Here is a 113,286-nt window from a genome sequence, read left to right as displayed (position 1 = left end):
CCCAGCAGGCGGCCCGGACCGTTGAAGTTCCGAACGTGCCCAACTCGGTGGAGGTCTGGCAGACCTTCCGGGCGGCCTACGCCAAGTCCGTGATCTTCGGCAACGAAAGCATCGACGACTCCTTCAAGGGCGCAGCGGACAAAATCAACCAACTGGTAGCCCAGAAGTAGCGGTGAGCCCCATGTCACTTCGTTCCGTCCGCGGCGGGCCGCCCGCCGCGGGCCCGGCCGGGCGGACACCGGCCCCTCGGCCGGCGGCAAGGAAACGCCCGGGTTTCCTTGGGCGCCAGCCGCTGGGCCTGCTGTTCAGCGCCCCGTACGTTATCTACATCCTCGGCGTCCTGGCCTACCCGCTGGGGTACGCAGTGTACATCTCCTTCCACGACTTCTTCTTCACCGCCCCCGGGGTACAGGTGGACCGGCCGTTCGTGGGGCTGGATAACTACGTCACGGTCCTCTCGGACCCCGCCGTCCAGCGTTCCTTCGCGAACATCGGCGTTTTCCTGATCATCAACGTACCGCTGACCGTCGGGCTGTCCCTGGTCCTGGCCAACGCGCTCAACCGCGTCAGCAGGCTCAGGACCTTCTTCCGGGTCAGCTACTACGTCCCGTACGTCACGGCGAGCGTCGCCGTCGTGGGTGTCTGGCTCTTCCTGTTCCAGCAAAACGGCCTGGTCAACGGGCTGCTGGGGCCGCTGGCCCCGAACCCGTCATGGCTGACCAACTCCTGGCTGGCGATGCCCACCGTGGCGCTGTACGTGACGTGGAAGCAGCTGGGATTCTTCATCCTGCTGTACCTGGCCGCGCTGCAGAACATCCCGGATGAACTCTACGAGTCCGCGTCCGTGGACGGCGGAAACAAGTGGGTCCAGTTCTGGAACATCACCGTTCCGGGCGTCCGTCCGGCCAGCGTGCTGGTGACCCTGCTGGCCACCATCACCGGGGCGAACCTCTTCACCGAACCGTATCTGCTCACCGGCGGCGGCGGTCCGGACGGGGCCTCGGCGTCGCCGGTGTTCCTGATGTACCAGAAGGGCATCCTGCAGGGAAACCCCGACGTCGCCGCCGCACTCGGCGTCGTGCTGGTCATCGGTGTACTGCTTATCGCTCTGATCCAAAAACGCCTCGTGGGCGGAAAGGAGGACTGACAATGTCGACTCAGGACACTTCAACCGGCCAGGCCTCCGGGGTGGAGAAGCGCAGGAACCTCGGCGTGGGCAGCTTCGTGCTGCTCGCCGTCGGCGCCTTCGTCTTCCTCTTTCCCTTCTACTACATGTTCATCGGGTCCCTGCAGACCTCCCCCGACACGTCCGTGGGCGGTGCCTTCCCCAACCCGGGGAACATCACCGGAGAGAACTACACCAACATCAACAACTCCATCGACCTGCTCAGGGGCCTGGTCAATTCGGGGATATTCACCGGCGGTGTGATCTTCTTTACCGTCGTCTTCGGCCTGCTGGTGGGCTACGCCCTGGCGCAGATGCAGTTCCGCGGCAAGGGCCTGGTGTTCGGCATGATGCTGCTGGTCCAGATGATCCCGTTCCAGCTGCTCCTGATCCCCCTGTACGTCATGATCGTGCGGGACTACGGGCTCGCGGACACCTACATCGGCATGATCCTGCCGTTCGCGATCAACTCGACGGCGGTGTTTGTGTTCCGCCAGTACTTCCTGCAGCTGCCCTCGACGCTGTTCGAGGCCGCCCGCATCGACGGTGCGTCCGAGCTGCGGATCCTCTGGCAGATCGCCGTTCCCCTGGTCCGGCCCGCCATCGTCACGGCCGTGCTGCTGACTTTCATCGGCCCGTGGAATGAGTTCCTGTGGCCGTTCCTGGTCACCAAGGACCAGTCCCTCCAGCCGCTGGCCGTCTCACTCGCCAACTACATCTCCAACATCGCCGCGACGGCATCCAACCCGTTCGGCGCCATCCTGGCCGGCGCCTGCGTCCTGGCGGCCCCCGCCGTCGCGCTTTTCATCTTCTTCCAGCGCCAGTTCATTTCCACCAATATCGGTTCCAGCGTAAAGGGCTAATCCATGACCTCCCCCCAAACTTCCGCACTGCCCACCGTCCCGTTCACCCTCACCCGCGCCGGCGTCATTATGGCCCCGGAGCCCGGCAACGAGTTCGAGGCCGAAGGCGTCCTGAACCCGGCCAGCGGCCGGGGGCCCGACGGCGCCCTGTACCTCCTGCCCCGGCTCGTCGCCGAGGGCAACGTCTCCCGCGTGGGCTTGGCGAAGGTGACCATCGGCGACGACGGCGTGCCCACCGGCGTCGACCGCGAGGGCATTGTGCTCGCCCCCGACGAGGGCTGGGAACGCGGCACCAACAACGCCGGCACCGAGGACCCGCGCACCACGTGGGTTCCGGCGCTCGGCAAACACCTCATGACCTACGTGGCCTACGGTCCCCTGGGCCCGAGGCTGGCCTTCGCCGCCTCCGAAGATCTGCGCAGCTGGGAACGGCTGGGGCCGTGCCACTTCGGCTACCAGCCGGACCTGTCCATGGACCTGAACCTCTTCGCCAACAAGGACGCGGTCTTCTTCCCCGAACCCGTCAATGACCCCGACGGCGTCCCGTCCTTCGCGATGCTGCACCGGCCCATGTGGGATCTGGGATGGATCCGGGACGGCGAAGGCGAACACCTCCCGGCCGGCGTTACCGACAACCGGCCCGGCATCTGGATCTCCTACGTTCCGGTCGCCGAGGTGGAGCAGGACCTGCGCAACCTGGTCCACATGCGCAACCACCGCCAGGTTGCCCTGAGCGAGTTCGACTTCGAGGCCCTCAAGATCGGTGCCGGCCCCGCTCCCATCCGGGTGGACGAGGGCTGGCTGCTGATCCACCACGGCGTCTCCGGGGTGATGGCCAAATCGGACTTTGCCCAGCAGCAGAACGTGAACTACGTGGCCGCCGCCATGATCCTCGACGCCGAGGACCCCTCCAAGGTCATCGCCCGCAGCGACAAGCCCCTGCTCGCGCCGGAGACCGCTGAGGAGAAGGCCGGCATCGTCCCGAACGTTGTCTTCCCGACCGCCATCGAGAAAATCGGCGAGCAGCTCTTCGTCTTCTACGGCATGGCCGATTCAAAAATCGGCGTAGCCCGGCTGGACCGCGTCTAGAAACCGCCCCTTCGGACGCCTGCCCGCCCCGCCCCACCGCCCTAGGAGCCAGACATGACCCGCTTCACTGTTCACGCACGCCTGAGATGCGCCCCGATCGCAGTCGTCGCCTCCTTGTCCATGCTCCTGGCCGGGGTGGGGCCGGTTTCGGCGGCGCCGCAGGCCCCTGCCGCGCCGCAGACACCGGCCCCCGCGCCGCACGTCCCCTCCCCCGCCCGGCGGGCCCCGCTGACGAACTTGTCCCACCTGAACTTCCTGCTGGACACCGTTCCGCTCCGGGCGGTCGCGGGACACACCACGTACCAGATCGCCGACCGGCCCGCCGCGCAGGCGCCCTGGACGTACGCGAATAAAAACGCCGACGGCACCTACACCCGGGTTGGCGGTGGTACCAGGGACGCCGCCTCGGGCCATTGGAGCCAGGGCGCGTTCAACGCGGACGACATCGCCCGGACCGCCGTCGTGTACCTCCGCCACTGGCGGCAGACCGGGGACGCCTCCAGCCGGGAGCGCGCCTTCGAGGTGCTGCGTTCGCTGACGTACCTGCAGACCACCACCGGGCCCAACGCCGGTAACGTGGTCCTGTGGCAGCAGCCCGATGGGACACTCACGCCCAGCGCCACGCCTGCCGAACTCCCGGACCCCAGCGACTCGGCCGAGTCGTACTGGCTGGCCCGGACGGTGTGGGCGCTCGGTGAAGGCTACGCCGCGTTCAAGTCGGCCGATCCCCAGTTCGCTGCCTTCCTGCAGGCCCGGCTGAAGCTCGCCGTCACCTCCCTGGCCGGTCAGTCACTGGCCAAGTACGGGCGCTACGACGTCGCCGACGGCGCCAGGGTTCCGGCCTGGCTGATCACCGGCGGCGCGGACGCCTCCGCGGAAGCCGTGCTGGGGCTCACCGCCTACACACGGGCAGCCCCCGACGACGGCGCGGCGGCCGGTGCGCTGGCCAAACTCACCGAGGGCATCGCAGCGATGTCCGCCGGATCCGCCGGGCAGTGGCCCTTCGGGGCGATACTGCCCTGGAACCAGTCCCGGACCCTGTGGCACGCCTGGGGCGGCATGACGGCGGCCGCCGTCGCCGACGCGTCAAAGCAGCTCAAGCGTCCCGACCTCCTGGCCGCGGCGGTGCGCGACTCCGCACAGTTCACCCCGCAACTGCTGGCCGCGGGCGGACCGGACAACGCCTGGAGCCCGGTCCCGGGCGAGGCGCAGATCGCCTACGGCGTGGACTCGCGGATCGAAGGACTGGTGGCAACTGCCAAAGCAGCTGACGCACCCGGCCTAATCGACGTTGCCGCCGTCGCGGCCGGCTGGTACTTCGGCGCCAACCGCAGCGGGAAGCCCGCCTATGACCCGGCGACGGGCACCGCAATCGACGGCATCGAAACCGACGGCCGCATCAACCCCAACTCCGGCGCGGAATCCACCATCCATACCCTGCTGTCCATGCTCACCCTGGACGCCCGCCCGGCGCTCAAAGCCAAGGCCCTGGGGATCAGCCGCACCACCGGCACGGACGGCCTCCGGGTAGCCGAAGCCGAATCCGGAACCGTCACGGGCGGCACGGTGGTGAAACCGGCCTCCTCATGGACCGGCGAGGCCAACTGGTCCGCCGGCGCCTACGTCGCCCTGAACCCCGGCGGCTCGGTGGTCATCCCCGTTTCCGCATCCCAGCAGGCACGCAACGTCTACGCCGTGGTCAATCAGCGCCCCGCACCGTCCGGCACCGCCTCCTGGAAGGCCCGCGGAACAGTCCTGGGCAGCACGGCCAACGGCGGGGCCGGTGCGCAGGGCATTACAGCGGCCCCCGGCATCCTCTTCCCGTTCGCCCTCGGCCGGCCCCTGCCGGCCGGGGCGACCAGCGTCACCGGAACAACCGGAGGCGACGCCGCGATCGACGCGGTCCTGCTGCAGCCCCTGGTCTCCACGGTCTCCGTAGCTGGCCCGGCGGGTGACTCCACGCTGTACATCAGCGCCGCCCCGCAAAGCACCACCCGGCGCGTGCCCGTGCCCAGGGGCTTCCACCTGCAGCAGGAGGCCTTCGACGCGACCGGCTGGCCTGTCAGCCCCGCCCCGGACCGGACCGGCGAAGACCGATCGGGCCGCATCACCGTGGCCCCCGGAGGGTTCACCTGGGTGAACCTGGTCCGGAACTGACACCTCACTCCTACAGGAAGAACCCCATGCAGAAGATCACCACCGAGGCCCTGCGCATCACCTATGAAGCCGCGCTCACGTTCAGCAACCCCCTGACCGACACGATCTCGACCGACCAGTTCTCGGCCGAGTATCCGGAGCATCCCGAATGGGCAATCGGCCCGTTCCGCAAGGACGATGCGCTGACCTTCCGCCAGGTCGAGGACTGGGAGGACCCCGTCGGCATCGGCTGGACCGCGGACTCCATCTTCAACCCCTCCCTCATGGAGCGCGACGGAAAGCTCTACCTTTTCTACCGGGCTTCTCCACGCAAGGAATCGGTCTCCAGCCGCATCGGCGTCGCCGTCTACGATCCGGCGGCCGGGTGGCTGGATAACCCCGCCAACCCTGTGGTGTACCCCACGCTGGATAACGAGATCCTCGGATGCGAAGACCCGAAGGTTTACCGGGCCAACGGCCGCTACTACATGTTCTATAACGGGATCTGGACGATCGACCGCTCCGAGGCGGACGCCGGCCAGGACCCCGAGGTGTATCCCCTGGGCGACGTCGGGTGCGACATCAACGTTGCCGTCTCGGATGACCTCATCCACTGGGAGAAGCTCGGGCTGGCAGTCCCCCACGAGGTTTCCCGGTTTTGGGCCAAGGGCGCCGTTATCCCCCGGAACGCCCGGGGTGAAGCGGTCAAGATCGACGGGCAGTACCTGATGTACCTGTCCGAGGGATGCGGCGGCACTACCCATGTGGGACGTTCCACCGACTTCGAGACCTGGACCTTTGAGCCGCAGGACTACCTGGACCTTGGCCCGCTGCAGGGCTCCCTGCACGAAGTGGCCTGCGCCATTGTCGATGAGGACAACGGCGCAGGCACCACCCTGGTCCTGGACTTCTTCTACGGCGACGCCTACGGGCAGTTCTCCGCGGCCCAGGCCCTCTACGACGTGCGGCAGCCCTTCACCCAGAAAGCCGTGCACCGGGGAGGTTCCCTGGCGTGGGGCGGCCTGCTCAAATTCGACGGGACCTGGATGTTTGCCCAGGGCTGGGATGCCCCGTCCGGTTCCCGGGAAATGTACTTCTACCGCGCCGTCCCCGGGAACAGGCCTAAGACCAGGGCTGGCGCGGCCTAGAACTCGGTCGTCCCCCGGAGCTGCCGCGGGCGTCCGTCCGGGTCGACGATGAAGCGGTTGATGGGATCGGCCCAGAGCCGTTGGAGCGCGGTTACCGGTTCCAGGACGTGGCGCCGTGCCTGTCCCGGCGGGCGGGCCGCGGTGTGGCCGGTCTGGTGCCAGCGGTCGAGGGCCGCTACTGCGCCATTCCAGAGCTCCAGTCCGCGCGCCGGATCCTGGAGCCGGGGATCGTCCTGGTCCATTCCCAGATGTTCGGCCCAAAGCTGGCACCGAAGCTTGTGCGCCAGGGAAACGGCCGGGGCGGGGCCGTCGTTTGCGTCAGGGCCGTTGGCCTGGCTGTCTTCAGGGCCTGCCTGTTCGCCGCTGGGCGTGGTGTCCACCACGGCGCAGGTGAGCTCACTGTCCGTGGTCCACGACCGGCGGTTGAAGTTATCCGAGCCGCAGGTAAACCAGGTGTCGTCGATGATGCAGATCTTGGCGTGGATGTAGATCGGTGTTCCCGCACTGTTCTCCAGGTCGAAGATGCCCACCCTGTCCGGCGCCGCCCGGCGCAGGGCACTGATGGCGCGGGCCTGCCCGATCCGCTTTGCCGGTCCTGCCACCGGGCCATCCGTATCGGGATACCGGGGCACGACGACGATGACTGTCAGGTCCGGGTTCCGGCGCAGGGCGGCGGCGATGCCTGCGGCAATCTCCGCGGACCACAAGTACTGGTCCTCGATGTAGATCAGCGAACGGGCGCGGGCGAAAGCCTTCGCGTAGGCGCGGGCAATACTGCGTTCCCCGGCCGGCGCGAAGGGCAACGGCGGGCGTTTCACGCCGTACGTGCGCAGCAGCTGCACGGCGTGCGGGCCCGCCGGCGGCGGCGGGGGTGCAGTCGCCGGCAGCGGTCCAGGGTGGCGCGGCATCCGGGCCAGGCGCTGCAGCAGCATCCGGTAGGGGGTGTGCCGGTCCAGAGGATGGGGGTCGTTCCACCGTTCGGCGAAGACCGCCAGCACGTCGGCCACCACCGGGCCCCGCAGTTCCAGGGCGGCATCGTGCCAGGGCGGCCGCTTCCCGTACCGGGCATCCATGGTCACGGCCTGCGGGTCCCCTTTATGGCCGGCGTCGTCGCGGCGGCTGTGCGAGAGGTCCAGGCCACCCACAAAAGCAACATCCTTCGACGGGTCGTGGCGGCGTCGGATGACGAACATCTTTTGATGGTGCGAACCGAACAGCCGGACGCGCTGGTCCAGCAGCACCTCGCCGCCGGCCTCGTTAATCTCTCGGCCCAGGAGCTCGTTGGAGCGGCCGCTGATCGGGGCCGAAATGCGCTCTCCGTGGGATCTCCAGACCAAGCCGCGGACTTCCACTCCCGCCCGCGCGAGGCCGGCGAGGACATCCCCGATCGTCGGCCCGTCCGGGAGCAGCCGTTCATCGGCGTCGCCCCGCCAGTCGGTGAACCAGACACGATCGCCTGCCCGCAGGGCCGTCAGCTCCGCATGCAGCCGGGCGAAGTAGGCGGCACCATGGACAAGGGGCGTCACCAGGTTACCCTCGGACCACTCCCGTCCACCGTCCACGCCGGTGTGCACGTCGGAGGCCTGGTTCCCCCGCTCAGACCGGCTAAGGAACCAATGACCCGGGTCTTTGTCCATTCGGTGCACTTTACGGGACGCCGGGGCACACGTCTGCCCCGCGGCTCCGGAAACCCACCGTTGGTTTCGCGGGTATCGGGACGTATCGTTGACTATCGTTCGCTATTCACTAAGGAGAGCAACATGCGTAACTCGTTCCCGGCCGGCGGCTTCGGCGGCCCCAACATTGACGGCATGTGGCAGGCTGTCGAAGAACTTCGTTCACGCTTTGAAAAACGCTCCGGCACCCGCGCGGGACGGGGCGAGGTGCGCTCGGCCGTGCTGGCCCTGCTGGCGGAGCGGCCGATGCACGGCTACCAGATCATCCATGAAATCGAGGAGCGCAGCGGCGGCAGCTGGAAGCCCAGCGCCGGCTCCGTTTACCCGACCCTCCAACTGCTCGCCGACGAGGGTCTGATCCTCGCGGAGGAGTCCAACGGCCGCAAGATCTATTCCCTGACCGAGGCGGGCCGGGAAGATGCTGCCCACGCCGGGGCGTCGTCTCCCTGGGAGGCGGCCGACGGCGGGTCCGGCACCGGATTCGCCGCCCTGCCCAAGGCCGGCGTCGAGCTTGCCCAGGCAGCGTCGCTGGTGGGCCGGACCGGCACGCCGGAGCAGGTGCAGCAGGCGGTGGCAGTGCTCAATGACGCACGACGCCGGCTGTATTCGATCCTCGCCCAGGACTAGGGGGTGACGTCTGGCCGCCGGGACCGAGCAAATCCGGTGAGCGGCGCCGGGAACACCCGCGCCCGCTACCGCCGCATCCTGCGCTTCGCCGCGTGGCATCTTTCCAAGACGTGGTGGTTTGAGCTGTTCCTCCCCCGCATTGGGCTGGGCGGAATCACCGAGCGCACCAGGTCAAAAAGAATGCAGGGCTTCGCGGAGCGCTTCCACGCGCTCGCCCTGGACCTGGGTGGGCTCATGATCAAGGTGGGCCAGTTCCTGTCCTCCCGGCTCGACGTGTTGCCACCCGAGATCACCAAGGAACTCGAGGGGCTCCAGGACGAGGTTCCTCCGGTGCCGTTCGCGGACATCCGTGCCCTCGCCGAAGCCGAGCTCGGCGCGCCGCTGGAACGTGTTTTCGCCTCCGTCGAGGAGACGCCCATCGCCGCAGCCTCCCTCGGACAGGCCCACCTGGCGCGGATGCTTCCGGCGAACGCCGCCGACGCCGGCCTCGAGAGCGTTGTCCTGAAGGTGCAGCGTCCCGGCATTGATGCGATCGTCGACGTCGACCTCGCAGCCCTGCGCAAGGTAGGGGGCTGGCTCAGCCGCATCCGGCTGGTGTCACGGCGGGCGGACATGCCCGCCCTGGTGGAGGAATTCGCGCAAACCAGCCTCGAGGAAATCGATTACCTGCATGAAGCCGCGAATGCCGAACGCTTTGCGGCCGAGTTTACCGACGACCACAGGGTGGACGTTCCCGCCGTGGCCTGGGAGTGGACCACACGCCGTGTGCTCACCCTGGAGAACGTCACCGCCATCAAGATCACGGACGCCCAGGCCCTTCGTGCGGCGGGCATCGATCCCGCGGAGGTCGCTCCGGTGTTCGCGTCGGTCATGTTCGAGCAGCTCTTCACCAACGGCTTTTTCCATGCCGATCCCCACCCCGGCAACATCTTCGTCACGCCGGCATCCGATCCGGCGGCAGGGCGTCCCTGGAAGCTGACGTTCATCGACTTCGGCATGATGGGCGAGGTCCCGCCCGGCACCCGCAGCGGACTGCGGAAGCTGCTGATCGCCGCCGCCTCGCGTGACGGCCAGGGACTCGTGGCGGCGATCAGCGACATCGGCGTGCTGGTCCCCTCCGCCAACAGGGCCGAACTCGAGCGGGCCATGACGCACCTCTTCGCACGCTTTGGCGGGATGGGCTTCGCCGAACTTCGCGAGGTGGACCAACGCGAGTTCCTGGAATTCGCGGTGGAGTTCGGTGACCTCATACGCTCCCTGCCATTCCAGTTGCCCGAGAATTTCCTGCTCATCATCAGGGCCATGTCCCTGACCTCGGGCGTGTGCAGTGCATTGGATGCACGGTTCAATCTGTGGGACGCGGTGGAACCGTTTGCTGGCCAGCTGCTGCGCGACGAGCGCGGCAATATCGTGCAGGATGTGGCCCAGCAGGCGCTCGACGTCGCGGGGGCAGCCCTGCGTCTGCCGAAACGCCTCGACGGGCTCATCACCCGCTTCGAAGACGGGTCAGTTTCAGTCTCCAATCCGCGGCTGGAGCGTCAGATGGCGCGGCTGGACCGGGCTGTGCAGCGGGCGGGATCGGCGGCGGTTTTCGGCGCGCTGCTGGTGGCGGGCTCGATCGTTCTCGCCGACGACGGTGTGCTCGGCCGGGTGCTGATGATCGCCTCAGTCGTTCCGCTGCTGCACGGGCTGTGGGCCGGGCGCCGCAGACTCTGACGTCACGCCGTCGACGGCGACGGCGGGCCCTGCCTACTTGGCGGGCCGTCGGGTGAAGATCAGGTGGACCACGCCCTGCGGGGACGCGGTGGCTTCGATGTCAAAGCGCTGTTCGAGTTCTTCGAGGCCGTCCCAGAGCCGTTCCCCCCGGCCGAGGACGATCGGCACAAGAACGACGTGCATGTGGTCGATCAGGTCAGCCTCAAGGAACTGCCGGATCGTGCTGACGCCGCCGCCGATCCGGATGTCGAGGTCGCCGGCCAGGGCGCGGGCCTGCTCGAGCGCGGAAACGGGGTCGGCGTCGACGAAATGGAACGTTGTCCCGCCTTCCATTTCGAGGACCGGCCGGGGGTGGTGGGTCAGCACCACCACGGGCGTGTGGAAGACCGGGTTATCGCCCCACCAGCCCTTCCATTCCTCGTCGGCCCACGGCCCGCGCTGGGGACCGAATTTGTTCCGCCCCATGATCTCCGCGCCGATCCCGGGACCCCATGCGCTGGCGAACGCCTCATCGACACCCTGGGATCCCTCGCCTTCCCCGGGGAGCCCCATCTGCCGGAAGGTGCGCGTCTCGAAGGCCCATTTCATCAGGCGCGAACCCGCGTGGCCGAAGGGTGCCTCGAGCTGCTGGCCCTCGCCGGTGCCGAAGCCGTCGAGGGAAACCGAGAAATTGTGCACGCGGACGAGGGACATGGCATCTCCTGAAGATTGGCGGGTCGCCCTCACCTTATGGTGATCCTGCACCGCGGCTCAAGACCCGACGGAGGATGAACTTCCCGAGGCCCGTTGCGCCACGGTTCCGGGCCTAGCCTGCGGTACCCGCCTTGGCGGCGTAGGCGGTCGCTTCGGCCCGCACCTGGCGAATGTAGGCGCCGGACTGGTTATACGAATAGATGGCGTCGGTCCACCCCTGGTCTGTGCTGAGGTCACGGCCGTGGTCGCAGAGATAGGTGGCTGCGCTGAGGGCGGCGTCATCGATGTTGAACGGGTCCGCTTTCCCGTCCCCGTTTCCGTCCCGGCCTACAAGCCGCCAGGTGGTGGGGATGAACTGCATGGGCCCGACGGCGTGGTCCCAGCGCGCGTCGCCATCGAGGGCGCCTCCGTCCGTATCGGCGATGGCGGCAAACCCGTCGCCGTCAAGACTCGGGCCCACAATCGGGCCGCTCGCATGCCCGGCGGCGGTAAGGCTGCCTCCGCCGTAGGTCCCGTGCGCCGATTCAACGAAGCCGACGGCGGCCACAGTGTTCCAGCCGATGCCGCAGCCCGGAGTGGAGCTGTTAGCTGCGGACGCTGCCGCAACATAGGCCCGGAGGGCCCGGGCAGGGATCCCGGTCCCGGCCGCGGCGCGGCTCAGCCACACGGCGTCGGGATTCCGGGTCACGTTAACCGCGGAACTGATCCCGCCGGTCAGCGCTTCAAGCTTGGCCTCCGCCCGGGGCGGTGCCGAGAAAGCGGTGCGGGCGTCAACACCGGGTTGCCGGATGGCCCAGAAGGAGAATGCGGTGATGACGCCGAGGGCGAAGAGGCCGAAGACCAGCAGGCGTTTGAGGTGGAGCACTGACTAATCAAACCACCTCCGGCCGGGGGCTCTTCCGCCCGGAGCGTCTCAGGGGGTGGTGGGTGGGAATTCCGGTCAGGAAACGGCATGGATTCCGCCTCCGTGTCCTTTTTGACGCGGATTCTTGGAAGTTCTTGCTAATATCACCATCGATTGGGCATCCGCTCGTCGAAAAGGGCAAACCCGGTGCGAGCCGGGGACGCAAAGCCACGGGACCCTCGCGGTCAGCCGGGCTACCGAACAGCAAAGGTCAATGGCATGCTCCCTCTGCCCACGTTTAGGCCCCTCCCAGCCCTGCGCGGCCTGGCCGTTGCACCTACTGCGGCGCCCGCCAGCAGTAAACGTCCCGTTCAGCCAGACGCGTGCGGCTATGACATATCTGCAGCCACGGGCCGAAGACGAGTTTTGGGGGAATTGATGAGTATGACCGGCAATCTGGTACCCGGATCGTCCACGGGTATCACTCGCGTTTTATTGCGGGTTGTTGAAGAGGAGGCCGGTGCGGCTGGTGTCGACCGGATTCTGCACCGGGCCGGACTGAGCGACCGGAGGGACGTGCTCGAAAGTGCTGTGGGGAGAATTTCCTACACGGAAAAGCTGCGGCTCTTCGAAGCGGCCGCCGACGAACTGGCCAACCCCAGGATCGGGCTGCGGCTCGGTGCAACCTACTTTCAGGATCCGGGAATGGAGCGGTGGCGGCACCTGGGCCGTGAATATGGCTCGCCGGCAGTCGCGTTCCGCAGCGTCTCCCCCTTCTCGACGCGGGTTGATTCCGCGACGTTGCTCACGTGCGAACGGTCCGACGACGGCTCGGCGTCAATCAGCTGGAAAGTGCTGCCGCCTTACCAGCCCAACCGGGTCGACTGCGACAGCCAGATCGGCTTCCTCGCCCAGGTACCGGTCCTGTTCGGGTTGGCTCCCGCGCGGGTGGAGCACGGAAAGGGCTGTCAGGCGGACGGCGCAACCGAGTGCCGCTACGACATCAAGTGGGCCGTGTCCCCGCTCCAGCGCCTCAGGTCCCTGCTGCAAAAACCCGCCCGGAGTGAACCACCCGCCGACCACCGCTCGAAGACCGAACACAGGCTGAGGACTCTAGAAGGGGCCGCATCGGACCTCGCGAACAGCGAGTCCCTGGAAGACATTCTTGACCGCATCCTGGACCGAACCGACAGCGCGGTGCACGCACCGGGCCACCTGCTGGCCGTCCGAACACCCGCAGGGGGCCGGCATGTCCGGACGCGTGGATTGGGAGACGTGTTGGCAGCGGCACTGGACGGGACCGGGATCTCGCTTTCCCGCGACTCACCCGCCCTCGACGGGCTGCCTGTGGTGAGTGTTCCAGTCGAGTCCGGAAAGCATTCTTACGGAATCCTGGCCGCCGTGGCGCACAGCGGGCAACAATTCTTTCCCGGTGACACCGAGGCCCTGGCGGCCTACGCACGACACGCCGCCGTCAGCCTCGACATCGCCGGTGTTGTCGCGGAGGCCCGGGAACACGGCGAAACGGCGCGCCTATTGTTGGATGTTTCGAATTCTCTGGCCGAACACTCCACGGTGCCGTCTTTGGCCAATTCCATCGCCGACGCCGTGCCGGCCCTGTCGGGTGCCGACCGGTCGGCGATCGCACTGTGGGATCCCGAGACGGGCCGCGTACGCATAGCAGGCATGAGCGGCTGGCACGGCGGGCTCGCGGACCGGCTGGCCGCATATATCGTCGCCGCCCAGGATAGCCCGGAGCTGACGGAGCTGGTCGCCACGTGCGCACCGATGCTGGTGACCAAGGCCGGGTCGGACTGGGCGCGGGGCATGCTGGAAGAGTTCAACATTTCGGCTCTGGCCGCGGCCCCCATTATGGCCGGGAACCAGCTCGCAGGGATCGTACTGGCGCACTGGGTGGGGCCGGGCCCTGCGAGCCTGGAGGGCTCCGTCAGCGAACGCCTGGGCGGGCTGGCAGCTTTGGCTGCCATCTCGCTGGAAAAGATCCGGCTTCTTGAGGATGCCCGCCGACAGGCCCTGCATGATCCGTTAACCGGTTTGCCCAACAGGGCCCTCCTGGAGGACCGGCTGGAGGCTGCCCTCGCCAGTGCCGCCCGCACGGGAAGCCAGGTGGGCCTTCTCTTCTGCGACGTCAACCGGTTCAAGAGGATCAACGACGGCCTCGGCCACAGCGCCGGCGACACTGTACTCCGGCATATCGCTGCCCAACTGGTGGGCACCGTTCGTGACGGAGCTACCGTGGCCCGGTACAGCGGGGATGAGTTCGTCGTCCTGGTACCCGAGATCGACACGTTGTCGGACCTCGACCGGATTGCCGACGAGATCCGGTCGAGCCTGGCCCACCCGGTTGAGATCGACGGCAGGAAGGTCTTCCTCGACGTCGCCATTGGATGCACGGTGGGCGGCGCCTCCCCTGGCGGTGACCCTGGCTCGCACGCTGAATCGGGCCGGCGTCTGGTCGCGAAAGCGGACTTTGAGATGTACCGGGCGAAAGCACGGGCGCGTGGCCACACTCCGCCCAAGGTTCAGCGCCAGGACTACCTGCGGCTCGAGAGCGATCTGCGGGGCGCAGCCGCCCGCGGTGAGCTGCGCGGTCATTTCCAGCCGCAAATTGACACGATCACTAAAGCCGTAGTCGCCGCGGAAGCGCTCGTCCGGTGGGAACACCCCGACCTCGGCTGGCTGGCACCGGGCGAGTTCATTCCGCTGGCCGAAGACAGCAACCTGATCGCCGAGGTCGGCGCCCATGTGCTCTCTGAGGCCTGCCGGACGGGCGCCAGCTGGCAGGCAGCCGGCCACACAATCGATATAGCCGTGAACGTGTCCTCGGCCCAACTCAGCGACGCCGGCTTCCCCGCCCTCGTCCGGGAAACCTTGGCACAAACCGGGTTCACTGCCGCCGCCCTCACCTTGGAGGTCACCGAGTCCCAAGCTATGACCGACTCCCCCGTGAACGACCGCAACCTTCGGGAACTTCGCGAACTCGGCGTGGGAATTTCCATCGACGATTTCGGGACGGGCTTTTCTTCCTTGGCCCAGCTCCACAGGTTGCCGGTCACAGAGGTCAAGATCGACCGGTCGTTCGTCACCCGGCTCGGCGAAGACGGTTCTGACGCCTTCGTCGCCGGAATCCTCGGACTCGCCAGGGGCCTTGGCCTGCTGGTCGTCGCGGAGGGGGTCGAGACGGCTGATCAGCTCTCCGCCCTGACCCGCATGGGCTGCGACCGGGCCCAGGGCTACCTTCTCGGCAAACCCATGGAGGCCCGGGACCTGGAAAAACACCTTGGACGGACGTGTCCCGCCCCGCCCGTCAAAGAACAGGCCACCCCCGCTCCCGTCGGGGTCACCTGGACGCTCACGACCGACGCCAGGGAGGCCCGGCAACTCATTCAAGCAGCCGCCGGAGCAGCCGGCTACAGGGTAGAACCGAGCGAGGGGAACGAACTCCGGCTCCACGTCCCCCGGTCTATCCGCCGCCGTCGTCGTCCTGCGCGGTTGGCCGGTACCGTAACAGCCGCCGGACAGCGCACCGATGTCCGCTGGACTTCGGACGACGCCGGTCCGGAACTCCACGCTGTACTGCTTGAAGCCGAGGAGCATCTTCCGGAGGGGCTCGTGTACTCCCACGGCCTCAAGAACGCAGCGGAACGTGCGGGGCTTAAATTCGACGACAGACACGCCATTCGCCGGATCGTCAACCTCCTGGACGCACACGACGTCGTCCGCGCGGCAGGGCGGGGGCACCTTAACGGCGCCGTCGGCTTCCTCGTCCTCACGCAGACGAGGCTCATCTTCGTCCCGGATGGACCAGACGCCGCCAGTGGGGTCACCGACCTGCCGCAGACCTCGATCGAGTCGATCCAGCTCGGCAAGCGAAGTTCCGGGGAGATCCTGAAAATTTCAGCGGCGGGACGAATCCTGGAGGTCAGCCGGCTCGGGCACGGGGAAGGCCACGGCATAGCAAGAAGCTTCCGGGAGATCGGGGCCGAACGTCAACGCACCCCGGAGTAGCCCACGGCATCATTCCGCTAAGGCTTTAGCACCACTTTGATGCAGCCGTCTTCCTTCTTCTGGAAGAGCTCGTAGGCGGCTGCGGCCCCGTCCAGGGCGACCTCGTGCGTTTTGAGGTCCATGACGCCGAGCGGATCCGCGGGATCCTCCACGAGGGGCAACAGTTCTTCCGTCCACCGGCGGACGTTGCATTGCCCCATCCGGAGTTGGAGCTGCTTGTCGAACATCGTGAGCAGCGGCATCGGACTCGCCGTTCCCCCATACACGCCGCTGAGCGAGACGGCGCCTCCCCGGCGCACCGAATCTATGGCCGCGTGGAGTACGGTCATGCGGTCCACACCCGCGGTTTCCATGGCCTTTTTGGCCAGCGCATCCGGCAGGAGCCCCACAGCATGTTGGGCGAAGGCTCCGACCGGGGAGTGATGGGCCTCCATGCCGACGGCATCGACCACCGCGTCCGGCCCCCGGCCGTCCGTCATGTCGCGGAGCTGCTCGGCGATCTCGTCCGTGAAATCGACGGTTTCCACTCCGTGCCGCTCAGCCATCTGGCGGCGTTCAAGAACAGGCTCGACGGCGATGACCCGCTGGCCCAAGTGGCGGCCCACCCGGCTGGCAAACTGCCCAACCGGGCCCAGGCCGAAGACAGCCAGAGTTCCGCCCGGACGGGGGTCCGCGTATTTCACGCCCTGCCACGCCGTAGGAAGAATGTCCGAGAGGTAGAGATAACGCTCATCGGGGAGTTCCTCCCCCACCTTGATCGGCCCGTAATCCGCGTGCGGAACGCGAAGGTATTCCGCCTGCCCGCCGGGGACCGATCCATAGAGTTCGGAGAACCCGAAGAGGCTCGCGCCGCTGTTGTGGGCATGAACCTGGGTGGTCTCGCACTGGGACTGCAGGCCCTGTTTGCACATCCAGCATTGGCCGCACGAAATGTTGAACGGGATCACAACCCTGTCGCCCGGCTTGAGGTTGGTAACTCCGGAGCCAACTTCTTCAACTACGCCCATAGGTTCGTGGCCCAGGATGTCGCCGGCCTTCATGTACGGCCCGAGGACTTCGTATAGGTGCAGGTCCGAGCCGCAGATCGCCGACGACGTGATTTTGACGACGGCGTCGGTCGGCTCCTGGATCACCGGATCCGGGACGATCTCCACGCTGACGGACCGTTTGCCCTGCCAAGTTAGTGCTCTCATGCTCGCTCCTTCAATCGAAAACGGTGATTGATAAGTATGCTGACCAATTCGATTATGCCCCGACGGAACGTCCGTGTGAAGGACATCCGGATTGTTCGGCCGGAGATGAGCGCCGCCCCTGCGTCGAAGAGTGGCTGCTACGTATTGACCCGGGCGTACCCGCGGAACAGGATGGATTCAGGCCGGAATGGCTGCCGGACAACGGTCCGGCGCAGCAACCTGCCGGGCCAAAACGAGGCATGGCGGGCTTGCCTGGGGATTCTGACGCGAAGGTCCGGCAGCCGACAACGAAAGGGCTTACCGTGAGCGAAACCCCGAACACCGAGAGGCACCACGCCCAGGAACCGGCTGAAGGCGGGACAGATGTTCCGGCCGAGTTCCTGAACGAACGGCAGCACTCCGAAGAGCCTGCGGAGGGAGCCGACGCAGACGAGGCGGCCCCGCGCCGGCCGGCTGACGGCGGCACCGCAGCGCCGGGCTCCCAGGGACCGACGTCGGGGCCGCGCGAGGATTCCTGACGCGAACCGTCCCGGGAGAGCACCGACGGTGAAGACCGGTACCCGGACGGAGCTTGCCTTTCCTCGTTGTTATCCGGCCGCTGTGTCGGTGCCATTTCGGCGTCGGAGTTCCTCGACGGCGAGTTCGAACCAGCTMAACGCACCGAAAGCCGGCCGGACGGAGTCCAGGTGGACGAACAGGGCATCGACCAGTTCTGCCAGCTCTTCATCGGCCAGCGCCCGCACCGTCGGTGCGGGGTCCAGGTTCCCGTCATAGAAGTCGCAGAGGTTACGGCCGTGGAGTCGGCCACGGTTTTCTCCGGCGCCGCCGCTGGCCACGCAGGAAGGTGAGTGCCGGGTATGCCGGCCCAAGCTGATGAGGGCAGCCTTGCCGGCCAAACCCCGGGCCACGAGGGCGCCTGGGTTCCGCTGGGAGCGTTCACCAGGCTCAGCCTGTGGTTGGTGCTCCATGAACCCTCCATCGACTCCGTCGCGTAATTTTTAGCCGGCCCTGCATCCGTGGAACTAAGCCTAGGAAGAGCAGCACGTGAGGACAAGTGCCGTGTTGGGGACATACGGACGCTCGCTGGATCCGCGGGACAAAGCAGCCTCGACGGCCCGGCATACAGGGGTCTGGACGACGGCTTGTCCTGGTGGTACCTCTAATGAGGACCAAGGAATGTGGTCTGGAACTTCACAGATGAGGAGCACTGAGATGGGCGTTGGAGACAGCATCCGCAAGGCAGCAGACGACGCAATGAAAGACCTCGGCGGCAACGCCATGCCACCGGACGACGGTCAGACGCCCGAGCCCGGTGCGGAGTCCGATGGCGTTCAAGTCCATTCATCGATCAGCGAAGGCTCCAACGCCGGCGACGACGCCGGCGACGACGACGGCGGCCGCCCGGCGGATGAGGCCGCCAGGGACTCGCTCGCGGGCGACCTTACCCGCAGCATCGATCCGGACCAGGACGACCCCGGCACGGATCCCTCCGCAGAGGCGCGCCGGACAGGAAATTAGGGCTTCAAATGGTCGCCCGTTTCACCGGGCCGCGAGGAAGGACAAACGTCGCCGTTGAGATTCCCCTTGCTGAAGCGGCTGGCATCCGGCCGGCGGACCGTGGGGCCAGCAGCCTACGCCGCTGTCCTGTCGCTCATCGTCCTGGCCCTGGCCGGCGCAGTCGGTCTGGGCCTGCACCTGCCCTGGCTGTTTCCCAGCCTCGGGCCGACGGTGATGCTCTTCTTCGAGTCCCCCGAGCAGCCTTCGGCCCGGCCGGCCAATACTTTGATAGGACACCTGACCGGCCTGGCCATGGGCATCATTTGCTTCTACGCCCTCGGTCTCCATGGCAGCCCATCGGCACCCGTCGGCGGACTCACACTCCCCTACGTGGTTGCCGGGGCGCTCTCCGTCGCGCTGACGACGCTCGTGCTGACCCTGTTGCGCAAACCGCATCCTCCGGCGGGGGCGACCACGCTGATCGTGAGCCTGGGCATTCTGAGCAGCCCGGCCCAACTGTTGTCCATGGCGGGAGCCATCCTTCTAGTCACCGCGGCCGGCTGGGGCCTCAATGTGTTCCTTGGCACCAAGCCGGCCGCCCGGCATTGAGCCGCAACCGGGGCGGCCGGCACGCGAGGGGGTGCCCGGGACTTGACCCGCCGTCTCCCCTCGCAACAACCCTCGTGTCTTCTAGGAACCAGCCTGGTCAAACGCCCGCTTCGCGGCCGCCTGGGCATCAGCCAGGGCCTTGTCGGGTGCCTTGCTGCCAAGCAAAGCAGCAGCGATGGCGTTGTTGACTTCCGTCTTTATGGTTTGGCCCGCAGGCGATGCCCCAAGGGACTTTCCGGCAGGGACCACCTCGTAGTAGGTGGCAATGGTTTCGTCGAATCCTGCGTTACCGCTGGGCTTCACGTACTTTTCCCGGATCAGCTTGTCCGCCGAGGGTGAGCCAGTGAAGAGGCCGGTGTTTATCCCCCCGGGCGTCGAAGAAATCTTTTCCGCCCTGGCAGCTCCGGCCGCGGACCAGGCATCGTCGGTTACCAACGACGTCATCCACGCGCACGCGGCGTCGGCGTTCTTCGCAGCAGCAGGGATCACGAACGAGGTACCCCCGGCCACGGTGAAAGGCTTCCCGTCTTTGTCTTTAAAGGGAACAGCCGAGATGCTCAACGATTTCGAATACGGCGCGAGGACGTTGACGTACCACTGTGCATCGACCTGTGCACCGACCTGGTTCTTGACGAACTGGTTGTCTTTGCCGAACGTGTCGAACGAGTCACTGTAGCTCTTGGCCTTCGCATAGCCGCCTTGGGCGTCGTAAATTTCCTTAAGGAACGTCAACGCCTGGACGTTAGCGGGATCGTCCAGGGCTGGCGCCCCCTTGTCATCCATGAGTTTGCCGCCCTGGCCGAGGATCCACAGTTCGGCCTGGCCGCCCGCTACCGGGTCGAAGCCAAGGGTTGCCGGATTGTCGCCGTTCGATTTGTGAGCCTTGGCGACGGCGTCCAGCAACTTCTTCTTGTCCGAGGTGTCAATGCTGTCTTTGGATACACCGGCAGCCTCCAGAACATTCTGGTTGAGGATAATAGCGGCGGGCTGGTAGAACTGCGGCACGGCCCATATCTTGTCCTGATAGGTGACCTGCTGGGTCACGGCCGGATAGAACTGCTTGGCCGGATCCATGCCATGGGCCTTAAGGCATCCAATCCAGAGGCTTAATAAGGCCCTTTGCGGCGTACGTGGCGACGAAGGCTCTGTCCATTTGGACGACGTCGGGAACGTCACCGCTGGCGGCTCGCGTCGTGAATTTCTGGGCGTCGAACGGGGTTTGATCCATGGTGATTTTGACGTCCCCGAGCTGCTCGGCCGCATATTTCATCCGGGCTTTACCCACATCGTCCGCGTTGTCGAAGGCCCATGCGTTCAAAGTCCCCGAGGACTCTTTCTTGAATTCCGTTGTCTCCCCGGGTGCGGCACTGCCGCTGCCGCACCCTGTCAGCCCCAGGGCGACCACGGCCAGAACCACCGAGCTCTTCTCCCACACACGCATTTGCATCCTCCCCAGTTTCCGCTTCATTGACTTCGCAGCTAGGAATTCTTCGGCGAAACGCCCCCGTAACTGCCACATTGTAAGTAAGCTTGCTAAATCGAAAGTTAGCCGAAGCAACCGACTGACGCAAGAGGTCGCCCACGCGCTGTTTGCGGGCGGCGGAACGCTGATTCGAGCCTAAGAATCAGGGATTGGGGGCCAGCGATGACCGCAAGCGCATCCGGCAAGGTCGTGCCACCAAAGGCAAAGCGCGGCGCTCGTCCGGGACGTCAGAAATACAACCGCCGCGAAGCGGTGGCGGGCTATTTGTTCATTGCGCCGTGGCTCGTAGGGTTTGTCGTGTTCATGCTCGGCGCCATGGCATACAGCTTGGTCATTTCCTTCAGCCGGTACAACCTCGCCACCAACGTGGCGCGGCCAGCCGGGACAGCAAACTACGCGCAACTCTTCGAGGATCCCAAGGTTGCTTCCTCACTAGCCAATACGCTGTTTTACGCTGTGTTGGCGGTGCCGTTGGAGATCTGCGTGGCCTTGGGGCTCGCGCTCCTGCTGAACCGGGTCGGGCGCGGCGCCGGTTTCTTTCGCACCGTCTACTACCTCCCCAAAATGACGCCATCAGTCGCCACCGCCGCAGTCTTCCTTCTGCTGTTGAACGGGAATACCGGAGCCATCAATCAGGCGCTTGGATTCTTCGGAATCACCGGACCCCAGTGGCTGATTGATCCGGCTTGGGTAAAGCCCTCAATCGTCCTCATGACCCTGTGGGGAGTCAGCGGCACGATGGTTATCTTCCTGGCGGCGCTCAAGAGCGTCCCGAAGGACCTTTACGAGGTGGCGTCCCTGGACGGCGCAGGTCCCGTCCGTCAATTTTTCTCCATAACGGTCCCCATGATTTCGGGAGCCATCTTCTTCAACGTGATTGTACTGACGATTGCGGCGCTGCAGATCTTCGATCAGGCTTATCTTCTTTTCTGGCGCGACCAGACCAGCACGGCCCCCGAGGCGTCGCTGTTTTACGGCATCTACCTCTTCCAGCAGGCGTTCCGGGAGTTCAACTTCGGGTTCGCCGCCGCCATGGCCTGGGTGCTGTTCGTCTTCATCCTGCTGATCAGCCTTATCCAGGTGAAAATCGGGAATCGGTTCGTCTACTACGAGGGGGAAAAACGCTGATGGCGACACTACGGACACAAGCCACGGCCGAACCGGCCGCCGCTGCAGAGACTTCGGTCGTTTCCTCCGGCGGCCGGCGACCCCCACGGAGGGCGCGGGGTGCACGTCCTGCGGCGGCCAGGTTGGCGCTTTGGACGATCTTGATCGTGATCAGCGGTGCTTTTCTCTACCCGCTGGTGTGGCTTATCGCGGCCAGCCTAAAGCCGCGCTCGGAAGTGTTCGACAATGCGCTGATCCCCCGCACGTTCTCACCGCAAAACTATCTGCAGGTTTGGGACCAGCTACCGCTGGTTCACTGGGTGGTCAACAGCTTCCTCATCGCAGTGCTGGCCGCCACCCTCGTCACGGTTTCCAGCGCTATGGTCGCGTTCGGTTTCGCCTACTTCCGCTTCCCCGGCCGCAGTTTCCTTTTCGGACTTGTGCTGGCCACCATGATGCTTCCGGGTGCCGTCACGATGGTCCCGCAGTACCTGATTTGGAAGAACCTGGGGGTTCTTGGCACCTGGATTCCTCTCTTCGGAATGAACCTATTCGGCTCGGCCTTCTACATTTTCCTGCAGCGGCAGTTCTTCCTCGGGCTCCCCCGCGAACTGTTCGAGGCGGCCCGAATCGACGGGGCCAGCTACTTCGGACTTTTCCGGCGGATAGCCCTGCCGCTGTCCATCCCGTCGCTGGTGGTGATCTTCATCTTCGAGTTCCAAGCGAGCTGGAACAATCTTCAGTCCGCGCTGATCTACCTGAACGCCGGTTCCGTCGAAGGCTTCACCGCGCCCTTGGGGATCGCCTACGCGATGACCAAGTACAGCCCCACCAACGGCGGCCAGGGCGATTACCAGTACGTGATGGTCGCAACGCTGCTCATTACATTGCCGATGCTGGTCCTGTTCGCCTTTGGCCAACGTCATTTTATCGAGGGCGTAGCCACAGAGGGCAGGAAAGGCTGACAAGGGGCCTGGGATAAGCGAGGGTGGACCTCGGAGACTACCGCGGAGTTGCCCCACCGGAGCCCGGCACCAGCTGTATACGAAAAACCATCGACACCTTTGCAACCGGCACCTACCGTGGTGCCATGGACATACGACCGACGAACGACCCACCTGATCCGGACCACGCAACCGCCGGCGATGAGGTGCCGGCCGATGCATTTTCCCCGGTGGTCGACCCCGATCTCACACCGGGCCCCTCTCCCGACGAGAAGCAGGCGCAGAGCCCGCATGACGAGGAACAGGCATAACAACTGCAACGGGCGCGGGGCGCTGCCTTTAGCCGCGCCGCCCTAGTCAAAGTGCGTGGTGACTTTTCCTCCGCCCGCGGATTCGACGACGGAAGCTGCTACATCGCGGAGCTTCAGGTTGCGGTGGTTCGAGGCAGACTTGATTAGATCAAACGCCTCCTGTTGCGTGCACCGGTTCTGCGCGATGATGACGCCAACAGCCATGTCGATCACCGTGCGCGACGTCATCGCCAGCCGCAGGCTCTCGGCTGCTTGGCTGTGCTGAGAGAGCAACACCGCCAATCTCAGGCCCTTGGAGGCTTGAGAGACGAACTCCTGGGCAAGGTTTACCGCTCCGCCGCCAAACGCGTTGGCTTTTTCCGAATAAAGGTTTAATCCCGCGCGGACCGTGTTGTCAGGGAGGTGAAACGGGACGGCGAGGATGGATCTGATGCCGTTAGCGGTGGCAATGGCGTTGTAGTTCGGGAAAGTCTCGTCACCGGCCAAGTCTGGAATGTGGACCAGCAATTGCCTGCGGCTGGCCATCAAACATGGTCCCTCATCGAGCTGGTACTGCAGCTCGTCGAGCTTGAGTGCCTTTTCACCGCTGCTGGCCACCGTTCCCGCCGAGCCGTGACGTAACAACGTAATCCGCAGAACACCTCATTGCTGCCCGAGGACAGATTGGCAGCGGCATAACAGGCAAGCTCATCGAGGAAATCCGCAACATCCTGAGTCGCCAGGAGCAAGTCCTGAATTTCCGCGACCACCGGTTCCCGCCGGTCGTCGATCGGGCCGGGCATACTCGTCGGTTCCATACCTAACTATGTACCCCTCTAAGACCGGGCGGGCTACCCCGCGGACCTCAAGACCGGCACTCCGCCTGCGCCGACCGGACCCTGGATGCTGGACCCCGCCCCCACAACGCACTGTGGGCTACGAGTGTGACCTAAGTTACTTCCGCGTACAAAAGTGGTGCCCTACGATATTTTTTGGGTCAAGGCGCGGCCCGTTCGTTTTTAGTAGAGAGCTTCAGATCTATGACTACCGGCAAACTCAGCGTCACGATCTCGGTGGACCTCGACGCTTCGACTGTCACGATCCGCCCGGTTGGCACGCTGACCACGCGCAACATCCAAGTCCTCCTCACCCTTCGCCACCGGGCTGAGCGCGTCCTCCCCCAGTGCGAGGCCGACCTTGACAGCAGTCAACTTCGGTACGACGCGGCGGGCACCCTGGACGCCCTGGCCAGCTCTGGACTCCATCCGGGCGCCATGCGGCACAGCGGCAGCAACAGGTCTCAGCCCACCCTGAGGCAGGCCGCATGAACGCCATCCGTACAAGCGCCTGCGACCGTACCGTGCACTCGTATACCGGTTGGGCCGCCCTGCCGCCGCGCGAACTGACCGCACTACGACAAGCTGCGCTCACTGCGAACGGCACAGAAAACCCGGCTCTGGTATCTGAGCTTCTCGCACTGATCGACCGGGAATTAGCCAAAAGGGGGCCGAGACTCCCCCGCTCCCCACACCGGCTCTAACCGCGCCCCAGGCACCTGAAGATATGGCCGTCCATTGGGGGACGGCCATATCCCGGGAACCGCAACGCTGCATTTACGCATTCAAAAGCAGCCGCACCGTGGCCACCCCACGAGATCGCGCGGGAGATAACGGGCAACATACCGCTCCGAGCTGCCGCCTTGGACGGCGTGGGCAGGCCGAACACCGCGAACAGGGACCTGCATCGATGCGAAGCCGGCCCTACGGTATTGGTTGCCGCGGCCGCAGCGTCCGGGTAGATTTCAAGGAGTTCGCTCCTCAGTGGAGGCCAGCCGCAGCCTGGCCGGCCCTCGGCGCCTTCCGGCGTTGTTCGATCGGACCGCATTCTCGGGTACTTGATGGAATTCTCAGCATGAATAAAAACCGCCTCGAGGCCTTCAGCGACGGCGTGCTCGCCATCATCATTACGATCATGGTCCTGGAGTTGCGGGTACCCCTCGAGCCGAGCTGGGCGGGATTGGCGGACGTGCTGCCCACGTTCTTGAGCTATCTCCTAAGCTTCATATACGTGGGGATCTACTGGAACAACCATCACCACATGATCCACCTCGCTGAAAAGGTCAACGGATCCATCCTGTGGGCCAATCTGCATCTTCTGTTTTGGCTGTCCTTGTTTCCATTCACCACGCGCTGGATGGATGAGTTCGTTTTTGCTCAGGTGCCAGTATTGGTTTATGGACTCAATTTGTTCTGTGCCGCCGTCGCCTATTTTGTTCTGCAACAGTCTCTGATCCGCCAACAGGGGCACGAAGGCGCCCTCTCACGAGCCGTGGGGCGCGATTGGAAAGGCAAAGCCTCACCCCTGATCTACCTCCTTGGCATGGCTTTAGCGACGCTGCAACCGTTGCTGGGCCTCGGGCTCTATACCGTTGCAGCCCTGCTCTGGCTGGTTCCGGACCGCCGTATGGAGCATGTCCTCAAGACCACGAGCCAGGCCTAACTGCTGAACGAAAAAAGCCATGGCGTCGACGATCAAAAATAGGTCCCCTGTCCTCCGCTCGTCCTTATCCTTGCGGCGACTTTCGCACGACGGCTGTCCCGCCATCAGAGCAGCCAACTGGAAACCGTTCACGAGCGTATTCCATTCATATAGGTCTTTACGACGTCGACCTCCCGATGGAAAGCTGGCGCCATGCGGAACCTCATTTTCGCCATGAACGTGACCCTCGACGGCTATATCGCCGCACCTGGCGATGACATCGGTTGGGGCGTGCAAAGCGACGAGCTCTTCCAGTGGTGGCTGGACGTGGAGCTGGCCAACAGCCTGTCCCTGTACGGGCGAAAGCTCTGGACCGTCATGAGTTCCCACTGGCCCACCGGCGACCAGCAGCCCAACGCCACCTCCGCGGAGATCGAATTTGCGCGGAACTGGCGGGACACACCGAAGGTGGTGTTCTCCTCGACGATCGACACGGTCAACTGGAATGCCCGCCTGGTCACCCGCGACGCGGTCGCCGAGATCACCCGGCTCAAGGCCGACGACGGCGGTCCGATGAGCATCGGGGGCGCAACCCTGGCCGCGGCGGCCATGCGGGCCGGGCTCATCGATGAGTACGCACTGGTCACCCATCCTGTCCTGGTGGGCGGCGGCACACCGTTCTTTACCGCACTGGACAGCCGGGTGAACCTGAACCTGGTCGAGCAAAAGACGTTTCCCGGCGGTGTCGCCATGAGTAGGTATGAGGCTAGGCGCTGAGCGCAATCCCGAAAAGCGCCGTCGCCCGTCTGGACAACAGCCGCCACTTCCCTGGCCTGCGCGGCGCCGCGCTATCGAAATTACCGGAGGCATACTGTGATCATGAAGTTCACCACAACCATCCTAGGTAGCGGCAACAAGGCGGGCATCGAAGTCCCCGAGGAAATCGTCAGCGCTCTGGGCGCGGGCAGGAGACCGCCGGTCGTCGTCACCATCAACGGGGCAAGCTACAACAGCAGCATCGCAGTGATGGGCGGCCGCAACATGGTCGGCGTCAGCGCCGTAAACCGGACACTCACCGGAGTATCTGCCGGCGACACCGTCGAGGTCGATCTCGCGCTGGACCTCCAGCCGCGCGTCGTCGACGTTCCAGCTGACCTTGCCGCCGCTCTGGAATCGGAGCCCGAGGCGAACGCGTTCTTTGCGACACTGAACTACAGCAGCCAGCGGCGCTACGTTGAACCGCTCGCGGCCGCTAAAACAGCAGAGACCCGCTCCCGCCGAGTCGCCAAGGTGGTGACCGACCTTCTGGCCGGCAAGAAGTAGCCCGTCTGTATCCTCGGCCGCGAACGCCGCCGAAGACCAATGGCGCCTCGCCCGACCCTAACGGGAACCGTCGAAACGACGACACGGTCTCCGCTGGAGTTCATGAAAGGCGGCCGCCGGCCGGCCCGGCCGCCGTGACCGGAGCCCGTGCCGGCCCCGCTGGGTAGTCTGCTAGGGGAACCTGACGCGTGGGTCAGCGCCAGCCGAGCTGCGGCGCCACGTACTTCAGGATCGACTCGATGACGTGGGCGTTGTAGTCGACACCGAGCTGGTTCGGGACCGTGAGCAGAAGGGTGTCTGCCGCGGCGATCGCCTCGTCCTCGGCCAGCTTCGCGGCCAGTTCGTCCGGGGCACCCGCGTACGATCGGCCAAAAACCGCGCGCGTTTTCTCGTCGATGTTGCCCACTTGGTCGGAGCTGTGGCGGTCGCGGCCGAAGTATTGCCAGTCGCGGTCGTCCGTCAGTGCAAAGATGCTGCGACTGACCGAGACGCGCGGCTCCCGTTTGTGCCCCGCATCCTTCCAGGCCTGCCGGTAGAGCTCGATCTGCTCGGCCTGCTGGACGTGGAAGGGCTTGCCGCTCTCGTCGTCCTTAAGCGTGGAGCTCTGCAGGTTCATCCCGAGCTTCGCCGCCCAGATGGCCGTGGCGTTAGAGCCGGAACCCCACCAGATGCGCTCACGCAGGCCCTCTGAGTGCGGCTCCACGCGTAGCAGGCCCGGAGGGTTCGGGAACATTGGGCGGGGGCTCGGCGCCGCGAAACCCTCGCCAGCGAGCACGTCGAGCAGACGCTCAGTGTGTCTGCGGCCCATATCGGCGTCCGACTCGCCCTCAGCGGGGACGAAGCCGAAGTGACGCCACCCGTCGATGACCTGCTCGGGTGAGCCCCTGCTGATGCCCAACTGCAGCCGGCCACCAGAGATCAGGTCGGCCGCGCCGGCGTCCTCCGCCATGTAGAGCGGGTTCTCGTATCGCATGTCGATCACGCCGGTACCGATGTCTATGCGGCTTGTCCGTGCCCCAATCGCAGCGAGCAACGGGAACGGGGAGGCGTATTGCTGCGCGAAGTGATGGACCCGGAAGTAGGCTCCGTCCGCACCCAGCTCCTCGGCCGCGACCGCGAGGTCGATCGCTTGCAACAGCGCTTCCGACGCGTTGCGCGTGCCGGACTCCGGGTGGTCGGTCCAATGGCCGAAGGACAGGAAACCGATGTTTTTCACACCCAAAAAGAACATAGCGGCGGGGGTTCTTATTCCCGCGGGCCCCAGTTCGCGCCCCTCCCGCGGCACGGACCGACTCCGCGCCTGCCGCCGTTGCGGCCCGTCCGCCGCTTCCCACGGGGTCATTGGCAGGAGAGGCCGGGGGCCTTGCGGGCCTCCGTGGTCGGGGCGTTCGACGGCCGCGGGGCGCTGGCCGGTTCCAGCGCCCTGATCAAGGCACGGGGCTCCGGGAGGCTTACCAGCGCGCAAGAGGCGATCCTGGGGCTTTAATCCTGGTCTACGTCACATATCAGTACGGGTTGGAGCGTCTAAAGAGCCCGCACGCCTGCGCCGCCACCGAGGGTGTGCTCGACTCCGTCCAAGAGGATTGCCGTTTCGCTGCCACCGGCGATCGTGGCACGACCTTTCCGTGACACCTTTTGTAACTGTCAGGGCACGTCGGCAGTCGCGGACGCAACGGCAGGACCCGCTCCTGTCTGTGGCGAAGGTTGCAGATCGGTCCGGGCCAGAAGAGCGGCAACAACTTCGGCGACGAGATCTTCCTTGTCGCGCTTCTCGGCGTCTTCCGCCTGCGCGACTTCCACCCGTGCGGCTTGCCACGCCGACCAATGGCCGGAAACGAGCGCCCACAGCGACAGCGCCGAAACATAGGTCACGGAATCAAGCCAACCCATCATCAGCGAGACGGGGATCATCAGGATCCAAAAAACAGCGAGCCAGCCGTTGACCCGTCGCATGAAGATCGGGTCGCCCTGCACCATGGCCCACAAGCTTTTTACCGGCCCCAAGATCGTCCTCCTAAGGAATTTCGCGGGACAGCCCCGCCGACCGGGACGTTAGCGCGGCTTTCTGGGAAAAACCTGAATAGCTGGGGCCCGGACCTATCCGCTTCGACCCCTTCGTTACCCTTTCGAGCTGAAGCAGGGCGGCGGCAACCTAGTCCCGCCAGTCGGTCGGGAAGTCCGGGTGATTCCTGTACGCGGCGGCGAGGATACCTAGGGCGCCCCGTCGCGCCACTGCCATGCTGTCCATTGCTTCAGCGGCCGAAGAGATCCCAGCCTCCTCCGCAGCCTGCTTCCAGTCCTCGATGATTGCGCGCTTTTGGGCGCACTCCGCTAGCAGGCGCCGCGTGAGACGCGCCGCCGAAGGAGAACCCGCTTCGGCATGCGCGAGGCGGGCTTCTTCCTCGTCGATACGGTCCTCCAGGAATTCAACGATGCGCACCGGTGAATTTTGCCACATCCGGGTGCGCTCCGACGCACCGGCCACAATGGCCCGGAGCAACCGGGGGACGATGCCAACCGTTCGATCTGGGGGTTGACCCGCAATTACGCCGGCTGTACGTTGATCCGAGTTCTTCCACCCCCCAATGGCGGGAGAACGCCCCGAAGACGTCCCCGCACGTATGGTCGCGCCGACCGGTGCGGGGGCGTTTTTCGGCAGCCGTGGCGTTTTCCTCTCACCCCACAGCAAGTGCCTGCTTAGACCAGGGCCTCCAGGGATCCGACCCAGGGCTACTGTCCGTCCCGGCTCAGGCAAGCTCAGCGCTCTCTGTCCGGCATCGGCGTTCGGTGGGACAATTAATTGCGGTCCTGGGGCGACCCATTTGCATCGGAGACGACCATGCTCAATTCACTGCTCTGTCGGTCCAATATTCGGCACGATTGGCACACCGAACACGCCGACGATGGCACGCTGTATAGGCGGTGCCGACGTTGCGGCAAGGATGACGACGGAGGAGGCACCGGTAAGCCCAACCCCGGTGCGTGGGCCTTCCCCAGCTAGAAGACCTACGGGACCGCAGCGCCTGTGCAGGATCCCTTGGTGCGTCAGCGGAAGATGTTGTAGCTTCCCCAGCCGGTTCCGACGACGGTGCGGGTTCCCCAGGTTCCCTGGCGGTAGGGATAGTACGCGAGCCGGCCGTCGGTGATCCGCGCGGTGAGTCCGTGGCCGCCGGCTCCCCGAAAGCCGTCCAGGCGCGTGATGCTGTTGATGCTGTTCCAGCCGGTGCCCACGGTGCGGCGGGGTTCGGAAATGAAGCCGCCGGTTCCGGTGGAACGGTACAGCACCAGGCTACCATCGGTGCGCTTGGCCAACAGGTCTTGCGCCCCGTCCTGGTCGAAGTCGGCCATGGTGACGTACAGGCCTCCCCAGCCGGTCCCTGTCTTGATACGAGGACTGAGGGTTTTTCCGGTGCTGTTGCCGTAGTACCACAGGGTGCCCGCGGAGTCATACGCGACGACACCTGGGTATTTGTCGGTGGTGCGCCAGCGGCCGACGGTGACGTTGTAGCTGGCCCAGCCGGTTCCGATAGCTTGGGCAGGGGCAAAACCTCCGCCGGGCTTTCCGGGGTAGAAGGTCAGCCGTCCGTCCTTCCATTGGGCGATCACGTCGAAGACACCGTCCGCGTTCCAGTCGGTCACGAATCCGTGGATCAGCCCAGACCAGCCGGTACCGATTTTTTCCCGCGGCTGGAAGCCGCCCTTGCCGGTCGCCCGGTAGTTCCACAGCACGCCGTCGGACGCCGCCGCGACGGTGTCCGCGGCGCTGCCGATGGACGGGCGGAAAACTGTACCGACCGGGAGGGGAGCAAGGCGTGCAGCGTCTGTATTCAACAGCCGGTTGGGCGTGCCGACGCCCGGGGCTGCGATCACGCCGGGGCTGGCCTCGGCGGTCAACGCCGCGGCGACGGCCGCGGGGCTCAGCGCCGGGCTGTGCGACAGGACCAGGGCAGCAGCGCCAGCCACGTGCGGGGTCGCCATGGAGGTGCCGCTCATGGTGGCCGTCGCCGTCGTCGTGCCGATGCCGTCTGAGGTGATACCCACGCCCGGGGCGTAGAGGTCAACGCAGGCGCCGAAGTTCGAAAACGAGGCTTGCCGGTCCGAGGAGTCGCTCGCTGCGACCGTCAGGGCGTCCGGCAGCCGGGCTGGGGAACTGTTGCACGCGTCGACTGAGGCGTTGCCGGCGGCCACGGCGACCGTAACCCCGTCGTTGATCACCGCCTGAACCGCGGCATCCACCATAGAGCTGGCCGCGCCACCCAGGCTCAGATTCGCCACGGCCGGCACGCCGTCCTGATGGTTGGCGGCGACCCAGTCAAGGGCGGCCACCACATCCGAGTTGAAACCGGAGCCGGAGCAGTCCAAGACCCGTACCGGAATGATCGTGGCAGCCTTGGCGACCCCGTACGTCTTGCCGGCGATGGTCCCGGCCACATGGGTTCCATGGCCGTTGCAGTCACCCGTTCCGAGCCCGTCGGTGACCGCCGTCCAGCCCGCTGCGACGCGGCCGCCGAAGTCCGTGTTGCCGGCGAAAACACCGGTGTCAATCACGTACGCGCTCACGCCCGCGCCCGCGGCCGTGTAGGTGTAGGAACCGGACAGGGGCAGGGTGCGTTGATCGATGCGGTCCAGACCCCACGGTGCAGGCTGTTCGGTGTCCGAAATCTTTACGCGTGCGTCGGGCTCGACGCCGGCAACGCCGGCCGAGCTCCTCAGCTCTGCCGCCTGGGCCGCGGTGGCTGTGACAACGGCGCCGCGAACCGCTCTCGAGAAAGTGCGTCCGACGGCGATATGCCGGGACCGGAGGCTACGCACCTTTGCGGCGACGTCGGACCCGGGAACATAGCGCACCAGGTAACGGCCGGTTTCGGTCTGGCCGGTTTGCGCCGTCGCCGGGAACCCGGGCGCCGGCGGCGCGGCGATCGCGGATGCTGCCGAAGGCACCGAAAGACAGACCAGCAACATAGAGGCCAGGCAGGAGCGGAGGGTCGAGAGGCGCATTTTGATTTCCTTGAAACGGTGGGGCGGCAGGGGCAAAACCGTCATCTTCAAGGGTAGGGGCGGAGGCCAACCCGGGCCGTGGAACCGCATTAATCCTGCGGGAATCCTTTGGCACCCATAAGCCGTTCCCCCATCTCCGGGCTCGGTTCAAACGAGGATTGATGTGTCTACGCCCCGCCGCCGGCTCCCGCAGCTACGCCGGGACTCCGCCGTGTCCGGGACCGACACGATGCAGCACCGTTCACAGACAGCGGACCGGCCACGCTGGAGCGACGGGGAGCTGCCGTCGTTTCAGGCTTGCGTCGGACGCCTTTATTGTCGAGCCCGGCGGCATTGGCCCGATGCTCCCCGTTCGCTCAGTCACTTCTCGCGCCGACATGGAGGCTATATCCCTGGTCGAGATCCGAACATTTCCGAAGACGCGCCGTTGTTCAGAGGCATAAACTAGCGTCGATTCAACGGGGTGTCGAGAGGACACAGTCCAGGCTTTCGGCCGCCGGCCATCCGTGCGGCCGGTGGCGTCTTGGCGCTGTCGGGGCGCTGCCGCAGGGAGGATCGAGGAGGGACAGTGCCAGTGGGTGTGCGGGCGAAGTACCCTTCCAGGGGGCGGATTTACTGCCTGTCATCGGCAGCAGTTCATCGCCATTAGGGGGTGCCAGGGGTTCTGGGTCTTGGGAAATATTTTGGGTCAGCGCACAACGTTGCGGTGGCCCGCATCCAGGCGCTGGGTCCAACCTCGTGAATCAAGATGTTCCAGCAGTGGGATCGCGACCCGGCGTGTTGTGTCGAGGGCCTGACGGGCCTGGCTTGTGGTGAACGGCTGATCCAGGCCGGCAAGGGTGCGCATCGCAAGGGCCGGCGCCGTTGGCAGCAGCACCACGCCGTCACGCAGCCGAAGCAGGCGCCCCGCCCGTTCGGCGGCGGCCAGCTCCCGGTTGCCCAGACCGAGTTTGGCCAGCTCGTCGGCTTCCGGCGCGTGGAAGGGATGTGCGGTGAGCCGGCGTTCCAACGCGGCGATCGCCGGCTCGACGGGGCCGAGTTTGTCCTTGCTGCCGGGGATCCGGATATGGCCGCCGTCCGCTTCGAGCTGTGCGCCGTCGATTACGTGGGGCAGCAACCTTTCGTCGGGCAGGGAGAGCAGGCCGACGGCCGCCCCCATCGACAGCCCGGGAGCCAGCGGGTCCCGCTTTTGCAGCTCCTCGACGACGGCACGCAGACGCTGCCGCCAGGCCCCGAGGACGGGCGCGTGCACCCACCATTCACCAAGCACTTCCAGGCCCGGCAGCTGGGCAGGGTCCTGGCCGGACAGCAGCCCGAGCCGGTTCAGATGGTCTGCCCGGACCGCCCCGCGGGCCGCCACTTCTCCCAGCAGGTCACCGGCGGGATCCATCCCGGCGAGCCGCTGCGCCCACTTGGCCCCGTCGCCGCGCCGCACGAGGGGTGGCGGGTCGGCGTCGAGGATGCGGGCGCCACCCAGCACGGAGTGCCGCCCCGGGTCACGCAGCACCAGGCGGTCGCCAAGGACCAGCGGCAGGCGCCTTTCGAGGACGAGCCGGGCGTGGTCGGCGCCGAATGGCCTGAGCCGGGCCGGCACCGACGCGGTTCCCACGTGCACCATGAGTTGTTCCGGCACGTCCGTATAGGCGACGCCCGAGGTGCGGTGAATGCCGACGACGCCGGTGGAGGGCCACGCGTCCGGAGTCACCAGGGCGTCTCCCCTGCGGATTTCTGCGGCGGCGACGTCGCGAAGGTTCAACGCCACCCGGCTGACCGGCATTACCGAGTCGCGGGCGGTGTCGCAGCTCTGCAGGCCGCGGATAACCACCGGGCGGGAATTGTCATGGCCGATAAGTTCCATCCGGTCACCCCGGGCAAGCGTTCCTGCCGCCAGCGTTCCGGTGACCACCGTTCCCGATCCGGTGACGGTGAAGGACCGGTCCACCCACAGTCGGACGCGCCCTGTGGGGGTAGGCGCAGGTATCCGGGCCAGGACGTCGTCGAGTGCAGCGCGCAGTTCGGGCAGACCAGTTCCGTCGACGGCCGACACCGCGACTGCGGGCGCCGCCTGCAGCCCCGTTCCGCCCAGCTCTGCCCGGGTTCTGGCGAATACGTCCGCGAGCCGGTCTCCCGAGGCCCGGTCCGCGCGGCTCAACACCACCACACCGTGCTCGATGCCGAGGGCGAGGACGGCGTCGCGGTGATCGCTGGATTGCGCCTGCCACCCCTCATCGGCGGCGACGACGAAGCAGACGACCGGCGCCGGGCCGATTCCCGCCAGCATGTTCCCGAGGAATCGTTCGTGGCCGGGGACGTCAACGAACGCTACGTCTGTCCCGGAGGGCAGGGTGGTCCACGCATAGCCGAGGTCGATGGTCAGGCCGCGGCGCCGTTCCTCCTCCCACCGGTCCGGCTCCATCCCGGTGAGGGCGCGGACCAGGGTGCTCTTGCCCGAATCGACGTGCCCGGCCGTGGCGATGACGTGCACTGTTTAGCCCGCTCCGCCCGCGTCGGCAGCCGTCAGGGATGCCCGGGCCTGCCGTACAGCATGGAGAATCCGTTCGTCGTCCGCAGCGGGAACGCAGCGCAGATCGATCAGGCAGGCGCCGTCGTGGACGCGGGGCAGTACGGCCGGGTCACCCGTGCGCAAAGAGCGCGCGAGGCGCTCCGGTAGCCGCAGCGCCCATCCCGGCAAAGGAACCCCGGGGGCGCCGCCGCCGCCTACCCGGCCGTCATGGGCCACGACGGGCACATCGAGGGCCTCGGCAAGCCTGTCCGTGCGCCGCCGCAATTCATCGGCTCCGGCGTGCAGGGCCTGAAGAACCGGAGGCGGTCCCCCGGCCAGCGTCGCCTCCAGGGCGGCGAGGGCGAGCTTGTCGGCGCGAACCGCCCGGGCCAGCGGGTGGCGGGCCAACCGCGCGATCATTTCCTTGCTGCCCAGCAGCAAGCCCGCTTGCGGGCCGCCGAGCAGCTTGTCGCCGCTGGCGATGACGACGTCGGCCCCGCCCACCAGCGCGGAGGTCACGTCCGGTTCGTCGGGGAGGAGGGGGTCCGGTGCGAGCAGCCCACTGCCGAGGTCCGCCACGAGCGGCACGCCGTTGGACTCGGTCAGCGGACCCAGTTCGTGCAGCGGCACGGCCGACGTGAAGCCATCGACCCGAAAGTTGCTCGGATGGACCTTGAGCACACACCCGGTGTGCGGTCCCAGCGCGTCCGCGTAGTCGCGCAGGTGCGTGCGGTTGGTGGTGCCAACCTCCCGAAGCGTCGCGCCGGTTGATTCCATCAGGTCGGTCAACCGGAAGCCGGCACCGATCTCGACCAGCTCGCCCCGGCTAATGACCACCTCCCGGCCGGAGGCCAGGGCGGTGGTGGCCAAAACCAGTGCGGCCGCACCGTTGTTGACCACCAGGGCGTCCTCGGCGGCGGGGCAAGCGGCGAGCAAGGCGTCCCGGGCGCCTGCTCCCCTGCGTGACCGGGTCCCTTCGGCGAGGTTCAGCTCGACGTCAACGTAGCCGCTGGCGGTGACGAGGGCGTCCACCGCGGCTTCGGAGAGCGGGGCGCGTCCCAGGTTGGTATGGACGACGACGCCGGTGGCGTTCAGGACCGCGTGCAGCGTTGTTGGCCGCCGTGCGGCGAGGGCGGCAAGCAGTTCCCGCTCGACCAGCCGGGGTGGGAGCTCACCGCGGCGCGCCCGCTCCTGGGCTTGCGTGATGAGGTCACGGATAATCCGCTCACTGAGCCGGGACCTGGCCTCGCGGACGGCTGGCAGCGCCAGGAGATCATTGGTCCGGGGAATCAAGCGCCGGGGGTCAACGTGGTCCACAGCCCTCCTTCGGCGCCGGCGGTCATGCTTGAAGTTGGCGGTGGCGGACGGGAATCGAACCCGCCAGGCCGAGATACTCAACCGCACCGGTTTTGAAGACCGGGGGGCCCACCAGGACCCGGACGCCACCGCGCATCAATATAGCAGGGTTGCCTCGGGAGGTACGCTAGGCGGGTGAATGAGGCTCAGACCACAGCCCGGCAGCTCAAGGACGGCAGCCCGGGGACATTTCGGCTCACCGACTTTGCCCACGGCGGGGGGTGCGCCTGCAAGATTCCTCCCGGCGAACTCGAAGATGCCGTCCGGGGCCTCATCGGCCAGGCCGGCCCGGAGGTGCTCGTGGGCCTGGACAGCGGCGACGACGCCGCGGCCGTTTTGGTGCGCGATGATCTGGCTGTCCTCACCACCGCCGACTTCTTCACTCCCGTCGTCAACGATGCGTACGACTGGGGCCGCATCGCGGCGGCCAATGCCCTCTCGGATATCTATGCGATGGGTGGACGGCCCGTCACGGCCATCAACCTGGTCGGCTGGCCGCGGGGTGTCCTGCCGATGGAGCTCATGACCGAGGTGCTCCGCGGCGGGCTGAGCGTGGCAGCCCAGGCCGGGTGCCCGGTGCTGGGCGGGCACTCCATTGATGATCCGGAGCCGAAGTACGGCATGGCGGTCACCGGCGTCGCCCATCCGGACCGGCTGCTGCGCAACGACGCCGCCCGCCCCGGGCTGCCCATCACGCTCACCAAGCCGATCGGCGTCGGGCTCCTCAACAACCGCCACAAACAGACCGGCGAAATCTTCGAAGAGGCAGTCGAGACGATGGCCAGCCTCAACCGTGACGCCGCCGAGGCCGCGGTGGCCGCCGGCGTCAAGGCGGCCACCGACGTGACCGGCTTTGGACTGCTGGGGCACCTTTTCAAGATGGTCCGCGCCTCGGAAGTGGGCGCCGTCATCGATGTCAGCGCGGTGCCCCTCGTCGACGGCGCCCGGGAGGCGCTGCGCGATGGCTTCGTCTCGGGCGGGACCCGGCGCAACCTTGACTGGGTCCGGCCCCACCTCGGCGCGACCGCCGGCATCAGTGAGGACGATCTTTTGCTGCTGGCCGATGCCCAGACCTCCGGCGGCCTGCTGGTTGTCGGTGAGTTGCCAGGCTACCCCGTCATTGGCCACACCACGGCCGGCCGGGGTATCCAGATCCGCTAGGTCGGGGTCGGCCGGTCAGCCGCCGGTGGTAATCGCGTCACCGGTGATGCCGGCAGCACGGCGGGCAGCGAGCCGGTTCTTCTGCGGTTCAATGGTGTACCGGGGGTCCTTGGCCGAGGCTAGGCCGGCCTCGAACACCCCGAAGCGGGTCAGGGCCGAGGCGGCCAACAAGGCCACTCCCGAAGCTGCCGCTGCCACACGGTTACGTCCACCCAGGAGTGTCCCCAGTCCCCCGGCCAGGGCAAGCCGTTCGCTCCATTTCAGCATGGCGCCGGCCTTGCCCTGGTGCAGGGGTTCTGCTGCCACCGGGTCCATCCGCCGCTCCATCATCTTCATCGCGATTACATCGCCCACGACGCCGAGGACCGCGAGTTTCCGCGCGGGGCCGGCTTCGCGCACTGGTGTGGTGATCATGGCGAGGCCGCCGGACGCGAGGCTGGCCGAGCTCACGAACACGAACGGCAGATCCTCGTGGCCGGCGTGCCACGTCGGGGTGGCGGTGTCGCCGAGCAGCACGGCCGTATAAGCCGCCAGGGGCCCGGCGAACAGCGCGGCCTCGAAACCTGCCGGGCCCTCTACCGCCCGCAGCACTGTCCGCAAGGGACCGAGAGGCAACCGCTCACCGCTCATCCGGTCGATCTCCGCCACAGCGGCGACGCCGGTCCCGGCGCTGAAAGCGCTAAGAATCCAGGACCCGACGCTCATCGGCGAGGTCACCTTGAACGTCCGCAGCATGTTCAGGAATCGTTCCGGCCTGCCGAGGTCCTTGATCAGTGCGACCGCGCCGAGGCCCACCGCGGCGAGGGCACTCAGCCGGGCGTTGCGGCGCAGCGCCGGCCGACCGGTGAGCTGGCCGCCGAGCCCGAGCAGGGCCGAGCCGCCCGCGACCCCACCCAGGAACAGGTAGATGGCAACGTCGTCGCCCCATGGAGCCGGTTTGACCACCGGACGGCCGTAGTACGAGGTGAACTCCGGCTCCGGCACCATCGGCATTTCCCGCGAGCCGTCACTGTTGTCACGGCGGCGTCCGGTGCCGCGTTTAACGCCGGTCCGGCGGCGCCTGGCGGGCTCTGCCGGCCGGAAACTGTCGAATTCTGAAAGTGTCACTCCCGCCCTCCCAGGAAAGCCACCGCTGCGGCAACGGCCATGCCGGCTACCGCCAGGCCGGCCCGCTGGTACATTCTGGGCAGGTCTGCGGTGGGGACCCGAGGATCCGGCGGGAGTCCGTATACCTCGGGCTCGTCGAGCAGGAGGAAGACCGAGCCGGTTCCGCCAACGCCGTCGTTTTCGTTGGCACCATAGAGCCTCGCCTCGGTCATGCCCTGCGCATGCAGGTCGGCGACCCGTTCCCGGGCCGCCTCCACCATGTCGTCGTGGTCGCCGAACTTGATGGACGTCGTCGGGCAGGCCTTGGCGCAGGCGGGCGTCTCGTCGGCCACTAAGCGGTCGTAGCAGAGGGTGCACTTCTGGGCGATGCCCGCGTTGGGGACGGCGGGATGCCCGGCGTGCTGGTCCTCCCGGCTGGTGGCGACCTTCACCGTGCCGTTGCTGCGGCGCTCGATCACGCCGAAGGGGCAGCCGGCCACACAGGTGCCGCAGCCGTTGCAGACATCGTCCTGGACCACCACGGTACCGAATTCGGTACGGAACAGTGCTCCGGTGGGGCAGACATCGAGGCATCCGGCGTGGGTGCAGTGCTTGCAGACGTCGGAGGACATCAGCCAGCGGAAGTCTGCTGTGTCCGGCGGGGTGGTATCCGCCGCCGCGAGGTCCGTCACGGCAGCCCCGGCCGGGGCGGGCGGTCCGATGCGCGGCATGCCAAGGCTCACCAGCGCGCGGCCGGACTCCCGCGCCTCGACGATCCGCTCCTGACCCTGTTCGATGAACGCGACATGCCGCCAAGTGCTGGCGCCCAGCGCTCCGGTGTTGTCGTATGAGGACCCGAGGAGCTCCAGGTTTCCGTCCTGCGGGTTGTGGTTCCACTCCTTGCAGGCAACCTCGCAGGCCTTGCAGCCGATGCAGATGGAAGTGTCGGTAAAGAACCCCTTGCGCGGATGGTTGTGCTCCCAGTGGGCATCGGCGGTGGGGTCGGTCGGTCCGGCCAGCTGGCCCATCTAGTCCTCCAACGTCGGGTCGGTGTCCGGAAGGCCGCCATCAGGGGTCGGCCGTCCGGGCGGGGCAAAGTGTGCGGTGGCCGCGGCAGCAGCAGTCGCGTCGATCACTGCGCCTCCCCCTCGGGGCGTTGGTCCCTGCCGGAGCCAGGGTCGATGCCTTCCGCTTCAGGATCGGTCACCGCGCGGTTCCCGGTCTCGGTGGTCACCCCGGCGCGGGCTTGGTATTCGGCGACCAAGGCAAGCAGTTCGGCACCACGCGGGCGGCGCCCCGGGCAGATGTCGCAGGAGGCTACCTTCGATTCCTGGATCTGGACGTTGGGATCCAGCGTCACACCGAGCAGGTCATTGGCCGCATCGCCGCTCACGACGGCGTTGCTGCCGACGCCCCAGTGGTAGGGCAACCCGATTTGGTGCACGGTGTGGCCGCCGACTTTCAGCGGTGTCATCCGTTCCGTGACCAGCACCTTGGCCTCGATAGCCGATCGGGCGGAAATGATCGTGGCCCACCCGTAGGGTTCCAGTCCGCGCTCGGCGGCCAATTCCGGCGAGACCTCGCAGAACATTTCCGGCTGCAGCTCCGAGAGGTACGGCAGCCACCGACTCATGCCGCCCGCCGTATGGTGCTCGGTCAGCCGGTAGGTCGTGAACACGAACGGGTAGACGTCAGCTCCGGGGGTGCCGGCGCTTGGCGCGCTGAGATTGTCTTTCCGGGGATACACCAGGCGTGCCGGGCTCTGCTGCTGCGGGTAAAGCGCGTTGGCCACGGGCGATTCCTGGGCCTCGTAGTGCGTGGGAAGGGGCCCGTCCACGAGGCCTTTCGGCGCGAACAGCCAGCCCTTGCCGTCGGACTGCATGATGAACGGGTCATCGCCGCTGAGTGCGGCCGGACCACCGAGCGCGGGGTCGGGCCTGCTGCCCGGTGCGAGGTCCACCGGGAAGTCCGGCACGTCGTCGCCGATCCATTTGCCTTGTTCCTGATCCCACCAGATGTATTTTTTCCGCTCGCTCCACGGTTTTCCGGCCGGGTCAGCGGAGGCCCGGTTGTAAAGGATCCGGCGGTTGGCCGGCCAGGCCCAGCCCCATTCCGGAGCGGCGGGCCCCTGTTCCTGGCCCGGCTTCCGGTTGGCGGCGTGGTTGATGCCGTCAGCGTACACACCGGTATAAATCCAGCAACCGCCAGACGTGGAACCGTCGGCGCGCATCTCGGTGTAAGCGGAGAGCGGCTTGCCGGCATCCGGTCCGTTCAGGTGCCGGCCGTTGATCTCGGCAAGCACCGCCGCTGGATCCGGATCGCCGTGTTCGTCCGTGGGGTAGTCCCACGTCAGATCCAGCAGCGGACGGTCGCGCTCATCCTGGGAACCGGCCAGCTTCTCCCGGATCCGCTGGCCCAGTTCGAAGAAGAACTGCAGTTCGCTTTGGCACTCCCCCGGCGGTGCCACCGCCTGGTGCCGCCACTGCAGGAGCCGCTGGGTCTGCGTGAACGATCCGGCCTTCTCGACGTGGGATGCCGCCGGCAGGAAGAACACCTCAGTCTCAATGTCCTCCGTGCGCAGTTCCCCGGACTCGATCTCCGGGCCGTCCTTCCACCAGGTTGCCGACTCGATCATGTTCAGATCCCGCACCACCAGCCACTTCAGATGCGACATGCCAAGCCGTTGCATCCGGCCGTGGGCCGAGCCGACGGCGGGGTTCTGTCCGAGCAGGAAGTATCCCTCCACCTCGTCGTCGAGCATGCTCATCACCGTCTCGTAGGTGCCGTGCGCTCCGGTCAGCCTCGGGAGGTAGTCGTAGGCCCAGTCGTTGTCCGCGGTCGCGGCGTCACCCCACCAGGCCTTCAGCAGGCTGATGGTATAGGCGTCGGCGTCCGCCCAGAAACCCTTCTGTTGCTTCGACGCGTTGGCGTCCAGATAGTCCTGCAGCGTGTCGTGGCGCCCGACGCTGGGCATGGGCAGGTAGCCCGGCAACAGGTTGAAGAGCGTCGGGATGTCCGTGGAGCCTTGGATGCTGGCATGGCCGCGCAGCGCCATGATGCCGCCGCCCGGACGTCCCACGTTGCCCAGCAGCAGCTGGAGGATGGCCGCAGCCCGAATGAACTGCGCCCCCAGGGAGTGCTGGGTCCAGCCGACAGCGTAGGCAAAGCACGTCGTCCGCTCGCGCCCGGAGTTTTCCGTGATTGCACGGGCCAGATACTCGAAGTCGGCGGCTTTGATGCCGCACATGTCCTCGACCATCTCCGGTGTGTAGCGGGCGTAGTGCCGCTTGACGATCTGGAAGACGGTCCTGGGGTCCTGCAGGGTGTCGTCCCGCTGCACCTCGGCATGCTCCAGGGACGGGCCGCCGCTGCCGAAGAGGTCGCCCGCAGCCCGAGCGCCAGCATCTGCTCCATGTTCCGGTCCCGCGGGCTCACCAATGGTGCCGCCCTCTTCTTCCGCGTACGACCACGACGACGTGTCATAGGCTCCGGTTTCAGGATCGAACCCGGAGAACAGGCCGCCCAGGTCCTCGGCGTCGCGGTAGTCCCCGTGGACCAGCGTGGCGGCGTTGGTGTACGCGCCGACGTATTCTCTGAACCAGAGGTCGTTGGTGATGACGTAGTTAATGAGCGCGCCCAAGAGAACAACGTCAGAGCCAGCCCGGATGGGAATGTGCTTATCCGCCACCGCGGAAGTACGGGTGAACCGGGGGTCGATGTGGATGACCTTAGCTCCGCGCGCCTTAGCCTCGGCCACCCACTGGTATCCCACGGGATGGCATTCGGCCATGTTCGAACCCTGAATGACGATGCAGTCGGCGTTACCCATGTCCTGCAGTGATTGCGTCGCACCACCGCGTCCAAACGAGGCTCCCAAACTGGGAACCGTGGCGGAGTGTCATATGCGGGCCTGGTTCTCGGTCTGCACCGCCCCGGCTGCGGTGAAGAGCTTCTTGATCAAGTAGTTCTCTTCGTTGTCCAAGGTTGCGCCGCCCAACGAAGCGATGCCCATGGTGCGCCGCAGCAGCCGTCCTTTATCGTCTTCCTGCTGCCAGGTCCTGCGGCGGGTTTCGATGAACCGGTCCGCCACCATGTCCACGGCGGTAGCGAGGTCCAGCCGTTGCCACTCGGTGGAACGCGGGGCACGGTATAACACCTTTGTCTGCCGGCCCGGCGAGTTAACCAGCTGCTCGCTGGCCGAGCCCTTGGGGCACAGCCGGCCGCGGGAGATGGGCGAATCGGGATCGCCCTCAATCTGGACAACCTTCTCGTCCTTGACGTAGACGCGCTGACCGCAGCCGACGGCGCAGTAGGGGCACACACTCTGCACAACACGGTCCGCGGTTGATGTACGCGGGACTATCGCCTGGGTCTTGGCGGAGGTGACCGACGGCCCGCGGCCCAGCAGATCGCCGGTGCTCAGCTGCCGGACGACCGGCCATTGAAGAAAACTTCGCGGTGCCATCTTCGGAGCTTATCCCAGATCACATTGGGAGCAACAGGAAAGCGATCCGCGATTCGTGTCGCGCGCTCTGATAGAACGTCTTTCCCGAGATTCGTCCTGCTGTCATGAGCCATGGCTGCTACAGTCTCTTGCACCACCGCGCTACCTACGCTACTGAGGAGCGGAGCTCACGAGCTCGAAGTGTTCGACCAAAGGAAACGGCTTGTAGAACTTATGCAGAAGCTCCCGCCACTGCTGATACTGCTGGGATTCCCTGAAGCCAACCGTGTGGTCCTCTAGGCTGTCCCACTGCACGAGAAGTAAGTAAGTGTTGGGTGTTTCGATCGAGCGTGAGAGCGACAACGAGACGAAGCCACGCATCGACGCTATAACCGAACGAGCGCCGTCGAATGCTGCCTCGAATTCTTCTTCCTGGCCGGAAATGACGGGAAGCAGCGCGTGTTCGGTAATCATCCGGTCAGTCTCGCAGATTCCCGCGGCGGGATAAGGAACTTCCCAGGACGACTGACCTGCTTCTTTTCAACGTGCAGGCCCGTCTTGCCGGCTGGGCGTCAGAACTTCATGTGTCGGGGACGGATGGCCACCACCTTAATGATCCCGGCCAGTCCCGGCGGCACTGCTACAAGGGCCGCGAAATGGGGCAGGAGGCTGTCCCCCGCCGTACCGCTTACCGGATCGTACGCCAGGCTGAATGTTCCGGTGTAGTTGTGGTCCCGCAGGCCAATCGTCAGAGCGACGCAACCCCCAGATGTGTCGGCACATTAAAGCAAAAACCCCTCTGACGAGGGGTTATGCGTGCCCGAGGTGGGACTCGAACCGGGTCCCAGCCCCTGAAGTTCCGCCGCTCCCCGATAACCTCCGCAATCCGGCCCAGTCCGGCACCAGCACGACCCGTTCCGAAGTCCAGGGTGTGCAAATTGCACACCCTCGCTGGTGACCACTTTGGCGCAACAGGCTGCCAAAGCGGCAGTCCGCGGGGGCAGTTGTGGCTTGAACGCGATTTCGCTCCGATTTGACGAGTAAGCCTCCGGAACCGGACCGGCTTCGAACAAGCACAGCACTACGGGGCCGCCCTCATGCCGGAAATCGATGACGATCACGCCGGCGGTTCCTCCTTCCGACATCACCGACCGCTCCGGCGCGGACGGGACAGAAAACGACCAACGCGGGTTCGGCCCGAGGACACCCGGAAGTTCTCACTGTCGCCGTCGTATCCGACGCTCTCCACCCCGGTGGTACTGCTGTTTCTAGCACTGCGCTCAGCGCCGCGTATCGCTGTGCCGTCGAGCCTTTCGCCAGATGACTCTTGACCAGACATGTTGCACCGCCCCCTAGAGTGAAGTCATGCTGCACTCAACCCGGCAAGGCTCCGGTAAGCCACTCCTCCTGATCCATGGACTCGGTTCCAGTATTGGTAACTGGAATCCGGTAATCCCGGCGCTGGCCGCTGAACGCGATGTAATCGCCGTCGACCTCCCCGGTTGCGGCGAATCCGCGCCGCTGACCGGCGAAACCACGATTGCCACGCTGACCGATGCCGTCGAAGCCTTTATCCGCGACGAGGAACTGGGTGACATTGATCTGGTAGGCAGCTCCATGGGCGCCCGGATGGCATTGGAAATGGCACGGCGAGGGCACGCTGGCACCACCATCGCACTGGACCCTGGTGGATTCTGGAATGACCGCCAGGCAGCGATCTTTGGTGCAAGCATCAAGGCATCCGTCGCACTGGTGCGCCGCATCCAACCGGCACTCCCCTTCCTCACGGGCAACCCCGTGGGCCGGACGGCCCTGTTGGCTCAGTTCTCCGCCCACCCATGGAAGCTGCCGCAGGATCTGGTCCTGCATGAGCTTCGCGGGTTCAAGACATCGACCAGTCTGGACCCGGCCCTCAACGCGCTGATTCACGGACCCCGCCAGGAAGGCGCACCGGCTGGTTCTCTCAAGGGCAAAGTGGTCATTGGATGGGGGCGGAAGGACAAGGTCACCGCTCCGAGAGAGGCGGCGCGGGCCACGGAGCTGTTCCCGGATGCAACGCTGCACTGGTTCGAAAACTGCGGTCACTTCCCGCACTGGGACCAACCAACGGAAGCGGCGCGCCTGATCCTCGATAGCACCGGCTGAGCTGCGGCTGAGCGCCGGGGCGGAGCCATTAACGTTGAGTTGGCTTCAGAAAGATGGAACCTGCCCCGGCTCGAAATGCTGCATTTGTTGCATTTGACGGAGGATGTTCACGCGGTGACCAAGAGCCTTAGTCCGCCCGTTGAAGGCGCCCTCACGGACGCCCCAAAAAAGTTCAGCCTTTTCAACACCAAACCAACAAAAAAGCCTTAACCTGCGATAACACTGTGCCCGAGGTGGGACTCGAACCCACACACCTTTCGATACCGCATTTTGAGTGCGGCGCGTCTGCCAATTCCGCCACTCGGGCGCGGAGTACACCGGCTGTCATATTCGCGGCCCCAGGACTCCTGTGAGCAACGCGATCGCTTCCGGTGCGCGAAATTACTCTACATGCAGATAGGCTGAATTCCAGAATCGCGCCAGTGACGCCGCATCGATCCCTACCGGCCCCCAGTACACCCGCGGACGCGCCACAGAATGGCTCACCGCCCGCCGTACCTTTCCAAGGAGTTCCCGTGTCAGAACAGACGGAGTCAACCCCCACTTCCCAGCCCGCGCGCCGCGTTGTGGTCGCCGAGGATGAGACCCTCATCCGCCTGGACATCATCGAGATCCTGCGCGGCGAAGGCTACGACGTCGTCGGCGAGGCGGACAACGGCGAGAAGGCCGTGCAGCTCGCCGAGGAGCTGAAGCCGGACCTGGTCCTGATGGACGTCAAGATGCCGGTCATGGACGGTATCTCCGCCGCCGAAAAGATCGTCAAGGCGCGCATCGCCCCCGTGGTGCTGCTGACCGCGTTCAGCCAGAAGGAACTGGTGGAGCGGGCCCGCGACGCCGGTGCCATGGCCTACGTGGTCAAGCCCTTCACCCCGGCGGACCTGATCCCGGCCCTGGAGATTGCCCTGTCCCGGCACGAGGAGATCAAGGCCCTCGAGAGCGAGGTCAGCGACCTGCAGGAACAGTTCGCCACCCGCAAGCTCGTCGAGCGTGCCAAGAGCCTCCTGACCACCAAGATGGGCCTGACGGAGCCGGAAGCGTTCCGCTGGATCCAGAAGACCTCCATGGACCGCCGCCTCAGCATGCGCGAGGTCGCCGAGACCATCATCAACCAGGTCAACTAGCGCGAACCGCGCGAACACAAAAAACACGAGCACAAAAGGAAGGGTCCCCGCCGCTGAAACCCAGCGGCGGGGACCCTCCCTTTGTGTCTCCGGCGAAGACTAGAGCTTGGCGCTCTTCTTCTTCTTTTCCGGCCACGGGCCCACCTTGTCCTTGGCCCCGGCGTTCTCGCCGTGGCTGCCGGCGTCGGCGAGGTCGCCCACCTTGTGGACCTTGAGCATGTTCGTGGACCCGGCCTTACCGGGAGGGGAACCGGCGGCAATGACCACCATGTCGCCGTCGTCCACCAGGTCCATCTCCAGCAGGCTGCGGTCAACCTGTGCGGTCATCTCGTCGGTGTGGCCCACCATCGGGACCAGGACCGGCTGGATGCCCCAGGTCAGCGCGAGCTGGTTCCAGACCTGCTCCACCGGGGTGAAGGCGAAGACCGGACGGATCGGGCGCAGGCGGGAGAGACGGCGTGCCGAGTCACCGGACTGGGTGAAAGTACAGATGTACTTTGCTTCCAGCTGGTCGGCGATTTCGACGGCGGCACGGGTGATGGCGCCACCGCGGGTCTTGGGCTTGGTGCCCAGCGGGGGGACGCGCTCCAGGCCGTGGACCTCGGTGGATTCGATGATCCGGGCCATGGTCTTGACGGTCTCGATCGGGAACTTGCCCACGCTGGTCTCGCCCGAAAGCATCACGGCGTCCGCACCGTCGAGCACGGCGTTGGCGCAGTCGGAGGCCTCGGCACGCGTCGGGCGCGGGTTATCGATCATTGATTCCAGCACCTGGGTGGCCACGATGACGGGCTTGGCCCAGCGGCGGGCCAGCTCGACGGCGCGCTTCTGCACGATCGGCACTTCCTCAAGCGGAAGCTCAACACCGAGGTCGCCGCGGGCCACCATGATGGCATCGAACGCGTCGATGATTTCGGGGAGCTGCTCCACGGCCTGCGGCTTCTCGATCTTGGCGATCACCGGCACGCGGCGGCCTTCTTCGTCCATAATCTCGTGGACGCGCTTGATGTCCGAGGCATCACGGACGAAGGAGAGGGCCACCATGTCCACGCCGCGGCGCATGGCCCAGCGGAGATCGTCCTCGTCCTTTTCGCTCAGCGCGGGCACGTTGACGGCCACGCCGGGCAGGTTGATGCCCTTGTTGTTGGACACGTAGCCGCCGACCACCACAGTGGCGACGACCTTGACGTCGTCGACCTCGATGGCGCGCAGCGCCACCTTGCCGTCATCGATCAGGAGCGCATCGCCCGGGTTGACGTCCTCGGTGAGGCTCTTGAGCGTCGTGGAGCAGATTTCCTTGGTGCCCGGGACGTCCTCGGTGGTGATCGTGAACGTGTCACCGACGGCCAGCAGGTGCGGTCCGTCGACGAAGCGGCCCAGCCGGATCTTGGGGCCCTGCAGGTCGGCCATGATGGCAACGGCCTTGCCGAGCTGCCCCGCGGCCTTGCGGACGTTCTCGTAGGTGTTGTCGTGCACGGAGTAGTCCCCGTGGCTCATGTTCATCCGGGCAACGTCCACCCCGGCTTCCAGAACAGCGAGCGTGTTCTCGAAGCTCGCGATCGCCGGTCCAAAGGTGGCCACAATTTTAGCGCGTCTCATATACCTACCCTAGTTGTCTCTCGGTTGTTTTTAGTTGTCGCGGAGAAGAACGGCCGGTGGCCGGCCCGGGCCCGCAGGGGGCCGGACCGGCTACAGGACCGCGATCGCCCGGTCGGTCGGCGCTACTGGCGCCGGGAGAACGGTGCTTCCCATCAGGAATTTGTCCACCGCAGCGGCGCACGCCCGGCCCTCGGCGATCGCCCAAACGATCAGGGACTGGCCGCGGCCGGCGTCTCCGGCGACGAAGACCCCTTCGGTGTTGGTCATGTAATACCCGTCGCGGGCCACGTTGCCGCGGCCGTCGAACTCGGCGTTGACCTGTTCGGTGATGCCGGCCGGTTCGGCGCCGGTGAAGCCCAGGGACAGGAAGACCAGGTCCGCCGGGATCACCCGCTCGGTACCTGCCTTGGGCAGCCGCTTGCCGTCGACGAATTCCGTCTCAGCGACCTTCACGCCGGTCAGCTTGCCGTTTTCGCCGACGAACTCCACGGTGGAGGCGAGGTAGCTGCGTTCGCCGCCTTCCTCGTGGGCACTGGCCACCTCGAAGAGGGTGGGGAACGTAGGCCAGGGCTGGTGCGCGGCACGCTCGGCGGACGGCTGCTTGCCGATTGCCAGCGTGGTCACCGACGCCGCCTGGTGCCGGTGGGCGGTGCCGAGGCAGTCCGCGCCGGTGTCGCCGCCGCCAAGGATGACAACGTGCTTGCCCGCGGCGTTGATCTGGTTTTCCACCGTCTCCCCCGCGACCACGCGGTTGGCCGGGACGAGGTAGTCCATGGCGAAGTGGACGCCCTCGAGCTCACGGCCCGGGATGGGCAGGTCCCGCGGGACGGTGGCCCCGGTGGCGACCACCACGGCGTCGTAGCGCCGGCGCAGCTGCTCCCAGGTCACGTCGGTGCCGACTGTGACGCCGGTGCGGAAGCGGGTGCCTTCGGCCTTCATCTGGTCCAGGCGGCGGTCCACCTGCTCTTTTTCCATCTTGAAGTCGGGGATGCCGTAGCGCAGCAGGCCGCCGATTTTGTCGTCGCGTTCGTACACGGCGACGGTGTGGCCTACGCGGGTCAGCTGCTGCGCGACGGCCAGTCCGGCGGGGCCGGAGCCGACGACGGCGACCGTCTTGCCGGAGAGGCGGGCCGGCGGCAGCGGGTTGACCCAGCCGTTGTCGAACGCCTGGTCAACGATGGAGACCTCCACCTGCTTGATGGTCACGGCGGGCTGGTTGATGCCCAGTACGCAGGACGCCTCGCAGGGTGCCGGGCAGAGCCGGCCGGTGAACTCAGGGAAGTTGTTGGTGGCGTGCAGCCGCTCCATGGCTTCCTCGCCCTTGTCCCGCCAGACGAGGTCGTTCCATTCCGGGATGAGGTTGCCCAGCGGGCAGCCCTGGTGGCAGAACGGAACGCCGCAGTCCATGCAGCGGCCGGCCTGGCTCTTCAGGACACCCTTTTCCTGGGCTTCGTAGACCTCTTTCCAGTCCATGATGCGGACCGGGACGGGACGGCGCGGCTGCGTTTCACGCTGGCGTACTTTCAGAAATCCGCGTGGATCAGCCACCGGTCACCTCCAGGATTCGAGACCAAACTTCTTCGCCATCGGGGTCCAGGCCCTCTTCGATGGCGTCAAGACGGGTTTGCAGGACGGCCGCGTAGTCACGCGGCAGCACCTTGGTAAGGCGGGCTGCGGTGTCATCGAAGTTCTCCAGCAGGCGGGCCGCGAGCTGCGATTCCGTCTCCTCGAGATGCTTGACCAGCAGGCCGTGGACAATGTCGCGGTCCTCGGCATCGAGCTCGCGCAGCTGTAGCTCCCCGGCGTCGAGGGCCTGCTTGTTGACCCGTTCGGTCTGCAGGTCCAGAACGTAGGCGGTGCCGCCGGACATGCCGGCGCCGAAGTTGCGGCCGGTGCGGCCGATGATCAGTGCCTGGCCGCCGGTCATGTACTCGCAGCCGTGGTCGCCGATGCCTTCGACCACCGCGGTGGCGCCGGAGTTGCGCACCATAAACCGCTCCCCCACCTGGCCGCGGAGGAACAGCTCGCCGCTGGTGGCGCCGTAGCCGATCACGTTGCCGGCGATCACGTTGCGCTCCGCCTGGAAGACGTTGGTGCGGTCCGGGCGGACGATGATCCGGCCGCCGGACAGGCCCTTGCCGACGTAGTCGTTCGAGTCGCCGAACATCCGCAGGGTGATGCCTGCGGGCAGGAACGCGCCCAGGGACTGGCCGGCGGTGCCGGTCAGGGTGACGTCGATGGTGTCCGTGGCGAGCACGTCCGTGCCGAAGGTCTTGGTGACCACGTGGCCGAGCATGGTGCCGACCGACCGGTCCGTGTTGATCACGTCCACCGAGATCTTCACCGGGGTGCGGTCGCTCAGGGCCTCGGCGGCCATCGCGATCAGGCGCTGGTCGAAGTGCTTGTCGAGTTCGTGGTTCTGGCCGGTGAGGTTCCGCAGCGGGGCGTCGTCGTCGAACTCCAGCCCGTGCAGGATGGGGTCCAGGTCCAGGCCCTCGGCCTTCCAGTGGCTGATCGCCTCACGGGTGTCGAGCATTTCGGCGTGGCCGATTGCCTCCTCCAGGCTCCGGAAACCAAGCTCGGCCAGAATCTCCCGGACCTCCTCGGCAAGGAACTCGAAGAAGTTGACCACAAACTCGGGCTTGCCGTTGAACCGGGCGCGCAGTTCGGGGTTCTGCGTGGCGACGCCGACGGGGCAGGTGTCCAGGTGGCAGACGCGCATCATGATGCAGCCCGAGACCACCAGCGGTGCCGTGGCGAACCCGAACTCCTCGCCGCCCAGCAGCGCGGCGATCACAACGTCGCGGCCGGTCTTCAGCTGGCCGTCCACCTGCACCACCACACGGTCGCGCAGGCCGTTGAGCATCAGGGTCTGCTGGGTCTCGGCCAGGCCGAGTTCCCAGGGGACGCCGGCATGCTTGAGCGAGTTCAGCGGCGAGGCGCCGGTGCCGCCGTCGTGGCCGGACACCAGGACGACGTCGGCCTTGGCCTTCGTGACGCCGGCGGCAACGGTACCGATGCCCACCTCGGAGACGAGCTTGACGTGCACGCGGGCCGAGGGGTTGGCACGCTTGGCGTCGTAGATCAGCTGCGCGAGGTCCTCGATCGAGTAGATGTCGTGGTGCGGGGGCGGGGAGATGAGGCCGACGCCGGGCGTTGAGTGCCGGGTCCGGGCCACCCAGGGGTAGACCTTCTGGGCCATCAGCTGGCCGCCCTCGCCGGGCTTCGCGCCCTGCGCCATCTTGATCTGGATGTCATCGGCGTTGGAGAGGTATAGGCTCGTGACGCCGAAACGGCCCGAGGCGATCTGCTTGACGGCCGAACGGCGGGTGGGATCCAGCAGACGGTCAACATCCTCGCCGCCTTCACCGGTGTTGGACTTGCCGCCCAGCCGGTTCATGGCGATGGCGAGGGTCTCGTGCGCCTCCTGCGAAATGGAGCCGTAGCTCATGGCACCGGTGGAGAACCGCTTGACGATGCTGGAGACGGGCTCCACTTCCTCAAGCGGGACCGCCGGGCGCAGGCCGCCCTTGAACTTCAGGAGCCCGCGCAGGGTCATGAGGTTCTCGGACTGGTCGTCGACGCCGCGGGTGTAGGACTTGAAGATGTCGTAACGGCGTTCGCGGGTGGCGTGCTGCAGCCGGAAGACGGTCTCCGGGTTGAACAGGTGCGGTTCGCCGTCGCGGCGCCACTGGTATTCGCCGCCGCCCAGCAGGGGCTGGTGCGGCAGTTCGATGCCGCTTTCGGGGTACGCCATCCGGTGCCGGGCAGCGACCTCGGCGGCGATGATGTCCAGGCCGACGCCGCCAAGCTGGGAGTGGGTGCCGGCGAAGTATTCGTCCACGAGCTCCTGGCCGAGTCCCAGGGCCTCGAAGGTCTGGGCGCCGGTGTAGGAGGCCACCGTGGAGATGCCCATCTTGGACATGATCTTCAGGACACCCTTGCCGAGGCCCTTGATCAGGTTGTAAACGCCGTCCTGCGGGGTGACGCCGGTGACGTCCCCGGAGCTGATGAGCTGCTCCACCGACTCCATGGCCAGGTAGGGGTTCACGGCTGAGGCGCCGTAGCCGATCAGGACGGCGACATGGTGGGTCTCGCGGACGTCGCCGGCCTCGACCACCAGCGCGGTCTTGGTGCGGTTGGCGCTGCGCAGCAGGTGGTGGTGCACGGCGCTGACCAGCAGCAGCGACGGGATGGGGGCCCACTGGGCGTTCGAGTCGCGGTCCGAGAGCACCACATACTGCACGCCGCGGTTGATGGCGCCGGAGACCTGCTCGCAGATTTCGGTGAGCCGGGCGCGCAGGGCGTTTTCGCCGCCGTCGGGCCGGTACAGGCCGCGCACTTTCATGGCGACGCGGTCGCCGTCGGCGTTCTCGATGTTGGCGATCTTGGCCAGCTGGTCGTTGTTGATCACGGGGAACGGCAACGAGACCTGCGGCTGGCGGACCTGCTTGGTGTCCAGCAGGTTGCCGTTGGGCCCGATGGCACAGGTCAGGGACGTGACCAGTTCCTCGCGGATCGCGTCCAGCGGCGGGTTGGTGACCTGCGCGAAGGACTGCACGAAGTAGTCAAAGAGCAGGCGCGGCCGCTTGGAGAGCACGGCCACGGGGGTGTCCGAGCCCATGGCGCCGAGCGGTTCGGCGCCGGTGCGGGCCATCGGGCCGAGCAGGATCTTCAGTTCCTCGGTGGTGTAGCCGAAGGTCCGCTGGCGGATGTTGACCGACGCGGCGGTGTGGACCACGTGCTCGCGCTCGGGCAGGTCCTTGAGGTCGATCAGGTTGTCCTTGAGCCATTCGGCCCACGGGTTGGCCGCGGCCACCTCCGCCTTGACCTCGGCGTCGTCGATGATCCGGCCGGCGTCCGTGTCCACGAGGAACATCTTGCCGGGCGAGACGCGGCCCTTCTTGACCACCTTGGCGGGTTCGACGTCGATCACGCCCACCTCGGAGGCGAAGACCACCAGGCCGTCCTCGGTGATCCAGTACCGTCCCGGGCGCAGGCCGTTGCGGTCCAGGGTGGCGCCCACCAGGTTGCCGTCGGTGAAGGAGACGGCCGCGGGGCCGTCCCACGGTTCCATCAGCAGGGAGTGGTACTCGTAGAACGCGCGCCGGGCCGGATCCATCGTGGCGTGGTTTTCCCAGGCCTCGGGGATCATCATCATGATCGAGTGCGTGATTGGGCGGCCGGAAAGCCAGAGCAGTTCGGCGACCTCATCGAAGGACGCCGAATCGGAGGCGCCCGGAGTGCAGATCGGGTATAGCTCCTCAGGGCTGTCCCCCAGCAGCGGGTTGGCAAGCTGCGACTGACGGGCGCGCATCCAGTTCCGGTTGCCCTTGACCGTGTTGATCTCACCGTTGTGCGCGATGGTGCGGAACGGCTGGGCCAGCGGCCAGGACGGGAAGGTGTTGGTGGAGAAGCGGGAGTGGACAATGGCGAGCTTGGTCTTGAAGCGCTTGTCCGAAAGGTCAGGGTAGAACGGCTCCAGCTGCGCGGTGGTCAGCATGCCCTTATAGACGATGGTCCGGGATGAGAGCGAGGGGAAGTACACGCCGAACTTGTTCTGGGCGCGCTTGCGGATCCGCCAGGCCCGGGAGTCCAGTTCGTTGCGGGACAGCGTTTCACCGGTCCTGGAGGCGAAGAACGGCTGCGCGAAGTACGGCATGCAGGCCCTAGCCATGGCGCCGACCAGGTCCGCGACTATCGGCACTTCGCGCCAGCCCAGGACGGTGAGCCCCTCATCGGCCGCGAGGCCTTCGATGCCGGCTTTGGCGCCGTCGGACTCGCGCTGTTCGGCGGGCAGGAAGGCGGTGCCGACGACGTACTGGCCGGCGGCCGGGAGCTCGAAGTCGGTGACTGCGCGGAAGAATTCGTCCGGAACCTGCATAAGGAGGCCGGCGCCGTCGCCGGTTCCCTCGTCGGCCCCGACGGCACCGCGGTGTTCGAGGTTGCGCAGGGCGGTCAGGGCGGCGTCAACAATGTCGTAGCCGGGCTCGCCGCGGAGGGTGGCGATGATGGCCAGGCCGCAGGCGTCCTTCTCCTGCTCCGGGTTGTACAGCCCGGCCGCTTCCGGCAGGGCCGCGAAGCGCTTGAAGGGTGAAACAGCCGCGCCGGGCTGGTCCGGACCGGACCAGCTGGGGCTGTGAAGAGTTTGGGTCATGGGAGACGTCCTTCCTCCTGATCGTGCGTATGGGAGGGACAACATTGGCCCGAATCGGTGCGCCGGTGTGACGGGCACAACAACGTGATTTTCCTACTGGAATTGTAGGCCAGCGCCGCTTCCTGTACGAACAGTTACGCGGGCCGCAAGCCCGGGTTTGCCTAGCGCGCAGCTGTCTGCTGCCTGCTGTCCTAAGCACACCCCTTGCCACAACGCTGTGGACTCGGACCCAGCTGGCGGTCGCCCTGCAGTCCGGTTACCGGCGCTGTGTTACTTGGTGATCCCAGCGTCCGGGGCGGCCCCGGAAGCCCGGCGTCCGGATACTCCGGTTGCCGGTTCTTCCTCCATGGCGGGCGTGGTGCCGCCCGTGGATTCCCCGGCCGCCACAGCCTGGGCTGCGGGGCGGTCCGGACCGCTCTGGTTATCCCGGAGATTATCACGCGATTCATTATCTGAGACAGCGACGTCCGAATGGCGGACGACGTCGGGGCGCGCGGCAGTGTCCGCCTCGGCGGTGTCCGTGGTGGCGGCAGCGCCGTCGTCGGAAGTGCCGGCGTCTGCCTTTTCGGCGTCGACGGCGTCCGCCGTCTCGGCGTTGTCAGCGTCGGCGTCGTTGCCGGCAACGGCGCCCTCCTCCGCGTTGTCGACCGCGGGTTCGGGCTCACGGCCGGGCAGGTACGGGGTGTCCGTCCCGTCCGTCTTGCGCAGGCCGAGGAGCACGAAGATCACGGCCGAGGCGATCAGCACGAAGATGCTGGTCCAGACGTTGAGCCGGGTGGTGATGCCGAAGAGGTTGATCTGCTCGGCGTCGTCGATCCGCATGGCCTCGATCCAGACGCGGCCCAGGGTGTAGTAGATGGCGTAGAGCCAGAAGAGGCGGCTGCGGCGGAACGAGAATTTCCGGTCCAGGGCCAGCAGCACCACAACGCCCACAAGGTTCCACAGGGATTCGTAGAGGAAGGTGGGGTGGAAGAGTGTGTCGGCGGGCATGCCGGCCGGGAAGTTGGGGCTGTTGGGATCCACCTGGAGTCCCCACGGCAGGGTGGTGGGTCCGCCGAAGAGTTCCTGGTTGAAGTAGTTGCCCCAGCGGCCGATGGCCTGGGCCAGCAGGAGGCCCGGAGCTGCGGCGTCCATAAAGGCGCTGAGCTTGACGCCGGCCCGGCGGCAGCCGATCCATGCGCCGAACGCCCCAAGGACCACGGCGCCCCAGATGCCGAGGCCGCCGCGCTGGATCTGCGGGATCAGCGACAGGTCGCCGGTGCCGTCGAAGCCGGGGCCGAAGTAGGCATCCGGCGAGGACACCACGTGGTAAAGGCGGCCGCCGATGATGCCGAACGGGATGGCCCAGATGGCGATGTCCCAGACGCTTCCCTCAGGGGCGCCGCGGCGGGCCCAGCGACGTGAGGTCAGCCAGAGCCCGACGATGATGCCGGCCAGGATGCAGAGCGCGTAGGCGTGGATGCGCAGGGACCCCCAGGGCAGCGGGATATCGAAGCCGGACCAGACCGGGCTCGGAATGCTCGCGGGAACCATCGCTGCCGCGTGGAGGACTGACTGCATTGCTTACGCTTCTTCCTTGGTAAGGCCGGTGCTGAGCTCTTTCGTCAAGGACGCTACAGCATCCACGCCGCCCTCACCGATCGCCGCGACGAGGGCGGTGCCAACAATGACACCGTCGGCGTAGGCGGCGATTTCGCGGACGTGGTCAGCGTTGGAGACGCCCAGGCCGACGCAGACCCGCTCGGCGCCTGCACCGTGGGCCGCGGCGACAACGTCCTTGGCTGCGGTGCTGACGGAGGCGCGGGCGCCGGTGACACCCATGATGGAGACGGCGTAGACGAACCCGCGGCTCGCGTCGACAGTGCGCTTCATGCGCTCCGGCGACGACGACGGGGCCACGAGGAACACCCGGTCCAGTCCGTACTTGTCCGAGGCCGCCATCCACTCCGCAGCCTCGTCCGGAATGAGGTCGGGCGTGATGAGCCCCGCTCCCCCGGCTTCGGCCAACTGGCGGGAAAATTCGTCCACGCCCATCCGGACAACGGGGTTCCAGTAGGTCATGACGAGGACGGCGGCGTCGGTCTTGCTGGTGATGCCGCGGACGACGTCGAACACCTGCTTGACGTGGAATCCCTTGGCGAGGGCCTCCACGGTGGCGGCCTGGATAACCTGGCCGTCCATCACGGGATCCGAGTAAGGGATGCCGATCTCGATCAGGTCGGCGCCGTTTTCAGCCAGGGCGATGCCGGCGGCGATGGTGTCCTCGACGCTCGGGTAGCCGGCGGGCAGGTACCCGATGAGGGCGGCGCGGCCCTGGGCGCGGGCGCGGTCGATGGCGGCGGCGGACTTGCTGGCGTTGGGCATGGTGCCCCCGGCGCTGTTCTCGGCAGTGTTCACAGCTGCTCCCCCTCCTGGGCGATCTCGTGCTCGGGTGAATCCTTGTCCAGCAGGTCGAACCATTCCGCGGCGGTGGCCACGTCCTTGTCCCCGCGGCCGGAGAGGTTGACGATCACGACCTTGCGGGCCGCTTCCTCGGCGTCGCCGGCGTCGGCGGCGAGCCGCTGCCCCACCTTGATGGCGCCGGCGAGGGCGTGCGCGGATTCGATGGCCGGGATGATGCCCTCGGTCCGGCACAGCACGCGGAACGCCTCCATGGCTTCGCTGTCGGTGATGGGTTCGTAGCTGACCCGGCCGATGTCGGAGAGGTAGGCGTGCTCCGGGCCGACGCCCGGGTAGTCCAGGCCGGCCGAGATCGAGTGCGACTCGATGGTCTGGCCGTCGTCGTCCTGCATGAGGTAGGAACGGGCACCGTGCAGCACCCCGGGCTTGCCGAGGGTGATGGTGGCCGCGTGCCGGCCGGTGTCCACGCCGTCTCCGCCGGCCTCGAATCCGTAGATTTTCACAGACGGGTCGTCCAGGAAACCATGGAAGATGCCGATGGCGTTGGAGCCGCCGCCGATGCAGGCGCAGACGGCGTCCGGCAGCCGGCCGGTCTGGTCCAGGATCTGGGCGCGTGCTTCCTCGCCGATGACCTCGTGGAAGTACCGGACCATGGCCGGGAAGGGGTGCGCGCCGGCGGCGGTGCCCAGCAGGTAGTGGGTGGTGTCCACGTTGGCGACCCAGTCGCGGAGTGCCTCGTTAATTGCGTCCTTGAGGGTCTGGGAGCCGTTGGTCACGGGGATAACGGTGGCGCCCAGCAGTTCCATCCGGGCCACGTTGAGGGCCTGCCGGCGGCAGTCTTCGGCACCCATGTAGACCACGCATTCCAGGCCCAGCAAGGCGGCGGCGGTGGCACTGGCGACGCCGTGCTGGCCGGCTCCGGTCTCGGCTATCACGCGGGTCTTGCCCATCCGCTTGGCCAGGAGCGCCTGGCCCAGGACGTTGTTGATCTTATGCGAGCCGGTGTGGTTCAAGTCTTCGCGCTTGAGGAAAATGCGGACCCCGCCGGCGTGCTCTGCGAAGCGCTTGGCTTCGGTAAGCAGGGAGGGCCGGCCGGAGTAGTTCTTGTTCAGGTCCGCGATTTGCGCGATGAACTCGGGATCGGCCTTGGCTTTCTCGAAGGTGTCCTCGAGCTCGTCCAGGGCTGCGATCAGCGACTCCGGCATCCAGCGGCCGCCGTAAGACCCGAAATAGGGTCCCGGGGCGTGGCGCAGGGACGGCGTTGCTTCAGTCCCGCCGCCCTCCGGCCGGTTGCCTTCCAGGAACGCGTCCACGGGGTTGTCTTCTGAGCCGGCTGTTGGCGCATCGACCATCAGTCTCACCATCCTGTTCCACTGCTAACTAGATCTGGGGTGCCGCACGGAAGCACCGCGTACTCCGGCCAGCTGCCCGGCCGGTCCGCGGGTCAGGAACGTGCGGCGATTTCTTCGGCGCCCGCAGCCATAAATTCGGCGATCCGTTCGCGCGGGGTGGCGTCGCTGACCAGCGCCTCGCCCACCAGGACCGCGTTGGCGCCGCTGGCCGCGTAGTGCCGGACGTCGTCCACACCGCGGACCCCGGACTCGCCCACCACAAGGGACCCGGCGGGAATGCCGGCGGCGAGCTGCGCGAACAGCGACCGGTCGACGTCGAGCGTCTTGAGGTTGCGGACGTTGACGCCAATGATTTTGGCTCCGGCGTCCACGGCGCGTTCGATTTCGCCGGGGGTGTGGGTTTCCACGAGCACATTCATGCCGAGCTCGTGGGCGAGTGCGCTGTACTCACGCAGCTGGGCATCCGTCAGGGACGCGACGATCAGCAGGATCAGGTCGGCGCCGTGGGCACGGGCCTCCCAGAGCTGGTACTCGTCGATCATAAAGTCCTTGCGGAGCAGCGGAATGTCCACGGCCGCACGGACAGCATCGAGGTCCGCCAGGGATCCGTTGAAGCGCCGCTGTTCGGTGAGGACGCTGATCACGGCGGCACCGCCGTCGGCGTACTGGACGGCCAGGGCTGCCGGGTCACCGATGCTTGCGAGGTCGCCTTTGGAGGGGCTGCGCCGCTTGATCTCGGCGATCACCTTCAGCTGGCTCCGGTCGGAGGGGCCGCCGAGGGCAGCCCACGCGTCCCGGGCGGGTGCCGCCGCGGCTGCACGCTCTTTCAGTTCGGCAAGCGTGACGAGGCGCTGGCGCGCCTCCATATCCTCCCTGACACCGGCGTTGATGTCATCGAGAACAGTCACTCTTAGTGGCCGGAGTTCTTCAGCTTGCTGCCACCGACGCCGTAGCCGGCTTTGCGCATCACGAAGCCCACCACGAGGCCGATCAGCATCACCACGGCGCCCGCGACAAAGATCGGGGTGTTGGCGATGACGAAGGCGATGGCTGCGATGAGGGCGCCGATCAGCATTACGATCACCGTGGTCCAGGCCGCCGGGCTGTTGCCGTGGCCGGTCGGCTCGCTGTGGTCGACGTCGTCATAGATGCCGGTGCCGGCAGCGGGCTGGGGTGCGGAAACAGGGGCTTTGCTCATGGAAATCTCCTCAGGATCAATACTGCTTACATTCTGCCATTTTTTGGCGGTGCTATTGGCCGCATTGCGCGCCAGGCCCGCTGTACCCGGCTCAGGTGGGGTCGTCACCGCGGGACAGGCGGTCCCAGCTGTCGATCTCGTCAGTCGGCCGCGGGGTGCCCGAAGCGCCGCTGGTGGCGGCGGCGTCGTACTTCGTGCGGCTCTTCCAGTACCGTCCGGCGGGGACCAGGGCCAGCGCGCTGAGTCCCAGCAGGGCACCGGCGACGACGGCGATCACCGGGAAGACGGTCACGGCGACCTGCACGTTGCTGCCGCTGATGCCGGTGGCGGCTGCGATGGAGCCCTGCGCCGCAGCGAGCGGGCCGGCCAGCACGGTTGCGGCGGCGGCAACGATCCCGGCGGCGGCCAGCAGGATGATCGCGGTGATGACCCAGCGGGCGATGCGTCCGGCGATGGATGCGGCGAGCCCGCCGGCCAGGGCAACGAGCGCGAGGGCGGTCACGGTGGTGGCCGCCTTGCTGCCCTGGACCTGCAGCCCGTCCTGGCTGCTGACGCCCTGGCCGAGCTGGCTGGGATCAAGGTGCACGGTCAGCCACGTCTGGGTGGTGGTGCCGAACACCGCGAGAGCCAGGGCCGCGATCACCAGGACCAGGGTGGATTTGCGCGCCCAGCGGGGCACCGCCGGGCTGGTGCTCTTGATAGTGCCGGTCATGGCTGCTCCGTTCCGGTGCCGGCCACCGTCTCGGCGGTGATGTTGTGCAGCGACCCGGCCGTGTGCACGGCACGCAGCGGCGCGGCGGCCTTGTTCACGGTTTCCTGCGCCTCGGTCGGATTGACCGAATCGGCCACTATCCCGCCCCCGGCCTGCACGTAGGCGCGGCCTTCGCGAAGGAGCGCCGACCGGATGGCGATGGCCATGTCCATGTCGCCGGCGAAGTCCAGGTACCCCACCACGCCGCCGTAGATGCCGCGGCGGTGGGGTTCGAGCTCGTCCAGGAGGCGCAGGGCGCGGGGTTTGGGAGCACCGGAGAGGGTGCCGGCCGGGAACGTGGCCTTGAGGACGTCGTAGGCGGTGGCGTCCGGGGCCAGCTTGCCCAACACCGTGGAGACCAGGTGCATGATGTGGCTGAAGCGCTCCACCTCCATAAACTGCGTCACGTCCACGGATCCGGCGACGCAGACCTTGGAGAGGTCATTGCGGGACAAATCGACCAGCATCAGGTGCTCGGCGCGTTCCTTCTGGTCAGCGAGCAGTTCCTCCGCCAGGGCCTTGTCCGCCTCGATGGTCTTGCCGCGGGGCCGTGAGCCGGCGATCGGGTGGGTGATGACTTCCTCGCCGGTAACGGTGACAAGGGCCTCCGGGGAGGAGCCCACGATCGAGTACTGCCGGCCGGCGGCGTCCTCGAGGCTGAAGATGTACATGTACGGGCTCGGGTTCGTGTTCCGCAGGACCCGGTACACGTCCAGCGGGTCGGCGCCGCATTCCATTTCGAACCGGCGGGAGATCACCACCTGGAAGACCTCACCGTCGACGATCGCTTCCTTGCCGCGGTCCAGGGCGGCCAGGTACTCGTTTTCGTCCCAGCGTTCCTGCACGCTGGAGGCGAAGTCCAGGGCCGCCGACTGCAGCACGGACACCGGCTGCTCCGTCGGGGTGCTGACCTTGGCCAGCAGGTTCTTGACCCGGGCGACGGCGTCGTGCCAGGCCTCGTCAACGCGTTCGGAGCTGTTGTCGAAGTTGATCGCGTTGGCGATCAGCAGCACGGTGCCGTCCATGTTGTCGTGCACGGCCATGTCGGTGACCAGGTTCAGCGCCATTTCCGGCAGCTCGAGGTCATCCTCGGGCGGGCTGGTCAGTTTTTCCCAGTGCCGGACGGTTTCCCAGCCGAGGAAGCCCACCAGGCCGGAGGTGAACGGCGGCAGCCCGTCGAACCGGTCGGTGTGCAGGGCGCGGACCGTGTCGCGGATGGCGTCCACCGGGCTGCCGTCGAGGGGCACACCCACCGGCGGCTCGCCGAGCCAGTGCGCCTGGCCGTCCTTGGTGGTCAGCGTGGCGCGGGAGCGGGCACCGATGAACGAGTAGCGGGACCACGCGCCACCCACCGCAGCGGATTCCAGCAGGAACGTGCCCGGCTGGCCCTGCGCGAGTTTCCGGTAGAGCCCGATGGGGGTTTCGGCGTCGGCCAGGACTTTCAGCCGGACCGGAATGACGCGGCTGTGGCCGGCGAGTTCCCGGAACTCCTCCAGGCTGGGGCTGATGATTCCGAGGTCCTGCATGGCTGCGTAGTCCGCCTGTTCTTGTTGGTCTGAAGCTGGTGGGGTGCCGGTGTGTGCTGCTGCGCCGGCTCAGTCGGCCTGGCCGACGACGGCGTCCAGCGCGCGTCCGTCGAAGCACGTCCGGGTTCCGGTGTGGCACGCGGCGCCCACCTGGTCCACCCGGACCAGCAGGGCGTCGCCGTCGCAGTCCAGGGCCAGGGATTTGACCCACTGCACGTGGCCGGATGTGTCGCCCTTGCGCCAGTATTCCTGCCGGGAGCGGGAGTAGAAGGTGACCCGCCCGGTGGTCATGGTGCGGTGCAGTGCCTCGTCGTCCATCCAGCCAAGCATCAGCACCTCGTTGGTGTCGAACTGCTGGACGATCGCGGCCACCAGGCCGGCGCTGTCACGTTTGAGGGACGCCGCCAGGTCCGGCTGCAGAGGACCGGCAGGGTGCCCTGACCCGGGGTCCGCGGGACCGGCGGTCGAGGGTACGGGGGCGGGGGCAGGCTGCTCAGACATCACCACAAGTCTAGTGCCTCGGCGCGCGGTGCCGCCCGGCGCGTGCAGCCCCGCGCTTAACATGGCCGCCAATAGCCCGCCGAGGCCAAAACCACGGCCCTTCCTGTGCACACTGGCGGGCGTCTCGTGCTAGTTTCACAAGTGATGCATTTCGTCGATCCGTCCCGAGAAGTTCTGGCCGAAACCTTGCTGGCGGCCGGTCCGGACTCCCCCACGCTCTGCAAGGGCTGGCTCACGCGCGACCTCGCCGCGCACCTGTACCTGCGGGAGCGCAAAGCCCGCGTTGGACTGGGGCTGCTGCTCAAGCGGCTGGCCAAAGCTTCCGACCAGGCCACGGCCGAGCTCGCCTCCGAGGTCAGCACCCCGGACGCCTACGCCAAGCTGGTCAACACCTTCCGCGCCGGACCCCCGGCGCTCTCCCCCATGCGGATCAAGGCCCTGGACGAGAGCTCGAACCTCATCGAGTACTTCGTCCACACCGAGGACGTCCGCCGTGCCGTGGACCGCTGGGCCCCGCGCGCCCTGGATGAGGCCTACTCCGACGCCCTCTGGGACGAACTGATCAAACGCGCCGCCATCCTGTACCGCGGCGTGGATCTGGGCATTGTGCTGGTGCGGCCGTCCGGTCCGCGGCATGTTGCCAAACGCGCTCCCGTGTCGGTGGCCATCGTCGGCGAACCGGGCGAACTCCTGATGCACGCTCACGGCCGCACCCGCCACGCGCTGGTGACGTTCGAGGGCCAGCCCGACGCCGTCGCCCTGCTGCAGTCCGCCGAAGTCGGCCTCTAGTCCCCACCCGCTCCCTAACCTCGCAAGCTCGGCCAGGGAACCCTGCGGGCGTGGGCCCAGGCACTAGCAAGGTTGGCTTGGACAAACCCGGTTAGCGGACGTCGAAGCCGGCCGCACGGATGGCGGCCTTGACCTGGGCGATCATGTCCAGCGGACCAAAGTGAAACACCGACGCCGCCAGGACGGCGTCCGCACCGGCAGCCACGGCCGGCGGGAAATGTTCGGGCCGGCCGGCGCCGCCGGAGGCGATCAGCGGCACCTTGACGCTGGCGCGGGCCAGCCGGATCAGTTCGAGGTCGAAGCCGTCCTTGGTGCCGTCGGCATCGATCGAGTTGAGCAGGATCTCGCCCACCCCGCGGTCGGCGGCCTCGCGCGCCCAGGCCAACGCGTCGATGCCCGTGCCCTGCCGGCCGCCATGGGTCGTGACCTCAAACCCGGAGGGTGTTGGCTGGGAGCCCGGGCGGGTGCGCCGCGCGTCCAGGGACAAAACCAGGACCTGGGAGCCGAAATGCCGGGTGATCTCGTCAATGACTTCGGGCCGGGCGACGGCGGCGGTGTTGATGGCGGCCTTGTCCGCGCCGTAGCGCAGCAGTTTGTCCACCTCCGCCACACCCCGGACGCCGCCGCCAACGGTCAGCGGGATGAATACTTCCTCGGCGGTGCGGCGGACGACGTCGAACGTCGTCTCCCGGTTGCCCGAGGACGCGGTGACGTCGAGGAACGTCAGTTCGTCGGCGCCGCCGTTGTCGTACCGGTGCGCGAGTTCCACGGGGTCGCCGGCGTCGCGGAGGCCCTCAAAATTGATTCCCTTGACCACACGGCCGGCGTCGACATCCAGGCACGGGATCACGCGGACGGCTACGGTCATGGCTGCTCCCGGGCTGGGCGGACAAAGGGCGGGGTGAAGGTTGATGGCTGCACGGCTGGCCCGGCTAGATCCGGCAGGCGTGGATGCTGCTGACCAGGATGGCGCGGGCGCCGAGGTCGTACAGCTCGTCCATGATCCGGTTGGTGTCCCGCTTGGGCACCATGGAGCGGACGGCCACCCAGTCCGAGTCCCGCAGCGGCGACACGGTGGGCGATTCGAGGCCGGGCGTGAGGGCGGCGGCCTGCTCGACCAATTCCTTGCGGATGTCGTAGTCCATCAGCACGTACTGGCGGGCCACCAGCACACCCTGCAGGCGGCGGATCAGCACGGCGGTGGCGGGGTTCTGCTCGCCCTTGCGGCCGATCAGGACCGACTCGGAGTGGAGGATCGGCTCGCCAAAGATTTCCATCCCGGCGGCCTTGAGCGTGGTACCGGTCTCGACGACGTCGGCAATCGCGTCCGCGACGCCGAGCCGGACGGAGGACTCGACGGCGCCGTCGAGCCGTACCACCTTGGCGTTGATCCCGCGCCCGGCGAGGTAGCCGCGCAGCAGCCCGTCGTAGCTGGTGGCGAGGCGCTTGCCTTCAAGCTGGTCGATGGCTGTGAAGTCCCCCACCGGGCCGGCGAAGCGGAAGGTTGAGGCGGCGAATCCGAGCGGCAGCAGTTCCTCTGCTTCGACCTCGGCATCGAGGAGCAGGTCGCGGCCGGTGATGCCGACGTCCAGCGTTCCCTGGCCGACGTACACGGCGATGTCGCGGGGGCGGAGGAAGAAGAATTCAATGTCGTTGTCCGGGTCCACCATGACCAGTTCGCGGCTGTCGCGGCGCTGGCGGTAGCCGGCCTCGGCGAGCATGGCGGAGGCGGCTTCGGACAGGGATCCCTTATTCGGGACGGCAACTCTAAGCATGGGAGGTTCTTTCTGGTGAGGACGTCATCGGTGCAGGCACTGCGGGCCACGTGATGCGCCGCTCCCACGGACCTGGGGTCCGCGGGAACGGTGCGGCGTGGCTAGAGATGCTTGTAGACGTCTTCCAGGCTGAGGCCTTTGGCGAGCATCAGAACCTGCAGGTGATAGAGCAGCTGCGAAATTTCTTCCGCGGCAGCCTCATCGGATTCGTACTCGGCAGCCATCCAAACCTCGGCGGCTTCCTCCACGACTTTCTTGCCGATGCCGTGGACTCCGGAATCCAGTTCGGCGACGGTGCGGGAGCCCTCCGGGCGGGAGGCTGCCTTCTCACTCAGTTCTGCGAACAGCGATTCGAAATTCTTCACGCCCTCCAGCCTACTTGTTCACGGCAAGACCACGCCTGCCGGGCCGCCGCATGACGGCGCCGATGTGAGCGAATACACAGCCGGCGAGGCCAGGTTAGGAGTACTGCTTCAGCGTGACGGCCGTGGCCAGGGCCGCCGTCACGGCTTCGTGGCCCTTGTCCTCGGTGGAGCCGGGGAGGCCCGCACGGTCAATGCCCTGCTGTTCGGTGTCGCAGGTCAGCACGCCGAAGCCGACCGGAACGCCGGTGCGGACACTGACCTCGGTGAGGCCCAGCGTGGCGGCTTCGCAGACGTATTCGAAGTGCGGGGTGCCACCGCGGATCACGACGCCGAGCGCCACGACGGCGTCAAAGTGCGGTGCCAGCCGGGCGGCCGCGACCGGCAGCTCAAAGGTACCGGGAACGCGCAGCACGGTCGGTTCGGCAATGCCGGCGTCCTTGGCTGCCCGCAACGCGCCGTCGAGCAGCCCGTCCATGATCTTGGCGTGCCAGCTCGCGGCCACAATGGCCAGTCTCAGCTGGGAGGTCTGCTCGGGCTCGAAGGTGGTCAGGTCGATCTGGGGTGCGCCGTGGCCGCTCATAGGGATTCCTTGCTGTGGGAGGTCAGTGGGGTGTGCGAGGTGCGGGCCAGGCCCGCGGCCTCAGTCCTGCTCGTGCTCGAAGCCGCGCTGTCCGTTGGCCGGCGCGGCCGCTTCCATGTCAAGAACCAGCCGGTGGTCCATACGGTCCTTTTTGGTCTGCAGGTAGCGCAGGTTCTGTTCGCGGGACGGCACCTCGGTGGGGACCATCTCAACCACCCGCACTCCGGCCTTGGCCAGCCGGTCCTGCTTGTCCGGGTTGTTGCTCAGCAGGCGGATCTCGTGCAGGCCCATCTCAGCGAGGATCTGCGCGGCGGCCTTGTAGCAGCGGGCGTCGACGGGAAGTCCGAGCTGTTCGTTGGCTTCCACGGTGTCGAACCCGGCCTCCTGCAGGGCGTAGGCCTTGATCTTGTTGGCCAGGCCGATGCCGCGGCCTTCCTGGCCGCGCAGGTAGAGCAGGGTGCCGCCGAATTCGTGGATCATCTCCAGGGCGTAGGCCAGCTGTTCGCCGCAGTCGCAGCGGTAGGAGCCGAAGACGTCTCCGGTCAGGCATTCGGAGTGCAGCCGGACCAGGGGTGCCTGGCCGTCGGTGGCCGGCAGCGGGGAGCTGACGGCGAGGTGCTCCGCGCCGGTCTCCAGGTCGGTCCAGGCCTGGGCCACGAAATCGCCGTAGGCGGTGGGCAGCTGGACGATCGGTCCGCCGCTGACAGGGTGCGGCCGCTGGGCCGGGGTGGCCGGCTGCGCTTCAGAAGTCGTCATTGTTTCTCCTCAGTCCAAGGGTCTCAGGCGGATTCCGCCGCGTGGCTGCCGGTGTTGCCGGCTTCAAGGTACGCCACCAGATCAGCAATCGAAATCAGCGGGCAGCCGTGTTCGAGGGCAAAGCCGCGAAGTCCATCCAACCGCATCATTTCTCCGTCGTCGTGCACCACTTCTGCAATTACGCCTACGGGTTCAAGGCCCGCCAGCCGGCACAGCTCAACGGCTGCCTCGGTGTGGCCGGGACGCTCCCGCACACCACCCTTAACGGCGCGAAGCGGAAAAACATGCCCGGGACGGGTCAGGGAATTTGGCCGGCTGGTGCCGTCCGCGAGGATCCGGGCGGTCAGGGCTCGGTCGGTGGCGGAAATACCGGTGCTGACGCCCACGGCCGCATCGCACGACACCGTATACGCGGTGCCCTTGGAGTCCTGGTTGATGGCCGTCATCGGCGGCAGCTCCAGGGCGTCGGCACGTTCGCCAGTCAGCGGCACGCAGATCACGCCCGAGCTGTAACGGATGGTCCAGCCCATCAGGGCCGGGGTGGCGTGCTGCGCGGCGAAGATGATGTCACCTTCGTTCTCGCGGTCCTCGTTATCCACCACCAGCACGGGGCGGCCGGCGGCCATGGCGCGGATGGCGTCCTCGATCGGGTCGAGGCCGGCCGAGGCGTCGACGGCCACGCCGTGGCGGTCCTGCAGCCCGCTCATTTTGCGGCCGCCTGGCTGTGGGCGGGCTCAGCATGGCGGGCCCCGCCGTGCCCGGTGGGGGCGAAGGCGAGCAGGCGTTCGGTGTACTTGGCCAGCACATCCACCTCAAGGTTGACGCGGCCGCCCAGCGGTTTGGCGCCCAGGCCGGTCTCGGCGAGGGTGGTGGGGATCAGGCCGACTTCGAACCACGGTGCCGGGTCCGGCGCGGGGCTAACGGCAGTGACGGTGAGTGAGACGCCGTCGACCGCGATGGAGCCCTTTTCCGCGATGTAGCGGGCCAGCCCGGACGGGACGGCGAAGCGCAGACGGTCCCAGTTGCCCAGCGCCTCACGTTCCACAAGTTCGCCGACGCCGTCAACGTGGCCCTGCACAACGTGGCCGTCGAGCCGGCTACCGGCCTGGACGCAGCGTTCGAGGTTGACCGAATCCCCCGCTGCCAGCGCGCCGATGGTGCTCCGGACCAGGGTCTCGCCCATGACGTCGACGCTGAAGTCCGTGCCCTCGATGTCCGTGGCGGTCAGGCAAACCCCGTTGACCGCGATTGAACCGCCGAGGGCCAGGCCGTCGGTGCTGCTGGGGGCGTGGAGGCGCAGCGTGGCGCTGGTGTCGCCGTCGCGTTCGACGGAGAGCACCTTGCCCTGTTCGGCGATAATTCCGGTAAACATCAGTTGCCTCCTGCGGCAGTGTCCGCGGCGTTGCGCGGGGTGGAATCGGATGAAGTGTCGGTGGCCCCGGTGGCGGGGCGAAGGTGCAGCCGCAGATCGCGGCCCAGCATCCGCACGGCGCCGCCGGTGGCAGCGTCCCAGTCCCACAGCTGGGCGTCGGCGAGGGTGCGGATGCCGAGGTCTTCCAGGGCCGGAGTGCCGGAGCCGAGGAGCGTCGGGGCCAGGTAGGCGATCAGCTCGTCAACCAGTCCGGCGGCCAGGAAAGCGCTAAGGATGCGTGAACCGCCCTCGACCATCAGGTGCCTGACACCGGCGTCGAACAGCTGGTCCAGGGCCTCGCGGGGGTCCCGGGTAGGCAGGTGCATTACCTTGCCGTCGGCACCATGAATTGCAGCGTCAGCGGGGATGCCGCGCAGCCCCATGACCGCGCGGAGCGGTTGCTTGGGCGCCGGCGTTCCGTCCGGGGTGCGCGCGGTAAGCCGGGGGTCGTCCACCAGCACGGTCTGGGTTCCCACCAGGATGGCGTCAATCCGGCCCCGCAGGGCGTGGTTGTCGGCGAGGGACTCCGGGCTGGAGATCCATTGGCTGGTGCCGTCGCCGGCCGCGATCCTGCTGTCGAGGGTCTGGGCGATGTGCAGGGTGACGAAGGGGCGCTTGGAGGCCACGGCGTCAAACCAACGGCGGTTGAGGTCCAGCGCTTCGACGGCGGCCAGGCCGGAGCGAACGCGCACTCCGGCGGCGCGCAGGGTCGCGGCTCCCCCTGCGGCCGGGTCGTGCGGGTCATCGACGGCGTAGACGACGTCGGCGATGCCCGCGTCAATGATGGCTTGGGCGCAGGGGCCGGTCCGGCCGCAGTGGTTGCAGGGTTCGAGCGTGACCACCATAGTGGTGCCGCTGAGGTCCAGGCCCGCCGCCCGGGCCTGCTGGATAGCGTCGGCCTCTGCGTGCGGGGTGCCGGCACCGCGGTGGTAGCCGGTCACCAAGGGTGTGCCGTCTGTCCCAATGACGACGGCGCCCACGAGCGGGTTCGCGCCGCGCGGACCCTGGGCTGCCGCTGCGAGGGCGGCGTCCATCGCCGCCGTTTCTGCGGCGCTGAAGCCGGCCGCGGCGAAGTCCTCGTGGTCTTTGTCGTGCGGCCCGGAAGCCGTCTGGACGCTCATGCGCCGTTCCTCGGGTCCCCGGGGACCTCGGAGTGGGCGAAGAGCCATCGCAAGGGGTTCATGTGTGTGTCGTTCCTTCCCTCTAGAACCGCGATGGCTCCGGGGGTATACGACAGCGCACTGCCGCGGCACCGAAGGGTGCCGCAGTAACAGCTGTACGTGCTTCTCTCATCCAGACTTTAACTGTCGGTACCGGAATTCCACCGGTTCAACCGTCCGCCGTCAGCATCCCAGTGGGAAGTGCCGGCTCGCGGGTCGCGGACTATAACCGCCGGTTCGGACTTACACCGACCCCGGAGCACGTATGTGTGTAGCTATTCTGACACAACTGCGGCCGCCGCCCGGCTATTCCCGCGGGCGGACGGTACACCGTTCGTCATGTTTTAGTCAGCTGCCCGGCCAGCTGCCGGCCGCTTCGCGGAGCCGGTCGATGGCGTCCGCGGGGTCGTCGGCGCCGTAGACCGCGGACCCTGCGACGAAGACGTCGGCGCCGGCCTCGGCCGCCCGCCAGATGGTCTCCTCGGTGATGCCGCCGTCGACCTGGAGCTTGATGTCCAGTCCCGACGCGTCAATGGCGGCCCTGGCCCGGCGGATCTTGGGCAGCGTGAGATCAAGGAACTCCTGGCCGCCGAAGCCGGGTTCCACGGTCATGATGAGGATCATGTCCAGTTCGCCGAGCATGTCCAGGAACGGTTCCACGCTACTGCCGGGCCGCAGTGCGATGCCCGCCTTGGCGCCCCGGGCGCGCAGTTCGCGGGCCAGTTTCACCGGTGCGATGGAGGCCTCGGCGTGGAAGGTCACGGACGCCAGCCCGGCGTCGGCGTAGGCCGGTGCCCAGCGGTCGGCGTGATCGATCATCAGGTGTGCGTCCAGCGGGATCGGGCTGACGTCCTGCAGCCGCTGGACCACGGGAAGCCCCAGGGAGAGATTGGGCACGAAGTGGTTGTCCATAACGTCCACGTGCACGGCGTCGGCAGTCTTGATCCTCTGCAGTTCGGACTGCAGGTTGGCGAAGTCCGCCGAAAGGATGCTCGGGTGGATACAGCGGTGGGCCATGGATGTCCTTGTCGTAGCGCGGGTCGGCAATCGGGAAACTGGTGCCAGTATGGCCCTGGGCTCAGGCTTTTTTGTGGATGAGCGCCAGGAACATGGCGTCCGTGCGGTGCAGGTGCGGCCAGAGCTGGGCGGTCAGTTCGTGGCCCGCCTCAAGGTGTCCGGTGAGGCTGACGGCGTCCAGGGCGGCTCCGGCGTCGAGCAGTTCGAGGTCCTCGCGCTTGCGCAGGGCATCGGTGACGACGGCGGTGGTCTCGGCCGGGTGCGGGGAACACGTCACGTAGGCCACAACGCCGCCGGGCTTGACCGCGTCGAGGGCCGACTTGAGCAGGTCGCGCTGCAGCGGGCCGAGATCCACCAGGTCCTTGGGCGTGCGCCGCCAGCGGGATTCGGGGCGGCGGCGCAGTGCGCCGAGTCCGGTGCACGGCACGTCAACCAGCACGCGGTCGAAGCTCCCGGCCATCTCGGCCCCAACCTCGCGCCCGTCGCCGGTGCGGACGTTCCAGACCTCGGACGGCACGGCCGTCAGCGCCTGCCGGACCAGTTTCGCGCGGTGGGGTGCGGGTTCGTTGGCCAGGAGGGTGGCACCGTGCTGGCGGGCCAGGGCGCCGAGCAGGGCTGCCTTGCCGCCGGGGCCGGCGCAGAGGTCAAGCCAGCGTTCGCCGTCGGGCCCGGCACCTGCGTCGGTGAGGTCCACGGAGGCTAGGGCGCGGGCCACCAGCTGCGAGCCGACGTCCTGGACGCGGGTGCTGCCCTCCCGCACGGAGGCGAGCCGGCCAAGGTCACCGCCGCTGGAGAGCGCGGATCCCTCCACGAGCTCCCCGGGAGTGGCACCGCCTTCGAGCGCCTCGTCGAGGCTGCCGAGGCCGGGCAAGGCCACCAGGTTCACGACGGGGGCCGCGTTGTCCGCCTCGAGGAGGTCGTTGATTTCCGTGACCGGGCGACCATGCGCCACGAGGGACTGCCGGAAGGCGCGGACGATCCACTCGGGGTGGGCGTAGCGGACGGAGGCCACCTTGGTCTCGTCCTGTTCGTCGCGGAGGATCAGCTCCAGCCATTCCTCAAGTGTGTGCACGGTAACTTTGCGGAGGACGGCGTTGATCAGGCCCGACGGGCCGGCACCGATCACGGCGCGGGCCAGGCCGACGGTTTCGTCCAGGGCAGCATGCGCCGGGACCCGCATGGCCAGGAGCTGGTGCGCCCCGATCCGCAAGACATCGAGGATGGCGGGATCGAGCTGGTCCAGGGGACGGTCCACGCAGCGGGCGAGGATCGCGTCATAGGTTCCCTGGCCACGGAGGGCGCCGTAGCTGAGCTCGGTGGCAAAACCGGCGTCGCGCTTGTCCAGGCCGTGGTGCCGGATCCGGGCGGGCAGCACCAGGTTCGCGTAGGCGTCCTCGGCGGCCACGGCACGCAGGACCTCGAAAGCGACCAGCCGGGCGGGATCGGCGCGCCGGGTGCGCTGGGAGGGAGCGTTCTCGGTGAATCCCCGCTGCGGGCCACGGTTCCGCTCCCGGCCCTGGGCGTTGCGCTTGGAGTTGCGCTGGCCCTGGCCGCCCCGGTTGCCCTGGCCGTTCTGGTTGCCTTGGCCGCCTTGGCCGCCGGATTGCTGCCCCCGGCCCCGGCCGCTGCCGCTTGTTCCGGACTCGCTCATTCGAAGACCACGCTTTCCAGTGTTGCCTGTCCGCGCGCCCAGTCGGCGGCGTTCATCATTTTCTTGCCCGAAGGCTGGACCCGGGTGAGTTCCACAGGATGTGAGCCGGTACCCACCAGGACGGCCTTGCCGTCGAGCACCAGCTGGCCCGGGCGGAGTGCCGGCGCGCCGGGCCGCAGCACGACCGGCTCAAGCTTGACCCGCTGCCCGTCCCACATGGTCCAGGCGCCGGGCTCGGGGGTGACCCCGCGTGCCCTGCGTCCAATCGCCAGGGCCGGCTGCTGCCAGTCGAGGCGGCCATCGTCAAGGCCAAGTTTGGGGGCGAGGCTGACCTCGCCCTGTTGTGGAATGGCCGAGGCCCTGCCGGCGTCGACGGCGGAAAGGGTCTGGCTCAGCAGCACGGCGCCGCTGTGCGACAGCCGTTCCAGGAGATCCCCGGCAGTGTCAGTGGGCCGGACTGCCTCGGTGACGGTGCCGAACACCGGGCCGGTATCGAGGCCTTCCTCGAGCCGGAACGTCACGGCGCCGGTGATGTCGTCGCCGGCGATGATGGCGCGCTGCACGGGTGCGGCACCGCGCCAGGCCGGCAGGAGCGAGAAGTGCAGGTTGATCCAGCCGTGGCGCGGGATATCGAGGGCCGCCCGCGGAATCAGCCCGCCGTACGCGACGATCGCGGCGACGTCGGGCGCGGCCGCCGCGATCCGTGCCGTCACCGCGGCGTCGACCCGGGTGGCGTGGATGATCTCGATGCCCAGCTCGGCGGCGCGGGCGGCCACGGGCGACGGCGTCAGGATGCGCTTGCGTCCCAGCGGCGCGTCCGGCCGGGTCAGCACGGCGACGACGTCGAAACCGGCAGCGACGAGGGCGTCCAGTGCAGGGACGGCCACGGCGGGAGTCCCTGCGAAAAGAACCCTCACTGGCCGATCCCGAAGGACGAACCCTGGCCGAAGCTGCCGCCCCCGAAGCTGGAGCCGACCGTCTTGGCGCGCTTCGACGTCGTCTGCTCCGTAATGGCGTCATAGTTTGCGTTGCGGATGGCGCGCAGGGCCGCCTTGCGGTCCTCGCCCTCGAGCCGGTCGGTGAACAGGATGCCGTCCAGGTGGTCGGTCTCGTGCTGGAAAACGCGGGCGAGCATCCCCTCGCCGTCGAGCACGACCTCGTTGCCGTGGACGTCGACGCCGGTGACCCGGGTGGCGCGGTGGCGCCGGACCGGGAAGCCCAGTCCGGGGATGGAGAGGCAGCCCTCAACTTCGTCGGGCTGGAAGTCGTCGCTGTTCTCCAGGACCGGGTTAATAATGTGCCCCTCAACCCCACGGATGCGGTAGGTGAAGACCCGCTGACTGATGCCGACCTGCGGCGCGGCCAGGCCGGCGCCCTCCACGTCCTCCATGGTTTCGATCATGTCGGCGACGAGCTTTTCCAGCTCCGGCCCGAATTCCGTCACGGGATCGGCAACTGTGCGCAGCACAGGGTCCCCGATGATGCGGATATTCAGTATGGCCATGGTCAGTCTGTCCTCACGGTGGGCGGCTAGGGATCCCGACCAGTTTAGTGGCAGCCCCGGGTTTCGTTCATGGCGGCCCGGGGATGCAGGGTCAGCGGTTAGAGTCAGCGGGCCACCGGCGGGGCGATCGGCAGCAGGGCCGGCCCGGCCGCCGCCGTGTCCGCGGACATCTCCCAGACCCTGCGCAACGCACAGAACTTCCACCAGTGGTGCTTGAGGACATCCGGGTTGGCCCGCACCGGCCGGACCTCCGTCTCGCCGATGGCGACCGCGAGCAGGAGCGGTGAATCCCCGTGCTGCCACGGCTCCCACTCCCCCGCGACCGGGTCCACCAGGCTTTCTTCGGCCTTCATCCCGGCCACCAGCTGCATCACTACCTTGGCGTCGAGGGGCTTGACCGTCCCGTCCCGGCTGGTCCCCTTGGTCTTGTAGTCGATGAGGCACGTGCGGCCGTTGATCCGGGCCACCAGGTCCAGCGTGCCCGCGTAGCCCACGGTCTGGTTCCACACCGTGATCTCCGGGGCAATCGGCTCCACCTGGAAGAGCTCCCACCATTCGTCGAACCGGGCGGCAAAGGCTTCCTCCCCGTTGGCAGCCAGTGCCTCACGGGTTTCCTTCATCTGGTGCGGGCGGCCAAGAGCGCGCAGAGCCACCTGTTCGCAGTAGTTGTGGACCCGGTCGCCACGCTTGGCGGCGTCGTCCCGGTGGGTCTCGGCGGCTTTGGCCGCGCGGCTCACTGCCTGCCGGACCTTCGCGGGGCTGCCCAGGATGGCCGGCAGTGTGGGGTCCGAGGCGAGGCTGTTCGCTCCCATGTACCCGAACCAGCCGTCCAGGCCGTGCGGTTGCTGGCCGATCACCGTGGTGATGGAGGGAACGGTGAACTGCGCCGACGTGGAGCGGGCGTACATCCGGCCGTATTCGGTGGCGTGGGCGAGAAGCGGGGCGGTCATAGAAAGACTCTTTCACGGGGGTCGGACGCTGTAGGAAAACAAAATGGTCCGCCCCGCTCTGAGAGCGGAACGGACCATTTTCCAGGTGGGCGATACTGGGTTCGAACCAGTGACCTCTTCGGTGTGAACGAAGCGCGCTACCACTGCGCCAATCGCCCCGGTGCCATTGAATGCTAGCCCACCCTGACGGAATATCGAAATCGGCCATTTCGACGGCGGTTTGGTTGGGCGCGGGTGTGGAGGTGGGGTTGTTGCTGCGCCCGTTTGCCAGAAGGGGCCGCTAAGTCGCTGGGATAGCGGCCATCTTTGGCGAATCGACGTGCCTGATAGCCACCTGGTCGCGTTCGGGGGCCCGAAGCCAACGTGGCCGGTCGCTCCCCCAAGCCCCTGTCGTCGACGTCGTCGCCCGGCTGCCCCCCGCCGCAAGGCCGTCGTCGAAGCCGGCCAAGATGGTTGGCGCTGCGCCCATTTGCCAGAAGTGGCCGCTAAGTCGCTGGGATAGCGGCCATCTTTGGCGAATCGACGCGCCTCAGGCCGGCACCGGGCTCCGCGGGTTGGCCCGAAGCCAGCGTGGCCCGTCGCTCCCCAAGCCCCTATCGTCGACGTAGTCGCCCGGCTGCCCCCCGCCGCAAGGCCGTCGTCGAAGCCGGCCAAGATGGTTGGCGCTGCGCCCATTTGCCAGAAGTGGCCGCTAAGTGGGGTGGCTTACCGGCCATCTTTGGCGAATCGACGTTGCCGGTGGCCGCCTGGATCCTTTAGATGAGCCGCAGCCGGCGTCGTATGACGTCGACGCCACCCCGGCGTCGTCACCCATCCTCGCCAAGGTCGGCGTCGTCGTTCAATGGCAAGGAACCGCTCTTGTCCTCCCTCATCCGTCCGGGTCGGCTGGGCTCGGCGCCCAATTGCCAGAAGTGGCCGCTAAGTGGATCGGGATAGCGGCCATCTTTGGCGAATCGCTGCATTAGGCCGGTACCTGGCTCCGTGGGTAGCCCCGTGGCCGCTGACGTCGCTGAATCGGACTGAGATCGCTGGTTTGTGCGCCCAATTGCCAGAAGTGGCCGCCAAGTGGGTCGGGATAGCGGCCATCTTTGGCGAACCGACGCACCGAAGTACTCCCAACCTCACGGCGCCGACCCCGCCGCGGCAGACCCGGGCCGCTCGTCAGAACACCAACGCGCCGCCCCGGAAGCCGGCGCTAATTACACCCCTGTAATTAGAAAAATCCCCTAGATTGCAGGGAAGGATGGGGGTCGGTCCCCGTCAGCGGGCGCCCGATTTGTAGATTGCCTGAACCTCCTATAGAGTTCTTACTCGTTGGAACGCGAGGAAATGCCGAATGCGGCAGGGAATCGCAGGCAACATTGCGGACGTAGCTCAGCTGGTAGAGCACCACCTTGCCAAGGTGGATGTCGCGAGTTCGAATCTCGTCGTCCGCTCGCAGGACACTGTCACGGCAAAGGTTCTTCGGAATCCTGTCTACACGGTGGGTTGGCCGAGAGGCGAGGCAGCGGCCTGCAAAGCCGTATACACGGGTTCGAATCCCGTACCCACCTCGGTGAAAACCCTGGTTTCCGGTTCCGGCCGGATGCAAAGGGGCGATTGGCGCAGCGGTAGCGCGCTTCCCTGACACGGAAGAGGTCACTGGTTCGATCCCAGTATCGCCCACCAAAGCGAGGAAACTTGCTTGGTCCAGTACCACCGGCCTGGCCGGAACGGACTAAAATGCGGACGTAGCTCAGCTGGTAGAGCACCACCTTGCCAAGGTGGATGTCGCGAGTTCGAATCTCGTCGTCCGCTCTGTTGTTTTTCAGCTTTACACAACTCCACTCCGGATCCTTCCGGTTGCGGGCGATTGGCGCAGCGGTAGCGCGCTTCCCTGACACGGAAGAGGTCACTGGTTCGATCCCAGTATCGCCCACCACACAGCAGCTCCCCCGGAGCTGCTTTTTTCGTATCCTGACCCCTAACGCTGCGGGGGTCTTTCTCCTCTGGGCGGACAACCCTTGGCACCCCCCAACCCTCCGGTTAGGATCGAAAGTGCTAGGAGCGATCTGGCTCCGCGACAGAAGGGAGGTGCCCGTGGGTTTACTTGACGATCTAAAGGGCAAGGCTCAGCATCTGATTGATGGCAACGAACAGGCCATCAAGGACGGCATCGAGAAGGCGGGTGACTTCGTCGATTCCAAGACCGGCGGAAAGTACGCCGACAAGGTCGATTCCGTCCAGCGTGGCGCCTCTGACTTCGTGGACAAGTCGAACGGGGAACCGGAAACGGCCCCCGTCGTCGAACCGCACGTCGTGGAGGAGCCGCCAGTCGCCGGGGAAACCCGGCCGCAGGGCCTCTGACCCAGGTACGTCAATGAGGTGCCGGTCCCGCCGAGAGGTGGCGCCGGCACCTTTGGCGTTTAAAGGCCGAGATGGACGCGTGGGGTCGCGTACGATCACCGGGCGGGGACTAATGCGGCGGGCTTCCCCACCGTGCCCTGAAACCGCCGGCACCCGATGCAATCACCCGCGGCGGTCACCCGCGGCGTTCGCCGGCGCTCCCCCGCGGCGTTCGCGGCACTGCTGCCAACGGCCGCACGCCCGCAGCTACCAGCTACCAGCTACCTGCTGCCACCGCCAACCACCTACGACGGTTCGTGGTTCTGTCCTTCGCGGGCCAGGGCGGTCAGCCGGGACACGGCACGGAAGTACTTCTTCATGTACCCGCCGGTCATCATCTCCTCGGTGAAGAGCTGGTCGAACGGCACACCGCTGGCCAGGATCGGCACGTCCTTGTCGTACAGCCGGTCCGCGAGGACCACAAAGCGCAGCGCCACGGCCTGCTCGGTGATCGTCTCGACGTTGCGCCACACGACGCCGTCGATCCCGTCGATCAGCTGCCGGTACCGGCTCGGGTGCACGCCGGCGAGGTGGTTGATCAGGGTGCTGAATTCGTCCTTGGCCACGGTCTGGCCGTCGAACTCCGCCTTCATGTGGTGCGCCAGTTCGTCGTTGCGCAGCGGCGCGGGCGCCTTAGGCAGGCCGCGGTGGCGGAAGTCCTCGCCGTCGATGCGGACGACGTCGAACTGGTCCGCCAGGACCTGGATCTCGCGGGCGAAGTCGACGGCGGCAAACCGGCCGTCGCCGAGCGAGCCCGGCAGGGTGTTGGACGTTGCCGCGAGCTTGACGCCGGCGTCGGCCAGCTCGCGCATCAGCCGGGACATCAGGACCGTGTCGCCCGGATCGTCGAGCTCGAATTCGTCAATGCAGACCAGTTTGTAGTGGCTCAGCGCCTCCACGGTCTTGCGGAAGGACAGTGCCCCCACCAGGTTGGTGTACTCCACGAACGTCCCGAAGGCCTTGGGCCCCGGAGCCGCGTGCCACAGCGACGCGAGCAGGTGGGTCTTGCCCACACCGAAGCCGCCGTCCAGGTAGATGCCTGCCCGGGACGTGTCCTTTTTGCCGAACAGCCGCTTGAACAGGCCGTCGCCGTCCCCGGAGCCGACGTCGGCGGCGAAGTTCTGCAGGGCGTGGACGGCCTGGGCCTGGCTGGGCTGCGCGGGATCCGGCCGGTAGCTGGCGAAGGAAACCTCACCGAAGCGCGGCGACGGATAAAACCCGTTCAGGAGTTCATCCACGGAAACCGCCGGTGTTCTGGCGGCGAGCTGTTCGATCTGTACCAAGGTGGTCCGTTCTGCTGGTCTCGTGTCCCCAGAAAGGATACCGGCAAAGGCGGATTTCCCTTCCGGGCGACGAACGGGAGTGAGCAAGCCCATATTTCAGAGTATGTAGCCGGGGAAGCAATCCCGCCGGGGCGTGGTTAGTGTGGGTAAAGGCCCGGCGCCGCGCAGCACCTCACGCCAGGCCTCCCCGACGCCCAGTGAAAGGCCAACTTCATGCCCTACCCCGTTGAGCAGAACGAGAAATTCACCGCCTACGCCCACCCCGAACGCCTTGTGTCCACCGGGTGGCTCGCGGCGGCCATGAAAGGCGGCGCGCTCGACGGCGGCAAGCTGGTGGTGGTCGAGTCCGACGAGGACGTCCTGCTGTACGAGACCGGCCACATCCCCGGCGCGGTCAAGATCGACTGGCACACCGACCTGAACGACGAGGTCACCCGTGACTATGTCGACGGCGCGGCTTTCGCGGCCCTTGCCGCCGCCAAGGGCATCTCCCGGGACAGCACCGTAGTGATCTACGGCGACAAGTCCAACTGGTGGGCTGCCTACGCCCTCTGGGTCTTCACTCTGTTCGGCCACGAGGACGTCCGGCTGCTCGACGGCGGCCGCGACAAATGGATCGCCGAAGGCCGCCCTGTCACCACGGGCAAGACGGTGCCGGCTCCGGGCGACTACCCCGTGGTGGAGCGCAACGACGCCCCCATCCGGGCCTTCAAGGAAGACGTCCTGGCGCACTTCGGCAAGCCGCTGATCGACGTCCGCTCCGCCGAGGAATACACCGGCCAGCGCACCCACATGCCCGCCTACCCGGAAGAGGGCGCCCTGCGCGGGGGCCACATCCCCACTGCAGCCTCCATTCCGTGGGCCCGCGCCGCCGCCGAGGACGGCACCTACCGCAGCCGCCCCGAACTGGAAGCCCTCTACCTCGAGGAAGCCGGCCTGAAGGAAGGCGACGACGTTGTGGCGTACTGCCGGATCGGCGAACGTTCCAGCCACACCTGGTTCGCCCTCAAGTACCTCCTGGGCTTCGACACCGTCCGCAACTACGACGGCTCCTGGACCGAATGGGGCAACGCCGTGCGTGTCCCGATCGCGAAGGGCACCGACCGCGGCACCATCCCGGCCGGACGGTAGCCGGGATGGACGCAAGGAGCTTGGACGCCGGGGTGGCCGCCAAAAGCCGCCACGCCAAAACCAGCGGGCCGTGCGTAAGCTGGGAATGATGAATACTTCAGCTCTTCCCGCCGCGCTGGCGGACATTGTGGACGACTTCCAGGCCCTCGAGGAGGCCGAGCGGCTCCAGCTGCTCCTCGAGTTCTCGCGCGAGCTGCCGGATCCCCCCGCCCGGCTCCAGGACCACCCGGAACTGATGGAACAGGTGGTGGAGTGCCAGTCACCGTTGTTCCTGACCATTGAGACCGAACCAGCGGACGACGGCGGTGCGGGCTCCGGTCCGGAGCGCGTCCGGTTGTTCTTCAAAGCCCCGCCCGAGGCACCGACAACCCGCGGCTTCGCCGGTGTCCTGCACGAGGGCCTGGACGGGCTCAGTCCGGCCGAGATCCTGGCGGTCCCCGACGACATGCCCGAACTGCTGGGCCTGACGCGGGCTATTACCCCCCTGCGCATGCGCGGCATGACGGCAATGCTGGGCCGGATCAAACGCAAGGTCGCGGCACTGCCGCAGCAGGGCTGAACCAGTCCGGTGGCACGCAAACATGCGGCCCAGGGAACCCCGGCCACCGCGGCTCTCGCGGCGGCCGGGGTTCCCTTTACCGCGCACCCCTACAGCCATGACCCCGCCGCCGCCAGCTACGGCCTCGAAGCGGCCGAGGTGCTGGGGATCGAAACCTCCCGGGTGTTCAAGACCCTGATGGTCGACGTCGACGGGCGACTCGCTGTCGGCGTCGTACCGGTTAGCGGCAACCTGGACCTGAAGGCGATRGCCGCSGCSCTGGGCGGCAAGAAGGCCGTCATGGCGGACCCGGCAACGGCCGAGCGCCGCACCGGCTACGTGCTGGGCGGCATCTCTCCCCTGGGCCAGCGGCAGCCCTCCCCCACCGTGGTGGACGAGAGCGCCCTGGACCTGGAGACCATGCTTGTCTCGGGCGGCCGCCGCGGCCTGGACCTGGAGCTGAGCCCGTCCGACCTCATCCGGCTGACTGGGGCGGCCACGGCCAGGATCGGCACGCCGCGAAGCTAGCCCGCGGGTGTGGCGTCCGGGGCAGTCATGGGATCGGGCCTGCCCGGGTTCGGCCGGGGAGCAAGCTGCTGCCGCAGCCAGGCGCTGACCAGCGACTCCCAGCGCTCCGGGTCAACGTTCCACTCCTTGGTGTGCCGCGCGGTGTCGAAGGCCTCGAATGTCACCATCTCGGGGTTCTTTTCGGCGAGGGCGGCCGACGGGCCGTAGGGGACGTATTCGTCATCCACGGAATGCAGGATCAGGGTTGGCGTCCGGAGCTCCACCGCGCGGGAGACCCAGTCCATCGCCTTCAGGTCCACCGGCGCGGCCAGCCCGGTCAGCCGGCGCCCCAATGGATGGCTCATCATCAGCTGCCCGTAGCGGCCGACGGCGGACGGGATCCGGTTCAGCTCGGCGTGGTGGGCCAGCACGTTCACCCAGTTAATAACCGGCGCATCCAGGACCATGGCCCGGATCAGGTGGTGGTGGCGGGAAAGGTCCGCAGTCTGCAGGCAGATGGCACCGCCCATGGACCAGCCAAAAAGCACCACCTCCCGCGCGCCGTGCTCCAGCGCATAGCTGATGGCGGACTCCACATCGCGCCACTCCGTGGACCCCAGGCCGTAACGGCCGTCCTCGGCCGAGGGTGCCAGCCCGTCGTTACGGTAGGAAATCAGCAGGCTGGACAGCCCCAGCTCCCGGGCAACGCGCACGGCCCGGAGGCCCTCTTGGCGCGTGGCGCCGCGGCCGTGCACCATAATCGCCCAGACTTCCGACGGCGGCGCATCGGCCGAGGGGGCGGCCGGGATCAGCCACGCCGGGGCCAGGCCGCCGTCGACCTCGATCTGCACTTCGGTGGCGGGCAGCCCGATGGAGCCGGGATCGGGCTGGACGGCCCCGCTCCAGTAACCGCGCCGCGCCCTGGTCAGGTCGCCGCTGTAGACCGCCTCGACCTCCCGCAGGACCGTTTGCTCGGCGGGTGAATACGAGAGGATCCGTCCGAGCCGTGCGTGGCCGCGCCCGCCGTCGAAGAAGAAGCCGTACACCCCTTCCACTGTGGAATCCGGGGTGGCCTTGAGGATGACCTGCAGCCCGCGGCCTTCGCGGATGACGGCCAGCACTTCCTGGTCTTCCTCGCGGACCCGGACCGGAGTGATGACCCTGCGGGCAAAGTAGAGGGCCAGCGCCGAGGAACCGGCGGCCAGGAGGCCCGCTGCCGCTCCGCCGCCGATCATGCCGCCCACGGCCCACTTCGCGTTACCGGAGATCCGCGTCTCGGGCAGTCCCAGGTCCGGCGCGGCGCCGCGGCGGGCGGGCACCGGAAGCGCACGGGACGTTGCCCGGGCGGTGGGCGTGCGGGGGGCTGGCGGGACGAGGCGCTGGGTGGAGGCCATGGAACCATTCTTACCGAACTCCCGGCCAAGCACGGCATCCGGCGCACCGTCGGCGAATCCGTGCGGCCCGGTGAGGGCGGGACTAGGCTGGGGGCATGAGCGATCCCATCGTCATCCTGACAGAAGAGCCCCTCGGCGCGGACGACCGCGTCAACATCGAGACCCTCGTGGCCGACGGCGATGCGCCGCTGGTGGTGCTGGTACCGGCCAACACCGAACGCCATCTGCTGGTGGATTTCCTGGAGAACCTCTCCATGCTGGAAATCGCCAAGGCCTTCCGGCAGCTGACCGCCAAGCAGCCCGACCCCGGCGTGGAACGGACCGCCGCGGCGGAAACACTTGCCACCTCGCTGGCGGCCCTCGGCGGAATCGGCGGCGGCGTGAGTGGCGAGATCGTGGAAGGCCGGGCCGTGGACGGCCTCGTTGCCAAGGTCAAGGAACTGAATGCCGGGCAGGCCGTGGTGATTACCCGTCCGCACGCGGTCGCGGACACGTTCCACACCGACTGGGCCAACGAGGCGCAGGACAAGCTCGGCCTGCCGGTGCTGCACCTGTATGCAGGCTCGGGATTTATCGGGGACTCCTGAGCGTTGATGAGGGCATGAGTATCTTTAGCAACAAACCCAAAGTCGCTCCCGTCGCCTCCCCCGCAACCGGCACCGACGCGGCGGCCGGCCATTCGGCTGCGGCAGGCCAGTCCCCGGTTGAAAAGACCGATCAGCAGTGGCGCGAGGAACTCACCCCGGACGAATACCGGGTGCTGCGCCAGGCCGGGACCGAGCGGCCGTACACCGGGGAGTACTGGGACACGCACACCGAGGGTGTTTACCAGTGCCGGGCGTGCGGCGCGGAACTCTTTACCAGCCGGGAAAAATTCGATTCCCACTGCGGTTGGCCCTCCTTCTGGGCGCCGCTGGCTGATGGCACCGTCCGCTATATCCACGACCGCACCCTGGGGATGGAACGGATCGAGGTCCGGTGCGCGGCGTGTGACTCGCACCTTGGCCACGTGTTTGAGGGTGAGGGCTACGGCACGCCCACGGACCAGCGCTACTGCATTAACTCGGTCTCGCTGAAGCTGGTGGCGGCGGAGGACGCACCCGCCGCCGGCACCGACGCCTGAGCCTTTCTCCGCCACATCGACGCCAGACCAGCTCCAGCCGGGGCCAGCCCTCGCCGGGCTGGAGCTGGGCGGCCCGGCGCAGTCCGGATGCCCCAGAGTTTCTTATGCTCAGCTGCTTTTTGGGTTAGAGGTTCTGTTTGCTTGCTACGCTCGCCGTAGACGTTCCCAGCAACCAGAAAGGCGACCGACGATGACCACGACCGCCCTCACCGCACCTGCCCCGATCACCGCCGCATCCCCGGAGTGGCAGCGCCTCAAGGCCGCCGCCACCGCCCTCCAGGCCCTGCAGGTGAAGGACGGTTCCGTTCCCGACGCCGCCGACCACGAGGCGGCCGCCGCCCACGTCACCGCCATCACCACGGCCATCGCGGCCCTCGCACCGGCCTTCCCGCATGACGCCAGCTACCTCGAGCTGCTCGCCGTCGACTTCGGTCGCTGGGCCGACGGCGGCTTCGGCGTCCCGGACTTCCTGGACTCCCTCCAGGCGTTCCAGCCGCAGCAGCAGCGCGTCAACGGCCTGCAGCACCTCGTGGTCTTCCCGATGTACACCCAGAACGGCAGCAACAACCGCCTGGTCGAGGCCGTCCTCATCGAGGTCATCTGGCCGGAGTTCATCGCCGGCCTGGAGGCGGGCGAGTACTCCAACAAACTCTTTGTCCCGATCCGCTTCCTCGACTTCACCCCGGGCTACGACACTAACTCCGCCGTCCTCTTCCCCGAGACGGTCGCCGTCCGCGAGACCCCCACCTTCACGTGGGGCGCGATCTTCGCCGACCGCGAGGCCGCCCGCTTCCGCCGGGTCCTGGCCGCCGCCGCGGACATCACCTCCCTGCAGCTTCCGGATGACGCCGCCGCCCTGCTCGAGGACCAGGAACTGACCCAGGAAACCTTCGTCATGTGGGACCTCATCCACGACCGCACCCACATGCGCGGCGACCTGCCGTTCGACCCCTTTATGATCAAGCAGCGTATGCCGTTCTTCCTGTACTCGCTGGAGGAACTGCGCTGCGACCTCACCGCCTTCCGCGAGTCCGTCAGGATCGAAAAGGACGAGGACGCTGATCCGGAGGCACGCCGGCACGCCAAGCTGGTCCAGTACGCCGTTATCTTCGACCGCATCTTCCGCTTCGCCATCACCGGCAGCCGGGTCCGCAACTACGACGGCCTCGGCGGGCAGCTGCTCTTCGCATGGATGCACCAGCACCACGTGCTGCACTGGACCGACAGCAAGCTCAGCATCGACTGGGACGAAGCCGCCGACGTCGTGGTGGAACTCGGCGCAAAGATCGAGGAACTGTACTGGCGCTCGATCGACCGCCCCAAGATGGCCCACTGGCTGGCCGCCTATGAGCTCATCTCCGGCACGGTGACCCCCAACCCGGCATCCGTCTGGGCCAAGGGGCCTGGTGCCCTGCCGCTGGACGGGCCGCCGCGCGGCCTGACCGACCAGGTGCTCGACGACGAATTCCCGCTCTCCATGTTCTACGAGGCGCTGGAGAAGAAGATGCGGACCGTCATCGAATCGACCGCCGGCATCACCGGGTCCACCGGCAACCGCCCGGACACGGCCGCCGAATGAGCGGTGAAACGCCCCTGAACATCCTTGTGGCCGGCGGCAGCGGTCCGTCCGGGATCGCCGTCGCCCGCGCCCTCCGGGCTACCGGCCACACGGTCTTCACGGTCGGTTCCGATGCCGGCCGCATCCAGGCGGCGGCAGCCGAAGCGGGCGACGGCGTCGTGCCGCTGACCTGCGACCTCGCTGATCCGGCCGCCGTCCGGCAGCTCCAGGCCGACCTCACCGGACCGACCGGGGGCATTGACGGCGTGATCCTCCTGGTGGGCGGATGGCGCGGCGCGAAGGGCATCGCGGACCAGAGCGATGAGGACTGGGACTTCCTGGAACGCAACGCCGTCACCACCCTGCGCAACGTCAGCCGCGCGTTCTATGACAACCTCGCCGCGTCGGCTAACGGCCGCCTCGCCATCGTCTCGTCCACTGCCGTGGCCGCGCCGACGGCGGGCGGCGCCAGCTACGCCGCCGCCAAAGCCGCCGCCGAGGCGTGGACCCTCGCCGTGGCCGACGGTTTCCGGCGCGCCCAGTCGGGGCTCAAGGAAGACCCGGTGGAGCAGCACAGCGCTGCCGTGGTCTTTGTGGTCAAGGCCCTGGTCGACGCCGCCATGCGCGCCGCGTCGCCCGAGCGCACGTTCCCCGGCTTCACCGACGTCGAAGAGCTGGCCGCCGCCGCCGTCGACCTCTTCCGCACCCCCGCCGCTGAACTGAACGGCCGGCGCCTGCCGCTGGCCCGGTAAGCCGGCACCCCTAAACTGAAAGTGTGAGCAACGAGATGACCACCACGGTCGAAACCACCACAGACACTGCCCCTGCCAGCGCCGCGGCGCGGCTCCACGATCCGTCGGTCCGGGGCTTCGCCTCGGACAACTACTCCGGTGTGCACCCCGAGGTCCTCGCGGCCCTGGCGGCCGCCAATGAGGGCCATCAGGTCTCCTACGGCGAGGACGACTACACCGCCCGGCTGCAGCAACTGATGGAGCAGCACTTCGGCGAGGGCATCGAATGCTTCCCCGTCTTCAACGGCACCGGCGCGAATGTCCTCTCGCTCCAGTCCCTGCTCCCCCGCTGGGGCGCGGTCATCTGCGCTTCCACCGCCCACATCAACATGGACGAGAACGGCGCCCCGGAGCGGATCGGCGGCATGAAGCTGCTCCAGGTCCCGACGCCGGACGGCAAACTCACCCCGGCCCTGATCGACCAGGAAGCCTGGGGCTGGGGCGACGAACACCGTGCCCAGCCGCTGGCCGTCTCGATCACGCAGACCACGGAGCTCGGCACCTGCTACACCCCGGACGAGGTTCGCGCCATCGCCGAACACGTCCACTCCAAGGGCATGAAACTGCACATGGACGGTGCCCGCCTGGCCAACGCCGCGGCCCACCTCGGTGTCCCGCTGCGCGCCTTCACCCGCGACGCCGGCGTGGACATCCTTTCCTTCGGCGGCACGAAGAACGGGCTGTTGTTCGGCGAGGTGGTCATTGCGTTGAACCCGGAGGCTGCCCACGGCTTGTTGTTCCTGCGCAAAATGAACATGCAGCTGGCCTCCAAGATGCGGTTTATGTCCGCACAGTTCATCGCCCTGCTCGAGGGCGATCTCTGGCTGCGTTCGGCCTCGCACGCCAACGCGATGGCAACCCGGCTGCGCGCCGGCGTCGAGTCCATCCCGGGCGTCGAACTGAGCCAGCGCACCGAATCCAACGGTGTCTTCGCCGTACTGCCCGCCGGCGTTGCCGACCGGCTGCGGAAGTCGTTCCGCTTCTACGACTGGAACGAAGCGAACCGCGAAGTCCGCTGGATGTGTTCCTTCGACACCACCGAGGACGACGTTGATTCCTTCATCGCCGCGGTCAAACGCGAGCTCGCGGACAGCTAGGATCGGACCCCGGTTCCGGCGGGCGGCGAGCCTGCCGGACCGGGACCACGCCCGTGCATAACCTTTCACTGTGAACGCACTCGACCAGGTTCCGGCGGATTTCCTCTTCGCCCTGGGGACCCTTCGATCAGCACGGTGCCGGAGCGAGCTGCGCCTGGACGAGATCCCGGCACCGGCCCGGCTCGCACCGTACGCTGTCGCGCTGGGCGCGGAGGTTGTGGTCCCCGGCGACGGTGCCTCCGGGGCGGTCCATGGCCCCGCCGCTGCTGCGCTGGCGCCGGCGTCCGGCAGCGACGACGTCGAACTCGCCACCGGCCGCTTTATCCTCCTGCACGATCCTGACGGCTCCGCAGTCTGGGACGGTCAGTTCCGCATCGTGACCTACATCCGCGCCCAGCTGGAACCGGACATGGGCAACGACGAAATGCTCGGCTCCGTGGCCTGGACCTGGCTCGTGGAGGCGCTGGAAACCCACCGCGCGCCGTACCGTTCGGCCGGCGGGACGGCCACCCGGGTGCTCTCGGAAAGCTTCGGCACCCTCGCCGGAAGGCCCGACACCATCGACATAGAACTGCGAGCATCCTGGACCCCCGAGGGCAAGGACATCACGGCCCACCTGGAGGCGTGGTCGGACATGGTGTGCACGTTCGCAGGCCTGCCGCCCCTGCCCGAAGGGGTCTCCGCACTGCCCCGCAGGCGTCCGCGGCTGTCATGACCGGACCCGGACCGACGCCGCTTCGGCCGCTAACGCCCGCGATGTCGGTAAACTGGGGTCATCATGACCCCTCATAATCCGGAAACCACCACCGCGGGCCCGTCCACCACTGCAGCGGCCGCCACGGCCGCCGGCGCATCGGAGGCCGCGGAAACCCCGGCCCACATCACGGTGGAAGGCTTCGACAGCCTGGTCCCCGAGGTCATCGACCTCGACGCCCCCCGTGACGGCGTGCCCCTTGTCATCGAGACCCGGTCAGGACTGGAACGCTGCGCCGCGGCCCTCGCCGCAGGGCACGGCCCCGCCGGGGTGGACGCGGAGCGGGCCTCCGGATTCCGCTACGGCCAGCGCGCCTTCCTCGTCCAGATCCGGCGCGAAGGCGCCGGCACCTGGCTGATCGACCCCGAGCCCTTCGGCGACCTCAGCATCATCAACGACGCGCTGCGCGGGGTCGAATGGATCCTGCACGCGGCCAGCCAGGACCTCCCCTGCCTGTCCGAACTCGGGATGTGGCCGGACAAACTCTTCGACACCGAGCTCGCCGCACGCCTGGCCGGCCTGCCGCGCGTGGGCCTCGCCGCGGTCATCGAACAGCTCCTCGGCTTCGGCCTGGCCAAGGAACATTCGGCCGCCGACTGGTCGACCCGGCCGTTGCCGGAGCCCTGGCTGCGCTACGCGGCCCTCGACGTCGAGGTCCTCACGGAACTGCGCGAGGAGCTGATCGAGCTCCTCACCGCCGACGGCAAACTGGACTACGCGGAACAGGAATTCGCCGCGATCCTTGAGGCCGGCCAGGCTCCTCCGCGGGTGGACCCGTGGCGCAAGACCTCCGGACTGCACCAGATCCGTGACCGCCGGCAGCTCGCCGCGGTCCGCGAACTCTGGCTGGAGCGTGACTCCCTAGCCCAGAAGCGCGACGTCGCCCCGGGCCGGCTCATCCCCGATTCCTCCCTGGTGGCCGCGGCCAAGGCCATGCCCAGCACGGTCCCGCAGCTGCTCGGCACCAAAGGCTTCCACGGCCGCGCGGCCCAGCGCGAGGCCCCGCGCTGGCTGCGCTGCATCAGCACCGCCCGCACCCTGGAGGAGCTGCCGCCGCTGCACCTGCCCACGAACGCTCCCCCGCCGCCGCGCGTCTGGGCGGACCGGGACCCGGAGGCCGCGGCACGCCTGGCCACGGCCCGGCCCAAACTGCAGGCCCTGGCCGAGGAACTGAACCTGCCGGTGGAAAACCTGCTGACCCCGGATTACCTGCGCCGCGTGGCGTGGCGTCCGCCGGCGGAAATCAGCGAGGAAGGCATCGCCGAAGAGCTCCAGAACCTGGGCGCCCGGCTCTGGCAGATCCAGCTGGCCACGCCGCTGATCACCGAGGCGTTCCTGAACCCCCAGCCGGTGCCGCCCAAGGAACCCAAAGCAGCCCCGGCTGAGGCTCCGGGCGCCGGTTCCTGACCGGCCGGCCACTACTCCTTGCCAGCTATGTTACTGATGAGTAACATAGCTAGGGATGCCGCCAGGATCATCCTGTGCCGCGCCGTCACCGGCAGCGGCCTGGATTCCGGCACCCATGTCTCAATGAGGAGTAATACGTGAGCCAAGCCAGCAGCGCAAAGCAGGGCACCGGAAGCCCCCGTGCCGTCCGCGACGTCGTGTTTGTCGACGGCGTCCGCACCCCCTTCGGCCGCGCCGGCGAGAAGGGCATTTACGCCGGCACCCGCGCCGATGACCTTGTGGTCAAATGCATCCGCGAACTTATGCGCCGCAACCCGTCACTGCCGCCCGAGCGCATCGATGAGGTAGCCATCGCCGCCACCACCCAGACCGGTGACCAGGGCCTGACCATCGGCCGCACCGCGGCCCTGCTCGCCGGGCTCCCCCGGACCGTTCCCGGCTTCGCGATCGACCGGATGTGTGCCGGCGCCATGACCGCCGTGACCACCACGGCCAGCGGCATCGGTTTTGGGGCGTACGACGTCGTCATTGCCGGCGGCGTCGAACACATGGGCAACCACCCGATGGGCGCGGGCGCGGACCCGAACCCGCGCTTTATGTCCGAGCGGATCGTGGACCCCGCCGCCCTGAACATGGGAAACACCGCGGAGAACCTGCACGACCGGTTCCCCGCCATCACCAAGGACCGCACGGACGCCTACGCCGTGGCCTCCCAGGACAAGCTGGCCGCCGCCTACGCCAAGGAACAGATCCAGCCGGACCTGGTGCCCGTCGCCACCATGAAGCCGGGCCAGGGCTGGGCCGTGAACACCGTGGATGAGCCGCCGCGCCCGGGCACCTCAGTGGAGGACCTCGCCGCGCTGCGCACCCCGTTCCGCGCGCACGGCCGGGTCACCGCCGGGAACGCCGCCGGCCTCAACGACGGCGCCACCGCCGCGCTCCTGGCCTCCGCCGATGCCGCAGAGGAACTTGGCCTGCCGGTGAAGATGCGCCTGGTCAGCTACGCCTTCGCCGGCGTCGAACCCGAAGTCATGGGCATCGGCCCGGTCCCGGCCACCGAGAAGGCCCTCAAAAACGCCGGACTGGGCATCGAGGACATCGGCCTGTTCGAGATCAACGAGGCCTTCGCCGTCCAGGTGCTCAGCTTCCTGGACCACTTCGGCATCGCCGACGACGACCCCCGCGTCAACCGCTACGGCGGCGCGATCGCCGTGGGACACCCGCTGGCCTCCTCCGGCGTCCGGCTGATGAACCAGCTCGCCCGGCAGTTCGAGGAAGACCACAGCGTCCGCTTCGGCATGACCACCATGTGCATCGGCCTCGGCATGGGGGCGACCGTCATTTGGGAAAACCCGCACCACGCCGACTACACCACCCAGACTGGAGCCGCAGCATGAGCGCCGCCGATTTCCACAAACTTGCCGAGCTGTTCCCGCAGGAAACCGTGACGCACTCCTACGTCCAGGACATCCAGCTCCCCGCCGTCAACGGCACGAGCCCCGGCACGTTTGCCCTGGTGACCCTGGACAACGGCCTGGACCACTCCAAACCCACCACCCTGGGCCCGAACACCCTGATCGAACTCGGCACCGTACTCGAGGGGCTGCGGGACCGTGCGGCACGCGGCGAGATCGTTGGCGTCGGGGTCACCGGCAAGCCGTACTTCCTGGTGGCCGGGGCGGACCTGTCCACGGTCAAGTCCGTCAGCGGCCGGGAGCAGGGCCTCTGGATGGCCCAGCTCGGCCACGACGTCTACGCTACCCTGGCCAACCTCGGTGTGCCCAGCTTCGCGGTCATCAACGGCCTGGCACTGGGCGGCGGGCTGGAAATTGCCCTGCAGTCCACCTACCGCACGGTCTCCACCGGGGCCGGCGCGCTGGCCCTGCCGGAAGCGTTCATCGGGCTGATCCCGGGCTGGGGCGGCGTCTACATCCTGCCGCGGCTGATCGGGCCGGAGAACGCCGTAAAGGTGATGATCGAGAACCCGCTGAGCAACAACCGCACCCTCACCGGCCCGCAGGCCTACGAGCTCGGCGTGGCCGACGCCATCTTCGAACCCGCCGACTTCGTGGAGCAGTCCGTTGCCTGGGCCGCGCAGGTCATTGCCGGTGCCGTGAGCCCCGAGAGGGCCAACGCCGTCGATCCCGCCGCCCCGGAGGTCGCCGAACGCTGGGCGGCGTCCGTTGCCGCCGGCCGCGCCTTCGTGGAGGCCAAGACCTCCAACGCCTCTCCCGCCCCGGCCAAGGTGCTGGACGTGCTGGAAGCCAACCGCACCCTGACCCAGTCCGAATCCGCGGAACTCGAATGCGAGACCCTGGCGGACCTGATGCAGACGGACGAATTCCGCTCCACCGTCTACGCCTTCCTGGACCTCGTGCAGCGCCGCTCCAAGCGCCCGGCCGGCGCCCCGGACCGCAAGCTCGCACGCCCGGTGACGAAGATCGGCGTCGTCGGCGCAGGGCTGATGGCCAGCCAGCTCGCCCTGCTCTTCGCCCGCCAGCTCAAGGTCCCCGTGGTGATGACGGACATCGACCAGGCCCGGGTGGACAAGGGCGTGGGCTACGTCCACGCCGAGGTGGATAAGCTGCTGGCGAAGAAGCGGATCAGCGCGGACGCCGCCAACCGGACCAAGGCCCTGGTCAGCGGCTCGGTGTCCAAGGAGGCCTTCGCCGACGCCGACTTTGTGATCGAGGCGGTGTTCGAGGAGCTCAACGTCAAGAAGCAGGTGTTCAAGGAGGTCGAGGCGATCGTCTCGCCGGAATGCATCCTGGCCACCAACACCTCGTCACTCTCCGTCACGGCCATGGCCGAGGATCTGCAGTACCCGGAGCGCCTGGTGGGATTCCACTTCTTCAACCCGGTGGCTGTGATGCCGCTGCTGGAAATCGTCCGGGCGCCGAAGACCGACGACGCCGTCCTGGCCACCGCGTTCGAGCTCGCCAAAGGCCTGAAGAAGTCCGCCGTGCTGGTCAAGGACGCGGCCGCCTTTGTGGTCAACCGGCTCCTGCTGCGGCTGATGGGCGAAGTGACCGCGGCCTTTGACGAGGGCACCCCGGCCGAGGTGGCGGACAACGCCCTGCGGCCGATGGGCCTGCCGATGACACCCTTCACCCTCGGCGCCATGGTGGGCCTGCCGGTGGCGCAGCACGTGCAGGAGTCCCTGCACGCCGCGTTCGGGGACCGATTTACGGTCTCGCGGAACCTGCAGGCGCTGATCGAGAACGGCATCACCTCGATCTGGGATCCGGCGTCGGTGAAGGCCGGCAAGCCCGTCATTCCGGCCGAAACCCTGGCCCTGATGACGTTCGGCGACTCGCCGTCGACCGCCGACGAGGTGCTGCGCCGCACGCAGGACGCCCTCGCGGAGGAGATCGGACTGATGCTGGCCGAGGGCGTTGTGGCCGGCCCGGAGGACATCGACCTTTGTATGATCCTCGGTGCAGGCTGGCCGATGTTCCTCGGCGGCATCACCCCGTACCTGGACCGGGTGGGCGCCTCCGAGCGCGTCACCGGCAAGAAGTTCCTGGCACCGGGGGTGGCTTCGGAGCCCGCCTCCTGAGCACCCGCCTCCTGATCACCCTCCGCCCAGCGCGCAGCCGTCCCGTCCTTCCGGCCGGGACGGCTGCGCCGTTTTGTCAGGCCTCCCGCAGGCGCCCGCAGTCGAGCGCCAGGACCCTGTGGGAGTTGGCCCGGGCGTAGGCGGCGTCGTGGGTGACCATTACGACCCCGGCGCCCCGCGCCGCCGCCGCCGTGATCGCGTCGTGCAGCCGGTCGAGGCCGTGCCGGTCCAGCCCCACCGTGGGTTCGTCCAGGGCGATCAGGGCGGGCCTCCGGGCAAGGACCGTGGCGAGGGCCAGCAGCCTTTGCCGGGACGACGGCAGTTCCGCAGGATGCGTTTGGGCGGCATCGGCAAGCCCGACGGTGGCCAGCGCCTCACGGGCCTGCTCCGCCGCGGCGGCGGCACCGACAAGACGGCGCAGCCCGAAACCGGCCTCCCGCAGCACAGTCCGCTCGAAGAGCTGGTCCCGCGGCTGCTGGAAGAGCAATCCGGCCGATGCCGCGATCCGGCCCGTGGGAACTCCGGCAATGGATTGGCCCAGCACGCGGACATCGCCTGCCTGCGGCCGGAGCAGACCGTTGATGTGCCGCAGGAGCGTGGATTTACCGGTGCCGTTGGGGCCGGTAATGGCGACGATTTCGCCGGCTCTAACGGTGAGGTCCAGGCCGGACAGCAGGTCCGGGGCGTCCGTGTGCCCGGCAGGAGCGTCTCCGGCCGGGTACCGGAAGCTGATCCCCCGCAGTTCCAGGACGGGGGCTCCGGTGCCGGGTCCCAGATCCGGAGGCAGCGGAGCGTGTATGCCGTCGACTACGACGGCGGCATCGCGCAGGGCGGTGCCCCTCGCAACGTCGGCGGGCCGGCCTTCCGCCGTCATGGTTCCGTTGTTCAGGACCAGCCAGTGCCCGGCGCTGCGGGCCAGCGCGTCCGCGGCCTGGGTCAGCAGGATGACGGCGGTCCCGGCCTCGAGCAGCCCGTCCAGCAGTGTCCGGAACTGGCCGGCCCCGGCCGCGTCCAGCGAGGCGAGGGGTTCGTCGAGTACCAGCACCTCCGGGCCCGCGATGACGGCGCAGCCGAGGGCCAGGCGCCGGAGCTCGCCGCCGGAGAGCCGGGCCGGGTCGCGGTCCAGCAGCTCGGACAGTCCCGTCTGCCGCGCAGTGTGGGCCACCTGCCGGAGCATGTCGGGACGGGGCACACCGCGGTTCTCCAGCCCGAACGCCAGTTCTTCGGCCACCGTGGTGCGCACCGTGGAGAGAATCGCGGCGGCGTCCTGGGGCACGTAGCCCACCCTGGCCGACCAGGCCGCAGGGTTCACCCGGGGATCGTCGCTGCCGCCGTTGAACTGCAAGCTTTCCGCGCCAAGGGCCAAGCTGCCGCGCAGGACCCCGGAGTGGCCGGCCCGGAGCCAGCCGGCGAGCAGTTTGCCCAACGTGGTCTTGCCGCTGCCGGAGCCGCCCAGGACGGCTGTGAGCGTGCCGGGCCGGACGTCGAGCCGCACGTCCCGCAGCGCGTCGGCGTCGTCGCCGTGGAAGCTGAAGCTGCCGATGTGCGCGGCAAGCGCGGGGCCGGCGGGAACCGGCGCCGACCCTGCACGCCCCTGCGCGGGCAACGGCTGCCCCGCGTTCACGAGGGCACCGCGGCGGGCCAGGCGGTGATGAGCCGGACGACGACGGCGGCCGTGGCCAATGCCAGGGCGGCGGCCCGGAAGATACGCTGCCCGGCGGGGTCCGGCAGTTCCCGGTAGCTGGTCCGTGGACCGGGTCCGCCGAAGCCCCTGGCGTCCAGGGCCTGTGCCCTGACACCGGCGTCCTCGACCAGGCCCAGGACCAGCGGCACGGCCTGCAGCCGGGCGGCGGCAATCCGGGGCACGAGTCCGCGCCGGATCACGAGTCCCCGGGCCTCCTGGGCCTGCCGGATCCGTTCGAGCCGGCGGCCCATGGCCGGGATCAGCGACAGGGTGGAGGCGATCACGAAGCTTGCCTGCGGCGGGATGCGCCGCGCGGCCAGGGCGGTCAGGAGGTCAGGGACCCGGACCGTGAAGGAGAACAGCAGGAAGACCAAGACACATGCGGCCGTTCGGGCGGCCAGCTCAAGGCCAAAGCTGAGCCCCTCGGCTGTTACCCGGGCCGACCCCCACTGGGCCAGGACGGTCCGGCCCTCCGGGAAGAACAAGCCGTGCAGCAGGAGCAGGGACAGGAACAGCGGCGCCAGGATAGCCGCAGCGCTCCCGAGCACCCGTAGCGCCACCCGGGCACGTGCCGCGAGCAGCACGGCGGCCAGCGCCACGGCGACGGACACCGCCCAGTTGCCGGCCGCCGTCGTGATGACAGCCGCGCAGCCGGCCGCGGTCAGCGCCGTCAACGGGTGCAGGCGCATGACTCAGTCAGCGGGCGTCGCGGGGGCCTTGCCGGCGAGGACCCGGAAGCGGCGGACAAACGCGAACTGGAAGGTGGTCCGTCGGGGCAGGGCGTAGGCCAGGAGCGCCGCGATGGTGAAGACGATCGCCTTGTCCATCGGGTCCGAAATGAGGGCCTGCTTGGTGATTGCGGCCAGGAGGGTGTCCCCCATTGCCCGGAAGGCGCTGACGATGGCGCCGGTGCCCAGCCCTGAGGTGCCCCCGAAGACGAAGGCCGCGATCGGCGCAGACACAACGCCCGCGAGGATGCCGGTCACAAAGCCGGCCACGGGCGCGAGGTAGAAGCGGCGGAAGAGTCCGGCGCGGGCCGCCATGCCCGCGAGGAAGCCGATCAGGGCCGCGCCGGCGGCGAAGGGAAGCACCGTGGGGTTGAAAAAGGACCAGGCGATGCTGCCGAGCACGCCGGTGGCGGCGCCGGCTGCCGGTCCCGCGAGGACGGCGATCAGGACGGTGCCGATCGCGTCCAGGTAGAACGGCAGGCCGGTGTTGCCCATCAACTGGCCGAGGCCCACGTTCAGCACGATCGCGACCGGCATCAGGACCAAAGTGGAGGTGGGCAGGACGGGAAGCACGGCCACAAGGAGCAGCACTGCGCCCAGCAGGAACCCGCCGAGGGCTACCAGGGCGGAGAAGCTGGTGGGCCCGTTCGCGATGTCCGCGGGCTGCGTGAGGACCAGGAACACGTAGGTGGCGGCGATGGCCACGGCACCGGCGATTTCAAGCAGCCGGCGCCGGCGGGGTGCCGTTCCGGTCCCGGAACCGGCTGCGGGGAGGGTGAGGGGCTGCTGTGACATGGGAAGGGTCCTTAGGCGTGGTTGTGCAACGTCCGCCTCATGTCACCTCGGCGCAGCTATCATCTTAGCGATCCGCGGGCCCGCCCGGGAACACGGACGGGCCTCGGCAGTGCTACCGGCCGTCCAGGGTGCGCGCCAGGGCGCCCACGGAGGAGATCAGCTCGTCGAAGCAGTGTTCCGGGTTGTTCCCCGTCACGATCCTGGCGTTCGGCGCCAGGCCCCAGAGCCCGCGGAAGTCAGCCACCGTGGTCCCGGCCAGCAAGGGCGAGTCCGTCTCGACGTCCACCGTGGCCAGCCGGGTGCTGAACGGGGTGCGTTCGACGGCGGCACAGGCGGCGAAGGCGTCGTGCATGTGCGCGATGTAGCCCTGGTCGTAAAGTCGGTGGAACTCCATGTAGAACCGGATCGCATCTGACAGGCAGGCCACCAGCGGGCTGCTGGACCGGCTGCGCTGGCCCTCCGGCTGGTCCGGCAGCACTAGCTCGGGTTCCGCGGCCCCGGCGGCCTCACCCAGGAGCCGCAGATGTGCCGGCACCATTTCGATGCGCTCGGTGGATTCCAGCGCGCACACCACCGGGAGTTTCTCCTCGGGCAGCCCGCGGTAGGCGGCGTAGACCTCCTTGGCGGCGTGGGGGTCCACCGCGGTGTTCCACTCCGCCGTCGGCGTGGTGTTGCCCTGGTAGTAGAAGCTGCCGCCCATGATGACCAGGCCCTTGAGCAGCCGCGGCAGTTCCGGCTCCCGGCGCAGGGCGAGGGCGAAGTTGGTCAGCGGACCGGTGATCAGCCCGGTGATTTCCCCGGGATGCGCCCGGGCCTCCTCCACCCAGACGTCGACGGCGTGGCGCTGCGAGATCGGCTGGGCGGGGGCGGGCAGCTCGGCGTAGCCGATCCCCTGCGGGCCGTGGGTCTCTTCGGTGGTCACGAGCGGTATCTGCAGCGGGACCTCCGCGCCGGTCGCCACCTCGATCCCCTGCCGCCCGCACAGCTCCAGCAGGGACAAACTGTTCAGGGCCACCTGGCGCGCCCCGACGTTCCCGGCAGTACAGGTGATCGCCTGCAGCCGCACCTCGGGCCGGGACAGCAGGTAGACGATGGCCAGGGCGTCGTCGATCCCGGTATCGACGTCCATCAGGATCCGGCGGACGTCGGTGTCGGTTTCAGGCACGCGCGGGCTCGGAACGATGCTGCTCACTCCGGCGGCTCAGAACAGGGCGACTTTGGGCGTGCGCGGGAAGATCTGGTCGAGTTCGGCGAGCTCCGCGGCGTCCGGGACCCAAGCGACCGCGGCCGCGTTCTGCCGGACCTGTTCGGGCCGGGTGGCGCCGGCAATGACGCTGCTGACGGAGGGCTGCGCGGCAAGCCAGGAGAACGCCACCTGGATCTCGTTCAGGTCCCGCTCAGCGGCGAAGGCCGAGAACTTGGCGAGCTGGTCCCAGTCGGCGTCGTGGACGAGGTTGGTGCGGGTGTGGCTGAGCCGCGACCCCTCCGGCGCCTGCCCCTTCGAGTACTTGCCGGTGAGCAGGCCGTTGGCCAGGGGGAAGTACGGCAGCACCCCGAGGCCGTAGGCTTCGGCGGCCGGGGTGACTTCCAGTTCGGCGCGGCGGTCCAGCAGGTTGTAATGGTTCTGGCTGGAGATGAAGCGCGCCCCGCCCCGGTTGTGGGCCACGAATTCGGCCTCCGCGATCTGCCAGCCGGCCCGGTTGGAGTGGCCGATGTAGCGGACTTTGCCGCTGGTGACGAGCTCGTCGAGGGCGGCGAGGGTCTCGTCGATAGGGGTCAGCGGATCCGGGGTGTGGAACTGGTACAGGTCGATCCAGTCCGTGCCGAGCCGACGCAGGGACGCCTCGGCCGCGCTGACGATGTAGCGGCGGGAACCGCGGGCGCCGAAGTCGTTGCCGTTGGCCCCGCGCATGTCCATGCCGAATTTGGTGCCGATGATGGCGTCCTCGCGCCGGCCGGCGAGGGCCTTGCCCAGCATTGTTTCGCTGAGGCCCGGCTCGCGGCCGTAGGCGTCGGCGACGTCGAAGAACGTGATCCCGGCGTCCAGGGCGGCATGCACGACGGCGTCGGTCCCCTCCTGGGACTCGGTGGCGGTGTTCGCGCGGCCCAGGTTGTTGCACCCGAGGCCCACGGCAGAGACGGTCAGTCCGGAATTTCCCACACGGCGGTAATCAGTCATGGGATTCAGCCTATAACGGCGGCGGTCGGCGGCCCGTCAGGCCAAGGAGGTTCCGGCGGCGTCAGCCCGCGGAGGCGGCGGGCACGCGGGGTGGGGTGCCTTATCCGGCCGGCAGTTCGAGCCCGTGCTCATCCATGGCGTCCTGGAGCTGGGCGAGGGTGCGCGGGCAGACGCCCGGCATCCCGGTCAGTCGGCGGCGGCCCAGTTCCCGGACGTGTTCCAGGGTTTCCACCCCGGCGTGGGCGAGCGACTTGCGCGCCGGCGCCGCCAGGCCCGCGGGAAGTGGAGTGCTGCCGGGTCGAGGGGTTTTTCGCGTCATTGCGTAGCCTTCCGGTCGTTTGCCCCCAATTGGGTGTGAGCCGTGCCCGGCTCCGTTCGGGTGGTCACGGGCCGGCATCGCCGGCCGCGTCGCCTACAGCGAGAAACTATTGGCCGGTTTGGCCGAGTGTTTGAGCTTGAATTCCGTCCCGCCGAAGGGGGCGGCGCCGATGCTGAGCTTGGTGAAGTCCAGGTCCTCGCCGCGGATGCAGACCTTGATGGCATTGACGGTCTTGTTGACGTCCGGGGTGAGGCAGAAGATGTTGAGCTTCGCGTCCGCGAACTCGGAACGGTCCACCACTCCCAGGCCGCGCCAGGCGAGGTGGCTGATCAGGGCGTCCTTCGCCTTTTCCTCGAGGTAACGGTCCCGGCTGGTGCCGTCCTTGGTCTTGAGCGCGTACTGCGCCACCACCCAGAACTGGTCCTCGTCGGGGATCTCCGCGTACCCGTCTTCGGCGCATTGCGCGGCGAAGGCCTCCATCAGTCCTTCGCCGGCGGCGGCGTCCGCAGCCTCGGTCTCCTCGGTCTTGCTCTGGTGCCCGACGACGCCGTGGTTCATCACGAACTCGTTGTACTCCTCGTCGATCCAGGCCTCCCGGAAAAGCAGGGTCCCTTCGTCGTCGCGCTTGTAGACCCGGATAATGCCGCTCACGGCTGTCCCTTCGTTAATTGACACAAGATCGGCGTTGACTGTCACAGGATCGGCAGGCTGCCGGTGCTGGGGTGCTGCTGACCGGGCAGCGGCCGGGCGAACGGCACCTTGGTCCCAAGGACCTGGGCGACGACGTCGTGCGTGATTTGCTGGGCAGTCAGGCCCACCCGTTCGAGCACCTGGCTCCGGCTGCCGTGGTCCAGGAACTCCACCGGGAGGCCGACCTCATTGAGTGCCGTGTCCACCCCGGCGGCCCGCATTTCCTGGCGGATGCGGGATCCAACGCCGCCGGCTCGGACGCCGTCCTCGATGCAGATGACCAGGCGGTGGTGCGAGGCGAGGGCTATGACGGAGCGGGGCACCGGCAGGACCCAGCGCGGGTCCACGACCGTGGAGCTGATGCCCTGGGCGCCCAGCCGGTTCGAGACGTCCAGCGCGAGTTCGGACATGGCACCGACGCTGACGATCAGGACGTCGTTCTCGTTTGACCCTGCCGGCCGGCGGGCCAGGACGTCGACGCCGTCGCCCAGCCGTTCGACGGCCTCGACTTCGGCACCCACGGTGCCCTTGGAGTAGCGGATGACGGTCGGGGCGTCCTCGATGGCCACGGCCTCGCGCAGCTCCTCGCGGAGCCGGGACGCGTCGCGGGGCGCCGCGAGGTGCAGGCCCGGCACGATCTGGACCATGGCCATGTCCCACATGCCGTGGTGGCTGGCGCCGTCGGGTCCGGTTACGCCGGCCCGGTCCAGGACCACCGTGACGCCGGCTTTGTGCAGGGCCACGTCCATCAGCAGCTGGTCGAAGGCACGGTTCAGGAAGGTCGCGTAGACGGCCACCACCGGGTGCAGGCCGCCGAACGCCATGCCTGCGGCGGAGGTCAGGGCGTGCTGCTCGGCGATGCCGACGTCGAACACCCGGTCCGGGTGACGGGCGGCGAACTTGTGCAGCCCCACCGGGATCAGCATGGCCCCGGTGATGCCGACGATGTCTTTCCGCTCGTCCGCAATGTCCGCGATCTCATCGGCGAAGACGGAGGTCCAGGACTTCGCCCCGCCCGCTTCGGTGGGCTCCCCGGTTTCGGGGTCGATGATGCCCACGGCATGGAACTGGTCCGCCTCATGGGCCCGGGCCGGCGCGTAGCCGTGGCCCTTTTCGGTCATGGCATGGACGATCACGGGGCCGGCGTAGGTCTTGGCCGTGGCAAGGGCATTTTCCATGGCCTGGAGGTTGTGGCCGTCCACCGGGCCGATGTACTTCATGCCGAGGTCCTCGAACATGCCCTGGGGTGCCCACCAGTCCTTGATGCCCTTCTTCATTGCATGCAGGCTCTTGTACGTGAACTGGCCCACCGGGCCGCCGCTCTGCAGCCGCTTTTTCCACCAGTCCAGGGCGCCCTCGTAGGCGGGGGCCGCGCGGAGCGAATCGATGGTGGGGCGCAGTGACGCGAGGTAGTCCGCGACGCCGCCGACGGTCGGCGCGTAGGACCGGCCGTTGTCGTTCACGACGATCACGACGCGGCGCTTCTTGTCCGCGGCGATGTTGTTGATGGCCTCCCAGGCCATACCGCCGGTCAGCGCACCGTCACCGACGACGGCGATGACGTACCGGTCGCCGTCGCCCGTCAGCTGCCGGGCGCGGGAGATCCCGTCGGCCCAGGACAGCGAGGAGGACGCGTGCGAGCTTTCGACGATGTCGTGCTCGGATTCGGCGCGGTCCGGGTAGCCGGAGAGGCCGCCCTGCTGCCGGAGGGTACTGAAGTCCTGCCGGCCGGTGAGGAGTTTGTGCACGTACGACTGGTGGCCGGTGTCGAAAACGATGCTGTCGCGGGGGGAATCAAAGATCCGGTGCACCGCGATGGTGAGTTCAACGACGCCGAGATTGGGCCCGAGGTGGCCTCCCGTCTGGGACACGTTGCCGATCAGGAACTCCCTAACCTCGGCTGCCAGCTGGTCCAGCTGCGCCTGGGACAACTTGCTCAGGTCCTGCGGATTCCGGATGGTCTCCAAAATTCCCAATGGCCCCTCCTTGCGGGTAGTAGACATGCCTTTTAACTCTAACGCCTCGGAGCCGGGCCGGGTGCCGGAACGCGAAAGCCCCGGTCCGTCGGGACGGACCGGGGCTTTCGGGTGGTGCTGCTCTGTCTCGGCTAGCTAGCGGAGATCTGGCGCAGCACATACTGCAGGATGCCGCCGTTGCGGTAGTAGTCGGCTTCACCCGGGGTGTCGATGCGCAGGACGGCATCGAACGAGGTGGTGGAGCCGTCTTCGGCCGTGGCGGTGACCTTCAGGGTCTTCGGCGTGGTGCCTTCGTTGAGGGCGGTGACGCCTTCGACGGAGAACGTTTCCGTGCCGTTCAGGCCCAGGCTGGCGGCGTTTTCGCCGGCCGGGAACTGCAGCGGCAGGACGCCCATGCCGATCAGGTTGGAGCGGTGGATACGCTCGTAGCTTTCCGCGACGACTGCCTTGACGCCCAGTAGCGCGGTGCCCTTGGCGGCCCAGTCGCGGGACGAGCCGGAACCGTACTCCTTGCCGGCCAGGACCACCAGCGGGGTGCCCGCGGACTGGTAGTTCTGCGCGGCGTCGTAGACGTAGGCCTGCGGGCCATCAGCCTGCGTGAAGTCGCGGGTGAAGCCGCCTTCCACGCCGTCGAGGAGCTGGTTCTTGATCCGGATGTTGGCGAAGGTGCCGCGGATCATGACTTCGTGGTTGCCACGGCGCGAGCCGTAGGAGTTGAAGTCCTTGCGCTCCACACCGTTGGCCAGCAGGTACTGTCCGGCCGGGGTGTCCGACTTGAAGGAACCGGCCGGGGAGATGTGGTCAGTGGTGACCGAGTCGCCGAGCTTGAGCAGTACGCGCGCCCCGGTGATGTCCTGGACGGGCTCCGGCTGCGCCTGCATGCCCTCGAAGTACGGGGGCTTCCGGACGTAGGTGGACTTCTCGTCCCAAGCGAAGGTGTCACCAGCCGGGGTGTCGAGCGCCTTCCAGCGGTCGTCACCCTCGAAGACGCCCTCGTAGCCGCGGGCGAACATGCCCTTGTCAATCGAGGAGTCGATGACCTGCTGGACCTCGACGGGGTTCGGCCAGATGTCCTTCAGGAAGACGTCGTTGCCGGCCTCGTCCTGGCCCAGGGCGTCGTTCTCGAAGTCGAAGTCCATGGTTCCGGCCAGGGCGTAGGCGATGACCAGCGGCGGGGAAGCCAGGTAGTTCATCTTGACGTCCGGGTTGATCCGGCCTTCGAAGTTGCGGTTGCCGGAAAGGACGGCCGTCACGGAAAGATCGTTGGCCTGGATGGCCTCAGAGATCTCCGCGTCGAGCGGTCCGGAGTTACCGATGCAGGTGGCGCAACCGTACCCGACGATGTAGAAGCCGAGCTTCTCCAGATAAGGGGTCAGGCCCGACTTGTTGTAGTAGTCGGTGACGACCTTCGAGCCCGGGGCCACGGAGGTCTTGACCCACGGCTTGGAGGTGAGGCCCTTGTCGACGGCGTTGCGGGCCAGCAGTGCCGCGGCCAGCATCACGGACGGGTTGGAGGTGTTGGTGCAGGAGGTGATCGAGGCGATCGACACCGCCCCGTGGTCCAGTTCGAACTCGCGGCCGTCGGCGGTCTTGACGGCCACCGTCTTGGACGGGCGGCCGTTGGACTTCGGGCCGTGTCCGTGCGGTGCCTGCTCCGTGAGGTGCGTCGCCGAGGCGGTGAACGAAGGCGAGTCGGAGGCCGGGAAGCTCTCGTCGATCGCTTCGTCCAGGCTGCCGTCTGCGAGGTCTTCCTTCACGTAGTTGCGCAGGTCCTCGCGGAACTGGGCCTTGGACTCGGTGAGGATGATGCGGTCCTGCGGGCGCTTCGGGCCGGAGATCGACGGGACAACCGTCGAGAGGTCCAGCTCAAGGTACTCGGAGAACTTGATCTCCCGGGAAGGATCGTGCCAGAGGCCCTGTTCCTTCGCGTAGGCCTCCACGAGGGCCACGTTCTCGTCCGAGCGGCCGGTGAGCCGCAGGTAGTCGAGGGTGACATCGTCGATCGGGAACATTGCGGCGGTGGAGCCGAATTCCGGGCTCATGTTGCCGATGGTGGCGCGGTTGGCCAGCGGCACGGCCGCGACGCCTTCGCCGTAGAACTCCACGAACTTGCCCACCACACCGTGCTGGCGCAGCTGCTCGGTGATCGTCAGCACAACGTCGGTAGCGGTGGCGCCGGCCGGGATGGATCCGGTCAGCTTGAAGCCAACGACGCGCGGGATCAGCATGGAGACGGGCTGGCCGAGCATTGCTGCCTCGGCTTCAATTCCGCCGACGCCCCAGCCGAGCACGCCCAGGCCGTTGACCATGGTGGTGTGCGAGTCAGTACCGACGCAGGTGTCCGGGTAGGCGCGGAGGGCGCCGTCGACGTCGCGGGTCATAACGGTGCGGGCCAGGTATTCGATGTTCACCTGGTGCACGATGCCGGTTCCCGGCGGGACAACCTTGAAGTCGTCGAACGCGGTCTGGCCCCAACGCAGGAACTGGTACCGCTCGCCGTTGCGCTGGTACTCGATCTCCATGTTGCGCTCCAGCGCGCCGGAGTTGCCGAAGGCGTCGATCTGGACGGAGTGGTCAATGACCATTTCCGCCGGCGCCAGGGGGTTGACCCGCTTGGGGTCGCCGCCGAGTTCCTTGACGGCCTCCCGCATGGTGGCGAGGTCAACAACGCAGGGCACGCCAGTGAAGTCCTGCATGATCACGCGCGCCGGCGTGAACTGGATTTCAGTGTCGGGCTCGGCGTTGGGATCCCAACCGGCCAGTGCTCGGACGTGATCGGCCGTGATGTTGGCGCCGTCCTCAGTCCTCAACAGGTTTTCAAGCAATACCTTGAGGCTGAACGGAAGGTTTTCTGCACCTTCAACGGAGTTCAACCGGAAAATTTCGTATTCGGTACCGGCTACATTAAGTTTGCCTTTTGAACCGAAGCTGTCCACAATGCTCATCGCAGGACTCCTCTCGCAACAGTTTCATCTTTGTCGCGCCGCAGACCCCTTGCTAGTTAGGTCAGCCTAACTAAGACATGACCGTCTGGCGATCATGTCAGGGACTGCAGTGCGCGGCGTCGGACTACTTCTGCCATCCTAGTGGCCTCAGAGCCGGGGAGTCAGTAGCGCCACAGTCTCCATGTGGTGAGTGTGCGGGTAGAGGTCGACGGCGCGCAGCCGTTCCAGCCCCCAGCCGGCCTCCTGGAAGTAGCCCACGTCGCGGGCGAAGGACGCCGGGTCGCAGGAGACGTACGCGATGGCCCGCGGGCCGGCCGCGACAAGCTGGTTCACCACGGCCTTGCCGGCGCCAGCGCGGGGCGGATCCAGGACCAGTGCGTCTAAGTTGCGCGGCTTCTGGCGCAGCACGCGTTCGACCTTGCCCTGGATGATCTCCACCTGGGCCGCGCCGTGCAAGTTCTTGCGCGCGTCCCGGCTGGCCCCGGGAGCGCCCTCCACCGACAGCACCGACCCCGTGACGCCCACAGCGTCCGCGAGGGGCGCGGTGAACAACCCCGCACCCGCGTACAGGTCGGCGACCACCGCACCGGCGCCAAGGTAGCCGCCGTCGTGCAGGAAGCCGGCGACGGCCTGCACGAGGGTCTCCGGGGCATCACGGTGGATCTGCCAGAACCCGTCGCCGGTGACCCGATACTCATGTCCGGCGGCCGATTCCTGGACCCAGGTACGGCCGCGCAGCTGGGTCACCGCGCCGTTGGCCGGATCCACCCGGGCGACGGAGACGTCGTCGGGCAGCTGGGCCAGGATCGCGCTGAGGCGCTTGGCCCGGGTCCCCGCGGCCGGCGCGAGGAGCACCAGCGGCCGCGATCCGTTTGCCGGGGCCGCGACCTCGATCCGCTCAATGCCCTGGAGGTCGATGTCCCAGAGGCGGAGGGCGTTGATGCCGTCGACGGCCAGGGGCATCTCCCGGACGGGAAAGACGGTATCCGAGCGGTGCGCGTGCATGCCGAGCTTGCCGCCCGGCGTGACGGCGAACCCGGCGCGGGTCCGCCAGGCCAGGCCGGTCGCGTCTCCGGCGGCAGCTTCGCCGACGGGCTCGACGGTGAGGTCCGGGAGGTCGACGCCGGCCAGCCGGTGTAGCTGTTCGGCCAGGACCTCGGCCTTGAGGCTGCGCTGGCGTTCCAGGGTGATGTGGCCCAGTTCCGCGCCACCGACGGGCGGGTGGCCGTGGGACCAGGAGCGCTGGGAGTCGGCCGCGTGCCAGAAGTGCTGCACCCGGTCCGGGGAGGCTTCCAAAACTTCGACGACGTCGGCACGCCAGAACTTGGCGGAGTCGCCGTCGTCGGTGAGCCGGATCCTGACTTTCTCGCCGGGGATGCCGTGGCGGACGAAGATCACCCGTCCCTCGTGCCGGGCAACGCAGTGCCCGCCGTGCGCGACGGGCCCCACCTCAACGACGAGCTCGGTCAGGGCGGGCGTCGTGGTGTCGGTGCTCATTGGATGTCCTGCAGTTTCTTGGCTTCTTCGGAGGATTTCAGCTGCCACGGCACGCTGGCGACCATAACGCCGGGCTCGAAGTGCAGCCGGGTTTTGATGCGCAAGGCTGTCTGGTTGTGGACCAGCTGTTCCCACCATTTGCCCACGACGTATTCGGGGATGTAGACGACAATCAGGTCACGCGGCGAATCGCGCCGCATGTTCTTGATGTACTCCATGATGGGCGTGACCGTCTCGCGGAACGGGCTGGCCAGCACCGTCAGCGGGACCGGAATCTCCAGCTTTTCCCAGTCCTCGAGGGTCTGTTCGGTCTCCTCGGGGCTGATGTCCACGGTGATGGCGTCCAGCCGGGAGGGCCGGGAGGCGCGGGCGTACGCCAGGGCGCGGAGCACCGGTTTGCGGACGTGCGAGACCAGGAGGACGGCGTGGACCCGGGTAGGCAGGGCCCGCGGCGAGGAGTCCTCATCCACGGCGAGTTCTTTGGCGACGTTGTCGTAGTGCGCCCGGATGCTCCACATGATCAGGAACAGGACAAACATGGCCAGCAGCGCGATCCAGGCGCCCTGCTCGAACTTGGTGATCAGCACAATCACCAGGACCAGGCCGGTCATGCCGAAACCGATCGTGTTGATGGTGCGGGATTTGATCATCCGCAGTTTGGTGGCGGGGTCCTTGGCGAGTTTCAGCTCGCGGCCCCAGTGCCGGATCATGCCGAGCTGGCTCAGCGTGAAGGAGATGAAGACGCCCACGATGTAGAGCTGGATGAGCTTGGTGACGTCGGCGTTGAACGAGATGATCAGGACCAGGGCGCCCGCGGCCAGCGCGAGCACACCGTTGCTGAAGGCGAGCCGGTCCCCGCGGGTGCGCAGCTGCCGGGGCAGGTAACCGTCCTGGGCCAGGATGGAGCCGAGGACCGGGAATCCGTTGAACGCGGTGTTGGAGGCGAAGACCAGGATCACGCCGGTGGCGGCGACCACAACGTAGAAGGGGATGGAGCCGGCGCCGAAGACCGTCTGCGCGATCTGGCTGATGGCCGGGTTCTGGATGTAGTCATCAGCGAGCGGTTTGCCGTTGAGCAGGAACTCCTTGGCCGGGTCCAGCACAATGTGCACCTTGGTGGCGTTGGCCAGGTAGATGATGCCGGCGAGCATGGCGGCGGCGATCACGCCGAGCAGCAGGAGCGTGGTGGCCGCGTTTTTGCTCTTGGGTTTCTGGAAGTTCGGCACACCGTTGCTGATGGCCTCCACGCCCGTCAGCGCGGCGGCACCCGAGGAGAAGGCCCGGAGCAGCAGGAAGGCGCCGGTCAGGCCGACGAGCCCCTGGTCGAAGCCGGGGGCCGGGATGATCTCGAACTGGGCCGACGGCGCCTGGCCGAGCTGCCCGGTGACGGCCTGGAAGATGCCGACGGCGGTCATGCCGAGGATCGAGAACATAAAGATGTAGGTCGGCACCGCGAAGACGCTGCCGGCCTCCCGGATGCCGCGCAGGTTGACCAGGGCCAGGATCACCACACCGATGGTGGCGATGGTGGCCTGCTGGCCGTGCAGCGACGGGACGGCTGTGGTGAGGTAGGCCGCGGCGGAGGACATCGACACGGCCACGGTGAGCACGTAGTCCACCAGGAGCGCGGAGGCCACGGTGAGTCCCGCGTACTTGCCGAGGTTCTCGTTGGCGATTTCGTAGTCGCCGCCGCCCGAGGGGTAGGCGTGGACGTTCTGCCGGTAGGAGGCCACCACCGTCAGGAGCACCACCATCACGGCGAGGCCTACCCAGGGCGAGAACGCTACCGCGCTGACGCCGGCCAGGGCCAGGGTGAGGAGGATTTCGTCCGGTGCGTAGGCCACTGAGGACAGTGCATCCGAGGCGAAGATCGGAAGCGCGATCCGTTTAGGCAGCAGGGTATGGGCCAGACGGTCGTTCCGGAAGGGCCGGCCGACCAGCACCCGCTTCACCGCATTGAAAATTGTCAGCACCAGACAAAGCTAGTCTGATTCGGACGCGATGTCATGACGGCGGAGCCTGCCCGCACGCCCGCGGCCGGCCGCGCCGCCGTCGCACCGGCTCCGGACGGCCGCTGGCCGGTAGAGTTTTACGCAGCAACAGAACCGCAGCAGTACAAAAAGGAAGCTTGAGGAGGCACGTGTGGCGCACTTCGTGATCATGGGTTGTGGCCGTGTTGGGGCAACCCTGGCGCACACACTGGAGGACGCAGGCCATTCGGTCGCGATCATCGACCAGGACGACCGCGCGTTCCGGCGGCTCCGGACGGGTTTCTCCGGCCGTAAGGTCACCGGCGTCGGCTTCGACCGGGACACGCTCAAGCAGGCCGGCGTCGAGGAGGCCTATGCCTTCGCGGCCGTCTCCAGCGGCGACAACTCGAACATCCTGGCCACCCGTGTGGCCCGCGAGACCTTCCACGTCCCCCACGTTGTGGCGCGGATCTACGATCCGGGCCGAGCCGAGATCTACCAGCGCCTTGGTATCCCCACGGTCGCCGCCGTGCGCTGGAGCGCCGACCAGGTCCTCCGCCGGATCCTCCCGGAGCAGCATCTCGCCGGTGACTTCCGCGACCCCTCCGGCCGGCTGGTGCTGGCCGAGGTGGACGTTGACTCCGGCTGGATCGGCCACCCCGTGTCCGCGCTAGAGAAGGCTGCCGATATCCGCGTCGCCTACCTGACCAGGTTCGGCGAGGGAATCCTCCCCGGCCCCGGCACCTCCTACCAGGACGGCGATACCGTCCACGCCATGCTCAGCGTGGACCGCACCTCCGAGGTCGCCCACATTCTTGCCAAGTCCCCCGCCAAGGAGTCTAAGTGAAAGTTGTCATCGTCGGGGCGGGCAGCGTCGGGTCCTCCATCGCCCGTGAACTGCTGGCCCACAAACACGAGATCCTGCTGATCGACCTCAAGCCCGAGGTGATCGGCCGCAGCGGGCTGCGCGGCGCGCACTGGCTGGTGGGCGACGCCTGCGAGCTCAGCACCCTCAAGGACGCCCGCCTGGAGGACGCCGACGTCGTCGTTTCGGCGACCGGCGACGACAAGGTGAACCTGGTGGTGTCGCTGCTGGCCAAGACCGAGTTCGGCGTCGGCCGCACGGTGGGCCGGGTCAACAACCCCAAGAACGACTGGATGTTCGACGACTCCTGGGGCGTCGACGTCGCGGTCAATACTCCGCAGCTGATGACGGCACTGGTGGAGGAAGCTGTCGAAATCGGCGACCTCGTCCGGCTCCTGACCCTGCAGACCGGGGTGTCCTCACTCGTGGAGTTCACTGTGCCGCACGACTCCCACGTCATCGGCCTGACTGTCGGCGATATCGACTGGCCCGAGGACGCCACGCTGGTGGCCATCCTGCGCGACCAGGCGCCCATCACGCCCAGCCGGGATGACGTGATCGACGGCGGCGACGAACTCTTCTTCGTCACCACCATCGCGGCGGAAGACGGACTGCGGGCGCTGCTCTCGGCCCCGGAATCCCCCGACGGCGCCGGCGAATCAGGCGACGGCCAGCACCCGGTCACGGCCGAGCATCACGGCCGCGAAGCCCAGCCCGCCGGGGACGACGGCTTCGACGGCTAGTCCCCCGCCGGCTCCGCAACCGGCTCCCCCACGGGGGCCGGGGCCGGGCGGGTCAGCAGCCACGCGACCCACATACCCAGGATGTACAGCGGTGCGCCCATGATCAGCCGGGTGGTGGCGAGCCCGGCGAGGCCCTGCTCCCCCATCAGGTACAGCGGGACCTGGACGATCAGGCGCAGGGCCAGGACCGAGATGATTACCCATGTGCCAATCCGGTAGGACTTCACCCGCGCCGGGTGCTTGCGCCAGTCCAGGCCCTCGTTGCGGATGAATCCGAAAAGCAGGCCGGCGAAGGGCCAGCGCACCGCGATCGAGATGGCCATGGCCAGGATGTAGCCGAGGTTGGTGAAGAAGCCCAGGACGTAGAAGTCCTCGGCCTTCCCCGTGGAGTTCGCCAGCCAGGCGGAGAGCCCGACGCCGACAATTCCGGCCAGCGCCTGCGTCAGGGGTTTGCGCTGCACCAGCCTGGCGACGGTGAACAGGGCGGCGACGGCCAACGCGGCGATCAAAGCCGCCGGCAGCTCCCGGGTAACCGTGAACACGATCAGGAAGACCAGGCCGGGCAGGATGCTCTCGGCGATCCCCTGGACGCCGCCGGCGCTTTTGAGGACGTCGATGTTGCCGTTTTCGGTGCGGTGCAGGCCGGCTTTGGCGGCGTAGCCCTCGGCGAGCTGCGCCACCGTGGGCTGCGGGGCGTCGGCCTGTGGCGGGTTCTCGGGGGTGCTCATTAGTGCTCCTCGCGGGAGAGTATTTCGTAGCGCGGATTGAACATGGTGGGCAGTCCGTCGCGGACGGTGACCATGCCCTCGAGCCGGAGTTCCAGGCCGGCGGTCACCCCGGGGATGCGGCGCCGTCCCAGCCAGACCACGCGCAGCCGGTCGGCGGCCACCACGGGACGCTTGCGGCGGTTCTCCGCAGAGCCGGCCGGGGCGGCACCGGATCCGCCGGCGGCCGCCGATCCCGGCACTGCCGATTCCGTCGCTGCTGCGCGGGCCGCGGGCCGGGCCTTGGGCGGCGGGGCGTCGTGGTCGGTGATGATCGCGGTGAACGCGGCGACGTCGCAGGACGGGGCATAGGTCACGGACTCAATGAAGCCCCGGCAGAGGACCCGGCCGCGCTCCGGAAGGCCCCGCACCGGGACGGTGGCGGGCGCTTTCCTGACGGGTCCATCAACCAATCTGGGTTATCTCCGGTCCACGCTCGGGCTCTTCGAACTGCGGCGCGCCCGCGGGTGCGGCCACGCCGGTGTCCTTGGGCAGCCGCAGCTGCAGCAGGTCGCGGGGCGGCATGGGGCTTTCGCCGCGTACGACGACTATCTGGCGGAACAGCTCTTCGAGCCCGGCCGCGGCGGCGCGGTCCAGCGCGGCCTCTCCGCCGAGGACACCGCGGAGGAACCAGCGGGGACCGTCGACGCCGATGAAGCGGGCCACGCGGTAGCCGTCGCTGCCGTCGCCGGCGGGCAGCTTGGCGACGAGTTCGATGCCGAAGTGGCCTTCGATCTCCTCGACCTGGCCGCCCTGGCTGCCGACGGACTGGCCGATCTGCTCGCGGATTTCGTCCCACAGGCCCTCGGAGCGGGGTGCGGCGAAGGCCTGCAGCTGCAGGCTGGAGCCGTCCAGGTCCATGGTGACGGCAACAACGCGCTGGGTGGCCTCTTCCACCTCAAGGCGCAGCTGCAGGCCCTCGCGCGGGGAAATCAGCAGCGCGCCGAGGTCCACGTAGCCGTCCAGGTTCTCGATCTCCGCAACGTCGTACGGCCCGGAGCTGCGCTGTGCTCCATCCAGGGCACCGTCCCCGGCACCGGCTGATGCGCCGGCTTCGGCCGCGGTGTCCTCCGTGCTCTCAACGGTGTCCGTCGACTGGTCCTGCTTGGCTTTCTTGCCACGCCCAAAAACCATGGGTTGTCTCCTTAGTTGTGATCCTGCACGAACGGGCCCGGCTGCCGCTGGGGGTTCAGCCGCGCCCTCGGGCGGGGGTTAGGCCCGGGGTGCGCCGAAACCGCCGGTGGAACCGAAGCCGCCGCCGCCACGGACGGAATCGCCGAGCTCCGGGACGGGCACGAACTCCGCGTACTCCACGCGCTGGATGACCATTTGTGCAATTCTATCGCCGCGCCGAAGTTCAATGGCCGCGTCGCGGTCAGTATTCAGCAGCGTCACGGCGATCTCGCCGCGGTAGCCGGCGTCGACCGTTCCGGGCGCGTTGACCACGGTCAGCCCGTGCTTGGTCGCGAGGCCGGAGCGCGGGTGGATCAGCGCGACAAAGCCGTCCGGCAGCGCGATGGACACACCGGTGGGCACCAGGCGCCGCTCCCCGGGTGCCAGGACAACGTCCTCGCGGGCGCGCAGGTCCGCGCCCGCGTCGCCGGGGTGCGCGTACGACGGCGGTTCCAGACCGTCGTCGAGCATTTTCAGCTGCACTTTGAGGGTGGGGGTTCCGTAGGCTGGAATGCCGCCGGCTGCGGGCTCTGCCGGCAGGGTGTTCACGGCGGTGGTTTCTTCAGTCACAGTGACCCACTGTAACGCCCGGGGCGAACCTAGGACTACCACGGCGGCGCCGGGCAGGTCCGGCGTGCCCGGGCGCCGCCAGGCGGCGCCGAGGTGAAATGGTCCGTGAAAAGTGAAAAGCTGGGCTCATGCCCGAATCCAGTGCAGCAGTGCCTGCCTCCAACAGCACCCCCGACGACGCCGCAGTCCTGTTCAGCGAGAAGCTGTGGCCGAATTTTTGGATCTGGCTGGTGTCTGCAGGGCTGGCTTCGGCCGGTTACCTGGTGTTCGCCCCGATCAGTATTTCTGCCGGGATTACCGCGGCGATTGTGCTGTTCATCATCCTGGCGGTACTCCTGGTCCTGTCCACCCCGTCGCTCACGGTCACGGCGGCGACGCTGCGGGTGGGCCGCGCCACGATCGAACGCCGCTTCATCGGCAGCGTGGAGGCCTTCCGCGGCGGTGAAGCGACGGCGGAACGGGGTACCCGGCTCAACGGCCTGGCCTTTATGTGCATCCGTGGCTGGATCGACCCCGTGGTCCGCATCGAAATCACCGATCCCTCGGACCGCACTCCGTACTGGCTGGCCTCCACGCGTCACCCTGACGAGCTTGTTGGAGTCCTGTCCCGCTAGCGGCGGCCCGCTGGTGCCGGCGGTTAGCCTTCACAGTCCTTGCAGTACTTAAGGCCGTCCTTTTCGCGGGCTACCTGCGAGCGGTGGCGGACCAGGAAGCACGAGGCGCAGGTGAATTCGTCCGACTGGGCGGGCAGTACCCGGACCAGCAGCTCCTCGCCGGACAGGTCAGCGCCCGGGAGTTCATAGCCCTCCGCGAGGTCGGTCTCGTCCTCATCGACCACCGCGGAAGGCTTATCCGTGCGCCGGGACTTCAATTCCTCAATGGAGTCCTCGTTGAGGTCTTCCTCGGTCTTGCGCGGCGCATCGTAATCTGTCGCCATTAGTTGTTGCTCACACTCCGCATTCGTTGGATTGGTTCGCCGGCCCGTTCCGTCCGAGGCTGGTGGCCTCGACCGGCCAGGGTCCGGTTCACCGATGTCAACGCCGGACAACCGCTTTTTGTGCCCGATGTCGGGTCATCTTTGCTCAAACCCCGGCCAAACACCAGAGGCCCGCGGTCCGGCGGCCGTGCGGGGTTGCAGGACCCGGAGCCCAGGCGGCGGAAATACCCGGAAAATCGCGGCGCGCCTGCCCTCCTCACCCGAATTACGGCCCATCGGTGGCAGAGTTTCGAATGTTAGTAATGCCAGGGTGGAGGATTTGTATGCAGGATCTACGGCTTGTAGGCGTCCACGACGACGGAGAGCATCTCCTGTTGAGTGGCACCGGCGGCGAGATGTTCCAGCTGCCGATCGATGAAGCACTGCGGGCGGCGGCGAGCCGTCCGGCGGCGAAAGCTGCGTCCGGCGCGGCCGCCGAACCCATTGCCATGTCCCCCCGCGACATCCAGGCCCGGATCCGCGGCGGTGCCACGGCGGCCGAGGTGGCAGAACTCTCCGGCATTCCGCTGGCCAAGGTCCAGCGCTATGAAGGACCGGTGCTGGCTGAGCGCGAATACGTCGCCCAGCAGGCCCGCAAGGTGGAAGTGGCCACCCCCTCCGCCGGACATGACAGCTACCGCTCCTATTTCGGAGACCAGCCGGCGACCCTGGACGACATGGTCACCCACCGGCTCCGGATCCACGGGATCGAACCGTCCACCGCGGAATGGGACTCCTGGCGGCGGCCGGACGGCAGCTGGAACGTGGTGGTCCGCTTCGAGGCGAAGTCCGGCGCCCATGCCGCCATCGGCGAAGAGCCGCCGGCCATGTGGACGTTCAGCCCGGCCCGGAAATCACTGCAGAACGCCAACCGGTGGGCCCAGCAGCTCAGTGAGCTCGAGCCGATGGACGGACCGGTCCCGGCACGCAGGCTTTCGGCCGTCTCGGACCGCCCCTTTGATTTTGAAACCGACGCCGAGGCAGCCGCACGCGGCGCCACGGCGTCGCTCAGTGTTGTCCCGCCGAACGGCGGCCAGCCGGACCAGGACGCGGACGGGCTGCTGGACATGCTCCGCTCCCGCCGCGGCCAGCGGATGGGCCTGGACGAGGACGCTGACGACGCGCTGGCCCTCTTGCTCACCAACGGCGTTCCCGCGGCCCACCCGCGGCCGTCCGAGGTTCCCGCGCTGGAAGAGGACGACGGCGACGCAGACTCTGCCGAGTCCGCCGACTCTGCCGATCACAGCGATGCCGGGAAACCCGCTGACGAGGACCGCCCCGCGGCGAAGTCCGAACCGCGGACGGCCCCGGCCCCGGACACGGTTCCGGATGCCTTCACCCGCCGCCGTGACGCCCGGCCCTCCATGCTGTCCCGGCTGACCTTGGCACCGCGGCATCAGGACGATGACGACGACTCACTGAAGCTCCACGACGGGGTCAGCACCGAAACCCGGGAAATCACCATCGCGGCCTCCCAGCTGCGGCCCGTCCGGACCGGCCCGACGTCGAGCCCCGGACTGGACGAGCTCCTGGGCGGCGGACCGTCGCGGCGGACGCAGTCCGACTCCCCCGCCGGATCCCGGGCCGACACCGTCCGGACCGAGCCCGTGCGCCCTGAGCCGGTCCACCCCGGACAGTCCCGCGCCGAGCGCGAGCCGGAGACCCCGGAACGCCAGCCCTCCAAGCCGAAACGCTCCAGCGTGCCCAGCTGGGACGAGATCGTCTTCGGCACCCGCAGCGACTAGGCAGGCCGGCGCAAGCCAGCCTGGCGTTCCCAGCACACCTGCCTGTGCACCCTGAGGAGCCGGCCGCGGGTCAGCGGCGTCCGGCTTTCCGGGCAGTCTTTCCGGTGGCCCGGAAGCTCAGCAGCGGCACTTCCCGTTCAGCCTTGGTCAGCGACCCGTGCTGGCCCACCACTTCGAGCGCCCGGGCCTGCACCCGGCGGGTGTCATAAAACGCCAGTGCGTCGCGGGCGGCAATCATCACGTCACCGATCCGGGGAGCCACCGGTCCGCGGACGTCGCCAAACAGCCCCGCCGCCACCGCCTCTTCCCGGGTGAACGCCCAGATCCGGTCGCCGAAACGGGCCCGCCAGGCATCGATGAGGCGCACCCGGCCGTCGTCGTCCGTGCCGTCTTCCAGGTACAGGTGGACCATCCGCGGTTCCCCGGCCGTGTGCCGGACCCCGGCGATCAGCGCCGCGTCCGTGGAGTAATCGATCCGCTGCGACTCCGGCACGTCGAGCATGCCGTGGTCACCGGTGACGAGGACCGTGGTGCCCGCCGGAAGGCTGGCGTTGAGCCGGCCCACGGTCGCGTCAAGCTCTTCGAGCTGGTGCTCCCACTGCGCTGACTGGCTGCCGTGGCGGTGGCCGGCCTTGTCCAGTTCATGGACGTAGAAGTACATCAGGGAGCTCTCCGCGCCGGCCATGGCCTCCGCCGCTGCGGCGGTGCGGGCGTGCGAGGTGTTCCCGGCCAGGAAGCGGCCGCCCCGAAGCGCGGCCCGCGTCATCGCGGAATCGCTGAACCGCGGCAGGCCAACGGTGCTGACATCGACGTGCCCGGCGGCCCGTTCAAAGACCGTCGGCATCGGCTGCCAGATTTCCGGATCGACGCCGTCGTCCCAGTTGCCGAGCATGTTGACCACCCGGTCCTGGTCCGGGTCCAGGACGTCGTAACCGACCATGCCGTGTTGGCCGGCGGGCAGTCCGGTCCCGAAA

101 protein-coding genes, 8 tRNA genes and 2 riboswitches (2 of these 111 running past the window's edge) are annotated in these 113,286 nt (G+C 67.6%); of the genes, 45 read left to right on the top strand and 64 right to left on the bottom strand.

The genetic code is table 11. The annotated features are described in order from the left end of the window. The 6 genes in view from AC1DBE_RS00770 to AC1DBE_RS00745 are tightly spaced (at most 54 nt apart) and all read left to right on the top strand, a layout consistent with a single transcriptional unit that may run on beyond the window. Positions 1–170, top strand: partial view of an ABC transporter substrate-binding protein gene (locus AC1DBE_RS00770; RefSeq protein ID WP_476969312.1) — the final stretch only. 1,132 nt of this gene lie to the left of the window's left edge; the window shows 170 of its 1,302 coding nt (coding positions 1,133–1,302); its start codon lies beyond the left edge, outside the window; the stop codon is at positions 168–170. An 11-nt stretch (positions 171–181) separates the two neighbouring features. Then, positions 182–1,147 carry a carbohydrate ABC transporter permease gene (locus AC1DBE_RS00765; RefSeq protein ID WP_476879285.1) on the top strand — a complete coding sequence of 322 codons (966 nt, stop codon included), beginning with the start codon at positions 182–184 and terminating at the stop codon, positions 1,145–1,147. 2 nt (positions 1,148–1,149) lie between these two features. Continuing rightward, on the top strand, positions 1,150–2,028 hold the full coding sequence (locus AC1DBE_RS00760; RefSeq protein WP_476879286.1) for a carbohydrate ABC transporter permease: 879 nt from the start codon (positions 1,150–1,152) through the stop codon (positions 2,026–2,028). A gap of 3 nt (positions 2,029–2,031) precedes the next feature. Then, positions 2,032–3,117, top strand: coding sequence for a glycoside hydrolase family 130 protein (locus AC1DBE_RS00755; protein ID WP_476969311.1), 1,086 nt, complete (start codon positions 2,032–2,034; stop codon positions 3,115–3,117). Positions 3,118–3,171: 54 nt separating this feature from the next. Next, a complete protein-coding gene (locus AC1DBE_RS00750; RefSeq protein WP_476879288.1) occupies positions 3,172–5,274 on the top strand; it encodes a hypothetical protein in 2,103 nt (700 codons plus the stop codon). 26 nt (positions 5,275–5,300) lie between these two features. Next, positions 5,301–6,401 carry a glycoside hydrolase family 130 protein gene (locus AC1DBE_RS00745; RefSeq protein ID WP_476969310.1) on the top strand — a complete coding sequence of 367 codons (1,101 nt, stop codon included), beginning with the start codon at positions 5,301–5,303 and terminating at the stop codon, positions 6,399–6,401. Here the strand turns inward: AC1DBE_RS00745 and AC1DBE_RS00740 are convergent. After that, positions 6,398–8,038 carry a phospholipase D family protein gene (locus AC1DBE_RS00740; protein WP_476879290.1) on the bottom strand — a complete coding sequence of 547 codons (1,641 nt, stop codon included), beginning with the start codon at positions 8,036–8,038 and terminating at the stop codon, positions 6,398–6,400. The two genes, AC1DBE_RS00745 and AC1DBE_RS00740, sit on opposite strands and share 4 nt — an antisense overlap. 123 nt (positions 8,039–8,161) lie before the next feature. On the opposite strand from AC1DBE_RS00740, the gene AC1DBE_RS00735 reads away from it, so the two are divergent. Continuing rightward, positions 8,162–8,704, top strand: coding sequence for a PadR family transcriptional regulator (locus AC1DBE_RS00735; protein ID WP_476879291.1), 543 nt, complete (start codon positions 8,162–8,164; stop codon positions 8,702–8,704). 3 nt (positions 8,705–8,707) lie between these two features. Then, a complete protein-coding gene (locus AC1DBE_RS00730) occupies positions 8,708–10,420 on the top strand; it encodes an ABC1 kinase family protein (RefSeq protein WP_476903427.1) in 1,713 nt (570 codons plus the stop codon). 33 nt (positions 10,421–10,453) lie between these two features. Here the strand turns inward: AC1DBE_RS00730 and AC1DBE_RS00725 are convergent, their stop codons facing one another. Together AC1DBE_RS00725 and AC1DBE_RS00720 are read right to left on the bottom strand one after the other, a co-directional pair. Then, positions 10,454–11,113 carry a dihydrofolate reductase family protein gene (locus tag AC1DBE_RS00725; RefSeq protein ID WP_476903428.1) on the bottom strand — a complete coding sequence of 220 codons (660 nt, stop codon included), beginning with the start codon at positions 11,111–11,113 and terminating at the stop codon, positions 10,454–10,456. A gap of 112 nt (positions 11,114–11,225) precedes the next feature. Next, positions 11,226–11,978, bottom strand: a complete 753-nt coding sequence (locus AC1DBE_RS00720) for a lytic transglycosylase domain-containing protein (RefSeq protein ID WP_476880158.1) — start codon at positions 11,976–11,978, stop codon at positions 11,226–11,228. Between the two features lie 166 nt (positions 11,979–12,144). Next, a riboswitch (cyclic di-GMP riboswitch) is annotated at positions 12,145–12,219 on the top strand. A 314-nt stretch (positions 12,220–12,533) separates the two neighbouring features. On the opposite strand from AC1DBE_RS00720, the gene AC1DBE_RS00715 reads away from it, so the two are divergent. Further along, positions 12,534–15,986, top strand: a complete 3,453-nt coding sequence (locus tag AC1DBE_RS00715) for a putative bifunctional diguanylate cyclase/phosphodiesterase (protein ID WP_476969309.1) — start codon at positions 12,534–12,536, stop codon at positions 15,984–15,986. 17 nt (positions 15,987–16,003) lie between these two features. Here the strand turns inward: AC1DBE_RS00715 and AC1DBE_RS00710 are convergent, their stop codons facing one another. Further along, entirely contained in the window at positions 16,004–17,179 is a 1,176-nt protein-coding gene (locus AC1DBE_RS00710) for a zinc-dependent alcohol dehydrogenase (protein WP_476880182.1), read from the bottom strand. Between the two features lie 302 nt (positions 17,180–17,481). On the opposite strand from AC1DBE_RS00710, the gene AC1DBE_RS00705 reads away from it, so the two are divergent. Beyond that, a complete protein-coding gene (locus AC1DBE_RS00705; RefSeq protein WP_476880183.1) occupies positions 17,482–17,697 on the top strand; it encodes a hypothetical protein in 216 nt (71 codons plus the stop codon). A gap of 69 nt (positions 17,698–17,766) precedes the next feature. Here the strand turns inward: AC1DBE_RS00705 and AC1DBE_RS00700 are convergent, their stop codons facing one another. Then, positions 17,767–18,147 carry a hypothetical protein gene (locus tag AC1DBE_RS00700; RefSeq protein WP_476969308.1) on the bottom strand — a complete coding sequence of 127 codons (381 nt, stop codon included), beginning with the start codon at positions 18,145–18,147 and terminating at the stop codon, positions 17,767–17,769. Positions 18,148–18,391: 244 nt separating this feature from the next. Between AC1DBE_RS00700 and AC1DBE_RS00695 the strand changes: the two genes are divergently transcribed. Further along, positions 18,392–18,697, top strand: a complete 306-nt coding sequence (locus AC1DBE_RS00695) for a hypothetical protein (RefSeq protein ID WP_476880186.1) — start codon at positions 18,392–18,394, stop codon at positions 18,695–18,697. Between the two features lie 54 nt (positions 18,698–18,751). Then, a complete protein-coding gene (locus tag AC1DBE_RS00690) occupies positions 18,752–19,285 on the top strand; it encodes an HPP family protein (RefSeq protein WP_476880187.1) in 534 nt (177 codons plus the stop codon). 81 nt (positions 19,286–19,366) lie between these two features. Here AC1DBE_RS00690 and AC1DBE_RS00685 read toward each other — a convergent pair whose 3' ends face one another. Then, positions 19,367–20,359 (bottom strand): ABC transporter substrate-binding protein, encoded by a 993-nt coding sequence (locus AC1DBE_RS00685; protein ID WP_476969307.1) that lies wholly within the window; start codon positions 20,357–20,359, stop codon positions 19,367–19,369. Positions 20,360–20,369: 10 nt separating this feature from the next. Beyond that, positions 20,370–20,726, bottom strand: a complete 357-nt coding sequence (locus AC1DBE_RS00680; RefSeq protein WP_476969306.1) for a hypothetical protein — start codon at positions 20,724–20,726, stop codon at positions 20,370–20,372. A 204-nt stretch (positions 20,727–20,930) separates the two neighbouring features. Between AC1DBE_RS00680 and AC1DBE_RS00675 the strand changes: the two genes are divergently transcribed. The 3 genes from AC1DBE_RS00675 (at position 20,931) to AC1DBE_RS00665 (ending at position 23,130) form a co-directional block, all read left to right on the top strand. Continuing rightward, the gene (locus AC1DBE_RS00675) at positions 20,931–21,896 is read left to right on the top strand and encodes a carbohydrate ABC transporter permease (protein WP_476903431.1); all 966 of its coding nucleotides are present in this window, start codon (positions 20,931–20,933) and stop codon (positions 21,894–21,896) included. Next, positions 21,896–22,840 (top strand): carbohydrate ABC transporter permease, encoded by a 945-nt coding sequence (locus AC1DBE_RS00670; protein ID WP_476903432.1) that lies wholly within the window; start codon positions 21,896–21,898, stop codon positions 22,838–22,840. The genes AC1DBE_RS00675 and AC1DBE_RS00670 overlap by 1 nt, the downstream gene beginning before the upstream one ends. Before the next feature lie 125 nt (positions 22,841–22,965). Next, positions 22,966–23,130, top strand: coding sequence for a hypothetical protein (locus AC1DBE_RS00665; RefSeq protein ID WP_476880429.1), 165 nt, complete (start codon positions 22,966–22,968; stop codon positions 23,128–23,130). A gap of 42 nt (positions 23,131–23,172) precedes the next feature. Here the strand turns inward: AC1DBE_RS00665 and AC1DBE_RS00660 are convergent, their stop codons facing one another. After that, on the bottom strand, positions 23,173–23,727 hold the full coding sequence (locus AC1DBE_RS00660) for a GAF and ANTAR domain-containing protein (RefSeq protein WP_476969305.1): 555 nt from the start codon (positions 23,725–23,727) through the stop codon (positions 23,173–23,175). A gap of 422 nt (positions 23,728–24,149) precedes the next feature. On the opposite strand from AC1DBE_RS00660, the gene AC1DBE_RS00655 reads away from it, so the two are divergent. From AC1DBE_RS00655 to AC1DBE_RS00640, 4 genes are all read left to right on the top strand, one after another. Continuing rightward, on the top strand, positions 24,150–24,437 hold the full coding sequence (locus tag AC1DBE_RS00655) for a hypothetical protein (protein ID WP_476969304.1): 288 nt from the start codon (positions 24,150–24,152) through the stop codon (positions 24,435–24,437). A gap of 583 nt (positions 24,438–25,020) precedes the next feature. Beyond that, entirely contained in the window at positions 25,021–25,608 is a 588-nt protein-coding gene (locus AC1DBE_RS00650) for a TMEM175 family protein (RefSeq protein WP_476880432.1), read from the top strand. A 192-nt stretch (positions 25,609–25,800) separates the two neighbouring features. Next, positions 25,801–26,364 carry a dihydrofolate reductase family protein gene (locus AC1DBE_RS00645; protein ID WP_476903434.1) on the top strand — a complete coding sequence of 188 codons (564 nt, stop codon included), beginning with the start codon at positions 25,801–25,803 and terminating at the stop codon, positions 26,362–26,364. Between the two features lie 102 nt (positions 26,365–26,466). Further along, entirely contained in the window at positions 26,467–26,910 is a 444-nt protein-coding gene (locus AC1DBE_RS00640; RefSeq protein WP_476880551.1) for a YdeI/OmpD-associated family protein, read from the top strand. Between the two features lie 193 nt (positions 26,911–27,103). Here AC1DBE_RS00640 and AC1DBE_RS00635 read toward each other — a convergent pair whose 3' ends face one another. From AC1DBE_RS00635 to AC1DBE_RS00605, 7 genes are all read right to left on the bottom strand, one after another. After that, positions 27,104–28,141: an LLM class flavin-dependent oxidoreductase gene (locus AC1DBE_RS00635; protein ID WP_476903435.1), complete on the bottom strand. Its 1,038-nt coding sequence runs from the start codon at positions 28,139–28,141 to the stop codon at positions 27,104–27,106. Between the two features lie 413 nt (positions 28,142–28,554). Continuing rightward, on the bottom strand, positions 28,555–28,887 hold the full coding sequence (locus AC1DBE_RS00630) for a hypothetical protein (protein WP_476903436.1): 333 nt from the start codon (positions 28,885–28,887) through the stop codon (positions 28,555–28,557). 175 nt (positions 28,888–29,062) lie between these two features. After that, complete coding sequence (locus AC1DBE_RS00625) at positions 29,063–29,350, bottom strand: DUF6221 family protein (RefSeq protein WP_476880311.1); 288 nt, start codon at positions 29,348–29,350, stop codon at positions 29,063–29,065. 605 nt (positions 29,351–29,955) lie between these two features. Beyond that, positions 29,956–31,908: a S8 family serine peptidase gene (locus AC1DBE_RS00620; protein ID WP_476880312.1), complete on the bottom strand. Its 1,953-nt coding sequence runs from the start codon at positions 31,906–31,908 to the stop codon at positions 29,956–29,958. A 688-nt stretch (positions 31,909–32,596) separates the two neighbouring features. Continuing rightward, on the bottom strand, positions 32,597–34,393 hold the full coding sequence (gene selB / locus AC1DBE_RS00615; protein WP_476969303.1) for a selenocysteine-specific translation elongation factor: 1,797 nt from the start codon (positions 34,391–34,393) through the stop codon (positions 32,597–32,599). A gap of 3 nt (positions 34,394–34,396) precedes the next feature. Continuing rightward, positions 34,397–35,728, bottom strand: coding sequence for an L-seryl-tRNA(Sec) selenium transferase (gene selA, locus AC1DBE_RS00610; protein ID WP_476969302.1), 1,332 nt, complete (start codon positions 35,726–35,728; stop codon positions 34,397–34,399). A 35-nt stretch (positions 35,729–35,763) separates the two neighbouring features. Then, positions 35,764–35,858: transfer RNA gene (locus AC1DBE_RS00605), tRNA-Sec, on the bottom strand. A gap of 44 nt (positions 35,859–35,902) precedes the next feature. Between AC1DBE_RS00605 and selD the strand changes: the two genes are divergently transcribed. Then, a complete protein-coding gene (gene selD, locus AC1DBE_RS00600; protein ID WP_476969301.1) occupies positions 35,903–36,928 on the top strand; it encodes a selenide, water dikinase SelD in 1,026 nt (341 codons plus the stop codon). A 15-nt stretch (positions 36,929–36,943) separates the two neighbouring features. On the opposite strand, the gene nrfD is transcribed toward selD, so the two are convergent. From nrfD to AC1DBE_RS00580, 4 genes are all read right to left on the bottom strand, one after another. After that, on the bottom strand, positions 36,944–38,035 hold the full coding sequence (nrfD, locus tag AC1DBE_RS00595) for an NrfD/PsrC family molybdoenzyme membrane anchor subunit (protein WP_476969300.1): 1,092 nt from the start codon (positions 38,033–38,035) through the stop codon (positions 36,944–36,946). Next, the gene (locus tag AC1DBE_RS00590) at positions 38,032–39,042 is read right to left on the bottom strand and encodes a 4Fe-4S dicluster domain-containing protein (RefSeq protein ID WP_476880054.1); all 1,011 of its coding nucleotides are present in this window, start codon (positions 39,040–39,042) and stop codon (positions 38,032–38,034) included. Before AC1DBE_RS00590 ends, nrfD begins: the two co-directional genes overlap by 4 nt. Positions 39,043–39,146: 104 nt before the next feature. Next, a complete protein-coding gene (fdh, locus tag AC1DBE_RS00585) occupies positions 39,147–42,479 on the bottom strand; it encodes a formate dehydrogenase (RefSeq protein WP_476969299.1) in 3,333 nt (1,110 codons plus the stop codon). Between the two features lie 150 nt (positions 42,480–42,629). Next, entirely contained in the window at positions 42,630–42,932 is a 303-nt protein-coding gene (locus AC1DBE_RS00580) for an antibiotic biosynthesis monooxygenase family protein (RefSeq protein WP_476969298.1), read from the bottom strand. A gap of 891 nt (positions 42,933–43,823) precedes the next feature. Between AC1DBE_RS00580 and AC1DBE_RS00575 the strand changes: the two genes are divergently transcribed. Next, positions 43,824–44,603, top strand: a complete 780-nt coding sequence (locus AC1DBE_RS00575; protein WP_476969297.1) for an alpha/beta fold hydrolase — start codon at positions 43,824–43,826, stop codon at positions 44,601–44,603. Positions 44,604–44,828: 225 nt separating this feature from the next. Here AC1DBE_RS00575 and AC1DBE_RS00570 read toward each other — a convergent pair. Then, positions 44,829–44,910: transfer RNA gene (locus tag AC1DBE_RS00570), tRNA-Leu, on the bottom strand. Between the two features lie 208 nt (positions 44,911–45,118). On the opposite strand from AC1DBE_RS00570, the gene AC1DBE_RS00565 reads away from it, so the two are divergent. Next, the gene (locus AC1DBE_RS00565; RefSeq protein ID WP_056739732.1) at positions 45,119–45,724 is read left to right on the top strand and encodes an ANTAR domain-containing response regulator; all 606 of its coding nucleotides are present in this window, start codon (positions 45,119–45,121) and stop codon (positions 45,722–45,724) included. Between the two features lie 99 nt (positions 45,725–45,823). Here the strand turns inward: AC1DBE_RS00565 and pyk are convergent, their stop codons facing one another. From pyk to hisI, 11 genes are all read right to left on the bottom strand, one after another. Continuing rightward, positions 45,824–47,323, bottom strand: a complete 1,500-nt coding sequence (gene pyk, locus AC1DBE_RS00560) for a pyruvate kinase (protein WP_476969296.1) — start codon at positions 47,321–47,323, stop codon at positions 45,824–45,826. A gap of 90 nt (positions 47,324–47,413) precedes the next feature. Beyond that, positions 47,414–48,871, bottom strand: coding sequence for a glutamate synthase subunit beta (locus tag AC1DBE_RS00555; protein ID WP_476969295.1), 1,458 nt, complete (start codon positions 48,869–48,871; stop codon positions 47,414–47,416). Then, positions 48,864–53,480 (bottom strand): glutamate synthase large subunit, encoded by a 4,617-nt coding sequence (gltB, locus tag AC1DBE_RS00550; RefSeq protein WP_476969294.1) that lies wholly within the window; start codon positions 53,478–53,480, stop codon positions 48,864–48,866. Before gltB ends, AC1DBE_RS00555 begins: the two co-directional genes overlap by 8 nt. Positions 53,481–53,750: 270 nt before the next feature. Beyond that, positions 53,751–55,040: a prolipoprotein diacylglyceryl transferase gene (gene lgt, locus AC1DBE_RS00545; protein ID WP_476969293.1), complete on the bottom strand. Its 1,290-nt coding sequence runs from the start codon at positions 55,038–55,040 to the stop codon at positions 53,751–53,753. A gap of 3 nt (positions 55,041–55,043) precedes the next feature. Next, on the bottom strand, positions 55,044–55,844 hold the full coding sequence (trpA, locus tag AC1DBE_RS00540; RefSeq protein ID WP_476969659.1) for a tryptophan synthase subunit alpha: 801 nt from the start codon (positions 55,842–55,844) through the stop codon (positions 55,044–55,046). A gap of 29 nt (positions 55,845–55,873) precedes the next feature. After that, complete coding sequence (trpB, locus tag AC1DBE_RS00535; protein WP_476969292.1) at positions 55,874–57,232, bottom strand: tryptophan synthase subunit beta; 1,359 nt, start codon at positions 57,230–57,232, stop codon at positions 55,874–55,876. A gap of 92 nt (positions 57,233–57,324) precedes the next feature. After that, positions 57,325–58,140, bottom strand: coding sequence for an indole-3-glycerol phosphate synthase TrpC (trpC, locus tag AC1DBE_RS00530; RefSeq protein WP_476903442.1), 816 nt, complete (start codon positions 58,138–58,140; stop codon positions 57,325–57,327). A 2-nt stretch (positions 58,141–58,142) separates the two neighbouring features. After that, on the bottom strand, positions 58,143–58,430 hold the full coding sequence (locus tag AC1DBE_RS00525) for an HGxxPAAW family protein (protein WP_476878692.1): 288 nt from the start codon (positions 58,428–58,430) through the stop codon (positions 58,143–58,145). A gap of 91 nt (positions 58,431–58,521) precedes the next feature. Next, a complete protein-coding gene (locus AC1DBE_RS00520) occupies positions 58,522–59,142 on the bottom strand; it encodes a Trp biosynthesis-associated membrane protein (RefSeq protein ID WP_476878691.1) in 621 nt (206 codons plus the stop codon). Then, positions 59,139–60,707, bottom strand: a complete 1,569-nt coding sequence (locus AC1DBE_RS00515) for an anthranilate synthase component I (protein WP_476969291.1) — start codon at positions 60,705–60,707, stop codon at positions 59,139–59,141. Before AC1DBE_RS00515 ends, AC1DBE_RS00520 begins: the two co-directional genes overlap by 4 nt. A 69-nt stretch (positions 60,708–60,776) precedes the next feature. Next, positions 60,777–61,208, bottom strand: coding sequence for a phosphoribosyl-AMP cyclohydrolase (gene hisI / locus AC1DBE_RS00510; RefSeq protein WP_476880416.1), 432 nt, complete (start codon positions 61,206–61,208; stop codon positions 60,777–60,779). Between the two features lie 144 nt (positions 61,209–61,352). Here hisI and AC1DBE_RS00505 point away from each other — a divergent pair, with 144 nt between their 5' ends. Beyond that, positions 61,353–61,997 (top strand): TIGR03085 family metal-binding protein, encoded by a 645-nt coding sequence (locus AC1DBE_RS00505; protein WP_476880415.1) that lies wholly within the window; start codon positions 61,353–61,355, stop codon positions 61,995–61,997. A 91-nt stretch (positions 61,998–62,088) separates the two neighbouring features. On the opposite strand, the gene hisF is transcribed toward AC1DBE_RS00505, so the two are convergent. The 14 genes from hisF to AC1DBE_RS00435 form a co-directional block, all read right to left on the bottom strand. Beyond that, positions 62,089–62,865: an imidazole glycerol phosphate synthase subunit HisF gene (hisF, locus tag AC1DBE_RS00500; RefSeq protein WP_476880414.1), complete on the bottom strand. Its 777-nt coding sequence runs from the start codon at positions 62,863–62,865 to the stop codon at positions 62,089–62,091. A gap of 64 nt (positions 62,866–62,929) precedes the next feature. Further along, on the bottom strand, positions 62,930–63,772 hold the full coding sequence (gene hisG / locus AC1DBE_RS00495; RefSeq protein WP_476969290.1) for an ATP phosphoribosyltransferase: 843 nt from the start codon (positions 63,770–63,772) through the stop codon (positions 62,930–62,932). Between the two features lie 101 nt (positions 63,773–63,873). Next, a complete protein-coding gene (locus AC1DBE_RS00490; protein ID WP_476903445.1) occupies positions 63,874–64,137 on the bottom strand; it encodes a phosphoribosyl-ATP diphosphatase in 264 nt (87 codons plus the stop codon). Positions 64,138–64,231: 94 nt separating this feature from the next. Further along, positions 64,232–64,717 (bottom strand): 6,7-dimethyl-8-ribityllumazine synthase, encoded by a 486-nt coding sequence (ribH, locus tag AC1DBE_RS00485; protein WP_476969289.1) that lies wholly within the window; start codon positions 64,715–64,717, stop codon positions 64,232–64,234. A 60-nt stretch (positions 64,718–64,777) separates the two neighbouring features. Further along, positions 64,778–65,473 carry a GTP cyclohydrolase II gene (ribA, locus tag AC1DBE_RS00480; protein ID WP_476969288.1) on the bottom strand — a complete coding sequence of 232 codons (696 nt, stop codon included), beginning with the start codon at positions 65,471–65,473 and terminating at the stop codon, positions 64,778–64,780. A gap of 23 nt (positions 65,474–65,496) precedes the next feature. Then, a complete protein-coding gene (gene ribB, locus AC1DBE_RS00475; protein WP_476903447.1) occupies positions 65,497–66,180 on the bottom strand; it encodes a 3,4-dihydroxy-2-butanone-4-phosphate synthase in 684 nt (227 codons plus the stop codon). After that, a complete protein-coding gene (locus AC1DBE_RS00470) occupies positions 66,177–66,845 on the bottom strand; it encodes a riboflavin synthase (protein ID WP_476969287.1) in 669 nt (222 codons plus the stop codon). The genes ribB and AC1DBE_RS00470 overlap by 4 nt, the downstream gene beginning before the upstream one ends. Further along, on the bottom strand, positions 66,845–68,005 hold the full coding sequence (ribD, locus tag AC1DBE_RS00465; protein WP_476969286.1) for a bifunctional diaminohydroxyphosphoribosylaminopyrimidine deaminase/5-amino-6-(5-phosphoribosylamino)uracil reductase RibD: 1,161 nt from the start codon (positions 68,003–68,005) through the stop codon (positions 66,845–66,847). The genes AC1DBE_RS00470 and ribD overlap by 1 nt, the downstream gene beginning before the upstream one ends. A gap of 155 nt (positions 68,006–68,160) precedes the next feature. After that, positions 68,161–68,311, bottom strand: a riboswitch (FMN riboswitch). 81 nt (positions 68,312–68,392) lie between these two features. Next, a complete protein-coding gene (rpe, locus tag AC1DBE_RS00460; protein ID WP_476969285.1) occupies positions 68,393–69,061 on the bottom strand; it encodes a ribulose-phosphate 3-epimerase in 669 nt (222 codons plus the stop codon). Between the two features lie 61 nt (positions 69,062–69,122). Further along, entirely contained in the window at positions 69,123–70,712 is a 1,590-nt protein-coding gene (locus AC1DBE_RS00455; protein ID WP_476969284.1) for an RsmB/NOP family class I SAM-dependent RNA methyltransferase, read from the bottom strand. Continuing rightward, entirely contained in the window at positions 70,709–71,629 is a 921-nt protein-coding gene (fmt, locus tag AC1DBE_RS00450) for a methionyl-tRNA formyltransferase (protein ID WP_476969283.1), read from the bottom strand. The genes AC1DBE_RS00455 and fmt overlap by 4 nt, the downstream gene beginning before the upstream one ends. After that, positions 71,626–72,216: a peptide deformylase gene (gene def, locus AC1DBE_RS00445; RefSeq protein ID WP_476903448.1), complete on the bottom strand. Its 591-nt coding sequence runs from the start codon at positions 72,214–72,216 to the stop codon at positions 71,626–71,628. Before def ends, fmt begins: the two co-directional genes overlap by 4 nt. Positions 72,217–72,320: 104 nt before the next feature. Next, complete coding sequence (locus AC1DBE_RS00440; RefSeq protein WP_476877780.1) at positions 72,321–73,166, bottom strand: cytochrome; 846 nt, start codon at positions 73,164–73,166, stop codon at positions 72,321–72,323. Positions 73,167–73,252: 86 nt separating this feature from the next. After that, positions 73,253–73,324, bottom strand: a tRNA-Val gene (locus AC1DBE_RS00435). A gap of 1,205 nt (positions 73,325–74,529) precedes the next feature. Between AC1DBE_RS00435 and AC1DBE_RS00430 the strand changes: the two genes are divergently transcribed. The 6 genes from AC1DBE_RS00430 to AC1DBE_RS00405 all read left to right on the top strand — a co-directional run bounded on the left by AC1DBE_RS00430 (position 74,530) and on the right by AC1DBE_RS00405 (position 75,512). After that, positions 74,530–74,602, top strand: a tRNA-Gly gene (locus tag AC1DBE_RS00430). Positions 74,603–74,648: 46 nt separating this feature from the next. Continuing rightward, a tRNA-Cys gene (locus AC1DBE_RS00425) sits at positions 74,649–74,719 on the top strand. 40 nt (positions 74,720–74,759) lie between these two features. After that, positions 74,760–74,834 (top strand) — tRNA-Val (locus tag AC1DBE_RS00420). A 56-nt stretch (positions 74,835–74,890) separates the two neighbouring features. Then, positions 74,891–74,963: transfer RNA gene (locus AC1DBE_RS00415), tRNA-Gly, on the top strand. Between the two features lie 49 nt (positions 74,964–75,012). Beyond that, positions 75,013–75,087, top strand: a tRNA-Val gene (locus AC1DBE_RS00410). A gap of 158 nt (positions 75,088–75,245) precedes the next feature. After that, positions 75,246–75,512: an antitoxin gene (locus tag AC1DBE_RS00405; protein WP_476969282.1), complete on the top strand. Its 267-nt coding sequence runs from the start codon at positions 75,246–75,248 to the stop codon at positions 75,510–75,512. 284 nt (positions 75,513–75,796) lie between these two features. On the opposite strand, the gene zapE is transcribed toward AC1DBE_RS00405, so the two are convergent. Further along, positions 75,797–76,834, bottom strand: a complete 1,038-nt coding sequence (gene zapE / locus AC1DBE_RS00400; RefSeq protein ID WP_476969281.1) for a cell division protein ZapE — start codon at positions 76,832–76,834, stop codon at positions 75,797–75,799. Between the two features lie 213 nt (positions 76,835–77,047). Here zapE and AC1DBE_RS00395 point away from each other — a divergent pair, with 213 nt between their 5' ends. From AC1DBE_RS00395 to ybaK, 3 genes are all read left to right on the top strand, one after another. Further along, positions 77,048–77,965 (top strand): sulfurtransferase, encoded by a 918-nt coding sequence (locus AC1DBE_RS00395; protein WP_476969280.1) that lies wholly within the window; start codon positions 77,048–77,050, stop codon positions 77,963–77,965. A gap of 88 nt (positions 77,966–78,053) precedes the next feature. Next, a complete protein-coding gene (locus tag AC1DBE_RS00390; protein ID WP_476877776.1) occupies positions 78,054–78,524 on the top strand; it encodes a SufE family protein in 471 nt (156 codons plus the stop codon). 9 nt (positions 78,525–78,533) lie between these two features. Next, positions 78,534–79,031, top strand: a complete 498-nt coding sequence (ybaK, locus tag AC1DBE_RS00385; RefSeq protein ID WP_476969279.1) for a Cys-tRNA(Pro) deacylase — start codon at positions 78,534–78,536, stop codon at positions 79,029–79,031. On the opposite strand, the gene AC1DBE_RS00380 is transcribed toward ybaK, so the two are convergent. Further along, entirely contained in the window at positions 79,028–80,245 is a 1,218-nt protein-coding gene (locus AC1DBE_RS00380; RefSeq protein WP_476969658.1) for an alpha/beta hydrolase family protein, read from the bottom strand. The two genes, ybaK and AC1DBE_RS00380, sit on opposite strands and share 4 nt — an antisense overlap. Positions 80,246–80,499: 254 nt before the next feature. Here AC1DBE_RS00380 and AC1DBE_RS00375 point away from each other — a divergent pair, with 254 nt between their 5' ends. From AC1DBE_RS00375 to AC1DBE_RS00335, 9 genes are all read left to right on the top strand, one after another. Then, positions 80,500–80,991 carry a hypothetical protein gene (locus AC1DBE_RS00375; protein ID WP_476877774.1) on the top strand — a complete coding sequence of 164 codons (492 nt, stop codon included), beginning with the start codon at positions 80,500–80,502 and terminating at the stop codon, positions 80,989–80,991. A 14-nt stretch (positions 80,992–81,005) separates the two neighbouring features. Then, positions 81,006–81,527 (top strand): peptide-methionine (R)-S-oxide reductase MsrB, encoded by a 522-nt coding sequence (msrB, locus tag AC1DBE_RS00370; protein ID WP_476969278.1) that lies wholly within the window; start codon positions 81,006–81,008, stop codon positions 81,525–81,527. A gap of 190 nt (positions 81,528–81,717) precedes the next feature. Beyond that, complete coding sequence (locus tag AC1DBE_RS00365) at positions 81,718–83,106, top strand: DUF6421 family protein (protein ID WP_476969277.1); 1,389 nt, start codon at positions 81,718–81,720, stop codon at positions 83,104–83,106. Continuing rightward, on the top strand, positions 83,103–83,837 hold the full coding sequence (locus tag AC1DBE_RS00360; protein WP_476969276.1) for an SDR family oxidoreductase: 735 nt from the start codon (positions 83,103–83,105) through the stop codon (positions 83,835–83,837). The genes AC1DBE_RS00365 and AC1DBE_RS00360 overlap by 4 nt, the downstream gene beginning before the upstream one ends. A 35-nt stretch (positions 83,838–83,872) precedes the next feature. Further along, positions 83,873–84,973: a threonine aldolase family protein gene (locus AC1DBE_RS00355; RefSeq protein ID WP_476969657.1), complete on the top strand. Its 1,101-nt coding sequence runs from the start codon at positions 83,873–83,875 to the stop codon at positions 84,971–84,973. A 70-nt stretch (positions 84,974–85,043) separates the two neighbouring features. After that, complete coding sequence (locus AC1DBE_RS00350; RefSeq protein WP_476877770.1) at positions 85,044–85,688, top strand: DUF3000 domain-containing protein; 645 nt, start codon at positions 85,044–85,046, stop codon at positions 85,686–85,688. A gap of 63 nt (positions 85,689–85,751) precedes the next feature. After that, positions 85,752–87,134 carry an HRDC domain-containing protein gene (locus tag AC1DBE_RS00345; RefSeq protein ID WP_476877769.1) on the top strand — a complete coding sequence of 461 codons (1,383 nt, stop codon included), beginning with the start codon at positions 85,752–85,754 and terminating at the stop codon, positions 87,132–87,134. A gap of 137 nt (positions 87,135–87,271) precedes the next feature. Beyond that, on the top strand, positions 87,272–88,531 hold the full coding sequence (locus AC1DBE_RS00340) for a thiolase family protein (RefSeq protein ID WP_476877768.1): 1,260 nt from the start codon (positions 87,272–87,274) through the stop codon (positions 88,529–88,531). Continuing rightward, complete coding sequence (locus tag AC1DBE_RS00335) at positions 88,528–90,693, top strand: 3-hydroxyacyl-CoA dehydrogenase NAD-binding domain-containing protein (protein WP_476877767.1); 2,166 nt, start codon at positions 88,528–88,530, stop codon at positions 90,691–90,693. Before AC1DBE_RS00340 ends, AC1DBE_RS00335 begins: the two co-directional genes overlap by 4 nt. Positions 90,694–90,769: 76 nt before the next feature. On the opposite strand, the gene AC1DBE_RS00330 is transcribed toward AC1DBE_RS00335, so the two are convergent. The 11 genes from AC1DBE_RS00330 to AC1DBE_RS00280 form a co-directional block, all read right to left on the bottom strand. After that, positions 90,770–92,317: an ABC transporter ATP-binding protein gene (locus tag AC1DBE_RS00330; protein ID WP_476969275.1), complete on the bottom strand. Its 1,548-nt coding sequence runs from the start codon at positions 92,315–92,317 to the stop codon at positions 90,770–90,772. Continuing rightward, positions 92,314–93,066, bottom strand: a complete 753-nt coding sequence (locus tag AC1DBE_RS00325; protein ID WP_476903451.1) for an energy-coupling factor transporter transmembrane component T — start codon at positions 93,064–93,066, stop codon at positions 92,314–92,316. The genes AC1DBE_RS00330 and AC1DBE_RS00325 overlap by 4 nt, the downstream gene beginning before the upstream one ends. A gap of 3 nt (positions 93,067–93,069) precedes the next feature. Beyond that, complete coding sequence (locus tag AC1DBE_RS00320) at positions 93,070–93,900, bottom strand: ECF transporter S component (protein WP_476877764.1); 831 nt, start codon at positions 93,898–93,900, stop codon at positions 93,070–93,072. A 112-nt stretch (positions 93,901–94,012) separates the two neighbouring features. Beyond that, on the bottom strand, positions 94,013–95,029 hold the full coding sequence (locus AC1DBE_RS00315; RefSeq protein ID WP_476877790.1) for a nucleoside hydrolase: 1,017 nt from the start codon (positions 95,027–95,029) through the stop codon (positions 94,013–94,015). 72 nt (positions 95,030–95,101) lie between these two features. Continuing rightward, the gene (locus AC1DBE_RS00310; protein ID WP_476877763.1) at positions 95,102–96,079 is read right to left on the bottom strand and encodes an aldo/keto reductase; all 978 of its coding nucleotides are present in this window, start codon (positions 96,077–96,079) and stop codon (positions 95,102–95,104) included. A gap of 100 nt (positions 96,080–96,179) precedes the next feature. After that, positions 96,180–96,398 carry a helix-hairpin-helix domain-containing protein gene (locus AC1DBE_RS00305; protein ID WP_476877762.1) on the bottom strand — a complete coding sequence of 73 codons (219 nt, stop codon included), beginning with the start codon at positions 96,396–96,398 and terminating at the stop codon, positions 96,180–96,182. Between the two features lie 93 nt (positions 96,399–96,491). Continuing rightward, positions 96,492–97,049, bottom strand: coding sequence for a hypothetical protein (locus AC1DBE_RS00300; protein WP_476877761.1), 558 nt, complete (start codon positions 97,047–97,049; stop codon positions 96,492–96,494). A gap of 41 nt (positions 97,050–97,090) precedes the next feature. Further along, on the bottom strand, positions 97,091–99,064 hold the full coding sequence (gene dxs, locus AC1DBE_RS00295) for a 1-deoxy-D-xylulose-5-phosphate synthase (protein WP_476969274.1): 1,974 nt from the start codon (positions 99,062–99,064) through the stop codon (positions 97,091–97,093). 131 nt (positions 99,065–99,195) lie between these two features. After that, positions 99,196–102,009: an aconitate hydratase gene (locus AC1DBE_RS00290; RefSeq protein WP_476969273.1), complete on the bottom strand. Its 2,814-nt coding sequence runs from the start codon at positions 102,007–102,009 to the stop codon at positions 99,196–99,198. A 147-nt stretch (positions 102,010–102,156) separates the two neighbouring features. Then, positions 102,157–103,506: a class I SAM-dependent RNA methyltransferase gene (locus AC1DBE_RS00285; protein ID WP_476969272.1), complete on the bottom strand. Its 1,350-nt coding sequence runs from the start codon at positions 103,504–103,506 to the stop codon at positions 102,157–102,159. Further along, positions 103,503–105,479, bottom strand: a complete 1,977-nt coding sequence (locus tag AC1DBE_RS00280; protein WP_476877757.1) for an APC family permease — start codon at positions 105,477–105,479, stop codon at positions 103,503–103,505. The genes AC1DBE_RS00285 and AC1DBE_RS00280 overlap by 4 nt, the downstream gene beginning before the upstream one ends. A gap of 169 nt (positions 105,480–105,648) precedes the next feature. Between AC1DBE_RS00280 and AC1DBE_RS00275 the strand changes: the two genes are divergently transcribed. Beyond that, positions 105,649–106,323, top strand: coding sequence for a potassium channel family protein (locus AC1DBE_RS00275; protein WP_476877756.1), 675 nt, complete (start codon positions 105,649–105,651; stop codon positions 106,321–106,323). After that, entirely contained in the window at positions 106,320–107,084 is a 765-nt protein-coding gene (locus AC1DBE_RS00270) for a potassium channel family protein (RefSeq protein WP_476877755.1), read from the top strand. Before AC1DBE_RS00275 ends, AC1DBE_RS00270 begins: the two co-directional genes overlap by 4 nt. Here the strand turns inward: AC1DBE_RS00270 and AC1DBE_RS00265 are convergent. The 4 genes from AC1DBE_RS00265 to dut form a co-directional block, all read right to left on the bottom strand. After that, entirely contained in the window at positions 107,081–107,812 is a 732-nt protein-coding gene (locus AC1DBE_RS00265) for a DUF3159 domain-containing protein (RefSeq protein WP_476969271.1), read from the bottom strand. The genes AC1DBE_RS00270 and AC1DBE_RS00265 overlap by 4 nt on opposite strands. Next, positions 107,812–108,261, bottom strand: coding sequence for a hypothetical protein (locus AC1DBE_RS00260; protein WP_476877753.1), 450 nt, complete (start codon positions 108,259–108,261; stop codon positions 107,812–107,814). The genes AC1DBE_RS00265 and AC1DBE_RS00260 overlap by 1 nt, the downstream gene beginning before the upstream one ends. Further along, positions 108,254–108,982: a DUF3710 domain-containing protein gene (locus tag AC1DBE_RS00255; protein WP_476969270.1), complete on the bottom strand. Its 729-nt coding sequence runs from the start codon at positions 108,980–108,982 to the stop codon at positions 108,254–108,256. The genes AC1DBE_RS00260 and AC1DBE_RS00255 overlap by 8 nt, the downstream gene beginning before the upstream one ends. Before the next feature lie 78 nt (positions 108,983–109,060). Then, on the bottom strand, positions 109,061–109,591 hold the full coding sequence (gene dut, locus AC1DBE_RS00250) for a dUTP diphosphatase (RefSeq protein WP_476969269.1): 531 nt from the start codon (positions 109,589–109,591) through the stop codon (positions 109,061–109,063). Between the two features lie 128 nt (positions 109,592–109,719). Here dut and AC1DBE_RS00245 point away from each other — a divergent pair, with 128 nt between their 5' ends. Beyond that, a complete protein-coding gene (locus AC1DBE_RS00245) occupies positions 109,720–110,205 on the top strand; it encodes a DUF3093 domain-containing protein (protein ID WP_476903454.1) in 486 nt (161 codons plus the stop codon). A gap of 23 nt (positions 110,206–110,228) precedes the next feature. Here AC1DBE_RS00245 and AC1DBE_RS00240 read toward each other — a convergent pair whose 3' ends face one another. Further along, positions 110,229–110,528, bottom strand: coding sequence for a DUF4193 domain-containing protein (locus AC1DBE_RS00240; RefSeq protein ID WP_476969268.1), 300 nt, complete (start codon positions 110,526–110,528; stop codon positions 110,229–110,231). 323 nt (positions 110,529–110,851) lie between these two features. Here AC1DBE_RS00240 and sepH point away from each other — a divergent pair, with 323 nt between their 5' ends. Further along, positions 110,852–112,312: a septation protein SepH gene (gene sepH, locus AC1DBE_RS00235; RefSeq protein ID WP_476878799.1), complete on the top strand. Its 1,461-nt coding sequence runs from the start codon at positions 110,852–110,854 to the stop codon at positions 112,310–112,312. A gap of 70 nt (positions 112,313–112,382) precedes the next feature. On the opposite strand, the gene AC1DBE_RS00230 is transcribed toward sepH, so the two are convergent. Further along, positions 112,383–113,286, bottom strand: partial view of an alkaline phosphatase family protein gene (locus AC1DBE_RS00230; protein WP_476878800.1) — the 3' portion only. Its footprint extends 275 nt past the window's final position; the window shows 904 of its 1,179 coding nt (coding positions 276–1,179); the start codon falls outside the window, past its right edge; the stop codon is at positions 112,383–112,385.

It is taken from the genome of Arthrobacter sp. 10T416 (genome assembly GCF_056394165.1).
This window is presented reverse-complemented; position numbering and strand designations above follow the sequence as displayed.

Excerpts from the sequence above, each read along its gene's own strand:
- AC1DBE_RS00765 (WP_476879285.1), top strand. The coding sequence starts at position 182 with ATGTCACTTCGTTCCGTCCGCGGCGGGCCGCCCGCCGCGGGCCCGGCC.
- AC1DBE_RS00760 (WP_476879286.1), top strand. The coding sequence starts at position 1,150 with ATGTCGACTCAGGACACTTCAACCGGCCAGGCCTCCGGGGTGGAGAAG.
- AC1DBE_RS00755 (WP_476969311.1), top strand. The coding sequence starts at position 2,032 with ATGACCTCCCCCCAAACTTCCGCACTGCCCACCGTCCCGTTCACCCTC.
- AC1DBE_RS00750 (WP_476879288.1), top strand. The coding sequence starts at position 3,172 with ATGACCCGCTTCACTGTTCACGCACGCCTGAGATGCGCCCCGATCGCA.
- AC1DBE_RS00745 (WP_476969310.1), top strand. The coding sequence starts at position 5,301 with ATGCAGAAGATCACCACCGAGGCCCTGCGCATCACCTATGAAGCCGCG.
- AC1DBE_RS00740 (WP_476879290.1), bottom strand. The coding sequence starts at position 8,038 with ATGGACAAAGACCCGGGTCATTGGTTCCTTAGCCGGTCTGAGCGGGGG.
- AC1DBE_RS00735 (WP_476879291.1), top strand. The coding sequence starts at position 8,162 with ATGCGTAACTCGTTCCCGGCCGGCGGCTTCGGCGGCCCCAACATTGAC.
- AC1DBE_RS00725 (WP_476903428.1), bottom strand. The coding sequence starts at position 11,113 with ATGTCCCTCGTCCGCGTGCACAATTTCTCGGTTTCCCTCGACGGCTTC.
- AC1DBE_RS00710 (WP_476880182.1), bottom strand. The coding sequence starts at position 17,179 with ATGAGAGCACTAACTTGGCAGGGCAAACGGTCCGTCAGCGTGGAGATC.
- AC1DBE_RS00695 (WP_476880186.1), top strand. The coding sequence starts at position 18,392 with ATGGGCGTTGGAGACAGCATCCGCAAGGCAGCAGACGACGCAATGAAA.
- AC1DBE_RS00685 (WP_476969307.1), bottom strand. The coding sequence starts at position 20,359 with ATGGATCCGGCCAAGCAGTTCTATCCGGCCGTGACCCAGCAGGTCACC.
- AC1DBE_RS00680 (WP_476969306.1), bottom strand. The coding sequence starts at position 20,726 with ATGCGTGTGTGGGAGAAGAGCTCGGTGGTTCTGGCCGTGGTCGCCCTG.
- AC1DBE_RS00675 (WP_476903431.1), top strand. The coding sequence starts at position 20,931 with ATGACCGCAAGCGCATCCGGCAAGGTCGTGCCACCAAAGGCAAAGCGC.
- AC1DBE_RS00670 (WP_476903432.1), top strand. The coding sequence starts at position 21,896 with ATGGCGACACTACGGACACAAGCCACGGCCGAACCGGCCGCCGCTGCA.
- AC1DBE_RS00665 (WP_476880429.1), top strand. The coding sequence starts at position 22,966 with ATGGACATACGACCGACGAACGACCCACCTGATCCGGACCACGCAACC.
- AC1DBE_RS00655 (WP_476969304.1), top strand. The coding sequence starts at position 24,150 with ATGACTACCGGCAAACTCAGCGTCACGATCTCGGTGGACCTCGACGCT.
- AC1DBE_RS00650 (WP_476880432.1), top strand. The coding sequence starts at position 25,021 with ATGAATAAAAACCGCCTCGAGGCCTTCAGCGACGGCGTGCTCGCCATC.
- AC1DBE_RS00645 (WP_476903434.1), top strand. The coding sequence starts at position 25,801 with ATGCGGAACCTCATTTTCGCCATGAACGTGACCCTCGACGGCTATATC.
- AC1DBE_RS00640 (WP_476880551.1), top strand. The coding sequence starts at position 26,467 with ATGAAGTTCACCACAACCATCCTAGGTAGCGGCAACAAGGCGGGCATC.
- AC1DBE_RS00635 (WP_476903435.1), bottom strand. The coding sequence starts at position 28,141 with ATGTTCTTTTTGGGTGTGAAAAACATCGGTTTCCTGTCCTTCGGCCAT.
- AC1DBE_RS00630 (WP_476903436.1), bottom strand. The coding sequence starts at position 28,887 with ATGGTGCAGGGCGACCCGATCTTCATGCGACGGGTCAACGGCTGGCTC.
- AC1DBE_RS00620 (WP_476880312.1), bottom strand. The coding sequence starts at position 31,908 with ATGCGCCTCTCGACCCTCCGCTCCTGCCTGGCCTCTATGTTGCTGGTC.
- AC1DBE_RS00590 (WP_476880054.1), bottom strand. The coding sequence starts at position 39,042 with ATGGGCCAGCTGGCCGGACCGACCGACCCCACCGCCGATGCCCACTGG.
- AC1DBE_RS00580 (WP_476969298.1), bottom strand. The coding sequence starts at position 42,932 with ATGATTACCGAACACGCGCTGCTTCCCGTCATTTCCGGCCAGGAAGAA.
- AC1DBE_RS00575 (WP_476969297.1), top strand. The coding sequence starts at position 43,824 with ATGCTGCACTCAACCCGGCAAGGCTCCGGTAAGCCACTCCTCCTGATC.
- pyk (WP_476969296.1), bottom strand. The coding sequence starts at position 47,323 with ATGAGACGCGCTAAAATTGTGGCCACCTTTGGACCGGCGATCGCGAGC.
- gltB (WP_476969294.1), bottom strand. The coding sequence starts at position 53,480 with ATGACCCAAACTCTTCACAGCCCCAGCTGGTCCGGTCCGGACCAGCCC.
- lgt (WP_476969293.1), bottom strand. The coding sequence starts at position 55,040 with ATGCAGTCAGTCCTCCACGCGGCAGCGATGGTTCCCGCGAGCATTCCG.
- trpA (WP_476969659.1), bottom strand. The coding sequence starts at position 55,844 with ATGCCCAACGCCAGCAAGTCCGCCGCCGCCATCGACCGCGCCCGCGCC.
- trpB (WP_476969292.1), bottom strand. The coding sequence starts at position 57,232 with ATGGTCGATGCGCCAACAGCCGGCTCAGAAGACAACCCCGTGGACGCG.
- AC1DBE_RS00525 (WP_476878692.1), bottom strand. The coding sequence starts at position 58,430 with ATGAGCAAAGCCCCTGTTTCCGCACCCCAGCCCGCTGCCGGCACCGGC.
- AC1DBE_RS00520 (WP_476878691.1), bottom strand. The coding sequence starts at position 59,142 with ATGACCGGCACTATCAAGAGCACCAGCCCGGCGGTGCCCCGCTGGGCG.
- AC1DBE_RS00515 (WP_476969291.1), bottom strand. The coding sequence starts at position 60,707 with ATGCAGGACCTCGGAATCATCAGCCCCAGCCTGGAGGAGTTCCGGGAA.
- hisI (WP_476880416.1), bottom strand. The coding sequence starts at position 61,208 with ATGTCTGAGCAGCCTGCCCCCGCCCCCGTACCCTCGACCGCCGGTCCC.
- AC1DBE_RS00505 (WP_476880415.1), top strand. The coding sequence starts at position 61,353 with ATGCATTTCGTCGATCCGTCCCGAGAAGTTCTGGCCGAAACCTTGCTG.
- hisF (WP_476880414.1), bottom strand. The coding sequence starts at position 62,865 with ATGACCGTAGCCGTCCGCGTGATCCCGTGCCTGGATGTCGACGCCGGC.
- hisG (WP_476969290.1), bottom strand. The coding sequence starts at position 63,772 with ATGCTTAGAGTTGCCGTCCCGAATAAGGGATCCCTGTCCGAAGCCGCC.
- ribH (WP_476969289.1), bottom strand. The coding sequence starts at position 64,717 with ATGAGCGGCCACGGCGCACCCCAGATCGACCTGACCACCTTCGAGCCC.
- ribA (WP_476969288.1), bottom strand. The coding sequence starts at position 65,473 with ATGACGACTTCTGAAGCGCAGCCGGCCACCCCGGCCCAGCGGCCGCAC.
- ribB (WP_476903447.1), bottom strand. The coding sequence starts at position 66,180 with ATGAGCGGGCTGCAGGACCGCCACGGCGTGGCCGTCGACGCCTCGGCC.
- AC1DBE_RS00470 (WP_476969287.1), bottom strand. The coding sequence starts at position 66,845 with ATGTTTACCGGAATTATCGCCGAACAGGGCAAGGTGCTCTCCGTCGAA.
- ribD (WP_476969286.1), bottom strand. The coding sequence starts at position 68,005 with ATGAGCGTCCAGACGGCTTCCGGGCCGCACGACAAAGACCACGAGGAC.
- rpe (WP_476969285.1), bottom strand. The coding sequence starts at position 69,061 with ATGGCCCACCGCTGTATCCACCCGAGCATCCTTTCGGCGGACTTCGCC.
- AC1DBE_RS00455 (WP_476969284.1), bottom strand. The coding sequence starts at position 70,712 with ATGAGCGAGTCCGGAACAAGCGGCAGCGGCCGGGGCCGGGGGCAGCAA.
- def (WP_476903448.1), bottom strand. The coding sequence starts at position 72,216 with ATGGCCATACTGAATATCCGCATCATCGGGGACCCTGTGCTGCGCACA.
- AC1DBE_RS00440 (WP_476877780.1), bottom strand. The coding sequence starts at position 73,166 with ATGACCGCCCCGCTTCTCGCCCACGCCACCGAATACGGCCGGATGTAC.
- AC1DBE_RS00395 (WP_476969280.1), top strand. The coding sequence starts at position 77,048 with ATGCCCTACCCCGTTGAGCAGAACGAGAAATTCACCGCCTACGCCCAC.
- AC1DBE_RS00390 (WP_476877776.1), top strand. The coding sequence starts at position 78,054 with ATGAATACTTCAGCTCTTCCCGCCGCGCTGGCGGACATTGTGGACGAC.
- AC1DBE_RS00380 (WP_476969658.1), bottom strand. The coding sequence starts at position 80,245 with ATGATCGGCGGCGGAGCGGCAGCGGGCCTCCTGGCCGCCGGTTCCTCG.
- AC1DBE_RS00375 (WP_476877774.1), top strand. The coding sequence starts at position 80,500 with ATGAGCGATCCCATCGTCATCCTGACAGAAGAGCCCCTCGGCGCGGAC.
- msrB (WP_476969278.1), top strand. The coding sequence starts at position 81,006 with ATGAGTATCTTTAGCAACAAACCCAAAGTCGCTCCCGTCGCCTCCCCC.
- AC1DBE_RS00365 (WP_476969277.1), top strand. The coding sequence starts at position 81,718 with ATGACCACGACCGCCCTCACCGCACCTGCCCCGATCACCGCCGCATCC.
- AC1DBE_RS00360 (WP_476969276.1), top strand. The coding sequence starts at position 83,103 with ATGAGCGGTGAAACGCCCCTGAACATCCTTGTGGCCGGCGGCAGCGGT.
- AC1DBE_RS00355 (WP_476969657.1), top strand. The coding sequence starts at position 83,873 with ATGACCACCACGGTCGAAACCACCACAGACACTGCCCCTGCCAGCGCC.
- AC1DBE_RS00345 (WP_476877769.1), top strand. The coding sequence starts at position 85,752 with ATGACCCCTCATAATCCGGAAACCACCACCGCGGGCCCGTCCACCACT.
- AC1DBE_RS00335 (WP_476877767.1), top strand. The coding sequence starts at position 88,528 with ATGAGCGCCGCCGATTTCCACAAACTTGCCGAGCTGTTCCCGCAGGAA.
- AC1DBE_RS00325 (WP_476903451.1), bottom strand. The coding sequence starts at position 93,066 with ATGCGCCTGCACCCGTTGACGGCGCTGACCGCGGCCGGCTGCGCGGCT.
- AC1DBE_RS00320 (WP_476877764.1), bottom strand. The coding sequence starts at position 93,900 with ATGTCACAGCAGCCCCTCACCCTCCCCGCAGCCGGTTCCGGGACCGGA.
- AC1DBE_RS00315 (WP_476877790.1), bottom strand. The coding sequence starts at position 95,029 with ATGGACGTCGATACCGGGATCGACGACGCCCTGGCCATCGTCTACCTG.
- AC1DBE_RS00310 (WP_476877763.1), bottom strand. The coding sequence starts at position 96,079 with ATGACTGATTACCGCCGTGTGGGAAATTCCGGACTGACCGTCTCTGCC.
- AC1DBE_RS00305 (WP_476877762.1), bottom strand. The coding sequence starts at position 96,398 with ATGACGCGAAAAACCCCTCGACCCGGCAGCACTCCACTTCCCGCGGGC.
- AC1DBE_RS00290 (WP_476969273.1), bottom strand. The coding sequence starts at position 102,009 with ATGAGCATTGTGGACAGCTTCGGTTCAAAAGGCAAACTTAATGTAGCC.
- AC1DBE_RS00285 (WP_476969272.1), bottom strand. The coding sequence starts at position 103,506 with ATGAGCACCGACACCACGACGCCCGCCCTGACCGAGCTCGTCGTTGAG.
- AC1DBE_RS00265 (WP_476969271.1), bottom strand. The coding sequence starts at position 107,812 with ATGAGCACCCCCGAGAACCCGCCACAGGCCGACGCCCCGCAGCCCACG.
- AC1DBE_RS00255 (WP_476969270.1), bottom strand. The coding sequence starts at position 108,982 with ATGGTTTTTGGGCGTGGCAAGAAAGCCAAGCAGGACCAGTCGACGGAC.
- AC1DBE_RS00245 (WP_476903454.1), top strand. The coding sequence starts at position 109,720 with ATGCCCGAATCCAGTGCAGCAGTGCCTGCCTCCAACAGCACCCCCGAC.
- AC1DBE_RS00240 (WP_476969268.1), bottom strand. The coding sequence starts at position 110,528 with ATGGCGACAGATTACGATGCGCCGCGCAAGACCGAGGAAGACCTCAAC.
- sepH (WP_476878799.1), top strand. The coding sequence starts at position 110,852 with ATGCAGGATCTACGGCTTGTAGGCGTCCACGACGACGGAGAGCATCTC.